Genomic DNA, 113,833 nt, shown 5'->3' on the forward strand with positions numbered 1-113,833 from the left:
GAATAAACCTAAACGAACCCGGTCCGATGAAGACCTGCTCAAGCAAAACCTGAGAGGTCTCCGTTACATATGCTCCCAAACGTGAGCAGTCGTTACGCACAAGACGATGGCCGCATGGGCGACTCGACCTTTGACGGGCGTACGGCGCGCTCGTCCAGCTATGCCATCAGTCAGTAAAAACTAAATGCATTGAGCAGGTGAGTGTTGCGTAGCGTGCCCACCATCGGTTGTCGGGCACTTCTTCAATGCTGCGCTGCGTTCAGCAACAACCAAACCCGGCTTGTCGACGGCCCAGCAAGAATGCGAGCGAACGCCGCCCGGCACTGTGTGCAGCTGTAGTGTTCCTCTCGCCGGGCATTCTCGATAGACCCGATGCCGTTGAGCACAAGGCCACGATGCGGCGGCTCACTGGCCGACTTGCCGTGGAGGTCAGCGCACTGGGCACAAGGTTGAATCCAAAGGTCCATGCGTCGTTGGTCGGAATTTGGCGCGCGTTCATGCGGCCAGACGATGCTCGTAATACGGTCGGTCCCTGTCATCAAGTATCGCGTACATGGCTGCCAAGTCCGACGCGTCCGGGTTAAGCCAGGTGTCGATATTCTCGGGTTTGATAGGAATGATGCACCGGTCGTGCCCCGCAGCGGCCACCTCCGGCGGCGGCTCATCAGTGATGGCGGCAAACGAGAGAAGGTCCGGCTCATCCGGCGCGCTCCACCGCGACCAGAGACAGGCGACGTGCATCAGTTCACCGTTGCTCGGACGAAACTCCAATACGACGTTTTCCCTTTGGTCGTGTGTCTCGGATAGTGTTCCCTCAAGCTTCGCCTTCTGGACGTTTTCATAGAAGACGTCGACAAGCATGACAGCGTGCGAATATCCGAAAAGAGGCTTCCAGAAGCCTTCGAGATTGTCGCGGCGCGCGTTGTAGGTCCCCGGATATTTGACATCATAAGACGCAGGCTTTCCGGCAATGCGGCACTGGTAACGCATCGGCCTCACGATCCGACGGCCATTTTCGATAACCATCACGGGCGAGTAGTGTCCCGGAAAAATGCGCGAGTCTCGCGGCTTAGGCTCGGTGCGCTGCAAGTCTTCGAGTTTGCCCTTCGCCCATGCAATCTTATCGGTTGCGATGCGCTGACTCTCGGTTGCTGCTTTGGTTACCTTTGTCTGCAGGGTTCGTTCCGCGTCAGCCAGGCGCTTGCGCTGCTTGAACAGGTCTTGTTCGAGTTTCGTCGTCTGCTCGGCGTTGAATCGCCCGATTAAAGCCTTGATTTCGCGCTCGGCATCAGTTTTCGGTTCACCAAACGCGTCTTCCATTGCCTTGGGTATCTTCGCCTTGCTGGCACCTTCGGCGCGCTCGAAAAACAGACGTGCGAACTCGTGCATGTCCATTGTGGCACCAAAGGTACGCACAAATTTCTTGTAGTCCGCGACTACCTGCGCCGAGTAGCACATGCATTTCTCCTTTGAGGAAAAACATGATACCGCGGCCCACGCAGGGTACTCGTGGCATTAGTCTTCGGGCAGAAAAGGTCCCAAGGAAGTTCCGTAGGCGGGTCCGTCTTCGGTTCACCAGACGCAGCCGTTTCTACCTTCAGGTACTGCGGAAGCGGGACCCTATTCGACGAAGCAGCTTCTGCTCCTCGCCATGGACCTATTGCTTGCGATGTCTCATGTCGACTCCGACCGACCGCAACGTGGCGTCAATGGCTTGCAACTCGGGCTGGAAATCGAGTGCCCATTCCTCACCGTCACACCGCACGGTCATGCCGTTGTGCATCGAAATCAGGTGACGTGCTTTGTACAGGGCATCAACGAGTTTCGTTTCTCGCTCGGCCTCACGAACCCACTCATCTGCTCTCACGATGGACGCTCCTTTTGATAAATCGGTCAGTTCGCAAATGCGACTTCCGTTGTCGGACTCTTAGCCGGCGTAACAGACCGGCGCTGTCTGCCATGGAGGCTCATGAGCGCTGCCCCAGGTTGCAAGTTAACGGTCAGCTCGCCTTCAAACTTGGAGCCCTTGCGTTTGACGATGTCTAGGCTCACGCCTCGTTCGGCTGTGCGGACAGTGATGCGCAGTTCCGCGGGAGATGCATCGGTGGCCTCGCGGATGGGGCGAAACACGAAAAAAAGCGAAGTGCTCGAGCGGGCGGCCAAAAGCAATCGCCGGAGTGCATCTGCCCTTGCGTGCGTCAGCCATAGCAACACGGCGCCGCATGTGCTGGCTTTGAGAATCTGCTCTGTTGCCCACAATTGGTCGCTTGAGCGCTTTGCTCGTAAGAGAAGCACCTGACCTGCCGGAATGCCTGAATAGGCAAGGCCTTGCCCACACGGTTCACAGGGAGGCTCAACCAAAACGATGGGCTCTTTAAGTGACGCAAGTGCCGGGGCTAAGAGACGCATCTCTCCAGAGCCGGACGCTTGGGGAAGGACCTCTGTAAGAGCTCCAAGTGGCCATCCTCCGCTAGGAAGCTCGCGGGACAAGGCTGGATAGCCGGTTTCGACCGTTGATAAACGGCCGCGCGCGAGTTGCGACGCCCGCCAGAGCGACGGGTGGATTGATTCCGGTAATGGGGCGCGAGCAGTGTTCATAGCGTCAAAATACTGTATATATATACAGTATCTCACAGCGCATCGGAATGCAATCGCAGACCAAATCAGCGCCGGGCGCTCGCCGTAAAGCGCCGACCACTTTGCCTAGAAACGAACATGCGGCGGCCGCCAATGCGTTTCCGTTGTTAAGGGGACACAGGAGTCTTGCAAACTTAGCCTAAGGGTTTATACTAGGTTCGTCTCCTCCATGTCTCACCTGATATGGATTCAGCCCGCCAACGAGCGGGCTTTTTTCTTTCCGCGTCGGCAGCGCGTCCTGAATGAGTTGGCTGAACGCTAGCCTGCGTTAAGCGGTTAGAAGATGAAGCCAGCGTTCACAAACTTTGGGTCGTGGTTAATGACCATAGAATCGAGCAGCGTCTTGTTCTGCTCGGTCTCCTTGGCTGCGACCATTGAGCGAATCGAGAAGGCGCGTAGTGCGTCGGTTGCAGAGAGCGTGCCTTCCGCGGAATCTTTGCGACCTGCAAACGGAAAGACGTCGGGACCTCGCTGGCACTGGCTATTGAGGTTGACGCGGCACACCTGATCGACGGGGGGTGACCAGCGAGCCAATCTGGGCAGAGTCCCGAAGATAACTGGCCCTGAGGCACCACAATCCGTTAATGGGCCGAGCGACGGCCCAGACGACGGTCGGAGCAGGTGATGCCTCAAAGCGCGATCTGGCGGGTGCGTCGCGTCTGACGTATGGTTATTGACACGCGAGGAGTCGAAGCCTGAAATGAACCGAACCCGAGAGGCGAAGGAGCCACACAGCCCGTTCGCTGGCCTGCTGGACGCGATCAAACTGAGGATTGCGGAGCATGCCGACCTGCGGCCCGAAGAGCCGATTGATGATGCCATCTCGAAGCTCGCGGACATAACCTCAATGCAGACACACGACCTCGTGGTTAAGGGGCTTCCAGTCGCTCTCGCGCGCGACGTCACGGCCACTTATGAGATCGTCAGTCGAAACGAGGTGCTCCAGACCATCGGGGTGAGCGAGCGAACGCTGCAGCGTGGCAAGCATTCTGACCTGGCGCTCGACAGTAACGCGAGTGACCGGCTCATCCGGCTCGTAGTCGTGACCGAGCACGCAATCGACGTCTTTGGCTCGAAAGATGCGGCCGAGCGTTGGCTTGTCACGCCGGCTCTCGGGATCGATGGCCGAAAGCCACTGGACCTGCTTCGAACCTCCGAAGGCACCGAACTCGTCAAGTCGTTTCTGACGCGCATCGACTACGGAGTCTATTCTTGACGCCGTTGCCCATCGCATGGAACGGCGATGCCCAAAGCAGGTCGTCGAGCGCTTCGAGCGTATATGGCGACGCCGACAAGCTCCAACACCCGATTAGGCACTAGCGCCCCTCCCCCGAAGGCGAGGCATCCCGGAGAGAACAGTGGATGGCGGATGCCCGACCCCTAGGAGCCAATCGCCAACGCACTGTCAAGGTCTGCTTTGGAATCGACAGAAGTCATCGCGTGCGTCAAAGCTTGGTCGTAAGTGCTCCGCGACGCCTAGGGATGGTATTCAGAACTCGTTTTGCAGCACTGAGCCATCAACATAGAGCCGATGCGGTGCAAGGGGTGCGGCACCTGGCTCGAATGCAGCGCGACGTTCGGCACAAAGAAGGCGTCGATTGCCTGCCCGCGCGGACGGCTTTTTGCGCTCACGCAATGGCCTCGCGCGTCAGTTGTCCACGCATCATCCATAGGTTGCTCGGGGCGCACATCGTATGCAGTTGCTGCGAGTTCTTCATTGGCCGCGATAGCGCACCTTTAGATGCCACCGTGCGCGGCGATGAACATGGCGACGGCCGACCGGCAATAGGATTCGATTTCGTTGTCGTCCTTTGCTCTCGCCTCGTCGAAGCGTGCGATAAGCAGCAGATCGGAGCCTTTGAAAAGCGCTGCAAACAAGCGGGCGGCCCGGAGAGCATCGGGTACGTTCAGAATCGCTTTCGCGTGCAACTGACGCAACACGGCCTCGATTTGGGCGATGACATGGGCGGGCCCGGCTTCGTAATGGAGCTTGCTTAACGCCTTTTGATTCGTCTTGTCGGCCAAAACCATGGCTTCGACAGTGCGGACGTCCGGGCTCAACAGCGTGCGAAGCAGGGATGATCCCACCGCCATGAGCTGATCTTCGGCCGAACCGTCGACGCCTTCAGAAAGGGCCTGCGGTGCAAATTGATCGCAGCGGGCCACCATGGCCGCGCTGAACAGCGCCTCCTTGTTCTCGAAGTGCCGATAGATGCTGAGCTTGGATATCTTCGCGCGCTGGGCGACCTTATCCATGGTCGTCGCTTGAAAACCCAATTCCACAAAGAGTTCGCAGGCAGCGTCGACGATTGTTTGGCGAAGCGCCTCGTTGGCGGGCCGGCCGCGCCGGCCCTGGCTATTTTCGGTCACGACAATTCCGGTACTTGACAGTATTCAAATTCGTGGATTACGATACCACGCAGTATCGAAATGTGCAAGCCAAGGGTAGGCGATATCGCCGGCGGCCCGGGGAAACCTCATTTGGACGCCGGACGATATTGCACACCACGCCCAGCCCACCCCTCCATCCACAACACGGAGCCCATCAGCATGGATGACGTCATCATCATCGGAGGCAGCTTTGCCGGCCTCGCCGCCGCCCTGCAGCTCGGCCGTGCCCGCCGCAAGGTCACCGTTCTCGATACCGGCCGGCCGCGCAACCGCTTTGCCGGCCACTCGCATGGCTTGCTCGGCCACGATCACAAGCCGCCGCTGGACATCCTCGTCGAGGCGCGGCAGCAACTGGCGCGCTATCCAACGATCAGCCTGGTCGATGCCCGGGCCGAGAGCGTGTCTGGCGCCATCGACGATTTCTGCGTCGTCACTGACGATCACGAAAGCCTAAGCGCGCGCCGCCTGATCCTGAGCTATGGCGTCGCCGACCAGATGCCTGATGTTCCGGGCTTTGCCGAAAGCTGGGGCACGTCCATCGTGCCCTGCCCCTATTGCGACGGCTTTGAAGTCGCCGGCCAGCATTGGGGCCTCGTTTGGTCCAGCCCGCAGTCGTACCAGTCTGCCAGGCTGTTCCGCGATTGGACTGACAGGTTGACTATCTTCACCGATGGTCATGACATTGCGCCCGATATCCAGGCCGATCTGGCGGGCCGCAACATACCTCTCGTCGATGGCCGGATCGTCGAGATCGCCCACCAGAACGGCCATATCACCACCGTCAATCTCGATACCCGCCGCAACGTCGCGGTCGACGTCCTGTTCGCCCAGCCGCGCAATAAGCCGGCTGCAAGCCTGCATGAATCGCTGGGTCTCGCCACGGTCGATACGCCCACCGGCATCGTCCTCAAGGTCGACGAGCGCCGCCAAACCAGCATGCCCGGAATCTACGCCGCTGGCGACCTCGCCACACCCTTCTTGCCCTCGGTCACCCAGGCATCATCGCAGGGCGCGATGGCGGGCATCTTCGCCCAGCAGTCGATGGTGGTTTGAGAGCACAGATTCCATCCCGGGGGAGATCGACTACGCGCTTCTGGATGCGGCCGCCGAACAGGTTCGCGAAAGCGTCGCCGATCGAAAGGATAGGCGGGTGCTCCGATTGAGAATGTGGCTGAGCCCCATTCGCTGATCAAAGAGTTGAGGAAGAGAACAATGTCGAAAGAACCAATGAACAGCTTCGCTGGAAAATGGGCTCTGATCACCGGGGCGTCGAGTGGCCTCGGCCTTGAATTCGCAGATCTACTGGCTGCGCAGAAAGTCAATCTCGTATTGGCGGCCCGACGGCAGGAGTCGATGGAAAAGCTTGCCCGCGATCTCCGCCGCAAATACGGGGTGCATGTGCTGGTCGAGGTGATCGATCTTGCCTCGCCGGACGCGGCCAGCCGCTTGAAATGCAGTCTCGACGCGAGGTCGGTGACCGTCGACATCTTGTTGAACAATGCCGGATACGGCTTGCACGGCGACTTATTGGAAACGCCGATCGAGCGCACCGCGAACATGATCCAGCTCAACATCACGACGCTCACGGAGCTGACCTATCTCTTCGGCCGCGATATGGCCAAGCGGCGATCTGGACACATCCTTCTCGTCGCTAGCCTCATGGCCTTCCAAGCGGTTCCCAGCTACGCGGCCTACGCAGCAACCAAGGCATATGTACTCGCCCTTGGCGAGGCCGTGCACGACGAACTGCGCCCGCATGGCGTGGTTGTTACCACTCTCTGCCCGGGGCACACTGCGACGGGCTTCGATGAGGCAGCCGGCGCAACCACGTCGGCCTTGCTGCGCCTCCTCACCATGAAACCTCGTCCGGTCGCCGTGAGCGGTATTCGGGCGCTGTTGCAAGGAAAGGCTATGGTGGTCGCCGGCCTGTCGAACAAGATGGCAGCCTTTTCAAATCGTCTGACGCCGCGATCAATGCAAAGGGCCACGTTGAAAAGAATAGTGGACGCTTAACGCCTGGAGCGCTGGCGTGTGGGGTTCCTCGAACAAGCGGGGGCTCTGACTGCGATGCGCGCTTTGGCATCGGTTCGGCTGCCCTTTGCCTGGAACAGAGGGGAGCTAGTTGAGAACGAATCGGAACGAGGAGATGACATGGCAGACCAAAATGCCTATCAGGTCGGCGACTGGAATGGTCAAAGCGGGGAGCGCTGGGTCGCCAACCAGACCCGGCTTGACGCCATGGTGGCGGTGTTCGGCCAGGCCGCGATAGAAGCCGCCTCGCCCATGACGGGTGAGCGCGTGCTGGACGTCGGCTGCGGCGCGGGCGCGTCGAGTCTGGCTCTGGCCGCCCGCGTCGGCGCGGGCGGCCAGGTGCTGGGCGTGGACATATCCGAACCGCTGATTGGCCGGGCGCGCGCGCTTGCACCACAGGATACGCCGGTCCTGTTCCAGGTGGCCGACGCCAGCAGCGCGGAGCTGCCCGAGGGCGCGTTCGACGTCCTGTTCTCGCGCTTCGGGGTGATGTTCTTCGACGATCCGACAGCGGCGTTCGTCCATTTGCGACGCGCGCTGCGGCCGGGCGGGCGGGTCGCTTTCGTCTGCTGGCGCGGCGCGGCCGAGAACGATTGGGTGCGCCTGCCGATGGGCGCACTCAAGGGCATCGTCCCGCCGAGCGCGCTGCCCGATCCCGAAGCGCCCGGCCCATTCTCGTTCGGCGACCGGGGTCGCGTGGCACGCATCCTGACGGCGGCCGGCTTCACCGATATCGCTATCGCGCCCTTCGATGCTTCCGTCCCGTTCGGCGAGGGCGGGACGCGGGACGCTGCGATCGACGACGCGGTGAAGATGACGCTCGAGGTCGGCCCGCTGTCGCGCTCGCTCGCTGATAAGCCTGACGACATCCGCGCGCGCGCCTCGGCCGCGGTTCGTGCCGCCCTCGCGGGCCTCCCCGGCGAACGGTCTGTGATGATCAACGGCGCAGCGTGGATCGTCATGGCACGCAATCCGGCAAGCTGACAGGGATTAACAGGGGAGACGCCTCCGCTCGGTGGAGCGGGGCGTCTTTGGCCGCTCAGATAGTCAGGGGCCGTTCTGAGGAGGCGAGCCGACGTTCGTAGAGTCGGCACGAAGGGCCCTTATTGGCCGAATGCCGACCGACATCTGGCTGATGTTCTTGGCAGGAGCCATCAGTGCCCGCCAGGCGAACCCCATACACCGGGAAGCGCGGCGGAAGAAAAGCTCGAGGTCAAAATCGCATGGGTAGTGCGGCAAAAGACGTATCGCCTCCTCTTGCACCTCGTGATGATTTGCCGGGGCGTCATCGGAAGCGGGCTTCTCTAGCAACTCGCGTGTTTGGTCTACGGTGCGAGTTCGTTCGTATGTCGTGGTCATTTTCAAATGGGCTTTAGATGAGGTTGCCGCAGGCTTCAGTCGTTTTCGTGTTCAAGACAGCGCGTTTTGATCCCCCCGTTTCGAATCGTCTTGCCTCGATTGCCGCACACCTCACAAAGCTGCTTGCTCATCGTTTCAGCTAGTTCGATCATGCCCGCTTGGTCGGCATCTGGCCCGTTCGCGTAAAAGCAAAGTCCGCCGAATTTTTCTTTCACTTGAATGGCGACGACCTGCGATGCTCCGCGCTTCGTCGCGTGCTGCAGGTTCAGGCACAGGGCGTTGAGCAGGTCATACCATCCATCGCCGCACTCGAAGCCCCAAGTCGCGAATGCGGACGGCACAGGAGGCATGTCGAGATCGTAGGGATCGCCAACCGGGTCGACCGTAAAGATCAGGGGGTAGTCGGCGCGCAGCTTGGCATCCAGTTCAGGGCTCAATTGCCTTCTCCGTCGTTCACGTATTCGCGCAAGCCGACCGGGCCGAACGTCTCGTTGATCGCTTTGAGCGCGGCGTCGAGGCTCCTGCGTTCGCATCTCGACGACGTAACGCTTGAGACGGTCACGAAGCGGCCCCGAGTGTGATGGCTACTCACGCCGGGATCCCATGCAGGATTCGCCACAAGATAGCTTCTACCCGTTCGGCGCCGGCAGCGTCAGCCGCAGCCTCATATGGTGTCTTGCCGCCAAGTTCAGGATGCGGGCAGCACATCCAGGCGTCGGCGTCGGTCGCGTCATCCCAGACGTATGTTGCGAGGCGCAGGATCCGCCACACCAAGTTCGGGTCACCGCGCCGCGCTTTCATATTGTCCACAGATACACCAGGGACTAGAGACCTTATGCAGCCTGCCAGATCCGTGATTGACCTGACCTCCGTCAGCTTCCGGTTCCCTTCGAGGGGCAATCCATTCTTCTCGACGAACTCGACGGTAGCTTTGACGAACGCAGGAAGGAGATCGAAGTGGGGGGCATCGGCGACGGATGTGCGTGATGACGTGGCTTCGGCCAACACCGTGCCGCGCAAATCGTGTGGACCGTCGCCCCGGTCCCCGCGCGTAACCCGGATCCACTCGCCCAAGATGGTTTTCACGCAGTGCTGGCAGAGATCGAGATCCATCTCGACGCTGTGACCAAAGACTGAACCAACGCCGCCGCGCCACGTGAGCGACATCCGTTCCTGCCATTCGCCGTCGCTGGCTTCCGGCCTCATCAGCCGCCCGCACCCGTCGCAGATGCAGGCAGCCGTCTCGAGGACAGCCTTCTCACGGTATTCGAGCATGCGCTAGTCCTCCGGGCGACCAGATACGTTTTATGCGGGCGTCACCGCCTGCTCCAAGGGGGCCTCTGGCACAAGGCAGTCATCGCAATACACACGACGCCAGTAGGATTCGCGAAACTTGCCGGACCTGCCGCAGCTCTCGCAGATATAGCGAGAACTCGCTACTGCGATGTCTATGTAAGAGCGAATCCGTTCCGCAACATCCGCCGGGCACATGGACCCTTGCTGAAACTCCACATTGAGTTCACCATCGACTTGCGAGATGTCTGTGCAGATGGGAAGGACGGGGAAGGTCGCACACCCGGTCGCGAGTGCATATTCCAAGGCTGCGATCTGGTCCGGACGGTGGAATTGTTCGCGCCACAATGCACGCAACTCGGACTCGACGTCACGCGCCAGCGCTTCAATAATCGGATACCAGCCGACCCCACACAGAATTCCAAAGTGCGAAATGTTCGTCGGGTATGACCAGGGATAATGGGCTGCGCGGAAGAAGAGCGGGTAATTCAGCATCCATACGCGGGGCTGCGGGTGTTTAGCCATCTTAGTCATTCGGCGCACGGCTGCAGAATTTTCGATTGACCGTGTGCGATGCTGTGCTCGAGGAGCAGTCACCAATAAATCTCCCTCATCAAACTTCCGCGCAGACGCGCGGGTCTCTCGCAGTGAACGATAGTGAAAATGAAGTCTGTTACCGACGCATGCGTTGTCTGAAGTTCAGCTCCGCGTCGGCATATCAAGCGACAGTTCACTGCACGGATGCACAGTGGATATCGCTCTAACGATGGGCTTTGTGCGACCGTCGGTTGGACCTGTCATACGTCGACTCCTCTTATCGATGGCTGCCCACTCGGCATCACTTAGTGCACCGGTTATTGAACCTCGGCCTTGGAGGCATTCATATACCGTGAAGAACGCATTATATACGTTTACGCAGTATATGTTTATACAGTATATGTTTGCGAAGTAGACGGAAAGGTCATGTTGCGCCAACCTCCGGGCCATGACCGAAACCGACAGCAAAGACATCGACCCGTACCTCCGACGCCGGCTGGCAGATCATGTCCGGCGCCTGCGCTCGGAAAAAGGCATCTCCCAGGAATCGCTCAGCGTCCAATGCGGCTTCCACCGAACGTATGTGAGCCATATCGAACGGGCTGCAACTAACATTACGCTTGATAACCTGCAAAAACTCGCGTCGGGGCTTGGGGTAGACCCGGCGGAATTGCTTGTCGGCTAACGTGGTAGCGGCATGGTTGTGCCGCCTTCATTTCGAGCAAGCATTGCGTAGATGCGCTTTGAGAACGCGAGACGCCGTCTGGAGAGCAGGTCAATGAAGCACCGGTGGACGAGTCGATACCTGCGTAGACTCGTCCAGAACGTCCCGGCCATTGATGCCGTGAAGGCGGTTCGCACAGTAAAGCCGGGAGCACCCGGAAACAACGCCGGTGAGGCTGCACAAACGTGAGCGATGCACGTGCAATCGGCAGCGTCATTCCCCACCTTCTGGCAGACAAGACCGCGGAAAGAATAGAAAGGCTCGCGAACTCCCTGCAAAACGTCAGGTGCTCCCACCCTCAGAAAAATACATGACAACTCTGGCAGACCTGAAACCAGTAACGATACAGCGCGTCCGAGACATCGCGGAGAAAGTCGGTGTGCCTATGACGACGCAGTACGATTGGTGCTTCAAAGGCGATGGCGGTCCTTACCTGGTCAACATCTGGCATGACAATATGGATGAGGATGGTGACGAGATTTTCTTCATCGACACCGCTTCCGACTGGGCGCAAGAGAATGTCGACACGGCTGCTCCAGTACAGTTGAATCGTGCAGACGCCGTATCTGCGCTGATGCTAGAAGCCTTCTACCGCAAGAAGCCGATTCATGTGGCTATCCTCGATGGAGTACGGAGAAAGAAAGGACTGAGAGAGACGAGCGAGGCTCATCAGCGCGAGCTTGACCCTGTCCTCTGGTACCCACATCACCGAAATGAAGACCGGCGAATTGTGGTTGTTCGCGGCAAGCCGCAACCCGCCGAGTTCGACGGCTACGCCGAAGACCAAGCGTATGAGAAGAAGCGCAACGCCTCGCCGGCTCCTGCTGTTCCTGCGAAGAAGGTCATTGCTACGGCTACGGCGATTTACGAGCGTGACTCGGCGGTAGTGCGTGCAGCGAAGCTGCGGGCTGCAGATGGGTGCTGTGAGCTCTGTGGCAAGAAAGGGTTTGTGACGGCAAGCGGCGCCTACTACCTGGAAGCGCACCACGTCATTCCGCTGAATTGCGGCGGGGCTGACGATGAACGAAATGTTGTCGCTATTTGCGCGGACGACCATCGGCAAGCGCATTTCGGAGAGGACCGACATGAACTCCGTGACTCCATGATTTGGGACGTACTTGCAAAAAAATATCCTCATGACGAGGAGTTCTTTGATGGTCTCGACGAAAAGTCCCATCAAATTGTTCAAAACGAAACCACCTTAAGGCGGTTAGAAGAAAATAAAGTCGAGACGTAGGACGAAGGTCTTAGGCCGTAGAACTGTCGGTTTCAATGAAAGTCATGCGATTCGAATCGCAGCGACCCGAGCATATTAGAGCGATCTACCAAGTGCTTGGCAACGAGATGCATGACTTTCCCTTCGAACTGCCACACGCTATGCACGGCGAGAAACGATGCGCCGTGATGGTATTTGGAGCTTTCGCTCAGGCGATGGCATCCCTCTTGCTCTCCTCCATATCGACATATCGAGGCCAATGTGTCCCGTAAGAACAAGAAGTCTGGAGCTACCCGACGCGCTACCGCAGGCCAACATCCTGCATCCTCGACGGGGAGCAGCATCAATTCCCAAGCCTCGATAGGTATCACGCTTGAAGACCTTCGGAAGCAGGTCCATCATTGCGTCCAGACAGAGCAGTGGAACGAGCTGCTGGAATTCGTCAACGCTCTGACGCCGCCGAGCATCGTTGACAAGACGGACCACGAGGCGGAGTTTTGGATACTGAGCTCGAAGGTTGTCGCTTGGACGAAGGCACACCTCTCGTCAATCGAATTTGTGGAAGCGCAAAACCGGTCAGCGCTCAAAGGCGCCGTAATGCGCATGGCGGACCTCGCGACGCACTTCTATCGCGCAGACGAGTTCAATATCTATCTGCGCCTGCTCGACTTCACCTTGGAGGACACGCTGCACGCGCTGGACCAATTGACGCGTGCCTGCATGGAGCCGATGCAGTTCAAATGGGTTGAGCGTCTGCGAAGCATAGCCCTGTCCTTGATGTTCCCTGACGAGCATTGGGAGGACGAAGAGCTTCTTCCCGGGCAGAAGGAAGTGCTTGAGCAGCTCCCAGACCTGGACCTTCTGCTAAGAGAAGCCTATGCGCGAGCCTGGAGGATGCCTGGGCTCGAGGACGACGACAAGATTCGGCTGCAGGCCATGGAAACGGAGCTGGACATGCTCGCCGCTACACCGGGCGACGCGCTGGCTGTGCGCGCAGCGTTGGCAAAGCTTCCCGAACCTGTCCTTCCCGATGAGTACGTGGGCGAAGCCTTAGACGACGAGTACACATCCCGACAGGAATTGACCCCGTCAGGCTGGGGGTTCCTGTGGGAGATGGGCTTCGCGCAGCCCAATGACTACGCCGCTGTCCTTGCGAGATACCCCGGGCCTTTCGCGCACGATTTCTCCGACGGTCTCGCGGCAATGATGCGAAGCATCTTGGCGATTCATGAGAATGAACGCGACCGCTACCTAGTTAGCGCAGTCAATTATCTTTCCCGGTACGCGCGTGTCTCGGACATCGACATGGGCGACTTGATGGTGCAGGGCGCAGACGGCCCGGAATCGATTCCGTTTGCATTCTCGGGCCTTCGAAGACCTACCCCGGTAGACCTTCTCATCTCCGTGGTTCACGATCTGACGAAAGCCTACCCGCGCCACCGAGAAGCATGTCAGCTCTATCTCAAGCTGGTGCACGCCATTTCGGCGTCGGGCGCCGACTACACGAAACAGCCTCACATGCAATTTGAGGACCTGGCGTGGCTTCGCGAAAAATCATGCCGTTTCCAATGGATGGCCATGAACAGCGCGGTTACGCTGCGCGACCGCTTGCGATTTTTCCTTGATGCGCTGGTCCATCCTCAGGCTGCCGTGCAACTGCGCGAGCAGCCTATGCCTGCTTTCGAGGGCGAGCTTAGTGCAGCAGACATTTCGCTAGTGGTTCCGCATCTCGAAGCGCTTGCCGCGCGGCGGGACGAACTGGCTGGCGACCCCGAGAGATTGTGGCAAGGCAGCGCGGTGGCCGTGTTCAACAAGTTGCTCTCGGCGGGGGGTGAGGCGCTCGAGCGCATTGTCGATCTGTCGCGCGAGCTTTCGCCGGACCTGGAGTCACCGCGCGGATGGTTCATGAAGGGCTACCTGGAGCAGGTGAGCTCCTCGGGGACAAGATACGATGCACTGTGCTTCTATACAGCGAGTCTCAGCGCCTCATATGATGGGCTCGATGCCATCAAGGGCAACCTGGCCACGTTGTGGAAGGGCGAAACGTCGGTCTCCGACATGAAGGACCATCTGCATCTCCTAGAAGCGGTGAAAACTGAGGACGTGCGGGCAACGAAGGCGCTCGCAAAGATTCGTGAGAGCGCCCAGCGCCGACTTCATGAATTACAGCAGGCGGACCAGCATGAGCGAACGGCCGTGAACCGTTGGCCTGCGCTGAGCGCACCCGCTAAGACCGTGCTTGCGACACTGCACCAGATTGACGCATTCAAAGGTTACGAGGAACTCGGCCGCTATGCCGGCATGTCCGCTGAGTGGGCGGGGAAGCACCACAAGCGGCTCCTCGATGAAGGGATGGTTCGCGATACACCGACCGGGTATGTCGTGAATCCGTACATCATTCCGCTTCTTGAGCGCGAAAACCAGCACTCGGTTGCAGGCCGAATTGTGCGGGCCAACGGTACCGCCGCCATCAAGCAGGTATTCAACAGCGAGCGCGAGTTCAGCATCTACCAGGTCGTGGTGCAGCTGTGCCCGAACCACCTGGTGTTCCCGAATTGCTCATTGCAAAGCATCATGAGCTACGACCGTCTGAAAGAACTGGTCGACCAGGATGACTTCGGCTACTACCTGCGCGCGAGCGTAGACATTGTGGTTGTATCCAGTACCACATATCTGCCCATGCTCGCTATCGAAGTGGATAGCCCGTGGCATGATACCGACCGTCAGCAGGAACGCGACGAGCGCAAGGACAGGCTCTTTTCCACAGCGGGAATTCCCTTCCTGCGCTTGCGCCCACTCGGGCGACCGACGCCCGAAGTCGTGCGCGCTGAAGTTGCGTCTCACATATCCGAGCTCGTGAGCGCGCTGCGTTCTGACATCCCGGGCTATGACCAGGCGCAGGGGTTGTTGCGTGACTTGGCGCGGCCAGGTGACTAAGCTGACATGAGCCTCACCCCAGACATGTTCTTCGGAGAGTTCACTCGAACGTAGTCCATTGGCGATATGCCACGCTTTTTCTCGGACAACTGCAATCCGTGCTAGATGAAAAATCGTCATGGGACAGCCTCAGCGCCATTTTCTGCACAAACCTGTCTGCAATTCGAGGCGTGTCAAGAAAGACAAATATAATGAAGCGTCGAAAATCAGTGTCCGCCCGCATTCGCTGGTGAGAGTCGCCTTGCACTCTGTACCGTGAACAATGTGAACGAGTGTTGATTCTCGGGTTTGTCCGTTCGCTATAATTATCCGAAAGGCATAAGAAAATGAAGGTGCGGCTTCCGGGGGTGTTTGCGCTTCAAGAAAGAGTCGAGAGAAACTGGATTCGCCAACTCGCTTGGCCTAGACAAGCGATGGAAGCGGAGGCAGTTCGGTTTGTCACAGACGGCGCCGATGGATTTGAGATTTCGTCCAGTTCGCTTCCGTTGCCCGTTCGAATCCTCAAAGGCACGCCTCGGCATTTGCCGGCGCAAGATGAAGCGGCAGTGCTCAGGTACTCGGCAGTCGCGATTGAGCATGACGGACTGGATGCGACAGCAGGGACCTGGCTGCAGCATCCCTCTTTACCTGCGGCGAGCCGGACGACGACCGACTCGAACGCGAGAGCTGCGGCCGATTCTTGGCGTGGCGCATTTGCATTCGCGCAGGAGGACCGCTCGACGGGTGCCATCGGCTTGCGTCCACCGCAGGCTGGCGCTCTTCATGCAATCCACGCTCACTGGTCGGTGAGTACCGATGTCGCATCGGTGGTCCTACCTACCGGCACAGGAAAGACCGAGACTATGCTCGGTGTCTTGACGTCCGCCTGCTGTGAACGGGTGATTGTCGTTGTCCCGACAGATGCGTTGCGTACCCAAATCGCGGACAAGTTCATGACGCTGGGCCTGCTGAAAGCGCCGGGCAGTGCAATTCTTTCCAAAGCGGCTCACTATCCGGTCGTCGGCATACTCGAGCACAACATTGCTAGCCTTGAAGCGCTATCGACATTTTTTGAGACATGCAATGTAGTCGTTACGACTAGTCACATCGCGGGCAGTTTTACACCCGAGTTTCAGACCCGTATCGCCGAATTGTGTACGCACCTGTTCATTGACGAAGCGCACCATGCGGAAGCTCCCACGTGGAAGCGCTTCAAGGCACAGTTCACTAAACGCCGCGTTCTACAGTTCACCGCGACACCGTTCCGTGACGATGACAAGCCCATTGACGGGACCATCATCTATCGCTATCCACTCAGGCAAGCCCAACTTGACGGTTACTTTCGACCTATCAACTTTCGGTCGATTTTTGAGTTTAACGAGAGCAAAGCCGATAAGGCTATCGCCAAGGCAACTATAAAAGAGCTGGATAACGACACAACCGGGCTTCATGTTGCCATGGCGCGCGCACTGGACATTCCGCGCGCGAAGCAGGTCTTCGAAATTTACGAGTCCATCGGCCGTTACAACCCGATTTTGCTTCACAGCAAACTCAAGCCAACTGAACGGCGGGATGCTCTGGAAAAGTTGATGTCCGGTCAATCAAGGCTGGTTGTCTGTGTCGACATGCTCGGAGAGGGCTTCGACATGCCGGAGTTGAAGATAGCGGCGTTTCACGACACGCGGAAGAGTCTTCCGGTCACGCTGCAACTTGCCGGCCGGTTTACTCGCGCCCGCGAAGATTTGGGGAACGCAACGTTCATAGCAAACGTCGCGAATCCAGGCGTACGCGAAGAGCTTGAAAAGCTATACAGCCAAGACCCTGACTGGAACGAATTGCTCCCCGACTTGAGTGACGCAGCGATAGACAACGAAATCGATGCGCGGGCCTTTCTCTCGGGTTTCGAACCATTTGCCGGCGAAATCCCACTTCAGGAAATCAGGCCGGCTACAAGCATGGTGATTTATCGGACCCGCTGTAGTGTCTGGACACCGAAGAATTTCCGAAAGGGTATCCCTGGTCTCACAGCATCTGACAAAGTCCGAGACACGGTCAACCGGAAAGAGAACATGCTCGTGGTTGTGGTGGGGACGACCAAGCCGGTGCCTTGGACTGATATTGAAGCGGTGCAGGATTGGGAGTGGGAGTTACTCGTTGCGATTTGGGACAAACAAAAGGAGCTTCTGTACATTCATGGGTCGTCCAAAAGCGGCGAATACCGGTCGATGGCCAAGGCGCTATGTGGCGAGGACGTGCAACTCATTCAAGACCCGGAACTATATCGTTGCTTTCACGGCGTCAAGCGCTTGCTGCTTACCAATCTAGGGATGAACGAACAATTTGGACGGCAGATTCGGTATATAGCCCGTATGGGCGCAGATGTTGCGGCACGCCTGTCTGAATCATCCAAGAAAACTGCCCGGCGGGCGGTAGTGTCTGGAGTAGGTTTCGAGGCGGGCGCCACGGCGACTATCGGAGCAACGAAACGTGGTCGAGTTTGGTCCTTCCAACGATTGCGGCTCGAGACCTTCGCGAAATGGTGCAAAAATGTCGGCGCAAAGGTTGTTGACGAGACCATCGACCCTGAAGGTGTGCTCAAAGGAACCCTAATCCCGAAGCTGGTTAAAGTGCGGCCGGAGGTGATGCCCATCGCTGTCGAGTGGCCAGACTGCGTCTATCAAGAGCACGAAAGCGTATTTTCGGTCCAACTGGGAAACGGTGCAGCGACCGAATTTTGGTACCTCGGAATCGAGCTAGTAAGTCCGACGGAGACTGGCGATATTATGTTTCGAGTATATGACGATTCGTCGGAATTGGTGCTCCGGCTCGAGTTGTTGCCGCTTGATGACGACGCTGTTTCGACCTATCGATTCGTACCGGTGTCCGGGCTCGATGGCATGATAACCAAGCGCCAGAAGGCATGGACGCTGTCCGAATACTTCTTCGAGAACCCGCCGCTCATCACGTTCGCAGACGGGTCCTATCTTGAAGGCAACATGCTTGTAGCGTTGCCAGACATCTACGCGCCGTACGACCGTGAGCGGATTGTCGCGTGGGATTGGTCTGACGTCGACATAAAAAAGGAGGCACAAGGGGCTACACGCGAGCCGGATTCCATTCAGTTCAAGGTCATCGAAGACCTCAAGAAGGCCGGAGGCTATGACATCATCTATGACGATGACGGTTCCGGAGAGTCGGCCGACGTCGTTACCATCAAAGTGACGGAAGATGATGCACGGACAACAATCGACGTTGATTTTTACCACTGCAAGTATTCGCAAGAAAGTTCTTCAGGAGGTCGCATTGGTGACTTGTATGAGGTCTGTGGGCAAGCTCAGAAAAGCATTAGCTGGCTCCAGAACCAACTCCGCCGCACCGAGCTTTTTATCCATTTGCTTCGCCGTGACCCAAAGGTCAGAAAGGGCGTAGAACTCTCGAGATACCAAGTTGGTGACCGCGATACGCTCGCGGCTATCAGGAACAGGAGCCGAATGGCAGCCTTGAATCTCCGTGTTTTTATCGTGCAACCCGGGCTATCTCGCTCCAAAGCGACCCCTGACCAGCTTTCTCTCTTGAGCGTCACGGAAAACTTCTTGCTCGAGACCTACGGCGTCCCGTTCGGAGTCGTCGGAAGCGCTTAGCGCATTTGAGCAGTATCTTGCTCCTGGGGATGCTGGCGAGACGCCTTTCTTTTGTGTCGATTGCCATCGCCGCGCCAGCAGATGTGTGATGAACATCTAGCGGGGTTACAAAACGCGTGCCGCCTGATGGTGTCGCAACCTCGCGCGACCATACTGCGGATGCGCTCGTCAGCAGCGTGGGAAAAATGGGGTTGCAGCATATCGAGTGGACGGTTGTGACATCCTGCAACCCCAGTGCACACTTGTTAAAAGCTGACTCGCGGATAAGCGGACATTCCGACCCGCTGTTACCGGGCTGCCATCCGTCAGTCCTTTGCAACGGCGACCCCAAATGCCGCGGCCCCGGTCAGACCTCATCCGCCTGAAGACTTTTGGCATATGGGTGACAATGCTGCTTTACGTGTCGCGCGGCGTGCAGATAGTCGTTAGGAGGTCGAGTGAGCAGGAAGGTCGAGATTCTGGTTGTCGATTCGCTTTCAGATGTGCCCGCAGAAGAGTGGAACGCGCTCGCTGCAGGCAATCCCTTCGTGGCGCACGAATATCTGTCTGCGATGCACACCACGAAATGCGCATCGAAGTCGACGGGGTGGCAGCCGACCTATCTGCTGATGCGACGGGGAGGCGAACTCGCTGGTGCGATGCCGTTGTACCTGAAATCACATAGTCGCGGCGAATACGTTTTTGACCACGCTTGGGCAGATGCATTCGCGCGACACGGTATTCAGTATTACCCCAAGCTGCTGTCTGCAGTGCCATTCACTCCCGTGACGGGCCCGCGACTGCTGGCGCCGACGCACGCCGACAGGGTCTTGCTTGCCCAGGGCGCAATCGAGTTTGCGAAGCAGCTCGATGTGTCGTCAATCCACGTTCTGTTTTCACACGAAGATGACCTCGAGGCGCTAACCGACGCCGGGTTCATGCTGCGAGAGGGCGTCCAGTTTCACTGGGAGAATTTTGGGTACCAGACATTCGATGAGTTTCTCTCAAAGATGTCGCACGACAAGCGGAAGAAGGTCAAGCAAGACAGGCGGAGGGTTCACGACGCTGGCGTCACTTTCCGGTGGCTGCGAGGGCAGGAGATTGGCGCGGACGACCTCGACTTCTTCTACGAGTGTTACGAGAACACCTATCGCGAGCACTGGAACCCGCCGTACCTAACTCGCAAGTTCTTCGGACTGGTTCATCGGACGATGCCTGATGCACTGATGCTTGTTATTGCTGAGGCAGATGGGAGGCGGGTGGCGGTGGCTCTGAATGTTGTCCAAGGTGACACGATGTATGGCCGCTACTGGGGCACCAAAGAGTTCGTGTCAGGCCTTCATTTTGAGACCTGCTACATGCAGGGCATCGAGTACGGCATCGCCAACGGGCTGAAGAGCTTCGAAGGCGGGGCGCAGGGAGTACACAAGATGTCACGTGGCCTGATGCCCACGCCAACGTGGTCTGCTCACTGGATTGCCGACCATAGGTTTGCGCACGCCATCAGCGAGTTTCTGGACCAGGAGACCGCGGCGATGGACGAGCACATTGGTGAGCTAGAGGCTCATACGCCATTCAAAATGAAAACCTGAAGGCAGATCTCTCAGTGTCGAACTGGAGCCGCGGCTGCATAGGAAGGGATGCTGCCGAGGGGTTCCTCAGCGCTTTTTCGACGGTTTTTGGCGCTGAAGCTCGGACAACTTAGCCCGGAGCGCTGCAATTTCATTCCGGCAGGCCTCAAGCTGGTCCCGCTGCTCAGACTCGACCGTGTACCCGGACATCATCGCATTCGCCTCGACATAAAACTGGTAGGCTGTCTTGGAGTTCTGACCGAGACGTTGCGCGATAGCATCCACAACATCTTCTCGTTGCATCGAGAGCCCGTGCTTCCTCCTGAATTCTATTTCCTCCCGGGCGATACGTGTGCCCGTCTTCCTTCGCACGCCATGCGCTCCTGCGCCCTTCCCAGCGCCGACGTTCCTAAACCGCTTTGCAATTCGGTCCGATAGTGAGTGGTAGTTAAACGGAAGCCCAGATGTTGGATTCAAGAAAATGCGTCCTTCCAGAAGTTTCCGATTTACCCCGGTGTTCTTAATTATTGTCTCTCGGTCGATTTCGATGTAGTTTGCGATGTCATAGGTAATTGCCCACGACAACGAGAAGGATTTGCTAAAGCCGTATTTCTGGTCAGGCGGAGCTACATCGAATGCCGTGGCATGCCTCGCTTCGGCCTTAGCCAGTTCCTTCCTCGCGAACTGATGAATTTGAAGACTTGCTACACTGCCGACTCGCCACGCCGTGTCCGAGATGATACGAACGATAAGCGTGATTAGGCGTTGGTCGGCAGCGCTTCCGGCATCTTCAAGATAGTCTTCCAGTGCGGCAATGTCGTCATCAGTCGCTCGATACTGGACTCTTCCAAGGCGACTCGCTCGGCCCGTTCGCGTGTAAATTCTCGGGTACTTCTTCAGTTCCTTTTCGTCGGAATCCAGACCGGAGAGTCCCACCACCGGCAACGTCGATGTGATGCCACAGCGGACGGGTCCTATTGTCCCCGACGGGATACGGCCTTGCCCTTGCGCCCACGCAAGGAGCTCGTAGACCTCCTTCAATCGAATGTTCGTGGTTTCTTTTGCGACCGACTGGTTTCCCCGATATTGAGGGCGCTTCATCGCCCGCTTCCAGCACCAATCTCGAAATTCTAGAAGATGGTTGTCGTTCATCTCAGCAATTGGAAGCTGCTTTTCTGACAGGTATATATGCAACTCGTGTGCTGCAATGACAGCATTGTCCCTACGCGTTCGCATAGCAGCTTCCGATACGTGCTCCGATTCTCCCTTGCGGATAACCATCCCGCAATAGTCGGTGGGCAATTCGAGGAGGGCATAGGTGCTGCCCCGAAAAACCGGGAATCGACGGCTGTTTCCATCCTCAACCCAGAAGACGTAAACCCGCTGAGCTTTGTGAATCGAAGCTTTCATGTTGACGTCTCCGGAACCTTCTCCAGAAGGTGTTGTAGAAGAGGGTCGACGTAGTGCGACGCGTCTCTTCCTTTGCGCTTCAAACTAGCATCGACATCACCAACGAGCACCACCGTATGCGACGCCAGGCCGGATGCAGCGCGAATCACCTCTGCATTGCAGTCAGTGCCCTCGATGCAAACGACTATAACTGTTTGCCAAGTTCCGAGCGCAGCTGCCGGGAGTTCGAGCGCATACGCCAGAGTGAGATCAAACGCATCTGAAGCTGTTAGAGGAACGACGTCCCCGTTCGCTCTCGTGACTTGGGCCACCACGAATTCAGGGATTGAGTTGGTCACACGAACGTAGGGCGTTCGCTCCACGTCATGCAAACTCATGCTCTCGCCTGGCCAGCGGCATTTTGCGATGTTTGCTCGCTTCCAAGTGACAGGGCATTTTGCATATGCCCTTCCGCCGCGACCAAGGGTCGTCGAATTCATCGGAAGCTTATCGAACTGAAGTTCGTCGGCTTTTTCCGACGCCAGTGTGGCATTCAGCGAATGACAAATAGCCGCGTTGGTCGCAATAACGACTGTGGCTCCGTCACACGCATTCTCGCGATAGAGAGCTAGGGCTTCGTTCAGTGTTTCCTTCGTCCCAGTGAGCTGAACCTTCCGTATTTCCAATCCCTCTCTATGGCTAGATGGACGCCGAGATTGGCCACCGCCGCTGGACGCAGTTGGACCCAAAGTCATTCGTTGGAATTGTCCTGAATACCATAGCGTGTGATACGGCGCCGGTCGACTGCGCCGGCTAACCATATCTGCCGCTCCGGCAAGTATCAGGCAGGTGTCGACTGGAAGCCTATGGATAAGCTTGTTGAGGGCTAGGATGTCGAGGGCATGAGCGTCATGAACCACCACCGTGTGGCTGGTCTTGTTGACTTGTGCTGGCCCTGCAAGAATCTCTTGTAAGCGCAAATGAACGGCGGGGAGGGGGGCTGTGCCCGAGAAAGCGATGTGAATTGCATCTGCAAACACTTCATGGAGCCGACCGCGTGCAGCGGCAACGGTCCGCCCTCCATAGTCAATCAAACAAACTGAAGCGGCCGTCCGGCGGGGAGTGTCGACGGTGGTGAGCGCGTCATCGCACACCTGCGCCGAGCCCCGGGCGGCAAACAGGCGCGCCAAAAAAGCGTGAGTGACCTTTGTAAGCGCATCCGAAGCGACATAGCGCTGGCGTCGGTGTGTTAGACACACAATTCTTCCCGAGGTGATAGCCGAGTCCATTGCGGTCTGGACGAGTACAGTGTCTTGGAGCTTGGTTGCCAGCCGGTGCTCGTAGTCCTTGAGGGGTACCGCGCGCAGTATCGCGTGGCTGCCTTGGGTAAAGACAGAGTCCGTTGCAGAGACCAGTCGACCCGGCTCGTGGGGCGAAGTTGAACTCTGGACGGAGTTGTCGATGGTTGACCAATGAATCGCCGGATGGAAATCATACGGAGTTGCCAATCTCAATCCACGGAACACTTCGATGACGTCGGGCAGCGTTGAGCGCTCATGTCCTGAAAGGGCGACTGGTTCAAGTGCACGAGTTATTCTGATGTCATCGAGATAGCTGTGCCACGCGGCAATACCAGCGATTGATGCGGATGCGCTGATGCCAGCGGAGTGCAGCTTTTGGACGTCTTCATGGTCAAAAATCTCGCTAAGCTTGGCGTCAAATTTCCTCCAAAGCTTCTTGGCGCCACGCATTCCGATTTTGGCAAATGAGGGGTGCTTCCCCAGTAGCATTAGCAGTTCTACGCCGCTTGGCTCCCGACAGACTCCAGTCTTGGCCTTCAGCTGGGCTCCATAGAGGGGGTGGCTTTCGAACGTGCCGACTATTTCCCAAGTCTCACCGACCACTGGCGCCCGAAGCATAACGTTGAACTTTGCAACGACGCGGACACGCTTTGCCGGGGGGACTGTCAGGACGAAAATCGCACCGCCTCCGAGGCCGTATGACAGGACCCGTGCGACAGTCCCCCTCAAACGACGCAGGCTTGGAGCTTTGGTCATCGCAGTTTAAGGTCTCGATATGGGCACTGTACGGAGTGAGATGCCGTTGTCTTCGAGGTACTGCAGGAGCTTCATGGCTGTACCTTGTTCCGCGAAAGCACTTCTGAGGGCTCGGCATTCGTCTTGCAGCTCCGCCGTCAGAGAGGTCTTCGGGACGCCCTTTCTGTTCGGTTGTTTGCGCCACTCGTCGAGCTCATCGTCAAGGGTCTTGAACAAAGTGAAGAGTTCGTCATTTGTTCCGACCGTGGACGTCGGTATTTTGAGCATCTCACAGATAGTCTTACGTGCCGCTTTTCCGAACTGGTTGACAGGAACCTGACTAAGGTTCGTCTGAGACTTCCATGTCCTTAAGCGGGCCGCGTTTTCAAGTTTCTTCTCGAGGGATGATGCGTTGGCGCTCATTTTTTCTCTCCATCTCCGAGAGATGGGGTGTCCGAGCTTGTTCGTTTGTCGAGCGGGACCACATTGGGTCGCCGATTGCGAACCTCCCTGAGTAGATTGTTCAACTTTTGGATCTTGTCCTCATAGTCTTCTTTTTGTCGAGCTTGTAATGCTTGCGCTGCTTTGCGATCCTCGTTGGCAATCCGCGCTTCTTCACGGTATTTAAGAATTTCCCGTTCCAACACATTGATGAAATTCTGCTTCTGCTCGCCGTCTGATCGCGCGTCTGCAATTGCTTGCCTAGACCGGGTCTTGTCAAGCTGACCCGAAGCGGTTCTTTCAATCGCAGCAAACAACGAGCGTATCTCTTCTTTCAACGTGCTGTTGTGTGGAGCGTCTAACGTGCCACGACTAAAAGAGCGAAAGTTAAGGATGGTAGGGTGCTTTTGAAGGGTGTAGCGACATTGAGATTCGTGCATCCATTGCGAAAGACCCTGCATGTCTTTGGGAAAGTAGTCTAGTTGCAATTCGTCGTTTTCATCGCAGATGCAACGCCCTTCATCGTTTCTAACCCACGGAATGCCGGCGTCAATCCACAATCTCAAGATGACGAGCTTCGCTTCGATGGTTTCACGGGCCTGCAATGCAAGCGGTGACTTCGTGTCCCTGCGCTCGGTCATTTTACGAGCTCCTCTCTAATCGTAGTCCAACTGTCGGCGAAACGTTGGAATCGGACACGAGTGCCTTCGGCCATGGCCTTCTCCGACTCAATCACCTCCTTGAGTGTTTCGATAAGCGCTTGCGCCTCCTTGCGCAGTGCAGCCGGTAGACGCTTGTCGTTAGCAGTTTTGAGGGCGGATTCCATTTCCTCTTCGTAAATCGAGAGCCCGACTTCAGTCGAGATGGAGTGAACGCACCCACTACACATGCTTGGGCAAGCCAGTTCGATTCTCGGACGCTCGCCGTCAAAACAGTTCGATTGCTCCCTGGTTTTGCCGGCGTCTCCGGCCATGCAGATGGTGTTCCCTTCGACTAATCGATAGCCGCGCTGCTCGAGCTCGTCTGCGATCGACTCAGCCTTCTCGGAGAGGGGAGCGTCCTTGAAGTTCTCCGGTAGGGACAACTTCTTCAGTAGCGCGTTTACCACTCGAGCGAACCCTCCTCCGAAGCGGCGTTGCCCAGCGAGCAGGTCGGTGAGGATTTCGATTAGATAAAACTTCCGTTCCTCTTTCAGCATGCTGGCGATGTTGAGTGACTCAGTCTCATACGCTGCATATCGCGCCTTGATACTATCCTCTGGAAGGCGATTAGACTTGTCCCGATAGTAAGCGAGCAGACTTTCTATGGAGAAGTCCTTCATGTATTGCTGCAACGCCAGCAGTTCAGGAGAGTCGAACCTGTGCACATAGAGCGTCATGAATGTGCGCCTGAATGGCATCTGTCTACCCATGAAAATCGTGGGGTCAATGCCGGCAAGCCGAAAGAAACGCGTCGACGCTTGGCGAGCGTCAAAAATGGGACGCTCCGAATTGAACCCTATCTCCGTGAAGAGTGGGAACCGAAATAGCTTTTCGGTTCGAGCGATTTCCACATCGATTTTTACAGGCTCTGGAGATGTGAACAGCGGTCGAGCAATCTGGAAAATCTCTTCGAGAAAATTTACCGCGTCAGCAACTAGCTGGTTGCACCAAGAGGTAGCGTATGCCTTAATAGATTTTTGAATGTACGTCTCGATACGATGAAACGGAATCGTGTCTGAGACTCTAACGCAGCATCCGCGATAGAGTCCGTAGGATCTTTTATTTTTCGCTCTCCCGAGGATTTCTCCAGGCCTTCTACCAAGGTTCGTTGCAATGATGAAGTAAAGAGCGAACAGTATGGTATTGACGAGTGCAGAAGCAGTGTTGCCGCCGTCAGGGTCGTCGCCGTATGTGCTTGCCCTGTTAACCCGAAGAGGAACGCCAGCCGAAGCGAGAATGCTGTTGGCTTTTTCGACGACCTCCACAGTAAAAGGTCGGGCAACAACCCGCTGCTCAGTTATTTTTGACTCGAGCGAATCTCTTAAGAGTCGGAGCACCTCCAAGATTGCATCCTTGTAATCATATTGCCAGCGCAACGCTTCCTTGAAGCCTGCAACGGCAATTTGGAGGGGCATGTTGGGAGTCGCATGGTGACTAGGTGCCTGCACCGCCTGTTGCGCACTTTCCCTCGCCCATGTATCGATTTCCTGTGCCAAAGCATCCAACGATGCAGTTGGAGCGTCGCCCTGATGCCTAGGGGTAGCGATGTCCTGTCCAGAAGTGCTCTGAACGTTGTCTCTGGTAGCTGCTGTGTGGTCGTCGAAGGAAACCGTAAGAAGCTTCTTCAATCTGCGGGCGCGGCGCTGGTCACCAGCGGCTAGTTCCCCTCCCATTTTAGAAAATGGATTAAATCGAATACCGTCGAACCGCTCATCTAACAACGCTAGTCTGTTGATAGTAGTCAGCGTCATCCGATGCTCTCTTCTTGTAAGGCCGGCGCGGGTAGGCTTGTCGAAAGTTTCAAAAGAGGGTATTTGCTTTGTGACCGTGGCCGTGCGAAACCAACGTGGAATATTGTTGGCGTGAATTGGTAGCCCTATCCTAAAGGATAGGGACTCAGGCGAGAAATTCCATGTTCCGTCACGTTGTGTAGCGATGACGAAAAGACGTTCTGAATCTTGCAGGATGTATGTCGCTTCCTGAAGGAGCGCCTGTTGATACTGCATCAAGTCCCACCACCCTTGTTCGGAGACTTCCGCAGACAACTGTTGAATGTCTTCGCGGCCAAGTTCAGCCAGCCGAGTGAAGCCACGCCGGAACATCCAGCAGTAGATAAGAGTTGTGTACTTTATGGTATCGGTGAAAGCTTGTGCGGCTCCGCCTTCATTATCTTTGAGTGCGGAGTTGGCTGCGCTCAGCATGGGTGGAAGCAAATGAGGAAAATCCTCTAGACTGTGGATACCCGTGTGAATGCCTACGCCGCCGGTTGCGTTCACTAGGAATGCGCGCGTATCAAATTCGCGGACGTTGGAGCCTCGAAACTTGATGCTCTCAGACACGTCAATCAGTATGATTTGGTCATCGAAGTCGCTGAGGAATCGCCAGCTTTTTTCTTCGTCCGATAACTTTGTCGTTGAAGTTGCCGCGATTGGTCTAGCTTGATTTCGCATATCCGGCCTCGAAGCGCTTAAGTTCTTGAGAGAGAGGGCCGATGGCAACAACCTGGTAAAGGGCGCAGCAGAAGACAATGCGAGGTAGGTGTCTCGCGACAAACCTCTCGTGTCCTGCCTGTACTAGGGCGGGCAAGTTTCGGGTGTAAAGTCGGTACTGCAATGCGATATGTGCCACCTCCGGCTTGCCGATTAGGAAAGGCATCTTGCCGAAGGAATCTACCCATCGGTCTGCGATACAGTCGACTCCCTTGTCTTCGAGCGTGCTCGGTGGAAAGAGGAGGAGATTGTTTTTCTTCACTCGTGCTAGCTGTCTGGCATCGAGCTTATCTTTGCGACCAGTTGCATAGAAAACGCAATCGGAGAGCAGCGTCACGTACTTCAGCAGGTTGGCTTCGCCGAGTAGGCGTATGATTGTGCTGTTTAAGTAGACGGTAGTAACGTCAGCGGCGGCATGCCCTAAGAACAGTTGCGTCTGGATAATGTCTCTGCCAGTCGCTAAATATCGGGTGTGCGCAGCGCGATGTCTCAAATCTGAAAACGTGAACTCTTCAAGCCCTGTCAATCGGCAAAACGTTTTTAAATATAAAGGTAGCCTGCCAACCTCAAAGAGGAAAGTTGGGGAATTGCGCGTGGTAAATGACATCGACACAAAAATTGATTTGGATCTGGGTTTGAAGTATTTGTCGATGTTTCGTCTGTGCTGCATTAAAAGCTCAATGGCATGCGTACAGAGAGGGTCGGTTACTTTCTTTGGTGGCAGCGTGGAGAATCCCGCCTCCAGTTCGTCCTCCTCCTCATCGTCTGCTTCTGCCAAATCTATGTCATCGGCTTGGGGTAAATCTGTTAGCTCCGCCTTTTGGATCTGACCGGTTTTGTGTTTCACCCCTTGAATCGTATAACCGGAGTCATCTTCGACAATGTTCTCAAGATTAACGGACCTCAAGGTAGGCCAATTCCAGCCGATATTATCTAGGAGAAGGACGAAGCAAGCGGTTATCACTGTTCTCGGTAAATAATGCCTCGAGAGCAGCATCGAAAAGGTCTCGCACGGAGGGCAGTTCGGCAACGACCAAAACTCGTTGAGCTTTTCACGGAAAACTACTTGAATTCGATTTCCTTGATGGGCTTTCGCCTTATCAATGACGTATGTGTGGAGATGTAGTAAATCTTCCGGAGAAATCTGTGCCCAATGCCTCAAATGCGGTAGACTTCCGCGCGCTACGGCACTTCTGATGCGCTTGGGAATCGATTCGGGCAATTCTGTATTGCTAAGTCGTTCGAGATGTTTTACTAGTTTGTCGTGCCGCGTAATTATCTGTTCACATACAGCTCGTGTTTCGGTAACTGACTTCTCAAGAATCGCCTTCGCTTTCTCGTCCCGATCAGCAAGGTCTTCGAAATTAATCGAACTCAATTCTTTTGCAAGAAAATTTCCGTCGAAAATGTCGGGGACATAGAGATTATGCTGGGGAGCTTTGGTTCTGCGAACTTCTTTGTGTCTGCTCGCGAGCTTAATATTCTTTATAAGCTCTCCGTCCGCGAGTGGCGTCCGACACTGCACAAGGAAGTGCTTGAAATTTCCAATCGGGATTGATCGACTTACCCCACCATAGCCGTCGATGACATTGTCTAGATGAGAAATCAGCCTTGAAAGGTCGCGCGGGAATAACTTGGCGATAGCCGTGTTGAATATGTCTTTGGCGTCCGGGTTGTGCGCAGCTCTATTCAGCAATCGGATAAAGTGACAAGCCCGGACTTCTGAAATCGGGCACTCCGAACTCGCGAGTATCTCCTCAAGGAGTCCGCCTCGTCGATAACCGGTACTCAACAAATCTAAAGTTTTGACTACTGGAGTCTCGACGTCGCCTTGAGTTCGGATGCACGACAGCATGACTGTGCGTTTGGACCAGGCATGTGTGGTTTGTTCGACGGCTTCCACGGCGCTTTCCTCCACCAGTTTGGGGTGTGGCGTGCGTGAGATGAAGGTTCGCGCGTGGCAGATAAGGTGCACTGCTGTGCCTTACCCGCTAGAAGTAGCATAGGAAATTGAAAAGGCTTATAAAATAAGGGTTTACCGCTGGTCGGTCAGTCAGTCGGGAATTCTGCACGACATAACACTTCGTACTCGCCGTACGAGTGCCCCTTCAGATATACCGGTGCGGCCGCCGCGAGCTTGCCCGTGCGCGGGTCGGCCAGCGTGACGAATTGCGGCGCCCAGCCGGTATCGACGACCGCGCAGCGGGTCGCGTGCAGCGCGCTCAGGAACTCGTGCCGCAGAAACGGCGTGGCTTGCGCCTGCTGCGCGAGGAGGGCATTCCATTCGGCGGCGTCGACCTCGGACGGCGATGCCAGAATGCCCGTGCGATAATCAAAGCGTTCCTGATTCAATCTGTGTGACTGTTCCCAATGAACGGCGCGGTGCCATAAGCGCTGCGTCGTTTGTTTATCCGATTTGTCCGTTCCGTCGAACCAACCAGCCGCGGTACTCGCAAGCCACCTGGCTTGCCTGTCGATCCTGCCATGAAGACCCGAATCGCTCTTGCTCAAATCAATGTCACCGTCGGCGATTTTGCCGGCAACGTCGCGAAGATTGTCGCTGCCGCACGCGCCGCGCACGACGATGGTGCGAAGCTGCTGATCGCGCCTGAACTCGCATTGTCCGGCTATCCGCCCGAAGACCTGCTGCTGCGCCCCGCGTTCTACAACGCGAGCGCGGCGGCGTTGGCCGATCTCGCCGCGCAACTCGAACCGTTCACCGGCTTGCATGTGATCGTCGGCCATCCGCTGCGCGATGTGGCGGACATCGTGGCGAACGGCCATGGTAATGCAAACGCGCCGATCGAGCGCGGTGTGCCGCCCGTCGATACGTTCAACGCGGCGTCGCTCATCGTCGACGGTGCAGTGGTCGGCACTTATCGCAAGCAGGATCTGCCCAACACCGAAGTGTTCGACGAGAAGCGCTACTTCGCGTCCGATCCGCAGCCGTTCGTGTTCGAACTGGATGGTGTGAAGTACGGCGTGGTGATCTGCGAAGACGCGTGGCATGCGTCGGCCGCGCAAATGGCGAAGGCGGCGGGCGCGCAAGTGTTGCTGATCCCGAACGGCTCGCCGTACCACCTGAACAAGGAAGCGGTGCGCTTCGACATCCTGCGTGCGCGGATTCGCGAGACGGGTCTGCCGATGGTCTATGTGAACATGGTGGGCGGCCAGGACGAGCTGGTGTTCGACGGCGGCTCGTTCGTGCTCGACGCGCAAGGCCAGTTGATCGCGAAATTGGCGCAGTTCGAGGAAGCCACCGCGATCGTCGAATTCGACGGCGGCACGCCGCTGCCCGCGGCCATCGCGCCGGAGCAGTCGCTCGAGGCGCAGGTGTACGCGGCGCTCGTGATGGGCGTGCGCGACTACATCAACAAGAACGGTTTCCCGGGCGCGCTGATCGGCCTGTCCGGCGGGGTGGACTCGGCGCTGGTGCTGGCGGTTGCGTGCGACGCGCTCGGCGCGGACCGGGTGCGCGCGGTGATGATGCCGTCGCGCTACACCGCCGACATCTCGACCACCGATGCCGCCGAGATGGCGCGCCGCGTCGGCGTGCGCTACGACGAAATCGCGATCGCGCCGATGTTCGACGCATTTCGCGGCTCGCTCGCGCAGGAGTTCGCGGGCCGTGCCGAAGACGCCACCGAAGAGAACATCCAGGCGCGTATTCGCGGCACCTTGCTGATGGCGCTGTCGAACAAGTTCGGCTCGCTCGTGTTGACCACCGGCAACAAGAGCGAGATGGCGGTCGGCTACTGCACGTTGTACGGCGACATGGCGGGCGGCTTCGCGGTCATCAAGGACATCGCCAAGACGCTCGTCTACCGGCTGTGCCGCTACCGCAACGAGGCCACCACGTTCAGCAAGCGCGACGTGATTCCCGAGCGGATCCTGACACGCGCGCCATCGGCGGAACTGCGCGAGAACCAGACCGATCAGGACAGCTTGCCCGAATACGACGTGCTCGACGCGATCATGCGCATGTACATGGAGGAGGACCGCTCGCTCGCCGAAATCATCGCCGCGGGCTATGCGGTCGACGACGTGAAACGCGTCACGCGCCTCATCAAGATCAACGAGTACAAGCGCCGCCAGGCGCCGATCGGCATTCGCGTCACGCATCGCGCGTTCGGCCGCGACTGGCGCTATCCGATCACGTCGCGCTACACCGAGCCGGTGGAGTGAACCGCGGCACAGCCACGCGCGAATGACCCGAAACAAGCGCGAAGCAAATGCGAAGCGCGCGCCGGAATGCCGCAATGCGTCCGGCGCGGCGTAGAATAAAAATCATCCACCTTCCTTTTACTCTTCCAATCACGAGACGAGGTCCACCATGAAGCGCATCACCGCAGTCATCAAACCGTTCAAACTCGACGAAGTGCGCGAGGCGCTCGCTGAAGTCGGCCTCACCGGGCTGACCGTCACCGAGGTCAAGGGTTTCGGCCGGCAGAAAGGTCACACTGAGCTCTATCGTGGTGCAGAGTATGTGGTCGACTTTCTGCCGAAGGTGAAGATCGAAGTGGTGGTCGCAGACAACCAATGCGACCAGGTGATCGACGCAATCATCGGCGCGGCGCGCACCGGCAAGATCGGTGACGGGAAGATTTTCGTCGCGGATGTCGAGCGTGTGATCCGTATTCGTACCGGCGAAGAAAACGAAGCAGCGGTTTGACGCGTCCGGCTTCGCAGCATCAAGCGCGGGCCGTCATCACGATTGTCTTCCCCGATCCGTGCATGCACGCACCGGCCCGGTGCGTGGGGCAGCGTTCGAGCTGCCGTCAGAATAAAAAACGGTGCAATACCCTTGCGGGCATTGCACCGATACGCGCCTCTCGCAGCAGCGTGAAAAAGATTCTCTCGAAGAACTCGTGAGTACGTCCCTTGGGGGACGCCCCGAAGGAAGTCCCCTCGGGGCACCGTTTGTTTAGAACGAGTGTTGGATACCTGCGTACACGCCGGTTTGTCCCTTGCCTTGCAGCGGGTTGTCCGTGGATGCAGCGAAGCCCGGGTTGTTCGCATTCAGACCGAAGTTAGCCGCGCGGCTGTTCGACACCCCTGCAACCTGGATGTCCAGCAGCGTGCGCTTGGACAGGTTGTAGGAACCGCCGACCGTATAGATCGTCGCATTGCCCGCGCCGTTGTTGCCGTTCACGTGGTAGACCGCTGCAATCAGCGCTGCAGCCGGCGTTGCTTGCCACGTCACACCGCCCCATTCGTGATCGAGCGTGGTCGGCTGGCCATGGATGACGCCCGTCGCACCTGCCGAACGGATTGCCTGGTAAGCGGCCTGAACCTTGAACTGGCCGAGGAACACGTTCACGAGCGCCGAGTATTCACGCGATGCCGAGAATACGCCGCCAGCTGCATTGGCCGTGTTGATGGTGCCGACTTGCGGACCGTACAAGGCACCGTTAGCCGGGTTGCGGATTTCGTCGTAGATACCGCGGACCTGGAACAGCGAGCTCGTGTAGGTGACCTGCGCGCCAGCTTCGCGACCTTGCGGGGTCGTGCCGTTGCCGTTCCAGCTCGTTGCATTCGACAGCGCGTATTGGCCGTAGAAGTCAAAGCCTGCGATCTTCGGCGACTGGTACGCGAAGTTGTTGCTCGATTGCGGCCAGTTGCGGCCACGCACCAGCGATGCCGACGACCAGTTCGATTGACCGAACGGGTCGAAGTCCCACACGCCGTTCGAGATGAAGAGCATGCGGCCCATCGTGAACGTACCGTACTGGTCGTTCGACACGCCGACCGTTGCCCAGCGATTGAAGAGACCGCCGCCGCCAGGACCTGCGCCCGTCATCGTGTTGAACGAGCCTTCCAACTGGAACAGGACCTTGTTGCCGCCACCGATGTCCTCAACGCCCTTCATGCCCCACAGGCTGGTACCCCAGTCGCCGCTTTCTGCCTTCCAACGGGTCGTGTTACCGTTAGCCGCACCGTTGACGTTGGCGCCGGTCGGCACGCCCGACATGTATTCGATGCCCGCATCGAGGCGGCCGTACAGTGTGACGCTGCTTTGAGCGTGTGCAACAACGCCGGCCGACATCAGCGCAGCGGCGAGCAAAGCTTTCTTCATCTTCTCCTCCATACCCTGTCAAAAGTGAAACCCAGTACTGCGAGTGGTGTTCGGGCACGAGCCGCGCCGAACAGAAATCGGTACCAGGGAGAGTAGCGGGCGGATTGGTTCTCCTGCCGTGACGCGTAGCCTTCGGACTATCTCTCGTCATGCCGATCCCTCGCCGACCGGTTCTCCTGTGCGTGCTTTGAAGTAAAACTACTTCAAATCAACTTTGTTTTGCTACTTTCATTACCAATTTATCAAAAATGCCCTTCAAAGGGAGAAGAAATTAGTACCTGCATGAGGTGGTGTCTCCAAATTGCAATAAGAATGTGTGCCTTTAACCATTGCTATACCCCGGGAAAACGCTCACAGCCTTGTCTGGCAAGGGATTCACGGTTGCGCGAAGGCAAATCTAAGGATTGCCACTATTGACGCTTTGAAAGTGGCGGGGTAAGGCGAGCAGGCGGAAGAGGAGGCAGGCGTGGCGCGGGTTTCGCGGCCTGACTGGTCGAAACAGCGAGAATGCGCAGGTGAACGAAAAGAAAAAAGGCGCTCGTAAGCGCCTTGTAATACTACTTCAACTACAGCCCAAATAGCGGGCTTCAAACCGTTTTTATTTGAGGCTGCCGGAAAGGAACTGCTTGAGGCGTTCGCTTCGGGTGTTCTTGAATACCTCGTCGGGATGGCCTTCTTCTTCGACGCGGCCTTGATGCAAAAACATCACGTGATTCGACACGTTGCGCGCGAACGCCATTTCATGGGTCACGACGATCATCGTGCGGCCTTCTTCGGCGAGCGTCTGCATGACCTTGAGCACTTCGCCGACCAGTTCGGGGTCGAGCGCGGAGGTCGGCTCGTCGAACAGCATCACGTCGGGATGCATCGCCAACGCACGCGCGATCGCAACACGCTGCTGCTGGCCGCCCGACAGATGCGACGGATACTGTTTCTCGAGGCGCGGTGCGAGGCCGACCTTCTCCAGATATTCGCGCGCACGCTCTTCGGCTTCCTTGCGCTTGAGTCCGAGCACGTTGACCGGCGCCTCGATGATGTTCTCGAGCACGTTCATGTGCGACCACAGGTTGAAATGCTGGAACACCATCGACAGCCTGGTGCGCACGCGCTGCAACTGCTTCGGGTCCGACACGCGCAACGCGCCGTTCTTGCCGGTCTGCGTGCGGACTTCCTCGCCATCGACGAAGATGCGCCCGGCGTTCGGTTGCTCGAGGAAGTTGATGCAGCGGAGCATCGTGCTCTTGCCCGAGCCCGACGAGCCGATCACGCTGATCACGTCGCCGGCGTTGGCCTTCAGCGATACGCCTTTGAGGACTTCGTTGTCGCCATACTGTTTGTGAAGCTCATCGACGAAGAGCTTCTGCTTCTTGGTGTTCATCAGGATCCTTGACGAGCTTGCTTGCCAGGGGCGCTAAGCCCGGGTTACTTGCCTTGCGGCCGCAGGTAAGCGAGCCAGCGGCGCTCGGCGCGGCGAAACAGCCACACGAGCGCGAAAGAAATGCATAGATAGAGCAGCGCGGCGATACCGAACGCGTTGAACGACTGATACGTGGCGGAATTCACGTCGCGGGCGATCTTGAGGATGTCCGGGACGGTCGCCGTGAAGGCCACGGTGGTGGCGTGCAGCATCAGGATCACTTCGTTGCTGTAGTAGGGCAGTGCGCGGCGCAGCGCCGACGGCAGGATCACGCGCCGGTAGAGCGTGAACGACGACATGCCGTACGCTCGCGCCGCTTCGATCTCGCCATACGGCGTCGCCTTGATCGCGCCGGCGAAAATTTCGGTGGTGTACGCACAGGTGTTCAGCGTGAAAGCGAGCAGCGTGCAATGCATGCCGTCGCGGAAGAACGCATTGGTCAACTCGTTGTTGCGGATGATCTCGAGACTGTAGAGACCCGTGTAGCACAGCAGCAGTTGCACGTAGAGCGGCGTGCCGCGAAAGATATACGTGTACAGCCACACGAGTCTCGCGAGCCACTTCTTCTTCGAGACGCGGGCGACCGCGAGCGGAATCGACAGGCAGAAGCCGAGCCCGATCGACACCACCAGCAGCCACAGCGTGATCGCGAGACCGGTGAAGCGGTAGCCGTCGCTGAACAGATAGTTACGCCAGTATTCCTGAATGATCGCGATCATAGATCCGCCTTTCGCACGCCAGTCGAGTAACGCTTTTCGAGGTACATCAGCACGAAGTTGGACACTGTGGTGATGACGAGATAGATCGCCCCTGCCAGTAGGGTGAAGAAGAAGAACCGCAGCGTCCCCTTGCCGGCATCCTGCGAGGCCTTCACGACATCCGCGAGGCCGATGATCGACACCAGCGCGGTGGCCTTGACCATCACCTGCCAGTTATTGCCGATGCCGGGCAGCGCGAAGCGCATCATCTGCGGGAACATCACGCGCGAGAATACCTGCCACCCCGTCATGCCGTAGGCCGCGCCCGCTTCGAGCTGGCCGCGCGGCACCGCGAGAAACGCGCCGCGAAAGGTCTCGGTGAAGTATGCGCCGTAAATGAAGCCAAGCACGGCGACCCCGGCCACGAATGGATCGATGTCGATCTGCTCCCAGCCGAGCACGTCGGTCAGGTTGTTCAGCCAGATCTGGATGCTGTAGAAGAGCAGCAGCATCAGCACCAGATCGGGCACGCCGCGCACGAGCGTGGTGTACACCGTGCCGACGCCGTAGGAGAGGCGGTTCTTCGACAGTTTCGCCGCCGCGCCGAGCAGGCCCAGCACGAAAGCCAACACCAGCGACAACACCGCCAGTTTGACGGTTTGCCAGGTGCCGTTGAGAAGCAGCGGGCCGTAGCCTTGAAGGAACATATGGGGTCCTTGACGATGCGTTTGCGACGCACCGCGAAAGACGCGGCCCGCCCTGCGCCGCGTGGGTGGCGAGCTTGGGGCTCGCGTTAAACTGCGGCGCACAGCGCTCCGCTGTGCAAATCATGACTGCATGGACGTTGCCGGCCTTGCAGCGCGCTTTTGGGACTCTCGTCTCGAACTGCGTTGAAACTAACCGTCGACTCTATTACGAAGCTCGTGGAAAGCCCATGCGGGCGAGCCCCGAGTTTCGCGGATGCTGCGTGTTGCGCAACGCGAACCGCGAGGCGGCTCGCGGCTTAGCGTCCGGGATAGATATCGAAGTCGAAGTACTGCTTCGCGAGCTTCCTGAACGTTCCGTCCTGATGAACCTGCGCCAATGCCTGATTGAACATCGCCTTCAGATCGGCGTCGCTCTTGCGCAGGCCGATCGCCGTGCCTTCACCGATCGTCTGCGGGTCTTTCACTTCCGGGCCAGCCCAGCCGAAGCCTTTGCCGCGCGGCGTCTTCAGGAAGCCGGCGTCGGCTTGCACTGCGTCCTGCAGCGCGGCGTCGAGGCGCCCCGACGCGAGGTCCGCGTACACCTGATCCTGATTCTGGTAGGACACCACGGTCACGCCCCTGGGCTCCCACCAGACCTTTGCATAACTCTCCTGGGTCGAGCCCTGCTCGACGCCGACGCGTTTGCCCTTCAGCGATTCAGCGGTGGGCAGCAGCGGCGAACCTGCCTTCGCGATCATGCGGGCCGGGGCGTCGAACAGCTTGTCGGAGAAGTCGATCTGCTCGCGGCGCTTGTCCGTGACGGTCAGCGACGACACGATCGCGTCGAACTTCTTGCCCTTCAACGCCGGGATGATGCCGTCGAGATCCTGTTCCACCCACATGCACTTCACGTTCATCTTCGCGCACAGTGCGCGCGTCAGATCGGCGTCGAAGCCGACGATGGCGCCGCTCGGCGCCTTCGATTCGAACGGCGGGTAGCTGGCGTCCACCCCGATGCGTACGGTTTTCCACTCTTTCGCCAGCGCGCTGGTGGCGATGACTGCAAGCGCCACGCACAGTGCGAACTTCTTCATGTTTCTCCTGAATCAAACTGATCGTCGTGTGGCCCGACTCGACGACCGCCGGCGCGGGGCCGGCCGCCGCTATTCTAGGCGGTCAAAATAGTCGCGCCGCATGGGATGCTGCCGGAGTCCGGCTGGCGGCTATTTCGACGCATCGAGGCAGCCCGGCGCGGACCCGAGGCCCGCGGCGTTCGTGGCGTTCGTGGCGTTTCGCATCGCGGCCTGCCTGGACGGCCCGCCGGCGCGCCCTCGGCAGCCACGCGTCTTTGAAAAGCGCGGTATTTTACCCGAACAGCGACGGGGCGCCAGTCTGGGACGCGTGCGTACACACACTGGCGGCCTCGGACGTTGTGCTTGCGCGACGTCGCGGGGTTTTCGTGGCGGCGCAGACTTTGATCGAGGTGGTCGCACGTTCGCTTCGGCACACGCCGGCTTCGCGCTCACGTCGGGACGATCGGGACGGCCCCAGCATGACCGCGGGCCTTGCATCGGTCGCCCGGCCGCCGACTGCCTGCGCCTTTGCCCGCGGCAACGCGCGATTGCGCGCATGGATGGAACGATCCGGTGCGCCGGTGCCGATTGTGTAGCGCTCGCGCCGCCCCTACATTCTCGTCATCGCTACTATTCACCGGGAGTACCTCATGATCGAGATTCGCCGCTCGGAAGAACGCGGCCACGCCAACCATGGCTGGCTCGACTCGTATCACAGCTTCTCGTTTGCCGATTACCGCGACCCGCGGCACGTGCATTTCGGCCCGCTGCGCGTCATCAACGAAGACCGCGTCGCCGGCGGCGAGGGCTTCGGCACGCATGGCCACCGCGACATGGAGATCGTCACGTATGTGCTCGACGGCGCGCTCGCCCATCGCGACAGCATGGGCAACGGTTCGACCATCCGGCCCGGCGACGTGCAGCGGATGAGCGCGGGCACCGGCGTGCAGCACAGCGAGTTCAACGCATCGCAGGACGAGCCGGCGCACCTGTTGCAGATCTGGGTGATTCCGCGTCGCGCGGGCGATCAACCCGGCTACGAGGAAAAGCATTTCGACACCGCCGACAAGCGTGGCCGTCTGCGAGTGATCGCTTCGCCCGACGGCCGGGACGGCTCGGTGACGATTCATGCGGACGCATCGATCTACGCGGCGCTGATCGACGGCGCGGAAGCGGCCACGTTTGCGTTGCCGAAAGGGCGGCTTGCGTACGTGCATGTGGCGCGCGGTGCGCTGACGGTGAACGGCGAATCGCTCAAGGCGGGCGACGCAGCTAAGCTCAGCGATACCGACACCGTGACGCTCGACAAAGGTGACAAAGCTGAAGTGCTGCTGTTTGATCTCGGTCAGCTGAACGGCTGAGATTGGGACGATTGGGAAGACTTGGCGGTCCTGATCGTCGCGATGCGGGAACGCAGAGCCGGCGAATATGCCGCGATGCCGCGGCATATTCGCATGCCGTGGCGTTTTTGCCTTAGCCAGGGCGAAGGCGGTCGCACCGACCCGCCCCGGACGCAGTGCCGCTTACTAGCTGGCGGCCGGCGCCGATGCGGCGCCACCGTGATGTTCCCAGCGCTCCCGCATCTTCTCGTGACGCGACTCCATTTTGGCAAAGCGCTGCTTCAGCGCGGTGCTGACGGTCGTCTTCTGCTGGTCGTTCAGGCCGTTATAGAACTTGAGCCATGCGTCGGTGGTTTGCTGGCGCAGTTGCGCGTCTTTCTGCTCGACCTGCTGGTGTGCCGCGGCCATCGCGTTCAGATCGAGGATCGGCTGTTGCTGCGCAGCCTTGAACTGATTTTTGATCTGCTCGTGATTGGCGCGCATGGCTTCGTGGCCCTGCTTCATCGTGTCGAGCGCGGCTTGCCACTGCTTTTCCTGATCCGCATTCAGCTTCAGCTGATCATGCAGTTGCGTCAGTTCCTTCATGAAGTGGCCATGCCAGCCGCCGGGGCCGCCATGCATGGCGGGCTGGGCGGCATAGGCGGCACCCGCGCCGATGGCGAGGGCGGTGGCGGCAACGGCGAGAACGCGCGACATCTTTTTGGTGGACATATAAGGCTCCTTGTAATGGAATAGCCGACGATGCAACCGGTCACGTGACTGCCTGCATTCGGTAAGACACAGCGTAGAGAACCTTGTCCGTTGCTGTGTTACGCGCTTCGACGCGGCTATTACCGAGCATTACGTGCGCCTTTCACCGTAACACCCGGTAACCCTTGAGGGCAGTCCGGAAACGAAATCCCTTTCTGCCGCGCGTTAAACTTCATTCCATGGCTACTCAAATCCTTGTTGTCGACGACGACGTCGAATTGCGCGATCTGCTGCGCGACTATCTCGCCCGCCAGGGCATCGAGGTCTCGGTGCTGCATGACGCGGGCTCGCTCGAGCGCAGGCTCGAACGCGAGCGCCCGGATCTCATCGTGCTCGACCTGATGATGCCGGGTGTCGACGGGCTCACGGCGCTGCGCAGGCTACGCGCGTCGGGCGACGACATCCCGGTGATCATGCTCACGGCGCGTGCGGACGACGTCGACCGGATCGTCGGGCTGGAGCTCGGCGCGGACGACTACCTCGGCAAGCCGTTCAATCCGCGCGAGTTGCTGGCGCGCGTGCAGGCGGTATTGCGGCGGCGCCGCACGCTGCCGTCGGCGGCGGCGCCTGAGCAGCGTGAGCCGTTCAGCTTCGGCCGCTTCACGCTGGACTTCCAGGCGCGCACGCTGCATCTGGAAGACAAGCCGCTCACGTTGTCGGGCAGCGAGTTCGCGTTGCTGAAGATCTTCGTCAATCACCCGATGCGCACGCTCACGCGTGAACGTCTGCTCGAACTGCTGCACGGTCCCGAATACGACGGCACCGATCGCGGCATCGACGTGCAGGTGTGGCGCCTGCGCCGCATTCTCGAAACCGATCCGTCCACGCCGCGTTTCATCCAGACCGTGCGCGGCCGTGGTTACGTGTTCGTGCCGGACGGCGAGCAACATGCGCCGGCCCATTGATTCGCTGTTCGGACGGCTGGCGCTGCTAGTCGTCGCCGTGCTGCTGCTTTCGCATTTCGCGTGGTACGCGCTGATGCGGCTCGAACGCAGCCAGCTGCAAACCCGCTACGCGGTCGAGGAAGCCACCTTCCTCGTCGACGCGGTGCGCCAGCACGTCGCCCGTTCGCCGGATCAGCCCTTGCCGTCGCGCGTCAAGCTGGTCGATCCCGCAAGCCCGGACGTGCCGCCCGAAAACGCGAAATTGCCGCCGCCGCTCGAGCGTTTCATCGAGGACGTGCGCGATCGGGTGCCGGCAGGCACGCAGGTGCGCATCGGCGTGCCGGGCCATCCGCCCGAGCTATGGGTGCGCGCCGTCGCCGACCGCAGCTGGATCGTCGTGCCGGTGCAGCCGTTGCGCATGCCGCGCTCGCTCGACCGCACGGTGCTATGGCTCTTCACCATCTTCTCGTTCGCGGTAATGGCGGCGCTGTTCGCCGCATGGGCTTTGCAGCAGCCGTTGCGCTCGCTCGCCCAGGCGGTGGCGCGCTTCGGCCGCGGCCAGCCGGTGCCGCCAGTGCCGGAGCGCGGTCCGCGCGAATTGCGGCAGCTCACGCACGGTTTCAATCAGATGGTTCAGGAAGTAGCGCGCACCGAAAACGACCGCGCCGTGATGCTGGCCGGCGTCGCGCACGATCTGAAAACGCCGCTCGCACGGCTGCGGCTGCGCGCCGAAATGACGGACGACGCGAAGATGCGCGACGGCGTGGTGCGCGACGTCGATTCCATGACGCACATCGTCGAGCAGTTTCTGGTGTTCGCGCACGACGGCGCCGACCGCAGCGAAGCTGTCGAGGTGGATGCGCAATGCGAGCGGGTCGTGCGCAGCTATCGCGCCGTGGCCGCCGGTGCGTCCCCGGTGCTAACCGAGCTGAACGCGGGGCCGGCGTTCATGCTGCCCGCCGCCACGCTCGACCGGATTCTGTCGAACCTGCTCGACAACGCGCATGCATACGGCGCACCGCCGATCATCGTCGCCACGGCGCGCACGTCGCAAGGCTTCACGCTGTCGGTGAGCGATAACGGCAATGGCATCGCCGCGCAGGATCTGATCAGCGCCAGCCGGCCGTTCGTCCGGCTCGATCCGGCGCGCGGCGGCAATGGCCATAGCGGGCTCGGGCTCGCGATCGTCGAGCGGCTGGTGCGGCGTGCGGGCGGGGAGTGGGAGATCGGCAACCACGGCGGTCGTGGCTTGCGAGTCCTGATGAGCTTTCCGTTCGCAGTAGTGCCGCGGGTGGCGGCAGCCTCGGAAAGTGTCTGGTAAGTGGTGGTCGATAAGTGGTGATCGATAAGCGGTGCGCGCAGCGTGCGCACCGCTTTTTGATGGCTTGATCCGCTCTCCCTATCCGGATGCAAGCTCCGGTTGCATGGCGCGAGACCGGTGCGTGCTCAGTCGGAGAACAGCGTATTCAGCGCGCTCGCCGCTTCGCTGTCCACCGTGTTCCATGTCACCGTCTCGGCCTCGAAAATATAGTGCGTCGTGTATTTGCCAAGACGCGCCAGTATCTCTTCCTGAATCACTTCCGGCGCGACGGCCAGTTTCAGATACCACGCGGTAGACGACAGGCGCGTCTGGAACGCGCCATATTCAGCCAGCAGATGGTCGAACGCGTCAGCATCCTGATCGCGACAGACGATGACCAGATTTCCCTTCATGCGAATCTCCCGTTAGAGCGGTAGCGGCAATCTCGATATCAGAGTCGATGATACCTGCTTCGTTGTGGCAAGCCCGCGGCGTGCTGCAGCCTGGATGACTTTGCGCGCAAGGCAGGCGTGCGGACCTGCGTAGCGCGAAGGCATGCGCAAACGCATGGGCGCAAATGCACGCAAGGCGCAACAGGGATGCAAGCGGGGAAGGCGAACCGGGCGGCGCGTGCCACCCTACCATACGTTCGCGACTGTGCGCGCGGGCGGCGCGGTGTCGTCGGGCGGCAGGGCCTCGGTGCGGTCGCGACCACCGGTTTTCGCCGCGTAGAGCGCGGTGTCGGCGCGGCTCATGATCCGCTCGGGCAGGTCGTCGGGCGAGAGTTCGGTGATGCCGATGCTCACGCTCAGGCCCACCGACGGCGGCAGCTTCGGCGAAGGCGTCGCCTTCAGGCGCAGGCGCAAGCGTTCGACCACGTCGCGTCCGCCGGCGAGATCGGTGGCCGGCAGCAGCAAGCCGAACTCTTCGCCGCCGAGGCGGCCGATCGCGTCGCCGCCGCGCAACTCCGCGCGGCAAGTGTCGACGAAGTGCTCGAGCGCGCGGTCGCCGGTGGCATGGCCGAAACGGTCGTTGATCTGCTTGAAGTGGTCGAGGTCGGCGATCGCCATGCACAGCGGCTCGTCGCACGCATGCGCGCGATCGATCTCATGACGCAGCAGGTCGAGAAAGTAGCGCCGCGACAGCGCGCCGGTCAGCGCGTCGTGGCGCGCCTCGGCCGACAGCAGCGTATTGGCTGACTGCAATTGCTCGGCAAGGTCGCGCGTCGCGCGATGGTGGCGCCGCTCGCGCACATAAGACACGGTGATCACCCACGCCAGCGCGACCGTGCCGGCCAGCGTCAGGAACACCAGCAGGTGGTCGCGCCGGTGATTGCGCAGAAGTTCGGGCCACGCCGCGAGCGGATCGACCAGATGGGCCGACAGCCCCGAGTTAAGGCCGGTGCGCGCCTGATACAGTGCCGGCACGGTCTGCTCGGTCATGCCGAACAACTGGCCGGCGATGGCTGCGGGCACCCAGGGCGCCCGCTCGCGCACCTGGGTGTCGACGCGAATCTGTATTTCCGGGAACGCTTCGCGGCGATAGATCAGCTTGCGCTCGGCGGGGCTCATCTGTGTGACGCGTGAGTTCGGCACCGCGTACCCTTCAAGCTCGCTGTCGTGCGCCATGATGATGACGCCGTTGTCGTCGGCGACGAAGGTGCCGGCGTGCGCGACCCAGTGGCGTAGCCGCGCGATCCCCACCTTGGCGACCACCACCCCGACCAGCAGGCCGTCCGCGTAAACCGGCGCAGCGATGAAGATGCCCGGTTCGCCGCTCGTGCGGCCGACGCCGTAGGCCTCCGAGAACGCGCCAAGCAGCGCGTTGGTCATATAGCCGCGCGTGCGCATGTCGGCGCCGACGCACGAGCGTTCCGCCGCGTTCGGATTGTTGCTCGAGTTGCTCGACGCCACGCAGATGCCGTTGGCGTTGACGAGCCAGATCTGGTCGAGCCCGGAGAAGCCTTGCGCGCCGTGCAGGAAGTTGTTGACCTTGGACATCCGCCCGTCATTTAGCAACGCGGCCCGCAGGGCGGGTTCCGCCGCTTCGCCGTTCGCGGCATAATTCTGCGATTGCACCAGGGCGCGCTGGACCACGTCCATTTGGGCCATGGTTGCGGGGATGGCGCGCGACATGGCAAGGTCGCTGGCAATCACTTCCGCCATGTTGTCGACGATCGACGCGGAAATTTGCCGCTGCGCGCGCAGCGCTGCGTCCAGCTCTTGCTGTACCATCCGGTCCGCGACCATGCCGGCCACGAACCAGCAAACCAGTACGATCAGCATGAAGCTGATGGGCCCGGTGACCTGGCGCAAGGTTGTCCTGTTCATCGACCCTCTGATCCGTCTGGCTGTGAGATGCAACTAGCTCATTCGTGGCAGCGCGCTGGCGCTGCGTCGACCCTCTGGAGGCGGCTCACGATCCGTCGCCGCTGTGGCCCGGGATAAACCACCAGCAAACATGCGCGTCGTTGTGTGATTTTAACCGCCATGGGGCCTGACGCCACCGTTATTGCGGTAATGCGAAGTGCATGTGCCGCACCCATCAGGTTGTTAACGGCAGTTCAGCCAGTTTCTTGACGGCCGCATGGGCCTTCCGGGCGACGCGTCACGCTCCCGGCCGCGGCGGCGGCCGTGGCCACGGCGAGCGGCGATGTGGCCGACACGCCACGCTCCAGTCGTGCGGCGCGACGCCGGTTGACCGGAGCTCGCCGTCGTGCATCGCTATCTGCGGCAAAAGGTTGTGCCTGAAACATAGGATGGTGTAGTGTCGTGCCGTCCAAAACGAGGAAAGCTCGCCAGCCTTCGGGCGGCGCCCCGCGGCGACAGGAGTCCGGCGCGACGATCGTGATCCTGGACAGCTCGTCCATGAACTACGCCCGTGGCCGGTCCACGTGTCTCCAACGCTAACGATTTACCGCGCACATGCGTTTTGCCATGCCTGATTTCCGCTTTCCGGACCGATCTTCAGACCGCCGCGTCAAAGCCGCGGCCTCCTTCGAGCGAACCGATTCCTGTGTCGAAGGGGAGGGCATCTGATGGATTTCAGTTTCAACCTGAAGCGCACCGCCAATGCATCGGCATGGCGGGTGCTGCCCAACCGCTGGGACTTCGTTGCGTTTCCGCTGATCATCTGCCTCATCGCGATGGTGGCGATCGGTTTTCACGAAACGCTCGCGCCGATGTCGACGCTCAAGACCCAGGCGATCTCGCTCGACCCGTCGAACCTGCCCGAGTACGCGATCCGCACCACGCTGCGCATGCTCGCGGCGATGGTCGCCTCGCTGACCTTCACGCTGGTGTATGGCACGCTGGCGGCCAAGAGCCGGCGCGCCGGAATCGTGCTGGTGCCGATTCTGGACATCCTGCAGTCGGTGCCGGTGCTCGGCTACATTTCGTTTACGGTCACGTTCTTCCTCGCGCTGTTTCCCGGCCGCGTGCTCGGTGCCGAACTCGCGGCGATCTTCGCGATCTTCACGAGCCAGGCGTGGAATATGACGTTCAGCTTCTATCAATCGCTGCGCACGGTGCCGCGCGATCTGGACGAAGTGTCGCGCGGTTTCCATCTGACCTCGTGGCAGCGTTTCTGGAAGCTCGAAGTGCCGTTCTCGATGCCAGGCCTCATCTGGAACATGATGATGTCGATGTCCGGCGGCTGGTTCTTCGTGGTCGCCTCCGAAGCGATCACGGTCGGCAACAACACGATCACACTGCCGGGGATCGGCGCGTTCCTCGCGCAGGCGATCGCGGAGAAGAACCTGCACGCGATCGGCTGGGTGATCCTCGCGATGACGGTGGTGATTCTCGCGTACGACCAGTTGCTGTTCCGCCCGCTCGTCGCATGGGCCGACAAGTTCCGCATGGAATTCACCAGCTCCGGCGACGCGCCGGAATCCTGGCTGCTCGACCTGATTCGCCGCACCCGTTTGATCCACCGCCTGCTGGTGCCGCTCGGCTGGATGTTCGCGAAAGCGGCCCGCGTGCGTTTCCAGTTGCCGGCTTTAAGCGCACCGCGCTTCCAGATTGCCAGCAGCGAGAAAAGCTCGAAGCTGGGCGACATCCTGTGGGCGGCGCTGGTGCTGATCGCCACCGTCTTCGTGGTGTACCGTGTATTCCTCTATGTGCGCACCGGCGTGACGCTCGAAGAAGTCGGCCATGTGCTCGTGCTCGGGCTCATCACGCTGCTGCGCGTGGTGCTGCTGATCGCGATCGCCTCGGTGATCTGGGTGCCGGTCGGCGTGCTGATCGGCCTGCGGCCGGCGCTGGCGGAAAAGGTCCAGCCGCTCGCGCAGTTCCTCGCCGCGTTCCCGGCGAACCTGCTGTTCCCGGTGTTCGTGATCGTGATCGTGCGCTTCCATCTGAACCCGGACATCTGGCTGTCGCCGCTGATCGTGCTCGGTACGCAGTGGTATATCCTTTTCAATGTGATCGCAGGCGCGAGTTCGTACCCGAACGACTACCGCGAGGCGGCCAAGAACTTCCATATCCGGGGTTGGCAGTGGTGGCGTCAGGCCATGCTGCCCGGCATTTTCCCGTACTACGTGACCGGCGCGATCACCGCGTCGGGCGGCGCGTGGAACGCGAGTATCGTGGCGGAGTTCGTCCAGTGGGGCGATACGAAACTGGCCGCGCATGGACTGGGTGCGTATATCGCGCAGACCACCGCGGCGGGCGACTACCCGAAGATCATTGTGGGCATCGCCGTGATGTCCCTGTTCGTCACCCTGTTCAACCGTCTGTTGTGGCGTCCGATGTACGCCTACGCCGAAGGCAAGCTCCGGCTCGATTGAGAAATGAAGGCATAACGCGATGCAAAATCCCAAAGCTGCTATGACCGCCGCGCCGATCCAGACCCCGCCGATGCCGCCGCGCCTCGGCGAAGAGATCCTGCGCGTCAAGGACGTGTGCCGTGGTTTCAACAAGTCGCAGGGCGAGCTGCTCGTTCTCGACGACGCGAATCTGTCGCTGCGCGAAGGTGAGATCGTCGGTTTGCTGGGCCGCTCGGGCTCGGGCAAGTCGACGCTGCTGCGTATCATCGCCGGTCTGATCGAGCCGACCGACGGCGAGGTCACGTATATGGGCAAGCCGCTCGCCGGTCCCGCCAAGGGCGTCGCGATGGTATTCCAGACCTTCGCGCTGTTTCCGTGGCTGACCGTGCTGCAGAACGTCGAAGCGGGTCTCGAAGCGCAAGGTGTCGATGCGGGCGAGCGGCGCACGCGCGCGCTCGCTGCAATCGACCTGATCGGTCTGGACGGTTTCGAAAACGCCTATCCGCGCGAGCTGTCGGGCGGCATGCGCCAGCGCGTCGGCTTTGCCCGCGCGCTGGTGGTCGACCCCACGCTGCTGCTGATGGACGAGCCGTTCTCCGCGCTCGACGTGCTGACCGCCGAAACGCTGCGTACCGACCTGCTCGATCTGTGGACGCAAGGTCGCATGCCGATCAAGGCGGTGCTGATCGTCACGCACAACATCGAGGAAGCGGTGTTCATGTGCGACCGGATTCTGGTGCTGTCGTCGAATCCGGGCCGCGTGATCGCCGAGATCAAGGTGCCGTTCAAGCATCCGCGCAACCGGCTGGACCCGGCGTTCCGGCGCCTGGTCGACGAGATCTACGCGAAGATGACCGCGCGCCAGACCGACGAAAAGACCAAGAAGGGGCTCGAGCTGCACAGCTGGCTGCCGCATGTGTCGACCAACCTGATGGCCGGTCTGATCGAGACGCTGGCTGCCGCGCCATACCACGGCCGTGCGGACATGCCGGAAATCGCCCGCTCACTGCATCTGGAGGTCGACGATCTGTTCCCGGTCGCCGAAGTGCTGCAGCATCTGGGTTTCGCCGACGTGCGCGAAGGCGATATTTTCCTCACGCCGCCGGCGCGCGTATTCGCCGAGTTCGGCACCCAGGAACGCAAGATGATGTTCGCCGAGCATCTGCTGCGGCACGTGCCGCTCGCCGCACGGATCAAGAAAGTGCTGAACGAACGGCCGGGGCATCGCGCGCCGCGCGTGCGCTTCGAGCAGGAGCTGGAGGACTTTCTGTCGGACAGCGCCGCCGAGGAAACGCTCGACGCGGTCATCAACTGGGGCCGTTATGGCGAGATCTTCTCGTACAACGACCAGACCGAAATTTTCAGCCTGGAAGACGTGGAGTCCTGAGCCGGGTTGCTCGGCAAACGTTCACGACCGGCTCAGAGTTGATTCAGGTTCACACGAAAGCGGCAGGCAAGACCCTGCCGCTTTTTTATTGCAGATTGCCCCAGCGTTCAACCGCCGGTTCGGCCGAAGCCCACTTCCAGCCCGCGTCCTGACGGCACGCGCTGGCCGCGAACCAGGCTACGGGCGCGTTGGGGCCGTCGCCGTCCTGTACCGAGAACACGAATTCCTTGCACAGCGTGAGCGCGGAGCTGAACGCGCGTGTCACGCGCACCTCGCCGTGGCCGTTCTCGACAGGCAGCGTGTGCTTGACCGCCCACGGGCGCGTCTCGCCGACCGGCATGGCGCCCGCCAACGCGGCGATCAGATCCTGCTGGTCCTTGTGCGTGCCACGCATATAGCGGGCAACGGCTTCGTCGGTCGCGGCCTGCACGGCGATGCCGACGCCGATCGCGACGGCCGGGTTGGCGGTCACGAGACCCGATGCGACGCCAGCCGCCGCGCCGCTCGCGGCGCCGATCGACGAACAGCCGCTCGATAGCAGGCTCGCGCCGACGCACAGCGCGCCGGCCGCGATGAGCCGCAGCCGGTTGCCGGTGCATGGTGTCGCCGCAGGTTCAACCGCCGCCCGCGAAGCCCTGACCCACGAAACCTGAAGCGAGAGCGCCCTCATTGCAGCGCGCCCCAGCGTTCGGTGGCGGGCTCGGCCGATGCCCATTTCCAGTTGTCGCCGTCACGGCACACCGACGCGACAAAAAACGCACTGTTGGCCGGGACGTTTTGGGTCGCCGTCTGGTCGACGGAGAAGACGATTTCCTTGCAGTCGAGAGCACCCGTGCTGATCGCGCGGCTGACGGTGACGCGGCCGTGCTCGTCGTCTTCGATCGGGAACGAGTGGGTCACGCTCCACGGCGCCACCGCGCCGACCGCGAGCGGTCCGGCCGCGCGTGCAATGCTGTCCTGTGTATTGCGGTGGACCACGCGCTCCGAATACTGCACGCCGGCGCGGGCCGCTGCGACCGCGCCAAGGCCGATACCGGTGGCGACCGCCGCATTGCTGGTGACCTTGCCCGCGACTGCGGCACCGGCGACACCGGCGCCGGCGACCGCGCCTTCGGAGTAAAGCGAGCTGCAACCACTCAATGCCGACGACACCACCAGCGCCAGCACGACGAGCGCCATTGCATGGGAGCGTCCGCATCCGGCCGTTGGTCTTGTCCTGTCGGCCCACAGCTTTTTGTTTTGCATTTCCCTTTCCCTGCTTGTGCAAGGTGCCTTTCATTCACATGCCGGCGAGGCATGCGAAAGAGCGGCACGTCTTCTACGTCTTCTATTTCGCTGCCGCATTTTGCAGGATGCCATTTGTAATGGGCAGTGGAAAAATGCAATAAATTGCAAAACTTGATGCGATGCGAAGTGGAATCTGGTGGATGAAAGCAGATTTGCCTGGCAATGCGAAGCAATATCGAGTACGTCGATTTCGCGATTGAACGCGCGACATGCGGATAGTGGAAATGTGCTCGCGAAGGGGTCGCGTGAGCACGAGCATGAGCATGAGCATCCGGCAGGGCCAATCATGCCGCGCCCGGTAGTTCGGCTTACTGTGCGGCCCGTTGCACCGCTTATTGTTCGGCGTCCTCGTCGGCGCCTTCGTCGCCGTATGCGCTCAAACGGTTGTACAGCGTTTTCAGACTGACACCGAGCGCCTTGGCCGCGCGTCGTTTGTCGCCGCCGCAATATTTGAGCGTGCCGAGAATGATCTGCTTTTGCGCATCGGCGAGCGGCGTGCCGATCCATACGGTCATCGCGTCGCCTTGCGTGACGGCTTTCTTGACCTTGGACGCGAGATGCGGATGCGGCAGTTCCACCGTCTTCTCCGCGAGAATGAACGCGCGATACACCGCGTTCTTCAACTCGCGCACATTGCCCGGCCACGACCAGGTGCGCAGCGTTTCGAGTGACCGCTTGCTGAAGCTCTTGTTCGTGCCTTCCTGCTGATTGAGCTGCGCGAGGAAGTGCTGTGCGAGCAGTTCGCGGTCGTTCTCGCGCTCGCGCAGCGGGGGCGCGCGCAACGGAAAAACCGCGAGCCGGTACATCAGGTCTTCGCGCAGACCGTTTTCCTTCACGGCCACCGCGGGGTCGCGATTGGTGGCCGCGATCACGCGCACGTTGCCGCTGATCAGCTCATTGCCGCCGACCCGATAGAAGCTGCCGGTTTCGAGCGCGCGCAGCAGTTTGACCTGGCGCACCGGCGCCATTTCGGTAATCTCGTCGAGGAACAGCGTGCCGCCGTTCGCGTATTCGAAGTAGCCGAGACGTCCTTGGACCGCGCCCGTGAAGCTGCCTTTTTCGTGGCCGAACAACTCGGCTTCGATGAGTTCGTCGGGAATCGCGCCGCAGTTCACCGCGACGAACGCGCCGTCCTTGCGGCTGCTGACCTCGTGAATCGTGCGGGCGATCAGCTCCTTGCCGGTGCCCGATTCGCCGATGATCAGCGCGGTCGCGTCGGTGCTGGCGACGCGCTCGATCTGCTCGTACAGATCCAGCATCACCGGCGACGAGCCGTACAGCAGCCCGTACGATTTCAGTCCCGCGACGCCGTCCGCGACGCGCTGCTTCGCCTGGGCCGAAGCATTGCCGCCGGCGGAGACGGTGAGCGAGTCAAGATCGTTTGGCGCCATATGCGGGGAGTCCTGTGCAATGAAGTTCGTTATTACGGCGCGCAGGCCTTGGGAACGAGATAAGCCGCTACGAGGCCGCTGCGACATCGGCCAATATCTCACAAAAGCCGATTTAACCACTTCGATGCGGTCTGCGGCAATCAAGGCCATGACCGTCGCGAAAGCGTGCCACGCTATAAACATACGGCAAATTTACCGGGCACGCGGTTTGCCTGATGACGCCAAACCCCATGCTTTTCGTGAACGCCGAACCTAGACGAGGAGTGAATGATGACTGACACGACGCAACAGCTTGCCCTCGGCGGCCAGAAGATTGTCGAGGATCTGCGGGTGCTGCTGAGGGACTCGGAGGAAATGCTGCGGCTTGCCGCCAATGTGCCCGGCGAAGGCGTCGGCGCATTGCGCAGCAAGCTCGGCACACACGTCGAAAATCTGCAATCGACGCTTGGCGATGCGCAGCGCAACGCGCAGCGGCGTTACCGCGCGGCGGCCGTCAACACCGAGCGCTACGTGCGACATAACCCATGGCGCGCGATCGGGATTGCAGCGGGTGTAGGCTTTGTGCTGGGCATTCTGACCGCGCGCTGACCGCGACGCCAGTCCGGCACCCATTCGCTTCACGACCACAAGGAGTTCAGGATGACACGACCCACAATTGGCATTTTCAGCGCGTTGATGGCGCTCGGCGGCTATCTGGCGATCCGCTACGTGCAACACAAGCGTGCGGGTCAGATTCCCATCGCGCGGGAATTGAGTCGTTGGGAAGGCGAGGGCGGCGCCGTCGCGACGCCGGCCGTTGCGTCAGGCACGCTGACGCAGAGCACGACCCCGGGCCCGCACGAGACCGACGGTTCGGCGCAAACCAACGGCGATGGCCGGGCCTGGCCGTTTCCACACAGCTGACCGCGCTGGCCGGGTCGGGCCGTGCCTCGCCGCCATGCAAGTTTGGCGGGAGGTGCCGGCCCGACAGTGTTAGTTTATGCTTGTATAGCCGTATAATAGAGAGATAGACAACAATCGACCGACAATTATCGAGAATTGTTCGGGCATTGTTGCAATGTTGTATGCAATCCCCGGCCGGCCGGCCGGCCGGGCGCGTGCGCGGGAGTCGGCGGACTGCTCACTCTTCGGCTGCGCGCCGCGGCGCCACACAGTTCCCCGCCGGCGCACTTTTCTGCATGCGCCTAGCATGTTTGCTCATCCACGCTTGCAGCTTTCGAGACGCGATGCCACATGTATTGATTGTCGATGACGACGCTGGTACCCGCGAGGCACTCTCCGCCATCATCGCGGAAGACGGGTTGACCACCGCCACCGCGGGCGATTTGCGCGAAGCGCGTATTCAACTGGTCCGGCAGGTGCCGGATGTCGTATTTACGGATCTGAAGTTGCCCGACGGCAGCGGGGTCGATCTGTTCGAAGATCTGGATCCGCGCTCGGGCGTGGAAGTGATCGTGATTACCGGTCACGCCACAGTCGAGTCGGCGGTCAGTGCGCTGAAAATGGGCGCCGCCGACTACCTGGTGAAACCGATCAACATGCAGCGCGTGAAGGCGATCCTGTCGCGCCTGCCGCGCGCCGGCGACCTCAAGGCGGAAATCGGCACGTTGCGCGGCGAATTGCGGCGCATGGGCCGGTTTGGCCTGATGCTCGGCAATTCGCCGGCGATGCAGGAAGTCTATGACCAGATCGGCCGCGTCGCGCCGACGGCGGCCTCGGTCATGCTGATGGGCGAATCGGGCACCGGCAAGGAAGTCGCCGCGCAGACCCTGCATGAACTGAGCTTGCGTCGCAAGCATGCGTTCCTCGCGGTGAACTGCGGCGCGATCTCGCGGAATCTGATCGAGTCGGAGATGTTCGGCCACGAACGTGGCTCGTTCACCGGCGCGGACCGTCAGCACAAGGGTTATTTCGAGCGCGCGAACGGCGGCACGCTGTTTCTCGACGAAATCACCGAGATGCCGATCGAATTGCAGGTGAAATTGTTGCGCGTGCTGGAAACCGGCATGTTCATGCGGGTCGGTACGACCAAGGAAATCGAAACCGACGTGCGCCTGATCGCGGCCACCAACCGCGATCCGCAGCAGGCGGTGCTGGAAGGCAAGCTGCGGCTCGATCTGTACCATCGGCTGAACGTGTTTCCGATCAGCCTGCCGCCGCTGCGCGAGCGGGGCAAAGACGTGGAACTGCTCGCGCAGGCTTTTCTCGACGAGCTCAACGAGCGCCACGGCACCAAGAAACATTTCCCCGCCGCCGTGAAGGACATGCTGCTGTCATATCCATGGCCGGGCAATGTGCGCGAGCTCAGGAACTACGTGCAGCGCGCGCACATCATGTCGGGTGCGGATTCGGACTGCACCGCGACGGTGCCGTTGCAGATCACGTTGTCGAAGCCCGCCGTCGGTACGGCGATCACGATTCCGTTCGGCACGTCTCTAGCCGAAGCGGACCGTCAACTGATCCTGGCCACGCTCGAGCAATGCGGTGGCGTGAAAACGCGCGCCGCGGAGATTCTCGGCATCAGTCTGAAGACGCTGTACAACCGTCTGGTCGAGTATGGCAACGACGCTCGCGAAGACGGCGACGCCGGCGACGAATCGCGCGCACTGGGCGGCGCCGACGCTTGACGCGCCGGCCGCGCCAGTTGCACCCGGTGCACCCGGTGCACCCTGTGCACCCGCTGCGCGCGCCAACGGGGACGGCACCATAACGGCACAGGCCTTGCTGCGCTCCAATGAAACGCAACACGAGGACAACCGACATGCCGGAATACGTCGCCACTCCCGCGCTTCCCCTTCCAAAGCGCGCTCACCGTCCCGAGCCGGTGGAACCGCCGAACCCCGCCGAGCCCGACACCAACCCGAGCCCGGACCCGCAGCCGTTCGAACCGGACGAGCCGGTGTCTCCGCCGATCGGTGATCCGCCGCCGCAACCCGCGCAGACGCCCCAGGCCGGCGAGCGCCCGGCGTATCGCGTGCAGCTGTGACGTGCTGTGTGCGCCGCACCACAGTTTGGCGCAACGAGTTTATGTACTTGTTACAAGGCCGACGTATCTTTTACCGGCAATTTACTTGCGCGACTTCTAGACTGTATTGATGCCGCCGACTCGCGGCGGGCTTCCCCTGGAGGCGTCCATCATGAGACATCCCGCATTGCGACGGTCCGCACGCCATTCGAAGCGCGATGCCCGGCCGGGCGGTAACAAGGCCGAACCGGCGGTCTCGCCGGATCCGGCCGCGCAGAATCGCATCGCTCCCGGCGCTCCGCCCGACGGCGAGCACAATCAGGGCGGGGCGCGCCAGGAAGGGCTGGAATACCAGCGCGACCTCGGCTCCGAGCAGGATGCCTGATCCCGTCGACCCCTGATTCCAGCACTTTCGACCCTGGCAAAAAATCTGGCGTTTCGTCGTACAAAGCAGAATGAATTTCTTCGTAGTGTGATGTCGCGGCGCGTTTCTTCTCGCCCGTCACATTTGCATACATTTTTATTCCCAATATCTCAAAAAACGGCACGCGACTTGCATGCACCGTTTTGGCACATATCCGTATGCAACGAAACAACTGAACCCAGGTGGAGCACCAATGAGCAGACTGATCGTGGTATCGAACCGTGTCGCACCGATCCAGGAAGGCCGTCCCGCAGCGGGTGGTCTGGCGATCGGCGTGCTGGACGCGCTGAAGGAAACCGGCGGGGTCTGGTTCGGCTGGAGTGGCGAGACGGTGAGCGAGATGTCCGCCCCGGTCATCGAGAAGCAAGGCAACGTGACGTACGCGACGGTGGGTCTCACCAAGCGCGACTATGACCAGTACTACCGCGGTTTTTCGAACGCGACGCTTTGGCCGACGTTCCACTATCGCAATGACCTGTCGCGCTACGACCGGCAGGAATACGCGGGCTATCAGCGCGTCAACGCGACGCTCGCGAAGCAGCTCCAGGAGTTACTCAAGCCCGACGACATCATCTGGGTGCACGACTATCACCTGCTGCCGTTCGCGCGCTGCCTGCGCGAACTGGGCGTGAAGAACCCGATCGGTTTTTTCCTGCACATCCCGTTTCCAGTTTCGGAAGTGTTGCGGACCATTCCGCCGCACGAAGAACTGGTCAAGGCGATGTGCTCTTATGACGTGATCGGCTTCCAGACCGAAGCGGATCGTCAGTCGTTCGTCGACTTCATCGAGCGCAGCCAGCATGGCACGTCGAGCGAGGACGGCATGCTGCACGCGTATGACCGCTTCCTCAAAGTCGGCGCGTATCCGATCGGGATCTATCCGGATGCCATCGCCAAGGCCGCCGAGCAGTTCACCGATCGCAAGCCGGTGCGCAGCCTGCGCGACGGCATGCGCGGGCGCAAGCTGATCCTCAGCGTCGACCGGCTCGACTACTCGAAGGGACTGGTGGAGCGCTTCCAGGCATTCGAGCGGCTGCTGCTGAACGCGCCCGGCTGGCATGGCCGCGTGTCGCTGGTGCAGATCGCACCGCCGACGCGTGCGGACGTGCAGACCTATCAGCGCATTCGCCAGGCGCTGGAGGGCGAAGCGGGGCGCGTCAACGGGCGTTTCGCGCAGCTCGACTGGACACCGATCCAATACCTGAACCGCAAGTACGAGCGCAATCTCCTGATGGCGCTGTTCCGTCAGTCGCAGGTCGGCTATGTGACGCCGCTGCGCGACGGCATGAATCTGGTCGCGAAGGAATACGTCGCGGCGCAGGATCCCGCCGATCCCGGCGTGCTGGTGCTATCGCAATTCGCCGGCGCCGCCGAGCAACTGCCCGGCGCGCTGGTCGTCAATCCGTTCGATCTGTCGCAGATGGCCGAAGCGCTCGAACGCGCATTGTCGATGCCGCTCGCCGAGCGTCAGGCGCGCCATGCGGACATGATGGCGCCGATGCGCGAGAACAACCTGTCGGTCTGGCGCGATACGTTCCTCGCCGATCTGCGCAATGTCGCGACGGCATCTTCAGTGACGGCCAAAGCGGTAAAGCTCGCTGACGTGACAGCATCGTCGTAACGGGATCAGCGCCTGTCAGGCTTCGAGCGGCAGGCGCGCAGGCTGTCACGTCCGGGCGGCAACCGAAAATGAATCGGAGAACGAACGAAGGGCGCACATCGCGTGATGCGCGCCCTTTGCATATGCGCGCGGTCGACCGTGTCAGGTCGGCCGCGCGGTGTCGTGGTGCATCACACGCAGCGTACTGACCACCGCGCCGACCGCCGAAAAGCCCGCGGCCAGATACAGCGCCACGGTCGGCCCGTTAGCCGGCACGATACCGAACATCAGCGCGACCAGCGCCGCGCCGAGCGTTTGTCCGGTCAGCCGCGCGGTGCCCAGCATGCCGCTCGCGCCGCCGCTGCGTGCAACCGGCGCGGAGGAGAGGATGGTGCGGTTGTTCGGCGACTGGAAGATGCCGAAACCCGCGCCGCACAGCGCCATGCGCCACGCGATCTGCAGCGGCTCCGCATGCGCGCCGAGCGCCGCGAGCAGCAATAGTCCGACCGTCATCGCGGCGAGTCCCGCGCCGCCCAGCCAGCCCGACGACACCTTGTCCGACAGCACGCCGGCGATCGGCGCCGCGATGATGATGATCGCGGGCCACGGGGTCATCAGCAGACCGGTTTCGACCTGCGACATCCCCAGGCTGTCCTGCAGCAGAAACGGCAGCGACACGAAGGCCAGCATCTGCGCACAGAACGAGCAGACCGAGGTGCCCATCGATAGCGCGAACACGGGGATTTTCAGCAGATCGATCGGCAGCAGCGGCGCGGACTGCGTCAATTGACGGCGCACGAAGAAATAGCCGATCACCACCGCGCCGATCACTTCGATGGCGACGTAGCCAAAGCGCTCGCCGTGGCCGAGGCCGTCGACGGCGAAAATCAGCAGGCCGAACACGAACGCGTTCATCACCGCGCTCAGGTAGTCATACGGCGACTCGTGGCCAGGGTTCATCGGCAGCGCCTTGAAGGCGCCGATGATCGCCGCGATGCCGATCGGCACGTTGATCGCGAACAGCCACGGCCACGTCGCGACCGCGAGCACGCCGGAGGCCACCGTGGGTCCGACCGCCGACGATACCGCGACCACCATCGCGTTGATCGCGACGCCGCGCCCGAGCTGGTTGGGCGGATAAATCATCCGCACCAGCGCGGTATTCACGCTCATGATGCCCGCCGCGCCGAAGCCCTGCACGACGCGAGCGAGCGCGAGCGTCGACAGCGAGGTGGACAGCGCGCACCCGAACGAGGACAGCGTGAACAGGATCAGGCCACTCAGATAGATGCGCCGGTAGCCGATGCGGTCGCCGAGCGACGCGAGCGGCAGCAGCGAAATCGTGATTGCCAGCTGATAGGCGTTGACGATCCAGATCGAGCCGGCCGCGCTTGCGCGCAGGTTGCGCGCGATGGTCGGCAGCGCCACGTTGGCGATCGCGCTGTCGAGCACCGCAAGCGTGAGTGCGAGTGCGATCACCAGCATCGCCCAGTAGCGTTGCGGAATCGGCAGGCCCTGGTTGGTGCGCTGCCTGAGTGGGGTATCGGGAGCGGCGTCAGCGGCGGCGGCCGGCATCTGGCCGTCCTCGCGCGAGGATTGTGCGTGCATCGATGGTTCGTTTGATAGTGGGACGGCCCGCCGCTCGGGCGGCGAGCCACGCGCGGCGCGCCGGTGTCGGAAGACCGTCTCGAGCAGCGCCGGCGGCGGCGCCGCGAAAACGCGCCGGCCGGGCGTCCGGTGCGTTATTTGAGTTCGTAGAGGCCCGTGTGGGTGGTCGAGTCGAGTTCGTTCAGGTGCGTCATGAAGCGCGCCACTGCGTTGGTGGTGTCCGGGCTGATCGGCAGATGCGGCACCTTCAGCGCGTGCAGGCGAAAGATATAGCGATGCGCGCGGTCGCCGCGCGGCGGCGCGGCGCCGCCGAAGCCGACCGTGCCATAGTCGTTGCGCACCTGCAGCGCGCCTTGCGGCAGCAGCGAGCCGTCCGCCTTGCCGGCGTTGCGCGGCAGCGAGCGGGCATCGGCCGGAATGTTCACCACGACCCAGTGCCAGAAGCCGCTGCCGGTCGGGGCGTCGGGATCGTGAACAGTGAGGGCGAAGCTCTGGGTGTCGGCAGGCGGCGCGTCCCATTGCAACGAGGGCGAGATGTTCTCGCCGTTCACGCCGAATGCCTTGTCGTGATATTCGTGGGCTTTCGGCATGAAGCCGTTGGTGGGAAAGTCGTCGGACCAGAGACGGAAATCAGCCATGATGTGCCTCTCTTGTTGATTGGTTCTGGGATGGTCGTGACGTGCGCTTGCGCGGCGAGCCATACGGCATGGCGTGGCATTGCATGGTATGGCGGCAAGCGCAAGCGCCCCGAACTAGCCAGTCGAGTGTATCACCAGCGGCTGCGGGATTCGCTTGAACCGGACAGGCTGCAAGCGGCTTTCAACCGCGTTCCTCGAAGGTCGGTGCGTCGCTCCTGAGCCAGTCGACGAGCCGCTGCAACACGCCCCCGACATCGCGATTGCCGCCCCGCAACGCGCATTCCCACACCACGGCCACGCGCCAACCGCCGGCCAGCAATGCCGCGCGCACCTTGTCGTCGTTGCTGCGATTGCGGCCGATCTTGTCGCGCCAGAACTCCGGCCGGGTTTGCGGCCATTTGAAAAGATGGCAGTCGTGACCGTGCCAGAAGCAGCCGTGCACCAGCACCACCGCGCGATAACGCGGCAACACGATGTCGGGGCGCCCGGGCAGATCGCGCACATCCAGCCGGAAGCGAAAGCCCTGCCGATGCAGCAGGCTGCGGATCAGGATTTCCGGTTTGGTATTGCGGCCACGGATGCCGGACATCATCCGGCTGCGCGTCGCGCTATCGACGATATCGACCATCGTCAGGACCTGGGCGAGCCGTCGTCGAAACGCCGGACGCGCGTCGCGGCAGGCCGTTCACGCGTACAGCGACAGGACTTGCTTCTAACCATGGCGGGGTCCCTCGGCGAGCAGGGTTTGCACATGCGGCAGCATGATGCGCGCCACTTCGCGCATCACCGGCATGACGACGCTGTTGCCGAATTGCCGGTAGGCCTGCGTGTCACTGACTGGAATCCTGAAGGTGTCGGGAAAGCCCATCAGCCGCGCGCATTCGCGCGGCGTCAGGCGGCGCGGGCGTAGCGCTTCGCCCTGATAGACCAGGATCTCGGAGCCGTCCTTGTGATAGCGCGCCGACAGTGTGCGCGTGACGCTGTCCGGATAAGCCATGCCGAAGCCGAAGCCATTGCCCGCCGCGCGGTGCTTGGCTGCGTAGTCTTGCAGGTAGGTCCAGAGTTTCGGTGTGAGCGTGTACTTCGGTTGCACGCGCCGCGTGGTGTGGTCGAAGAAGCGGTCGTGGTCCCACGGCAGCACCGGTTCGCTGCCATCGGTGCGATGCAGGATCGAGCCGAGCCGCGGGCCGTGTGCGGGCAACTGCAGATCGTCCCACGAGAACGCGGTGCTGCCGCGAAAGCCGACGATGATGATGCGCTCCCGATGCTGCGGCGTGAAATGCTGGCCGTCGATCACGCGGTAATGCACCTCGTAGCCGAGCTCCTCGCGCAGCGTTTGCAAAATCACGTCGAAGGTGCGGCCCTTGTCGTGCGACAGCAGATTCTTCACGTTCTCCAGCAGGAAAGCGGCGGGGCGCTTCGCCGCGATGATCCGCGCGACGTCGAAAAAGAGCGTGCCCTGGGTGGTGCACTCGAAACCGTGCGGCCGACCGAGCGCGTTTTTCTTGCTGACGCCGGCGATCGAAAACGGCTGGCAAGGAAAGCCGCCGAGCAGCACGTCGTGACTCGGCACGTCTTCGACGGGGAAGGAAACGATGTCGCCGATCAGCGTGTGTTCGCCGCCCGCAGGGTAGTTCTCGCGATAGGTGCGGGTCGAAAAGTCGTTCCACTCGCTGGTGAAGACGCACTCGCCGCCATGCGCTTCGAAGCCCATCCGGATTCCGCCGATGCCGGCGAAGAGATCAATGAAGCGAAACTGCGTATCACCGCCGGCGCCGTTCGTGGTCCGCGCGGGTTGCTGCAGCAGATCGCGCAAAGCCGGCTCCAGCATGGCAGGGCACGGTGTTTCGCCTTTTTCCCAGCGGCGCACCGTTTTGATGTCCTTGCCGACATGCGCGGCGATTTCGCGTTGAGTAAAGCGGGCGCGCGCCTGCCGGAGCAGGTTGAGCGGTGCGGCGAGGGTCACAGTCGTCCTTGCAGGGAATTTTTGCGGACATTATGACCTAAGGTCGTCCCGTTTTCGCGATTTTTGCCGTGAATGGGTGGAAATTTCCGACCATACGAGGCGCGTCGGCGGTGAAACGTGGCTGTCACGGTCGCACAGGTAGGCTGACGGCGTGACGCGAGACCCCGCGTCGCGACGTGTGTTGAGGCCGCGAACCAGTTCGCGGCCGCTTTTTGTCGACGGGCAGGCGGGCCGGCGCGCAATCGCCGGCGGGGGCGAGGCTAACAAGCCTCAGAGCTGGAAGTATCAGAGCTGGCGGTTCGAATCCGCGAAAGGCGGCGGGAACAGTGCGGCAGTAGCGGGAGCCAGGGTGTCCCATGCCTTCTGTGGCTCGGCTTCGTACTGGTCGAGTTGCAGCAGAAGACTGTCGACCGTGCACAGTTGCGCGTGGGACAGACTGCCGGTGTCGAGCAATTGGTGCAGACGCTTGCGCCAGTAGGCGGGGGGCAAGATGGGGCCGGCCAGGTCACCGCGTAAAGACGTCCGCATGACGCGCGCAATATGCGCGATGTCCCGATCGATCAGCGTCGCCTGCGCTGAGCCCGAATGCGTATTGGGTATTTGATCCATAGCCCCTCCATGGTTCCTTTACGGCAGGGCGGCGCAGGACTTTAGGCCTGATCTGAAATATTTTTTGGCGGCGATCACGATTGCATCGGTCTGCGCGACAGGCTCGGGTACACCCGTTGCTGTATTCGGATACTGGCGTAATGTTGCGCCGGCATTTCAGATAACGGAGCCGAACATGAACAAGGACCAAGCGAAGGGTGTGGTCGAACAGGTCAAGGGCAAGGTCAACGAAGCCGTCGGCAAGGCCACCAATAATCCGGCCAAGGAAATGAAGGGCGACCTGCAACAAGGCGCGGGCAAGGTGCAGAAGGCTTATGGCGACGCCAAGGAAGACGCGAAGGACAAGGCGAAGCGCAACGCACCGTAACCCGGTTCATGAGTGAGCCTTCACGGCTTTCTCGCGACGGAAAAGCGCGCTTCGGCGCCTTTTCCGTTTTTTTGCGTTTTCGCGTCGCGCACGTCCTGGGTGCCGCTGAGGGGCGACCCGACTGTACGCGCCTGGGAGTAACCCGCGATCGGCATCGCGGGCGTTCCGCGCGCCGTGTGCCGCCTTTAGACTTGGCGCATCCCACACGGAGGTCGCGCCAATGACACCTGAAAAAGCACTTTCGATGTTCGAGCGGCAGTACCTGGAAGGCAAAGTACCGGTCGACCTCGAACCCACCTGCGTGAGCTATGCCATCTGGCTCGCGAGCGCGTGGGATCTACTCGACATCGAGCAGAAAACGTTGCTGCTGACGGTCGGCGCGGCGTTGTGGCGCGAAGGGTATAACCTGCGCGCCGGCACGGCGACCAAGGATTTGTGGTGAGTGCGACGGGGTGCGATGGGTTGTCGCGAGGGATTGGCTGATACGGCCGCATCGTCAGGGCGGGCTGCCGGGGCCCGTTGCCAGATCGCATTCGCGCGTCAGGCCGCCGCCGAGGCGGTCTCGCACGCGTTCCGCCGACTCGGGCTATATTTGACGGTCCCGCATGCGGGTCGTCGGGTCCGGTTCGCGAACGCGGCCGGATGCACGACGCGCAAATGCGCTTCCCCATCGAACAACTCTCGCACAAGGGTGACACTGTCTCATGACCGATTTATCCGCCTTTCCGATCACGAAAAAATGGCCTGCCGAGCATCCTGAGCGGATTCAGCTGTATTCGCTGCCGACGCCGAACGGCGTGAAAATCTCGATTATGCTCGAAGAGACCGGCCTGCCGTACGAGCCGCACCTGGTGCGCTTCGACACCGACGATCAGATGACGCCGGAGTTTCGGTCGCTCAATCCGAACAACAAGATTCCGGCGATCCTCGATCCGAACGGTCCGGATGGCAAACCGCTGGCGCTGTTCGAATCGGGCGCGATCCTGATTTATCTCGCGGACAAGAGCGCTCAGTTGATTCCGCAGGATGCCGCGGGCCGCTATGAAGCGATTCAGTGGGTGATGTTCCAGATGGGCGGGATCGGCCCGATGTTCGGCCAGGTGGGTTTTTTCCACAAGTTCGCCGGCAAGGAATACGAAGACAAACGTCCGCGCGATCGCTACGTTGCGGAAGCGAAGCGGCTACTCGGTGTGTTGAACCAGCGGCTCGAAGGGCGTGACTGGATTCTCGGCGACTCGTACTCGATTGCGGATATCGCGACATTCCCCTGGGTGCGTAATCTCGCGGGCTTCTATGAAGCGGGCGACCTCGTCGGCATTCACGACTTTCCGAACGTGACGCGCGTGCTGGCGGCGTTCGTCGAGCGTCCGGCGGTGGCGAGAGGGCTGAATATTCCGAAACGGCCGTCGTGATGCGTTATCGCTGATAACGCGTTGGTTGTGGCGGCGTCGTGAAGAGGGTGGGGTGGTTGGGTGAAGCGGGACGGGTGGTGTGGCGAGTGGGTGTCGAACGGGCAGCCATCTGACAGGCGCGGGGTCGCAGCATCGCTGCCGCCCAGAGATCAAGCAATGTAGCGCGCCGGTTGTCGGGAAAAGCGTTAAGGGGGCAACAGCGCAGTGAATAGCGACTATATCGTCTTTGTGGACGAGAGTGGGGATCACAGTCTGACGTCTATCGATGCGGATTATCCACTGTTTGTATTGTGCTTCTGTGTCATCCGAAAGGCGGACTACGGGGATACGTTAGTACCGCGAATCAAGAAGCTGAAATTTGACACCTTCGGCCATGATTGTGTCGTGCTACACGAGATCGACATTCGCCGCAAACGCGGAGATTTTTCGCTGCTCAGCAAGGAGCCACGCGAGAGATTCATGGCTGACCTGACACAAATCATCATCGATACGCAGATGACCGTCATCGCCGTCGTGATCGACAAGCGAAAGTTGAAGCAACGATACAGCAACCCCTATAACCCGTACCACATCGGCATCAAGTTCGGACTTGAAAGAGTGCGTCATTTTCTTCGCGCGCACGGTCAGCACGAAAATTTGACTCACGTCGTTTGCGAAGCGCGAGGCGCAAAGGAGGACAAGGACCTCGAGCTGGAATTCAGGCGGGTGTGCGACGGGGACAATCGCAGTGGCGTTCCTTACCAGTTCGACATCGTCATCTGTGACAAGAAGGCGAACTCGGAGGGGCTGCAGATTTCGGATTTGATGGCTCGTCCCATCGGTCTTCACATACTGAGACCAGATCAGCAGAATCGTGCTTACGACGTCCTCGCGGAGAAATTTTTCTCTCCGAATTCGGTCGTCAATGGGAACGGTTTGAAGATATTTCCCTAGAAAAGCGAAAGGCCCCAAGGTAGTCCCTGGAGCCTAGCGCCGGCCGCGTAGTCGCAACCCATTTAGCACTTACAACTGTAGCTTGTAGGCTGGCCCAAGGTCAAGCTAGCTTAGCAGGGGCAGATGCTGGGAAGCTAGTTGGTCCCCCTGACAGGAATCGAACCTGTATCTAGCGCTTAGGAGGCACTTGTTCTATCCATTGAACTACAGGGAGAGGACCGAACCGGAATGATCGCTGCAATCCTGCTGCCGGACAAGGTCCGCGCGGATCGGGCGAGTCCAAATTCGCCGGCGAGCGCAAAGTATATCAAACCCGCCCGGGCGCGAGGAGGGCCGCGAAGTCCGCCACCCACGCAAACGGCCCAGCGGCATGGCCAGCTGGGCCGTGTATGGCATCAGGCTCGTTATCGACGGGCATCCCCGCCGCCTCGATCGGGCCGGCTCAGAACTCCACTACCGCGAATTCCGCCTTGCCCACATCGCACAGCGGGCAGCGCCAGTCTTCCGGAATCGCGGCGAAGCGCGTACCGGGCGCAATGCCTTCTTCGGGCAGGCCTTCTTCCTCGTTGTAGATCCAGCCGCAAATCAGACAGACCCAGCTTTTGTATTCGGTCACTTCAATTACTTCGCTCACGGCGTACTCTTCTCAGGTTCAATGCAACAGGGTCCGCTCTGTCTGCCCCTTTTTGGGGCAATGCGGCGACCCGCAATATTACCGGAATTTGTCAATCGGACCGCGCACCACCGATGCGGCGCCGCCGCAACGCGTCTGAGACAGCTCCAGGCCCACTGGACGGATCGCGTCACACACAGCGTGTATGCTTTGATCGGCAACTGCGCAATTGGACAGGCACGGCGCGCGTCTGGCTGGCCTTGCGACGATCGGTCTCAGGCAATGGCGGCACCGCCACCTCAGCGCAGCCGCCGTCGACCGCAGAATTCCCACGCATCACTTCGTTTCCTGAAAGGAGCAACCGATGTTCAAACACAAGTGGATGAACGGTGTCGCGTTGGCCGGCTTGCTGGCTGTGGCGGGTGTGGCGCAAGCCGCGAGCGTGTCCTTCGTGCAGCCGAAGGACGGCGCGACCGTCAGCAATCCCGTGCACGTCGTGTTCGCCGTGGACGGCATGAACATCGCGCCGGCCGGCACGATGACTGACGGCACGGGGCATCACCATCTGCTGATCGACGGCAAGCCGCTGCCCAAGGGCGAGGTGGTTCCCACCAACGACAAATCGTTGCACTTCGGCAAGGGCCAGACCGAAACCGATCTGACGCTGCCGCCGGGCGACCACACGCTGACGCTGCAATTCGGTGACGGCGCGCATCGGTCGTACGGTCCGGAAATGAGCAAAACCATCACGGTGCACGTGAAGTAAGCTGCCGCGCGAAAACGGGCCGGGCGGGCGCAGCGGCCGTCCTGGCGCGTGCGCGGCCCGAAGTCCGCTCGGACTCGGCACGCACGTGGATCCGCACGCGGCCTTCACCCCGCTCGCGCCGGCTCGCATCCCGTTCCGACACGAAAGCGCCACGGAGCCCACGCCCGCACGATCCACCCCGCGCCAGCCAGGCCATTCCCCCTGGCGCTTCCAGCATGCGGGCACCCGGCTGCGCGCCCGGTACAATGAGCAGTTCCGACTCATCGCTGTCTTCTCCAACATTCCATGTCGCTTTACACCATTTCCGACGCCCAACTGGCATTCGGTCACGTCGCGTTGCTCGATCACGCGGATTTCTCACTCGAAGCGGGCGAACGCGTTGGGCTGATCGGACGCAATGGCGCGGGCAAGTCCTCGCTGCTGAAGATCGTCGCCGAGCTCGCGAGGCCCGACGACGGCCTCATCACGCGTCAGCAGAATCTCACCACGGTCTACGTGCCGCAGGAACCGGAGTTCGATACCGACGACACGGTGTTCGACGCCGTTGCAGCCGGTCTCACGCACGCCCGCGCGCTGCTCGATGAATACGATGCGGTCGCCCACCAGCTCGCCGACGAACCCGAAGGCCCGCAGCACGACGCGCTGATGGCGCGCATGAACACGCTGCAATCGTCGCTGGATGCGGCCGACGCGTGGAACTGGAGCACGCGCGTGGCCACCACGCTGCAGCAGATCGGCCTGAACGGCGAGGCGCGCGTCGGCTCGCTGTCGGGCGGCATGCAAAAGCGCGTCGCGCTGGCGCGGGCGCTGGTCGTGCAGCCCGACGTGCTGCTGCTCGACGAGCCGACCAACCACCTCGACTTCGACGGTATCCGCTGGCTCGAAGAACTGCTGGTCTCGCAGCGCGCGGGCCTGCTGTTCATCACTCACGACCGCGCGTTTCTCGACCGCGTCGCGACGCGCATCGTCGAGCTGGATCGCGGGCGCCTGCTGTCGTATCCGGGCAATTTCTCGGCGTACCAGACGCGCAAGGCGCAGCAGCTGGAAATCGAGCGCGTCGAAAACGAGAAGGCCGACAAGCTGCTCGCGCAGGAAGAAGTGTGGATCCGCAAGGGCGTCGAAGCACGCCGCACGCGCAGCGTCGGCCGGATCGCGCGGCTCGTGGAGATGCGCAAGGAGCGCGCCGAGCGCCGCAACGTGCAGGGCAACGTCAAGCTCGATGTCGGCCAGGGCGAGAAGTCCGGCAAGATCGTCGCCGAACTGACTGACGTGACCAAGCGCTACGGCTCGCGCACGGTGATCGACCGTTTCACGGACACGGTGATGCGCGGCGACAAGATCGGCTTCGTCGGTCCGAACGGCGCGGGCAAGACCACCTTGCTCAAAACGATCCTCGGCGACCTGACGCCGGACGAAGGCACGGTGCGCGTCGGCACCAATCTGCAGGTCGCGTATTTCGACCAGATGCGCGCGCAGCTCGATCTGGAGAAGAGTCTCGCCGACACCATCAGCCCGGGTAGCGAATGGGTCGAAATCAACGGCCAGAAGAAGCACGTGATGAGCTATCTCGGCGACTTCCTGTTCGCGCCGGAGCGTGCGCGTTCGCCGGTCAAGTCGCTGTCGGGCGGCGAGCGCAACCGTCTGCTGCTGGCGCGTCTGTTCGCGCGGCCGGCCAACGTGCTGGTACTCGACGAACCGACCAACGACCTCGACATCCCCACGCTCGAACTGCTCGAAGAACTGCTGATCGAATACGACGGCACCGTGCTGCTGGTCAGCCACGACCGCGCGTTTCTCGACAACGTCGTGACCTCGGTGATCGCGTCGGAAGGCGGCGGCAAGTGGCGCGAGTACGTTGGCGGTTTTACGGACTGGCAGATCCAGCGCGACCGTTCCGAGCAGTTGGCGCTCGAAGCGCAGAAAGAGGCCAGCAAGGATGCAGCCAAAGACGCAGCCAGCAACGCGGCGGCCAAGGAAAGCGCGGCGGGCCGCAACACGCAGCGCGCCGTGAAGCTGTCGTTCAAGGAGCAACGCGAACTGGAGGCGTTGCCAGAGCGGATCGCCGCGCTCGAAGCCGAGCAGAAAACCATCGGCGCGCAACTCGAAGACGGTTCGGTATTCGCGAGGGACGCGCAGGAAGGCACGCGCCTGACCGAGCGCTATGCGGCAATCGACGAAGAACTGCTGATTGCGCTCGAGCGTTGGGACGAACTGGAAAACCGGCGCAAATGAGCGGCAAATAAGCAGCAAATAAGCGGTAAATAAAGCGTGACGGCGTGGCGCGGGTGTGGCGGGCAGACCCGCGCGACGACGCGATAGAGAACCATAAAAAGCGCTACAACGAGAAAAAGCGACGGCAGGCGAGCGGCCGCGGCATCCACGGCACGGCGAGCCGCATCTGCCTTCATCGCGCCCGCCGCGTCTTGTCCAGACGGCCAATCTTGCGCATCGTGAATTGCCGCCGTGGTCGAAATCAGTAAAATACCCCGCGAACAGGCTTCCCCGGCATTTGCATCGGCCCGTTCGCGCCAGCGAGCGCCGTCAAGCGCGTCAACGGGAAGCCGCGCAGCAAAACAGCTTGCCCGCACCGCGGGCACCCCACCTAACCCCGTTGTTTCGTTTCGCTTTTTTTGAAAACTCAACGCATTGTCCACGGACCTGTCCACAGGACCTGTGGACAACGATGAACCGACGCACCCGAGTCAACCATGTCTACGAAAAAGCCAAACGCCGCGTATAGCGAAGCGTCGATCAAGGTGTTGAAGGGCCTGGAGCCGGTCAAGCAACGGCCCGGGATGTACACCCGCACCGAAAATCCGCTGCACATCATTCAGGAAGTCATCGACAACGCGTCGGACGAGGCCCTCGGCGGCTACGGCCGGCAAATCACGGTCACGCTGCATGCGGACCATTCGGTCTCGGTCGAGGACGACGGCCGCGGCATTCCATTCGGCCTGCATCCGGAAGAAGGCGTGCCGGTCGTCGAGATCGTCTTCACGCGCCTGCACGCGGGCGGCAAGTTCGACAAAGCCGCCGGCGGCGCGTACACGTTCTCGGGTGGCCTGCACGGCGTCGGCGTGTCGGTCACGAACGCGCTGTCCACGCGCCTCGATGTCACCGTATGGCGCGACGGCAAGATCGCCGAACTGAGTTTCGCCAACGGCGACGTCGCGAAGCAGCTGGAAGTGCGAGCCGCCGCGAAAGGCGACAAGAAATCCGGCACGCGCGTCACCGCGTGGGCCAACCCGAAATACTTCGATTCGCCGAACCTGCCGCTCGGCGAGCTGCAACGTCTGCTGCGCTCGAAGGCGGTGCTGTTGCCGGGCGTCGAAGTCACGCTGATCAACGAAAAAACCGGCGAGCAGCAAAGCTGGAAATACGAAGACGGTCTGCGCGGCTATCTGCTCGAAGGCATGAACGGCAGCGACCTGCTGATTCCGCTGTTCGAAGGCGAGCGCTATGCGGAAAACTCGCGTGCGAGCGAAGAGACGTTTGCCGAAGGCGAGGGCGCCGCGTGGGTCGTCGCATGGAGCGAGGAAGGGCCGCTTACGCGCGAGTCGTACGTCAACCTGATTCCGACGCCCGCGGGCGGCACGCATGAATCCGGCTTGCGCGACGGGCTGTATCAGGCGGTCAAGAATTTCGTCGAGCTGCACAACCTGCAGCCGAAGGGCGTCAAACTGCTCGCTGAAGACGTGTTCGCGCGTGTGTCGTTCGTGCTGTCGGCGAAGGTTCTGGACCCGCAGTTCCAAGGCCAGATCAAGGAACGGCTCAATAGCCGCGATGCGGTCAAGCTGGTGTCGTCGTTCGCGCGGCCGGCGCTCGAGTTGTGGCTCAACCAGCACGTCGAGCACGGCAAGAAACTCGCGGACCTCGTGATCAAGCAGGCGCAGGCCCGCACGCGCGCCGGACAGAAGGTCGAGAAGCGCAAGAGTTCGGGTGTCGCTGTGCTGCCGGGCAAGCTGACCGATTGCGAATCGACGGAGATCGGCCGCAACGAGCTGTTCCTCGTCGAGGGCGACTCGGCGGGCGGCTCCGCGAAGATGGGCCGTGACAAGGAGTACCAGGCAATCCTGCCGTTGCGCGGCAAGGTGCTGAACACGTGGGAAACCGAGCGTGACCGCCTGTTCGCCAACAACGAGGTGCACGACATTTCGGTGGCGATCGGCGTCGATCCACATAGCCCGGACGACCATGTCGATCTGTCGAATCTGCGCTACGGCAAGATCTGCATTCTGTCGGACGCGGACGTCGACGGTTCGCACATCCAGGTGCTGCTGCTCACGCTGTTCTTCAAGCATTTCCCGCAGCTGATCGAACGCGGCCACGTGTGCGTCGCGCGTCCGCCGCTGTTTCGCGTCGATGCGCCCGCGCGCGGCAAGAAGCCCGCGCAGAAGCTGTACGCGCTCGACGAAGGCGAACTCGAAGCGATCCTCGACAAGCTGCGTAAGGACGGCGTGCGCGATACGCAATGGTCGATCAGCCGCTTCAAAGGGCTCGGCGAAATGAGCGCGGAACAGCTGTGGGACACCACGATGAACCCCGACACGCGGCGTCTGCAGCCGGTCGCATTGGGCGAGCTCGACTACGACTCCACGGTCGCGCGCATGACGATGCTGATGGGCAAGGGCGAAGCGGCGTCGCGGCGCAGCTGGCTGGAAGAAAAGGGCAACGAAGTGGAAGCGGATATCTGAGCGCGCATTGCGGCCCGCTTTGCAGCCCGCTTTGCAACCCGCTTGTTAGCCGGCTTCCCGGCGCTCTGCCTGCGCACGAAAACTTCAAGCCAAACACGGATACGGAATCTAGATGGACGACGATAACACTCTCGACCTTTTCACCGAGCCGCCGCCTCCTGAAGGCGACTTCCTGACGCTCGGCAACTACGCCGAGCGCGCGTACCTCGAATATGCGGTCAGCGTGGTCAAGGGCCGCGCGCTGCCCGACGTCTGCGACGGCCAGAAGCCGGTGCAGCGCCGCATCCTGTTCGCGATGAACGAGATGGGACTGGGCGACAACGCGAAGCCGGTCAAGTCGGCGCGCGTGGTCGGCGATGTGCTCGGCAAGTATCACCCGCACGGCGACCAGTCGGCGTACGACGCGCTGGTGCGTCTCGCGCAGGATTTTTCGATGCGCTATCCGCTGATCGACGGCCAGGGCAACTTCGGCTCGCGCGACGGCGACGGCGCGGCGGCCATGCGTTATACGGAAGCGCGTCTCACGCCGATCGCGAAACTGCTGCTCGATGAAATCGATCAGGGCACGGTCGATTTCATGCCCAACTACGACGGCTCGTTCGAAGAGCCGAAGGTGCTGCCGGCGCGCTTGCCGTTCGTGCTATTGAATGGCGCGTCGGGCATCGCGGTGGGTCTGGCGACGGAGATACCGTCGCACAATCTGCGTGAAGTCGCGAGTGCGGCGGTCGCGCTGATCCGCCATCCGAAGCTGGCGCATGCCGAACTGATGCAGCACATGCCGGGGCCGGATTTCCCGGGCGGCGGCCAGATCATCTCGAGCGAAGCGGAGATCTCCGCGGCGTACGAGACGGGCCGAGGCAGCCTGAAAGTGCGTGCCCGCTGGAAGATCGAAGACCTCGCACGTGGCCAGTGGCAACTGGTGATCACCGAGCTGCCGCCGAACACGGCCGCGCAGAAGGTGCTCGAGGAAATCGAAGAGCAGACCAACCCGAAGATCAAGCTCGGCAAGAAGACGCTCACGCCCGAACAGCTGCAGACCAGGCAGACCATGCTGGCGCTGCTCGACGCGGTGCGCGACGAGTCCGGCAAGGACGCGCCGGTGCGTCTCGTGTTCGAGCCGAAGTCGAGCCGTATCGACCAGACCGAGTTCGTCAATACGCTGCTCGCGCATACGAGCCTCGAATCGAACGCGTCGCTGAACATGGTGATGGTCGGCGGCGACGGCCGGCCGCGTCAGAAGGGCTTGAGCGAAATCCTGCACGAGTGGATCGCGTTCCGTTTTGCGACGGTCACGCGCCGCACGCGTCATCGTCTGGCCAAGGTCGACGACCGGATTCATATTCTCGAAGGCCGGATGATCGTCTTTTTGAATATCGACGAAGTCATCCGCATCATTCGCGAATCGGACGAACCGAAGGTCGCGTTGATGGCCGCGTTCGGCTTGTCCGAGCGCCAGGCCGACGACATTCTCGAGATCCGTTTGCGCCAGTTGGCGCGGCTCGAAAAGATCAAGATCGAGAAGGAACTGTCGGACCTGCGCGACGAGAAGGTCAGGCTCGAAGAACTGCTCGGCAACGAATCGGCCATGAAGCGCCTGCTCATCAAGGAGATCGAAGCCGACGCGAAGCAATACGGCGACGAGCGGCGCACGCTGATCCAGCAGGAAAAGCGCGCGACGTTCGAAGCGCGCGTGGTCGACGAACCGGTCACGGTGGTGGTGTCGCAGAAGGGTTGGGTGCGTGCGCTGAAGGGCCATGGCCTCGATACGGCCGGCTTCACGTTCAAGGCCGGTGACGGGCTGTACGCGGCGTTCCAGTGCCGCACGCCGGACACGCTGATCGCGTGGGGCAGCAACGGCCGGGTCTATTCGGTCGCGGTGGCGTTGCTGCCGGGCGGTCGCGGTGACGGCGTGCCGGTCACGTCGCTGATCGAACTGGAGTCGGGCAGCCATCTGATGCACTACTACGCGGCGTCCGCGGAGCAGGCGTTGCTGCTCGCGTCGAGCAACGGCTTCGGCTTTGTCGCCAAGGTGGGCGACATGGTGAGCCGGGTGAAGGCAGGCAAATCGTTCATGACGATCGATGCAGGCGCCGTACCGCTCGCGCCGATGCCGATGCTGCCGGACGCGACGCACATCGCGTGTCTGTCGTCGGGCGGGCGTCTGCTGGTGTTCGGCCTCGACGAGATGAAGACGCTCTCGGGCGGCGGCCGCGGCGTCACACTGATGGCGCTCGACGACAACGAAACGCTGTTGCAGGCACTGGCCATCAATCGGGCGGGCGTGATGCTGATCGGCACGCGTCGGGGCGGCCGCGTCGATGAGGAGCAGCTGAGCGGCGCCGCGCTCGCGCCGCATGTCGGCAAGCGCGCACGCAAGGGGCGTGCGCCGGAGAGCAAGATGAAGCTCGACGGTATGCGTCCGGTGCTGGCGACTTGACAAAGCTTGACGCCGGAATGCGGCGAGCGTCTGTTAACATGCGGGGCGCTCGCCGGGTATCTTGAAAATCGGGGGCAGTGGTGTCGCGGGATCAGGCACGCTGCAATAACAACTATAAAACGACGGCAAAGCGTCAGGCGTCTGGAACTGCGTGCACGGCACATGGTCGAATGCGCTCAATGGCCGCTGTTGGTAGATTGTCGTAAGCGGTGTGACGTCGTCGGGAGAGGAAAACAACATGAACAAGGCTATCGAACTCGCGCTCTTCCTTCATCTACTCGCGGTCGCGGTGTGGGTGGGCGGAATGGTGTTCGCACACTTCTGTCTGCGCCCGGCCATGGCCGATCTATCGCCGCAATTGCGCTTGCCGTTGTGGGAGTCGGTATTCGGCCGTTTCTTCAACTGGGTCGCCGCGGCCGTGCTGGTGATTCTCCTCACCGGTGGCTTTCTGCTGATGCAATTCGGCGGCGGTCATGCGATGTGGCCGCTGCATGCAATGGCGGGTCTCGGCATCGTGATGATGCTGATCTTTGGGCACATCCGCTTTGCCGTTTTTCCGCGCATCCGTCGCGCGGTGCAGGCGCAGAAATGGCCGGACGGCGCGCAGGCGGTCGGCACCATCCGGCGTCTCGTGCTCATCAATATCTTGCTAGGCGTCGTGACGATCGGTGTCGCGGTGTTGTCGCGCGGGTTCTGAGCCTGGGGTAGCGGTTGTGCGGGCCGCTGCCGGTCAAGGCAGCGCGCCATATGCGAGCCACAGTCCGCATACCACCGCCACGGTCCCATACACCACGTACACCGGCATCTTCAGCTTTGCGAAGCACATGCCGGCGAAGAGCGCGGTGATCAGATACACCGGTTCGAACGGCACATGCGCGGCAATGCGCAGCACGGCGACTGCGAGAAACGCGGTGGTGACCGCGCGCAGGATCCTCATTCCGTGCTCGAAGCGCGGATTCGTCTTCAACTGATGCAGATGCCGTTGCGCCAGCACGACGAGGCAGCCCGACGGCACGAACAGCGCGAGCGTTGCAATCAGCGCACCCGCCCAGCCATCCACCAGATAGCCGAAGAACGGCACCACATTCAACAGCGGTCCGGGCGACAGCGGGGATAGCGAAAACGCCAGCGTGAAGTCATTGTCCGATACGCCGATCGCTGGCGTGACGAACAGCGTCTTGAGCACCGGCAATGCCGAGAAGCCGCCGCCGAACAGCGTCATGCCGGCACCGGCCAGCCGCGGCCACAGCAGCACCAGTTCATAGCGATGCGGCAACGGCAGCGCGAACACGATCAGCAGGACACACAACGCGCCCAACAGGTGCCAGTCGCCGCGCCTGAGCGACACGACGAGGCGCGCATCGCGCACTGGACACACGAACCAGCCGACGCCGAAGGACGCGCCGAGCATCGCGACGTAGGCCGCGGGACTGCGCGCATAGAAGAGCGCCACGCAGCCCAGCAGCGCCGCCGTCCATTCGAGCTTGCCGCGCACCAGCGCGCGTGTCTGCTTGTACCAGGTGGTCGCGATCAGCGTGGCCAGCACGACGCTGAAGTGATTGAGCAAGGTTTGCGAAGCGACGGCGTGCACGAGCGGCGCGCGGTAGAAGATCGCAAACAGCGTCATCAGCATGAAGAAGGGCAGCACGCTGGCGATGCCCGCGACCCACGCGCCGGCGCGTCCACGCAGCGCGTGCCCGAGTTGCACGGCGACATTGCATCCCACCGGCCCGGGCACCATCCAGGCGAGTGCGATCAGATCGGAGAACGCCACCCGTGAAAGCCGTCCCTCGCGTTCGACGTAGTGATGCTCGAGTTGCGCCATCAGCGCGAGGCCGCCCCATGACAACGCCGACAGGGCGAACACAACCCGGAACAGCGTCCATAGCGGTTCCCGTTCTCCTCGTCTGAGCGCATCGCGGCTCGTGATCGTCTGCATGGCGCCCCGGGCGTCCCGCCCTGGGCACCCGTCCTATTCTATTGGGATCATCGTCATCGGGTAGCATGGCCGCTGGCCGGCAGCACGCGGTGACGCGGTACAGCGTGAATGCTGCCGCGGTTTCGCTGCCGTGGCGAGCCGGCCGCGCTCAGTCGCTGGTGCTGGACACGCTGCTGGTGCTGTCGGTTTCGTGCACGGCGCGGCGGTCCGTCACACCGCATACGCCGAAGCGTTCGAGCAGCGCCGGTATCGCCTCCACGGGCACTGGACGAGAGAACAGGAAACCCTGCGCCTCGATATGGCCGAGCGCGGCGAGCCATGCGATCTGCTCTTCGGTTTCGGTGCCTTCGACCACCACCGTGAGTCCGAGCGAGCGCGCCAGATTGACGATCGCGGTGACCATCACGCAGACGCTGCGGTCGCCGGGAATCGCCTGGACGAACGAGCGATCCACCTTGAGCGTGTCCACCGAGAAGCGGTTCAGATAGGACAACGACGAATAGCCGGTGCCGAAATCGTCGAGCGCGATGCGCACGCCGAGGCGCTTTAACGCGTAGATCTTCTCCGAGACCAGTTCGGGATATTCCATCATCGCCGTCTCGGTGATTTCGAGTTCGAGGCGGCGCGCCGAGATGCCGGTTTCCTCGATCGCACGCGAGATGGTTTGGTACAGGTCGCCGCGCCAGAACTGCACCGCCGAGATGTTCACCGCGAGCGACAACTTCTCGTAGCCCTGCTGTTGCCAGAGCGCCAGTTGCCGGCAGGCGGTCTCGATCACGAAGTCGCCGATGGGCACGATCAGCCCGGTCGATTCGGCGACCGGAATGAACTCGCTCGCCGGAATCAGACCGTGTTGCGGATGGTTCCAGCGCACCAGCGCCTCGAAACCGGTGATGCAGCGGCGCGTCAGATCGATCTTCGGCTGATAGGCGAGAAACAGTTGCCCTTCGGCGAGCGCCACGCGCAATTGCTGTTCCCACCTCATCAGATGGTCCGCGCGATGCGCCAGCTGCGGAGAATAGAACTGGTAGCAGTTCTTGCCCGCGTCTTTCGCGCTGTACATCGCGAGGTCGGCCTTCTTCAGCAGATCGATCTCGCTCTCGTTGGGCACCGAGTACAGCGCGATGCCAATGCTCGCATGCAGTACGAACGAACTGCCGCGCACGTCGAAGGGTCGGTCGAACGCTTCGGCAGCGGCTTCGGCCAGGGCGACGGCGCGCTTCTCGACGTCGTCGCCCTTGATCACGACCACAAACTCGTCGCCGCCGATGCGGCTCAGCGCGCCGCCGTCGCCGACCGCGGCGGCGAGCCGCGAGGCTGTCATCTGCAGCACGATGTCGCCGGCGTTGTGGCCGAGCGTATCGTTGACGGTCTTGAAGTTATCGAGGTCGATGAAAAGAATCGCGAGGCGGCCGAGGTTGGCCGCCTGCGCCACGTCATGCCGCAGCGTTTGCAGCGTCGCATAGCGGTTGCGCAAACCGGTCAGCAGATCGTATTCGACCAGATGCGTCATCTCGCGCTCGCGGCCCAGCAGCTTGCCGATCAGTCCGGTCGCGACGGCGAAGAAGCTCAGCATCGCGAGCGAAATGAAGCCCGCCATCAGCAGATAGACGTTGCGCGTGTGGTTGTAGTCGGCGAACTCTTCGGCCTGCGAAAGACCCACCAGCACGCCGAGCGGATAGCCGTCGATGTGCCGGTACGAGACGATGCGCGTGACGTTGTCGATCGAATCGACGTAGGTCCCCGACACATGCTCCGAGGTCGGATACGAGCCGCTCGCCGAGAACGCGCCATTGACGGAGTCGGCACTGCCGGTGCGCCGAGCGAGCACGGCGCCGTTGTCGGAGATCACCGCGATCACGCCTTCACGGCCGATCGCTGCATTGTTGTAGAAGTCGGTGGTGAAATAGCTGGGGTCTTCGGAGACCACCACGACGCCCGCGAACGAGCCATCCGGATGATTCAAACGGCGCGTCATCTGCAAGGTCCAGTGACGGGACACGCGGCCAAGCACGGGCTTGCTGATGTACAACTGGTCGTCGTTCTCGTGTTCATGGACCTTGAAGTGCTCGCGGTCCGACAGATCGATGTGCTTGGGATTGAGCTCGGCCGTGTTGGCGAGCAGCTTGCCGCGTTCGTCGATCAACGACACCTGCACCAGCGTCTCGCTTTGCACGACGCCTTTTTCGACCGTGCTGGCGAGATTGAAATGATTAGGTGTCTTCTCGAACTCGTATTTGACGAAGCGGGTGATCTGGTCGACCTGGTGAATGGCCTTGACCGTATGCTGTTCCAGCGCCGCCGAGAGAATTGCAGCAGAGGCCATCGCCTCGCGATTGGTGGCTTCTTTCTCCATCGACAGCCGCGCGAAGATCACGGTCCAAAGCAGGATCAGGACCAGCACGCCAAGCGCGGGAATGACGAACAGCGCTCGCCGGCGCGACACCGCCGGATCGCGGCGAGGCTTGGCTTCGCGCTCGTCGGAGAAGCGGGATTGGCTCATCGGACAGCCCATGCGTGAGTGCGGGCCGGTTGCAAATGCGAGAGCATCGACTGCGCTGATTTCATGGATGGCTGCATGGTGACCAAGGTGCCGGAACTACTGCACAGGAGGAGGTGGCTTGCCACCGTGCCTGACCGTCCACAGGTCATCGGGTATGTTTCGATATTACTTAATGCCACTGGATTAAGGAAGCTTCGCGGCATCGGGTATACGCTGGCAGGACACGCGGCCTGTATCGGCCTGAATCGCGGCCAGGTGCGCCGGCTATGGGGGCGCAGCCCGCTTATTGTTTTTGAATATTTCATCGGGCTCAGCATTCAGGTGTGCCAGGGTCTATGGCAGGCCTCTTGCGACGCAATGCGGATTAGTTTGGACAACGATGCGGCTTTTTGTGGTCTCGCGCGGCGAGATGCGGCATGCGTTGTATTTTCAGGCGACGTACCGCATCTTGCCACGCTCGAGCATGTGCATGCACGTTCGTGCGTGCAAGGAACGCGGCGTTACGGCAGCCGGAACGTGCCGTCGACGATCGTCACCGATGGCCCGCCGATCCATGTCTTGCCACGCGCATCGTCGTAGCGCACCGACACCTGGCCCGCGCGGCCAGGCACCGTGCCCTGGCGAGCTGTGTAGTGCATGCCGGGGCGTCGCTGCTGTGCGCTCAGCAAACCGGCGAGCGCAGCGTTGGCGCTGCCCGTCACCGGGTCTTCACCTACCCCGAACCCGCCGCCTGCCATCAGGCAGCGCACCTCGAAGGTCGCGGGGCCGTCGGCGTCGTGAGGTGCGTAGACCGCGAGCCCGTGAGTGTCGACCGAATGCACGAGCTCGGCGAGTGCCGCGGCGTCGGGTTCGAGCGCGAGACAATCGCGCGCCGAATCGAGGCGAACCACGAGCCACGGCGCGCCGTTGTCGACTGCGCAGGGCGTCGCGCTGAAATCGATCGCGTCGCTGCGCAAGGCCGCGGAGAGCATCGCGTATCGATCTTCCGCAAGCGGCGTAATGCGCGCGGGCGGCGCGGCGAACGCCCATGCGTCATGCATGCTGTCGGCGGTACCGGCAGTGCCAGTTAACGCCTCGAGTTCGACGAGTCCCACACCGCATTGCTGGATCAGCTTGCCGGCCTGCTTTGGTTGATATCCGCTGTCGCGCAACGCGTGCGCAGTGCCGAGCGTCGGATGACCCGCGAACGGCAACTCGCCATGCGTGGTGAAGATGCGCACGCGATAGTCGGCGGCCGGGTCGGTCGGCTTCAATAGAAAAGTCGTTTCGGACAGATTGGTCCAGTGCGCGATGGCCCGCATCTGATTCGTATCGAGCGCGTCGGCATCGAATACGACAGCAAGCGGATTGCCTTTGAACGGTACCGACGTGAACACGTCGACCTGTTTGAAGCGAACGGTGTGAGCGAGCATCGATGCGATTCAGTGAGTCAGTCGGTGAGTGGGATTCGCGGATTCTATCCGCTGACGCCGCAACGATCTAGCTCCGCCATAAATGCAAAACGCGCCGCGGGTGGCCGACACCTCGCGACGCGTTCTACACGCACTGTTGGGCGAACCGCCAGACTATGCTGACTGGGTTGCCGATGCGCTTGGGTTACTCGCTTGCTTTACTCGACTTCTGCGATCATCTCGATTTCGACGCACGCGCCGAGCGGAATCTGCGCGACGCCGAACGCCGAGCGCGCATGTTTGCCGCGCTCGCCGAACACGTCGGCGATCAGTTCGGACGCGCCGTTGGTGACCAGATGCTGTTCGGTGAAGTCGGGCGTCGAGTTGACGAGGCTCATCAGCTTGACGATGCGCGTGACGCGGTTCAGATCGCCCACATGCGCGTGCAGCGTGGCCAGCAGGTCGATGGCGATCGAGCGTGCCGCGGCCTTGCCTTCGTCGGTGCCGAGCGTGGCGCCGAGCTTGCCGGCCCACACCTTGCCGTCCTTCTTCGCGATGTGACCGGACAGGTACACCGTGTTGCCGCTTTGCGCGCTCATCACATACGCGGCTGCCGGCGCGCCGGCGACGGGCAGTTCGATGCCCAGTTCCTTGAGCTTGTCGTACACATTGATTTGAGCCATGTCGTGTCCTTGAGTGAGGGGGTGGAATTCGGTGGCGCGAGTCGCGTGAGGATCGTGCGACAGGTCGCTCAGACCTTCGCGCGGATCAGCGTGGCGAGGCGTGCGACGCCTTCGTCGATTCTAGCCGGCGGCACCGTGACGAACGACAGACGCAACGTGTTGTGCTGTGCCTCGTTCGCGAAGAACGGACCGCCCGGCACGAACGCGACGTTCTGCGCGACCGCTTCTTCGAGCAGTTTCATGCTGTCGATCTGCGCCGGCAGATTCACCCAGATGAACATGCCGCCTTCCGGACGGTTCCAGCTCACGCCTTCGGGCATATAGCGCGTGAGCGCGTCCAGCATCGCCTCGCATTGATTGCGATACAACTCGCGGATGGTCGGCACGTGCGTGTCGAGGAAGCCGTCCTTGATCACTTCGTGCACGATGCGCTGCGTGAAGCTGGGCGTGTGCAGATCGGTGGCCTGCTTGGCCTGCACGAGTTTGAAGATCAACTCTTCGGGCGCGATGATGAAACCGACCCGCAGGCCCGGCGCGAGCACCTTCGAGAACGACCCGAGGTAGACGATGTGATCCGGCGCCATCGACAGCATGGTGGGCAGCGGTTCGCCCGCGTAGTCGAGCGCACCGTACGGGTCGTCTTCGATCACCGGGAACGGCGCGTTCCTCGCGAACTCGGCAAGCGCGCGACGGCGTTCGACCGGCAGCCGGCGGCCGGTCGGATTCTGGAAGTTCGGTTGCGCGTACAGCAGGCGCGCGCCCTTGGTCAGATCCGGCGTGAGTTCCGCGGGGATCAGGCCTTGCTCGTCGGTCGGTACCTGCACGTAGTGCGGTTCGTACATCGAGAACGATTGCAGCGCGCCGAGGTAGGTGGGCGTTTCGACCAGCACGGGACTACCCGGGCACACCAGCACTTTGCCGAGCAGGTCGAGCGCCTGTTGCGAGCCGGTGGTGATCAGCACCTGGGTGGGACGAATCTGCGCGCCGTTCACCGAGTAGCGCTGCGCGATCCATTCACGCAGCGGCGCATAGCCTTCGGTCGCGCTGTACTGCAGCGCCGCGGCGGGCGTGTCGCGCAGAATGCGGTCGGACGCTTCGCGCATACGTTCGGCCGGGAAGGTGGCCGGCGAGGGCAGGCCGCCAGCGAACGAAATGACTTCGGGCCGTTCCGTGACCTTCAGGATCTCGCGGATCGCGGAGCTGGTGAGCTTGCGCGCGCGTTCGGACAATTGCCACGTCGGGGCTTTGAGGTCGCTTTGGTCCATGGTCTCCTCTGGTATCTCTAGAACCGGTCAAAGCTTCAATTATCGCGCGAGTCGACGACCCGCGCGCGCTGCTTATTTCAGGGTCCGTAGACCGCCAGGGGTTTCAAATTGGGCGACGAGCGCCGCGGCGCCGTCGGTGGACTGCAAGTCGAGCAGATGCGCCGCACCGAGCCACCGCAGTTGCGCGCTTACCAGTTCGGCTTGCGGATGCACGGCTTTCAAGGCTTTCAGCGTGATCTCCGTGGCCGGCAATGCGCTCGACGGATGCCGCGCCGAGTCCCACTGAATCAACGATGGCAGCACGCCGTCGCCGGCGCCTTGCCAGGCCGGGAACGACCCGTCGTCGGGCACCGACAGACTCCACGTGAAATCGCCGCGCGTCATCGGCACGATCGGCGCAATGCGCTGTGGATACTGCGTTTGCCACATCGACAGCCGCTTGGGCCGCTCGACCCGGGCGACCCAGTGCGACAGGTACGGGCCGCGCTCGAGCCGCGCGTGCGTCGCCGGGTCGTCGAGCGCGAACAGGCGGGCGCGCGGCGCGCCGCCGTCGGCCACGGACGCGGCGTGCGGGTCGATCGCGATCACCTCGAGATACACGCCGCCCCACAGGTTCAGCAGGCGATTGTGAGTGCGCATCAGCGGATGCGCGCCGCCGCCGGCCGGGGCGATGCCCAGCGTGTCGGCGACGTACTGGGTGCCCTCGTCGAGGGTGCGGGCGGAAATCACGAGGTGATCGAGACGGAGCGGATGGGCTGTCATGACGAATCGAAGCGAATCGAGGCGGATCGAGAAAAACGGTTTTCTGCGCGGTCTTCTGCGCGCTTTGTGCGCTAAGCCGGCGCGCATGGTCTGACGGTGGCGCGGCCGGGGCCGTAAGCATAACCGTTTGCCGGGTCGGCGGGCGATGCGGATGGTTGTGACCGGTGTCGCCGGATCGCCCACGCACCGCGGACCCCGTGTCCGAACCGCGTTTGCGCTGCGTCGCCGCCCTTTGCCGTACTCGAATGTAGCGGCGGCGACCGGCACAGTAACGGTACAATCGCCTCGATACTGTTCGGTACAGTTGGAGCCCGCCATGTCCGTCCCGCTTGCCCAGATTCCCGCCCCGCACGATACGTCAGCGCTGACGCTGGTCGAACAGCTGGTGCAGTGGGCGCGCCGCCGCATCGAGGAGCGCGTGTTCCGCCCCGGCATGCGGATGCCGTCGATCCGCAAGCTCGCGCTCGATAAGGGCGTGTCGCGCTTCACCGTGGTCGAGGCGTACGAGCGGCTGGTGGCGCAAGGGTATCTGGAGTCGCGGCGCGGCTCCGGCTTCTACGTGCGCGAGAGGATCTCCGGCGCGGCGGTCATGGAGATGCGCCCGCACCCCGAAGGGGCGCCCGCGCCGACCACGATCGACGTGGTCTGGCTGTTGCGCAACATGCTGTACACCGGCGCGCGCCCTGAGCGCAGTCCGGGCCTTGGCTATCTGCCCGCGCGCTGGCTCGACGGCGACCTGATCACCAATGCGTTGCGCACGCTCGGCCGGCAAAGCGGCGCGCAGATGCTCGGCATCGGCACGCCGCAGGGTTTTTTGCCGCTGCGCCAGCAGTTGCAGACGCGGCTGGAGGAACTGGAAATCGGCGCGTCGCCCGATCAGATCGTGATGGTGTCGGGCATCACCCAGGCGATCGACCTGATTTCGCGCATCTACGTGAAGGCGGGCGACGCGGTGATCGTCGGCGATCCGGCCTGGTTCCAGATGTTCGGACGCTTTGCATCGCAAGGCGCGCGGCTGGTCGGCATGCCGTACACGCCGGACGGCCCGGACCTCGACGCGCTCGAATCGCTGGTGCAAACGTGGCGCCCGAAGATGCTGGTGATCAACTCGGTGCTGCAGAACCCGACCGGCACGTCGCTGACGGCGGCCCAGGCGTTTCGCATCCTGCGCCTTGCCGAAGCGTATGACTTCATCGTCGTCGAAGACGATATTTACGGCGATCTGTGCCCGCCGAGCTATCCGGGCACGCGGCTCGCGAGCCTCGACCAGTTGAAGCGCGTGATCTACCTCGGCAGTTTCTCGAAGACGCTCGCGCCGAATTTGCGCGTGGGCTTTATCGCGTGCGCGCCGGAGGTGGCCACGGCGGTCAGCAACCAGAAGATGCTGGTCGGCATGACGAGCCCGGAGCTCAACGAGCGCGTGCTTTACAAGATTCTGACCGAAGGCCACTACCGACGGCACGTCGAGCGCTTGCGCGTGCGGCTCGACGGTGTGCGCGAAAAATCCGTGCGGATGCTGGAGAAGACCGGCATGAAGCTGTTCCTGACGCCTACGGCCGGCATGTTTCTGTGGGCCGACACGGGCGTCGACGCTGGCGCGCTGGCGGCCGCCGGCCACGAAGCCGGCTTCCTGCTGACGCCCGGCGGCCTGTTTTCACCGCAGCAGTCGCCGACCACGTGGATGCGTTTCAATATCGCCAACTGCGGCGATCCTGAGCTGGCGACGTTTCTGTGCCGTTACCTCGACGGCGTTGCACGCCGGGCCTCTTGAAACCGCGCCGGATCGCCCCCAGTTAGGCGGACGATCCGGCGGCCCGACGTTGTTCGGCATTTTTCCGGGTGCCAGGCCGCGCCGCACGGCACGACCTGGCACCCGCGTGGCACCCGCGTGGCACCGGCGCCCAGTGTTACCCCTGGCTTGAACCCGATTCGCAACAGAGAGGAAGTCCGACCATGGCACAAGAAACCATGAGCTTTCAGGCAGAAGTGAAACAGCTTCTGCAACTGATGATCCATTCGCTGTACAGCAACAAGGAAATCTTTCTGCGCGAGCTGATTTCCAACGCATCCGACGCGGCCGACAAGCTGCGCTTCGAAGCGATCGCAAACAGCGCGCTGTACGAGAACGATCCGAACCTGCGGATTCGCGTGTCGTACGACAAGGCCGCGCGCACCGTCACGCTCGACGACAACGGCATCGGCATGAGCCGTGACGAGATCATTTCGCACCTCGGCACGATCGCGCGCTCGGGCACCAAGGAATTCTTCGGCAAGCTCTCCGGCGACCAGCAGAAAGATGCGGCGCTGATCGGCCAGTTCGGCGTGGGCTTCTATTCAGGCTTCATCGTCGCCGACAAGATCACGGTCGAATCGCGCCGCGCCGGTTTGCCGGCCTCGGAAGGCGTGCGCTGGGTCAGCGCAGGCGAGGGCGATTTCGTGGTCGAGACAATCGAGCGCGCCGCCCGCGGCACGACGATCACGCTGCATCTGCGTGCCGACGAGGACGAGCTGCTGTCGTCGTATCGCCTGAAGTCGATCATCCACAAGTATTCCGACCACGTCGCGCTGCCGATCCTGATGCAGAAGGAAGAGTGGGACGCGGAAAAGAGCGAGATGGTCACGAAGGACGAGGACGAGACCGTCAACCAGGCAAGCGCGCTGTGGACCCGCGCAAAGAACGACATCACCGAAGACCAGTACAAGCAGTTTTACCAGCACATCTCGCACGACCATCAGGACCCGCTCACGTGGACTCACAACCGCGTCGAAGGCCGCAGCGAATACACGCAACTGCTATACGTGCCGTCGCACGCGCCGTTCGACCTGTGGAACCGCGAGCAGCGCGGTGGCCTGAAGCTGTACGTGAAGCGCGTGTTCATCATGGACGACGCCGAGCAGCTGCTGCCGGCGTATCTGCGGTTCGTGAAGGGCGTGGTCGATTCGAGCGACCTGCCGCTGAACGTGTCGCGCGAAATCCTGCAGGAGAGCCGTGATGTGAAGGCGATCCGCGAAGGCGTGACCAAGCGCTCGCTGTCGATGCTCGAAGAGCTGGCCAATTCGGATAACGACGCGGACAAGGAAAAGTACGCCGGTTTCTGGAAGGAATTCGGCCAGGTGTTGAAGGAAGGCATCGGCGAAGATTTCGCCAATCGCGAGCGGATCGCGAAACTGGTGCGCTTCGCGTCGACGCACACGGAGACGCCCGAGCAGACCGTGTCGCTGGCCGATTACGTCGCGCGCATGAAGCCTGAGCAAACGAAGATTTACTACGTGACCGCCGACACCTGGCAGGCCGCGACCCACAGCCCGCATCTCGAAGTATTCCGCAAGAAGGGCGTGGAAGTGCTGCTGCTGACCGATCGCGTCGATGAATGGATGCTGTCGTTCCTGAACGAATTCGACGGCAAGCCGTTGCAAAGCGTGGCGCGCGGCGATCTCGATCTGGGCGCGCTGAACGACGAGGAAAAACAGGCGCAGGAGAAGGTCGGCGAAGAATTCAAGCCGCTCGTCGAGAAGATGAAGGAAGTGCTGAAGGACAAGGCGAAAGACGTGCGCCTGACGTTCCGTCTGACCGATTCACCGTCGTGCCTCGTTGCGGACGATGGTGAAATGAGTGGCTATCTGCAACGCATGCTGAAGGCCGCAGGCCAGCAGGCGCCGTCGTTCCACCCGATTCTCGAGGTGAATCCGGAGCACGCGCTGGTAAAGGGATTGCATGCGGACAGCGCGAACTTCGACGACTGGTGCCATCTGTTGTTCGATCAGGCCTTGCTTGCCGAAGGTGGCGCGCTGGAAGATCCGGCGAGCTTCGTGATGCGTACCAATGCGTTGCTGCTGGCGCGTGCGAATTGAGCATGAGCCGACCGCGTTGTCGTACTGATGCCCTTGGTTGAAAAATGCGCTGCTTCGGCAGTGCATTTTTTTCCCGTTTCAGTTGCCGATGCGCTGAGTCTCATGTTGAAGGACACGTTTGGGCGGTGCGCTGGTGACGATCGACAGCGCCCCGCGGCCTTCATTCTGACGCAGCCGGAGCTAGCCGGCGACGCTCACTTCCTGCCCATCATCGTGTCCATCGACTCGCCGCGAACGATAATCTCTGTGCGACGGTTCAGTGCGCGTCCTTCGGGCGTGTCGTTGCTCGCCACCGGGTTGTTATATGCGTTGCCCTTCGTGCGGATGCGATCCTGCGCCACGCCACGCGCGACCAGCGCGTAACCCACCGAGGTTGCGCGCGCTTCGGACAGGTGCTGGTTGTATTCGAGCGTGCCGATATTGTCGGTGTAGCCCTCGACGACGATCGGCTTGTTGCTGCGCTTGAGCAAGACCGCGGAACGATCGACCACGGCGCTCGAATCGGCGCGCACGTTGGATTGATTGAAATCGAACAACGCGGTTTCGGGCAGCTTGACCGCAACGCCGTCCGGGACTTGGGCCACCTCGATGCCGAGCTTGCTGTTCAACGCGGTTTCCGTATCGCGATTCAGCGGGGCTGCGCAGCCAGCCACCAGCAACACCGACAGCACGCATGCCGTCGCGCCCAGAAATTTTTTCATGTTCCGCCTCTCCTTGATGGTCTGATTGGATGGCGCGTCGCATCGAACGTGGGACGCACCGCTGGCCTGGTTCAAACATGAAGGTTTTATCGCGCGTCGCAGGGGTGGGGAATCAGCTTTATCCGAAAACGCCAGGCGGTTTGACGCGACTCGAGATCCGTGTCGCTGTCGCTGTCGTAGTGGTCGCAGCCGTTGGCACCGACTCGCCGCGAAATGGACGAAGCGCACGAAGCGCATGATGTGCGCGCGGAAAATCGCCTGACGGCCGCGCCGTTATAATCCGACACCATGCCTATCCGTTTCGATGCCGCCGACGCCCACTGGCGCGTCGCGTCCTTACCCGGCTTCAGCGCCGCCCAGAAAGACTGGTTGACCCGTGGTGGTTCACTGACCGCGCATCTGCGCGCGCTCGGCACGGTTGCGGTGCGCGTGACGCGCGAAGGCGTCGCGCTGCCATGGGCCGACGAGACCGCCGCGCTCGGCCTTGCACCGCGTGCGCCGGTGTGGGTTCGGGAAGTGGTGTTGTCGGTGGACGACGTGCCGTTCGTCGCCGCGCATAGCGTGACGCCGCGCGCCGCGAGCGTCGGCGTGTGGCAGGCCACGCGGCGTCTGCGCACACGGCCGCTCGCCGAGCTGTTGTATAGCGATAGCAGCGTGGCGCGCTCGTCGCTGGTGAGCCGCAGGGTGAGCGCGCGTCATCCGTTGTACCGGTTGGCGGCGCGTGAAATCGACCGCCTGCCGCCGCATGCGTTGGTCGCGCGCCGTTCCGTGTTCGAGCGTCACGGCGCGCCGCTCATGGTGACCGAATGCATGCTGCCGGCGCTGTGGGCGCATCTGGCGCATCTGGCGTCCATGGGCGAAGCGAGTACGGCGGGCGCCGCGTGTGCTGCGCACGCAGCGGGCCAGCGGCTCGCGCATCCTCTGCCCGCCGCGCAGCCACGCATGCGTGAGCACGGCCGTGCGCTCGAGCATACCGCGTCACGCGCGCATCCCGCGTTGCGTGCGTCCGACCCACGGAACCGCTGATGCTGCGCGGCTTTCCCCCCGTCGCCGCCGCGGATACGCACACGCTGATTCTGGGCAGCTTTCCCGGCGAAGCGTCGCTCGCCGCGACCCAGTATTATGCGCATCCGCGCAACCAGTTCTGGCGCCTGCTCGGCACCGTGCTCGACGAATCGCTCGTCGAACTCGCGTACGAGGAGCGCCTGCGGCGCGTGCTCGCGCACGGCATCGGCGTGTGGGACGTGCTCGCCGCGTGCGAGCGCGAAGGCAGTCTCGATGCCGCGATCCGCAACGCGAGTCCCAACGACTTCGCCGCGCTGCGCGCGCACGCGCCGAAGCTCGCGAAAGTCTGCTTCAACGGCAAGACGGCGGGCCGCTTCGCACCGATCATCGGCGCGGCGGGCTACGCTACGCTCGTATTGCCTTCGTCGAGTCCGGCGAATGCTATGCTCTCGTTCGACCAAAAATTGCGTCTCTGGCGCGACATCCTTACATGACGAAATTGATCAAGCGCGCTTCGGCCGAGGCGCGTGCTTTCCGCAACCGGGACGCTGACAGCGCCGGTGGCAAACGAAACAACCTGAACAACGCGCGCAAAGCAGTGCGCCACAATGGGCGCGCATCGCACGACGACGATCTGCACGACGCGCCGCAAATCGAAGCACCGCGCAAGCCGCGCTTCGCGCCGGTGACGTTCTCGGAAGAGGGCGGGGTGCGCTTCCTGCATTTCGGCACGGAATGGGTGCAAGGCGCGATGCGTCTGCGCAAGCCCGATCACATCGAACTCGAATACGCGCAGCAGATGATGGCCTGGCTGCTGTTCATCGAAACGCCCAAGCGCATCGTCCAGCTCGGTCTGGGCGCGGCGTCGCTGACCAAGTTCGCGCATCGTTTCCTGAAGCGCGCGAAGGTCGAGGCGGTCGAGGTGAACCCGGCGGTCGTGGTGGCCGCGCGCACCATGTTCGACCTGCCACACGACGACGCCCGTCTGACGGTGCACGAAACCGACGCATGGGACTTCGTCAACGATCGCGCCAATCACGGCACGATCGGTGCGCTGCAGATCGACGTCTACGACGCGACCGCACGCGGCCCGGTGCTCGACAGCGTCGGCTTCTATCGCGCGGTGCGCGCGTGCCTGACCGACGCGGGCGTGGCGACGGTGAATCTGTTCGGCGATCATCCGAGCTTCGTGCGCAACATGAAGCGCCTGAACGAAGCGTTCGACGGCCGCGTGATCGCGCTGCCGGAAGTGCACGACGGCAATCGCATCGCGATCGCGTTCTCGGGCCCATCGCTCGATGTGCCGTTCAGCGCGCTGCAAACGCGTGCGAAGCTGATCGAAGCGCAACTCGGCTTGCCGGCGCGCAAGTGGATCAAGGGTCTGCAGGAATCGACCGGGCAGACGGGCGTGTCGTTCTCGATCTGAGCGCCCAGGCTTAAGCAGCGGGCCGGTCGGCTGACCGGCTCGCGAAGGCGCCCAAGCGCGGCCGATGGCCGATCAGCGTCGTCATCACCGCAGCACCCCGGCTGAACCACCTCTGCACCGTCTACAGGCCACGCGTCGCCAGCCGATCCATCGCGCATCGGCTCATGATTGCGGCCTTTCACTGCATTGTCCCGCCTCGTCCCGCCTCGGGTCGTCCCTGCTTGACCGTGGATTCGCGGCTCCTATATTCTGTCGAGGCTCTCGGGGTGCCCGTGGCCACCCGCCGTGGGTTCCACCTCCCGCCAGACACGGGCAAACAATTCAAAAACAGGAAAGAGGAGACGTCATGGCTCACGACGCCGACGCGAACAAAGCCAGCAAGCACTGGCTCTGGTTGCTGCTGGTGCCCTGGATCGCAATGGTCTGGGTGCCTTCATACAACAGGATCGAACCTCAGCTGTTCGGTTTCCCGTTCTTCTACTGGTATCAGCTTTTGTGGGTGCTGATCAGCGCGGTCATCACGGCGCTGGTGTACTTCAAGACCAAGTCGCGCTACACGGGCCGTTCGCAAGGGGGCGCGCAACAATGAACGCCATCGCAACTTTCGTCTTCGTCCTGTTTTTCATCGGCGTCACGATTCTCGGCTTCATCGCGGCCCACTGGCGGCGCGGCGACCTCGCCCACCTGGAAGAGTGGGGCCTCGGCGGCCGGCGCTTCGGCACCATCGTCACGTGGTTCCTGCTGGGCGGCGACCTGTACACCGCGTACACCTTCATCGCCGTGCCGGCGCTGGTGTTCGGAGCGGGCGCCACGGGTTTCTTCGCGCTGCCGTACACGATCCTGATCTATCCGTTCGCGTTCGTCGTGTTCCCGAAGCTGTGGAGCATCGCCAAGCGTCACGGCTACGTGACGTCGGCGGACTTCGTGTCGGCCCGCTATGGCAGCCGCATGCTCGCGCTGGCCGTCGCCGCGACCGGCATCGTCGCGACCATGCCGTACATCGCGCTGCAACTGGTCGGTATCGAAGTGGTGATCGGTGCGCTCGGTTTCGACACCCAGGGCTTCGTCGGCGATCTGCCGCTGATCATCGCGTTCGCCATCCTCGCGGCGTACACGTACACGTCGGGCCTGCGTGCGCCGGCAATGATCGCGGTGGTCAAGGACATCCTGATCTACATCACGATCTTCGCCGCGATCATCGTGATTCCGCCGCAACTGGGCGGCTTCGGCCATATCTTCGCCGCTGTGCCGCCGGAAAAGTTGCTGCTGAAGTCGCCGGACGTCTCGAGCCTGAACGGTTACAGCGCCTACGCGACTCTTGCGGTGGGTTCGGCGCTCGCGCTATTCCTGTACCCGCATTCGGTCACCGCGGTGCTGTCGTCGAAATCGGGTAACACGATTCGTCGCAACATGGCCTTGCTGCCGGCCTATTCGCTGGTGCTCGGTCTGCTCGCGCTACTCGGCTTCATGGCGCTGGCCGCCGGCGTGAAGGACATGCCGGAATTCGTGCCGTACTTCAAGGCGTTCGGCCCGAACTTCGCGGTGCCCGCGCTGTTTCTGCACTTTTTCCCGTCGTGGTTCGTCGGCGTGGCGTTCGCGGCAATCGGCATCGGCGCACTGGTGCCGGCGGCGATCATGTCGATCGCGGCAGCGAACCTGTACACGCGTAACGTGCACAAGGAGTTCATCAACCGCAACATGACGCATGAGCAGGAGACCAACGTCGCGAAGCTGGTCTCGCTGATCGTCAAGGTCGGCGCGGTCGCGTTCATTATCGGCCTGCCGCTCACGTACGCGATCCAGCTGCAACTGCTCGGCGGCATCTGGATCATTCAGACGCTGCCGGCCATCGTGCTGGGTCTGTACACGCGCATGCTCGACTACCGCGGCCTGCTGCTCGGCTGGGCGGCCGGCATCGCCACCGGCACGTGGATGGCGATTTCGCTGAAGCTGGCCAGCTCGATCTTCACGATCCACCTGTTCGGCATCGGGATTCCGGGCTATGCGGCGGTGTGGTCGCTGATTGTCAACCTGGTGGTCGCGGTGGTGGTGAGCCTGCTGGTGCGCGCGACCGGCATGCAGCGCGCCGAAGACCGCACCAGTCCGGAAGACTATCTGGACGTGGTCGAAAGCTGATCGACCGGCTTCGGGTCGGTCGGCTCGACCGGTTTGAAAAACGCGGCGCCCGCAGACGAAAGTTTGCGGGCGTTTGTCTTTGGCGGCCACTCCAGGGCAGGATAGCGGGACCGTCCTCCACCGCCTTCCATCGCGCCGCCATGGCTTCTGCCGATTCCCGTACTGTGATTCCACGTCGCTCGGCGCTCAGCCGGATGATGCGCGCGGTGACGTCGCCTTACTACCGCTACCGGCACGCGAGGGTGCTGCACAGCCTGCGCGTCGGCCTCGCGATGCTGGTGTCGATTCTGGCGACCACCGGCATCGACATTCCACACGGCATCTGGTCTTCGGTGACGCTGCTGGTGGTGATCGGCGGCTTGCAGCATCACGGCAATATCCGCAAGAAGGCCGCCGAGCGCGCGGCCGGGACGCTGCTCGGCGCGTCGATCGGGCTGCTGCTGATCCTGCAGCAGAACCTGGTCGGCTCGCTGCCGCTCACGTACGTGCTGATGGCGGTCGTCGCGTCGATCTGCGCGTGGTTCGCGATCGGCTCGTCCGGTTATGTCGGACTGCTGACGGCCATCACGATGTGCATCGTCGCGGGCCACGGCGACAATCTGATCGACGTCGGCCTATGGCGCACGCTGAATGTGCTGATCGGCATCGTGATTGCGCTGGCGTTTTCGTTCGCGTTGCCGCTGCACGCGACGTATTCATGGCGCTATGGGCTCGCGGCCAATCTGCGCGAATGCGCATCGATCTATGCACGCCTGCTCGATGGCGAGACGATCAGCGAAGAGGAGCAGGTAAAGCGCTTTCTGCAAATCAACCGGCAGCTGGTGCAGCTGCGCTCGCTGATGCCGTCGGTCGCGAAGGAAATCGACGTGCCGCAAGCAAAGCTGGAAGAGATCCAGCGGCTGCATCGCTCGGTGCTCAGTTCGCTGGAGTTGCTCGCGACCGGTCCGCTGCTGCACGCCGACGCGATGGCCCGCGCCGCGTATGCGGCACGCTGCGGCGTCGAGGTCCATGCGGTGCGCGCGCTCCTGCTGGCGATTGCGCGCGCACTGCGCTTTGGCCGCGCGACGCACTTCAGCATTCCGGTCGCGTCACCGCTCGCACAAACGCACGGCGACGCGGCGCTCGCGCTGCCGCCCGATCTGCAGGGGCCGTACTGGCTCGGGCAGCGGCTCGCGGAACAGGTGGACCGGCTACGCGCGCTGTTGCTGGAGACCGAGCCGAACTGGAATATCGAGCGGCGGGCGCGGCATGCGCTGAAGGGGTAGGCGGGGCGGCCCGCCGCGCGTCACTCTTCTGACGGCAGCGTCACCATCCACGTCAGGCCAAAACGGTCCACCACCATCCCGAAGCCCTTGCTCCAGAACGTGGCCTGGAACGGCATCACCACCTGGCCGCCGTCGGCGAGCGCGCTGAAGTATTTTTCGGCGGACGCGGCGTCGTCGGCCGTCAGCGACAGGCTGAAGCCGTTCATCGGCGGGGCCGCCGGATCGCAACGGCCATCGGAGGCCATCCAGTCGGACGAACCCAGCCGCACGCTGGCGTGCATGATTTTTTCTTCGAGACCCGGGCGAGGCGGGTTTTGCGGGTCCGGCGGCGCCTCCTTGTAGCGCATCTTGAAGATCACCTGGGCGCCGAGCTTCGCGCTGTAATAATCGAGCGCCTCTTCGCAACGGCCATTGAAAAATACATAAGGCTGAACTTGCATGATCGTCTCCCACAATAGGATCGGCAGCGCCGTCAACTCGCGGTCCCATGGTGACCGGGAAGGGCGTGGAGTCGATTGTAGTCGCACGTCGCGACGACGATTGTGACGTTATTGCGTAGCAGGCGACGGCGGCGCGGGCGGCCGTGACCGTACGTTCTCAACTCCGCAAACGGCAGGCGGCCCTGAACCGTCAGGTCCAGGGCCGCCCGTTCAGCCGCCTGTTTCCCGTCGCTCGCGCCGGCCGCCTGCTTCAGGCGGCGCCGGCAGCGCCGCTTAACGCAGCGTTTCGATCAGTTTTTCCAGCTTGATCGCGTCCGCGGCGAACGTGCGAATGCCCTCGGCGAGCTTTTCGCTCGCCATCGCCTCGTCGTTGACGAGGAAACGGAACGACTTCTCGTCGACCGGAATGCGCTCGATGTTCTCGTGGCCGGCCATCTCCGGCGACAGCTTGCGCTCGACCTTGTCGGTGCTGTCCTGCAGCTTCTGCAGCAGATCCGGGCTGATGGTCAGCAGATCGCAGCCGGCCAGTTCCAGAATCTGGCCGGGCGTGCGGAAGCTCGCGCCCATCACCTCGGTCTTGTAGCCGAACTTCTTGTAGTACGCGTAAATGCGGCGTACCGATTTGACGCCCGGATCGTTGGCACCGCCGTCCTTTGCCTCGTCCCACGCGCTGCCGGCGTTTTTCTTGTACCAGTCGTAGATGCGGCCGACGAACGGCGAGATCAGCTGCGCCCCCGCTTCCGCGCACGCCGCGGCCTGCGCGAGCGAGAACAGCAGCGTCATGTTGCAGCGGATGCCTTCCTTCTGCAGCACTTCCGCCGCGCGGACGCCTTCCCAGGTCGAAGCCAGCTTGATCAGCACGCGTTCGCGGTCGATGCCGTGCTCCTTGTACAGCGCGATCAGTTCGCGGCCCTTGGCGATCGAACCTGCGACGTCGAACGACAGGCGCGCGTCGACTTCGGTCGACACGCGGCCCGGGATGATCTTGAGGATTTCCGTGCCGAAGGCGATCAGCAACTGGTCGATGATCGCGCCGACGGGCTTCGACGCGTGCGCTTTCACGGTCTTTTCGAGCAGCGGCCGGTAGTCGTCTTTCTGCACGGCTTTCAGAAGCAGCGACGGGTTGGTCGTCGCGTCCCGCGGCTTGTACTGGGCGAGTTGCTGGAAGTCGCCGGTATCGGCCACGACCGTGGTGTATTGCTTGAGTTGATCGAGTGCGGTTGTCATGTTCGAGCCTTCAGGGCGCGTGCGCGCCGTAGTTCAGGAGAAATGAGGTCGCCGCCGCGCTGACCGGATGCATCAGTGCCGGCGGCCGCGGGTCACGCTGCAGCGCCGCCCGTGATGTTGCCGGGAAATGTTGCCGGGAAGCGCTGCCGGATGTTTCTATTCTATGGCTGCCGGATCTCTCTATTCTATGGCGGATCGCGTGATCCAGTGGTGACACCGGGTGGCCGTGATCCATTCGCACGGATTGCGAACAGCGATGGTCGACCCGGCGATCACGCGCGAAGCCCTCACGCGCGCCGCGTGTTCAGCACCAGCTGCGTCAACACGCCCGCCACCAGCCCCCAGAACGCCGAGCCGATGGACAGCAGCGTGAGGCCGGAGGCCGTCACCATGAACGTCACCAGCGCGGCTTCGCGCTGCTTGACGTCCTGCATCGCATTAGCGAGGCCGCTCATGATCGAGCCGTACAGCGCCAGCGCCGCGACGGAGACCACCAGCGCCTTCGGTAAAGCCGAGAACAACGCGGCGATGGTCGCGCCGAAAATGCCGGCGACCAGATAGAAAATGCCACCCCAGACCGCGGCCGTGTAACGCTTACCGCGGTCTTCGTGCGCCTCGGGGCCAGTGCAGATCGCCGCAGTGATCGCCGCAAGATTGATGCCGTGCGAGCCGAACGGCGCGAGCAGCAGCGACGCGATGCCGGTCGTCGAAATCAGCGGCGCGGATGGCGTGGTGTAGCCGTCCGCGCGCAGCACGGCGATGCCCGGCACGTTCTGCGACGCCATCGCGACGACGAATAGCGGAATGCCGATGCTCACGCTGGCCGCCACCGAGAATGCCGGCATCGTGAACACCGGATGCGCCAGCGCGACATGAAAGCGGCTGAAATCGAGCAAGCCGAGCACACCGGCCGCAGCGGTGCCGACTACCAGCGTCGTCGGAATCGCGTAACGCGGCGCGAGGCGTTTGACGATCAGGTAGGTGAAAAACATCGTCAGCACCAGCGCGGTCTGGAACTGCGCGGCGCGGAAAATCTCGACGCCGATCTCGAACAGGATGCCCGCCAGCAAGGCCGACGCGATGCCGGCGGGGATCTTCCTCATCAACGTGTCGAACCAGCCGGTCAGGCCGACCACCGTCAGCAACGCCGCGCAGACGATGAACGCGCCGATCGCCTGCGCATACGCGACATGCGGCAGCGACGACACCAGCAGCGCGGCGCCGGGCGTCGACCACGCGATCACGATCGGCGCGCGAAAGCGCAGCGACAGGCCGATCGAGCACACGGCCATGCCGATCGACAGCGCCCAGATCCACGATGAAATCTGCGCATCGGTCAGATGCGCGGCCTGTCCCGCCTGGAACATCAGCACGAGTGAACTGGTATAGCCGGTCATCATCGCGACGAAGCCGGCGACGAGGGTAGACAGCGACGTATCGGCGAGCAGACTGAAACGCCCGCGAGGCGCGGCGCAAGGGGACAATTCGGGCGATGAAGAAGAACTCATGCAAATGCTTTTTATCGTTGAAGGTGAAGCGTAACGGCAGTGTAGCGGTGGCGTGATGGTGGCGTGACGGACGTAGCGGCGCTATTTGCTCAGCATGCGCATCGCGCTCTCCAGCCCAGCGAGCGTGAGCGGATACATCCGATGGCCAAGCACTTCGCGAATCGCGCTGACCGATTGCCGGTACGCCCACAAGCCTTCCGGTTCGGGATTGAGCCACGCGTAGTGCGGGAAGTGGTCCGCGAGACGGCGCAGCCACACCGCGCCCGCTTCAGCGTTGTTGTATTCCACCGAGCCGCCCGGCTGCAGCACTTCGTAAGGGCTCATGGTCGCGTCGCCGACGAAGATCAGCTTGTAGTCGGGCGTGAACTTGTGCAGGACGTCCCACGTCGGCGTGCGCTCGGCATGGCGGCGGCGATTGTTCTTCCACAGAAAGTCGTACACGCAGTTGTGGAAGTAGTAGAACTCGAGATGCTTGAACTCGGCCTTCGCGGCGGAGAACAGCTCCTCGGTGCGCTTGATGTGATCGTCCATCGAGCCGCCGACGTCGAGCAGCATCAGCACCTTCACCTTGTTGTGCCGCTCGGGCACCATCTTCAGGTCGAGCCAGCCGGCGTTCGCTGCGGTGCTGCGGATCGTGTCGGGCAGATCGAGTTCTTCGGCGGCGCCTTCGCGGGCGAAGCGGCGCAGGCGGCGCAGCGCGACCTTGATGTTGCGCGTGCCGATTTCCACCTGGTCGTCGTAGTCGCGATAGGCGCGTGCATCCCACACCTTGACGGCGGTGCGGTTGCCCGCCGCGTCACCGCCGATGCGTACGCCTTCGGGGTTATAGCCGCCGTTGCCGAACGGCGACGTGCCGCCCGTGCCGATCCATTTGCTGCCGCCCTCGTGGCGCTCTTTCTGTTCGTCGAACAGTTCCTTGAGCCGCTCCATCAGTTTGTCGAGGCCGCCCAGCGCTTCGATCTGGGCTTTTTCTTCCGGCGACAGCTCGCGCTGCAGCTTCTTTTTCAGCCAGTCGAGCGGGACGTCGAACGCCAGTTCCGACGCTTGCGCGGCGCCGTTGAAGTACGCGCCGAACGCCTGGTCGAACTTGTCGAAATACTGCTCGTCCTTGATCAGCGTGATGCGCGCGAGGTAGTAGAACTCGTCGAGCGACGGCGCGATCACGTTGGCTTTGAGCGCTTCGAGCAGCGTCAGGTATTCCTTTACCGACACCGGCAGCTTGGCGGCGCGCAGCGAGTAGAAGAAGTCGATCAGCATGCTGGGTCAGCGGTCCATCACCGGTTGTTTCGGTTCATAAAAATCAACCGCTCGAACAGGCCGACGTCCTGCTCGTTTTTCAGCAGCGCGCCGTGCAGCGGCGGAATGATCTGCTTCTGGTCGGGCGAGCGCAGCGCCTCTGGCGGAATGTCTTCGGCGAGCAGCAGCTTGAGCCAGTCGAGCAGCTCCGACGTGGACGGTTTCTTCTTCAATCCCGCGACGTTGCGCAGCTCGAAAAAACTCTGCATGGCCGCGGCGAGCAGGTCTTTCTTGATGCGAGGATAGTGGACCTCGACGATCTCCTGCATGGTGGCGGGGTCGGGGAACTTGATGTAGTGGAAAAAGCAGCGACGCAGGAACGCGTCGGGCAGTTCCTTCTCGTTGTTCGACGTGATGATCACGAGCGGGCGCTGTTTCGCGCGGATCAGCTCGTGCGTCTCGTACACGTAGAACTCCATGCGGTCGAGTTCGCGCAGCAGGTCGTTCGGGAATTCGATGTCGGCCTTGTCGATTTCGTCGATCAGCAGCACCGTTTGCTGGTCCGACTCGAACGCCTGCCACAGCACACCCTTGACGATGTAGTTGCGGATCTCCTTGACGCGCTCGTCGCCGAGTTGCGAATCGCGCAGGCGCGACACCGCATCGTATTCGTACAGACCCTGCTGGGCCTTGGTGGTGGACTTGATATGCCACTGCAGAAGCGGCATGCCGAGCGCGGCGGCGACCTCTTCGGCGAGCATGGTCTTGCCCGTGCCCGGTTCGCCCTTGATCAGCAACGGGCGCTTTAGCGTCATCGCGGCGTTGACCGCGAGCTTGAGGTCGTCGGTGGCGACGTACTGCGATGAGCCTTCGAAACGCATGGTCAGGTGCTCTTTTGCGAAAAAAAACCAGTATAAGTCAGAAGCCCTGTTGGCCTGAAACCGGCTCCAGTAAGGTGTCAGCCACAGTGCCGCCCGAAGGGGCCGTGCGGAGCGGCGGCGGTGGCAGGCACGGTGGTTGGTCCGGTGGCCCGTCCGGTGGCGGGTGGCCGGCCCATGCGTGGCGTGCATGCGGTGGGCGCACGCCGGGTTTGCCGGGCGGGGCGGATCAGGCGGGCCGTTACGCGCCGGCGCCCGCGTCGCCTGGCGCACCGCGCAAGGACCAAACCGGCGCCGGCCTTGGCCGCGCAGCGAGCCGCTACGCCGCTGGCCCCACGCGGTGGACGTTCGGCGCGGCGTCGCGGTACAATTGGTCCGATTTTTTTGGCCTGCGTGGCTACCCTACAAGAAGAACGGCGCGGGCCGTTGCCTTTTTGGGCGCCCGTTTCCCCTCAAGCCAGGTTACATGCTATGAACAAATTCGTCGGCAAACATGTCGTGATCGCAGCGCTGTCGGTGCTCGCGGGCTATACGGCCAGTGCGCAGGCAGCGGATGTCGTCGGCAACGCGAAGGCGGGCCAGGACAAGGTCGCGATGTGTATTGGCTGCCACGGCATCCCTGAATACCGCACGGCATATCCTGAGGTCTACCGCGTGCCGATGCTCGGCGGCCAGAATCAGGCGTATCTCGAAAATGCGTTGCATGGCTACAAGAAGGGCGACCGCCATTTCGACACGATGCACGCCATCGCCACCTCGCTGTCGGATCAGGACATCGCCGACATCGCTGCCTACTACGCAGCGCAAAATCCCTCTTCGAAAAGCAATCCCGACAAGTGATCGGCGCCGGTCGCCCGGCTATTTATATTCGCGGGTTAGGAGAATTCATGATTAAGCCCCAACAGGCACTCCACACGGTGTTCAAGGCTGCATGCGCGGCGGCGGCAGTGATCGGTCTGGCTGCAGCGAACGTCGCGCATGCCGCCGACGCCGGCAACGGCAAGGTGCTGGCCGAAAGCCACAATTGCGCGGCTTGCCACGGCGTCAACCTGAACAAGCCGGTGAGTCCGGAGTATCCGAAGCTCGCAGGCCAGCACGCCGACTACATCTACTGGGCGCTGCGCCAATATCAGATGGGCACCGGCAACCCACACCTCGGTCGCAACAACGCGATCATGCAGGCGCAGGTGCAAAGCCTGTCGCAAGCCGACATGAAAGACCTCGCCGCTTATGTCGAATCGCTGAGCGGCGATCTGGTGCAGAAGAAGTAAGCACGGCTAGCGCGTTGCGTGATACGCGCCGCTCGCAGTTCAAACGACACCCCGCTTTGGCGGGGTGTTTTGTTTTGCAAGCCGCGAGCCAGCAGCCTGCTGCCGGGCAGCACGCCCGGCATCACGTTCAGTGTTGCGCGCGTGCGCCGGCCTTGCCAAGCCAGCTCTCAGTCGCGCGTCGCGCGTCGCTCGATCCGTTGCAAATAGGCGTCCGTGTCAGGTGGCGTGCCGGTGCGCTGCGCTTCCCAGATGGTTTCGCCAAGGCAGTCCATGATCGCGTGCTGCGCGTCGTGGGTCGAGCCGAGGCGGGCGGCGAGCCGCTCGTGCGCGGCGCGAATGCCGGGCGGCTGGTCGATCGACAACTGTTCGGAGATCGCCAGATGCATCGACAGATGCAGGAACGGATTGGTCTGCCCGCGCTCGGGCGAGTAGTCCTGCGCCTGTGCTGCCTCGCTATCGGTCAGGTCGGCGTGGTATTCGGGGTGCTCGATGATCCAGTCGGCGGCCATCGCCTCCAGCGGCGTCAGAATCTCGCCTTGACGCTGCTTGCGCCAGGTGTCGGTGAAAAAGAGGCGTACTTCGTCGCGGCTGGGGTTGAACATCGTGGGACCGGTGCGTTTGAGTAGGGCCTGCGCGGCGGCGCGCGCAGGCCTGCATTTTACGCCGGGGCAGCGCGGCCTGCTGGCGGCGCGCCGGGCTTAGAGATCGGGCGGCGGCGTCTTCGGCCGGAACTCGCAAAGCGGCTCGATCACGCAGTGCCAGCACTCGGGCCGGCGCGCCTTGCAGACGTAACGGCCGTGCAGGATCAGCCAGTGGTGAGCATCATGTTTGAACTCGGCGGGCGTGAATTTCTCCAGCGCCGCTTCGACCTCGCGGACGTCCTTGCCAGGCGCGAGTCCGGTGCGATTGGCAACCCGAAAGATGTGCGTGTCCACCGCGATGGTCGGATGACCGAACGCCGTGTTCAGGATCACGTTGGCGGTTTTGCGGCCGACGCCCGGCAGGCTCTCGAGCGCTTCGCGGTCCTCGGGCACCTCGCCGCCATACTGGTCGAGCAGAATGCGGCAGGTCGCAATGACGTTCTTCGCCTTGTTGCGGTAGAGGCCGATCGTCTTGATGTAGCTCGCCACGCCCGCTTCGCCGAGGTCGAACACCTGCTGCGGCGTGTTCGCGACCGGAAACATCTTGCGCATCGCCTTGTTGACCGAGACGTCCGTGGCCTGCGCCGACAACAGCACGGCAATCAGCAATTCGAACGGCGACGTGTACTCGAGCTCGGTGGTCGGATGCGGGTTCAGACTCTGAAGCGTTTCGTAGATGGCGCGGCGTTTGTTCGCGTTCATGCGGAGCGTGCGGGTGCGGTTAGCGCGGATTGGACGGCGTGTCGGTGTCGTCGTCGGTGAGTCCGAGACGGCGGCGGCGTGCTTCGGCGGCGTCGATCTGCGCCTGCACATCAGCGCTGACGTGTTCGGTGTTCAACGGCCCCTGGCCTTTGGCGGCCAGCTCTTCCTTCTTTTTGCGAGCGCGTTCGAGCGCGGCCTGGATGATCGCGCGTTTCTTCGCCTCGGCGTCGTCCGGTTTCTTCGCTTCGGCGTCGTCCGTGGCGGGTGCGGTGCCCGAAGCCGTGGCCGCCCTGTCCTGCGTGGAGCGAATCGCCTCGGTCGGCGCGGCGGGGGCGCCACCGCCCGCTCGTCGCGCCGCAGCACGTGCTTCGGCGGCTTCGCGTTCGCGCGTCAGACGCGCTTCGCGCCGGTCATGGCGCGTGCGCGCGGCGTCGGCCTGGCTTTGGCTCCATGCGTCCCAGCCGGTGGCGTCGCCCGTGACCGGCGGCATCGCGATGCAATCGACCGGGCACGGCGGCACGCACAGGTCACAGCCGGTGCACAGTTCGGTGAGCACGGTGTGCATCTGTTTCGGTGCGCCAACTATCGCGTCGACCGGACACGCCTGCATGCACAACGTGCAGCCGATGCAAACCTGCTCGTCAATAACCGCCACCGGACGTGGCCGTTCGACGCCATTGGCGGAATTGAGCGGAATCACCGGCTTGCCGAGCAGCGCGGCGAGCCGCGCGATGCCTTCGGCGCCGCCTGGAGGACACTGGTTGTAATTGGCCTCACCGTTTGCGACGGCCTCGGCATAAGGACGGCACGCCGGATAACCGCATTTCGTGCATTGTGTCTGGGGCAGCAGATCTTCGATGCGATCCGCGAGTGTTTTAATGGCTATCACGATGACGACGTGGGGGCTTGCCTTGCGTCCGCAAAACCTGAACTAAATAGCACATTATCGCCGATTTCCCCGATTGCCATTCGTAATCCATGTGCCATAATCGAAGCGCTTTTTCGAAAGACCGCAGAAAAGGGTGTCCCCCAACCATGGCGCGCCCGTTCAACGCTGTCGGTGCAAGGCCCGAGGAGAGGCCGGCGGCGCGATCCGGATAACGCGGCTCACGAAGACGATGCCACCATGAATCAGCCGAAAATCAAAAGAGATCCTGAAGGCACGAGGCGCCGCATTCTGCTCGCGGCGGCTGAAGAGTTTGCAAATGGTGGGCTATTCGGCGCGCGCGTCGACCAGATCGCCCGCCGCGCGGAAACAAATGAACGCATGCTCTATTACTACTTCGGTAGCAAGGAGCAGCTTTTCACGGCGGTACTGGAACATGCGTTCAGTGTGCTCAATGAAGCGGAGCGCACGCTCGAACTGAATGGCGTTGCGCCGGTCGAGGCGGTTACGCGTCTCGCGCATTTTGTTTGGGACTACTACCGCGATCATCCCGAGCTATTGCGTCTCGTCAACAACGAGAATCTGCATGAAGCGCGCTACATGCAGAAGTCGACGCGTATCCGCGAAATGATCTCGCCGATTGTCGCCACGCTCGGCGGCATTCTCGAACGCGGCCAACGTGCGGGCTTGTTTCGCGCCAACGTCGACCCGCTGCGTTTCTACGTGACGCTGTCGGGTATGGGCTACTACATCGTGTCGAATCGTTACACCCTCGAAGCAACGCTCGGCCGTGATTTCAGTAGCGCCAGCGAACGTAGTGAACTCATCCAGATGAACACCGAGTTGCTGCTCGCATATCTGTTGCGCAAGTAGGCAGGCGGCGCGCTTCAGAGGCGCCGCCAGAACTGGCGTGCTCGAGTTGCGCCATCAAAGACAACGGCCTCCAGAAAGACCGCCACCAAAGACCGCGGCCTCTTCGGAGGCCGCTACCAAAGACAACGGCCTCCGAAGAGGCCGTTGTTGCCAACCGTTGCACAGGCGTTGCTCAGACTTCGGCTTTTTCCTTCGCGACCTTCGGCGCCTTGTTGTGCTCGAGGATGAAGTCGCGCAACTGCGGATAGATGATGGTGCGCCAGCGGCGTCCCGAGAAAATACCGTAGTGGCCGCATTTTTCCGCGGTGAAGTGGCGCTTGTCCTTGTCCGGAATGCCGGTGCACAACTCGTGCGCGGCATACGTCTGACCGTCGCCGGAGATGTCGTCCAGCTCGCCTTCGATCGTGAAGAGCGCAGTCTTCGTGATGTCCTGCGGCCTGACCCGCTCGCCGTCGACGTCCCACGTGCCTTCGGCAAGACGGAACTCCTGGAACACCACGCGGATCGTGTCGAGATAGTAGCCCGCGTCCATGTCCAGCACCGCGTTGTATTCGTCGTAGAAGCGGCGATGCGCTTCCGCGTCGTCTTCGTCGCCGCGCAGCAGGCTCTGGTAGAAGTCCCAGTGCGAGGCCGCGTGGCGCTCAGGGTTCATCGCGACAAAACCGGTGTGCTGCAGAAAGCCCGGATAAACCTTGCGGCCCACGCCCGGATAGTTCGGCGGTACCGTGAAGATCACGTTGTTGTCGAACCACTCGTAGGAGTGCTGCGTGGCGAGCGAGTTGACCGAGGTCGGGCTCTTGCGTGCGTCGATCGGGCCACCCATCATCGTCATCGTGCGCGGCGTGTCTTCACCGCGGCTCGCGAGCAGCGAAATCGCGGCGAGCACCGGCACCGTAGGCTGGCACACCGAGATCACATGCAGATTCTTCGCGCCGATGTGACGGATGAATTCCTGGATATAAGCAACGTAGTCGTCCAGTTGGAAGTTGCCCGCTTCGAGCGGCACCATGCGAGCGTCGATCCAGTCGGTCAGGTAAACCTTGTGGTCCTGCAACAGTGTGCGCACGGTGTCGCGCAGCAGCGTGGCGTGGTGTCCCGACAACGGTGCGCACACCAGCACGACCGGTTCGTCTTTCAATTGGGTAACAGCATCGCTGTCGTCGGCGAAACGCTTGAAGCGCATCAGACGGCAAAACGGCTTCTCGATAATGATCTGTTCGATGATCGGAATGTTATGACCATCTTTGACAATCTGATGCAGGTTGAACTCGGGCTTTTCGTAATCCTTGCCGAGCCGGTACAGCAGCTCGTAACCGGCCGACAGACGCGTCGCGCCCGGCACATAGGCGAATGGACTGGCGGGATTCGCGAACGATTTGGACGCGGCCTGGGCCCAGGCGGTAAGTGGGCTCAGCATCGCCCGCTGGAATTCGTGCAGTTGATAGAGCATGGGTGCTCCGTATTAAGCGGTTCGCATAAGGCTTCGCAAACACGCGTAAGGCGTTGCGGCGGGCCATTTTGGTTGTAGGCACATTGATTGTTGGCCGACAGACAAATCGATCATATCGAACAAACTACGTTTGTGCAATGCAACAATTTTGACGCAAATCGCGCCTGAACTGTCACGGACTCATGCTAACGGCGATGTTGCCGCGCCGCTATCAGGAGTTGCATTACCCTGAAGCTGCGCCGACCCGGTGCCGTTATGCGGTGGGTGACCGGTCGCCTGCGCCATTTCCTGTTCGTGCTTCATCAAATTCAGACCGGTATGGACCAGCGCCACGTGCGAAAACGCCTGCGGGAAGTTGCCCACGAGGCGCTTTTCAGTCGGGTCGTATTCTTCGGCGAGCAGCCCGACGTCGTTGCACAACGCGAGCAACCGTTCGTACATCGCGATGGCTTCCTCCATGCGGCCTTGCAGCGCGAGGTTGTCCACCATCCAGAACGAACATGCGAGAAACGTGCCTTCGCCGGGCGGCAGGCCGTCGTCGTATTCGGTGGTGCGATAGCGCATCACGAAGCCGTCGCGCAGCAGGTCTTTTTCGATCGCGTCGACGGTGCTTTTGACGCGCGGATCGCGCGGCGGCAGAAAGCCGAGCAGCGGCAGCAGCAGTACGCTCGCGTCGAGCTGGTCGCTGCCGTAGTACTGGGAGAAAGCGTTGAGCGCGGGATTCCATGCTTTCTCGCAGACTTGCGCGTGAATTTCCGCGCGGGTGGCGCGCCATTCGTCGAGCGGGCCGTCGAGCTTGAACATCTCCGCTGATTTGATCGCGCGATCGAACGCGACCCATGCCATCACCTTCGAGAACGTGAAATGCTGGCGGCCGCCGCGCGTTTCCCAGATGCCCTGGTCGGGTTCCTGCCAGATCGTCCCGAGGTGGCCGAGCAGCGCGCACTGCACGTTCCACGCGGTATCGTCAGCGTGCAGGCCGCCGACGCGCGCCAGATGCAGCGCGTTCATCACTTCGCCATAGACATCGAGCTGGAGCTGGTCGACCGCGTTGTTGCCGACGCGCACCGGCTTCGCGCCTTGATAACCCGGCAGCCAGTCGATTTCGAATTCGGGCAGGCGTCGCTCGCCTGCGAGTCCGTACATGATCTGCAACTGCTGCGGCGCGCCGGCCATCACGCGGCCGAGCCAGCTGCGCCACGCGCGTGCTTCGTCGTAGTAGCCGCCGCGCATCATCGCGAGCAGGGTGATGGTGGCGTCGCGCAGCCAGCAGTAGCGGTAGTCCCAGTTGCGCGTGCCGCCGAGCTGTTCCGGTAAAGACGTAGTGGGCGCGGCGACGATGCCGCCGGTCGGCTCAAAGGCGAGCGCCCGCAGCGTGATCAGCGAGCGGCGGATCGGCTCGGCCCAGCGCCCTTCGACCGTGCCGCGCGCCGACCATTCGAGCCAGTGAGTCTCGGTGCGCGCGAGGGCAGTGTGCGGATCGCGGCCGGGCGGAATGCGCAGATGCGAGGGCGCATAGGCGAGCGAAAACGGCACCCGCTCGCCTTCGCTGACGGTGAATTCGGCGACCGTCTTCATATCTTCGCCGCGCAACTCGACCGGCGTGCGCAGCACGGCGTTGTCAGGCCCGACGATCGCCTTGACACCGCTGTCGTGCTTCAGCCGGGTGACCCAGGGAATCGAGAAGCCATAGTCGAAGCGCAGCACCAGTTCCATCTTCATGCGCACGCTGCCGCGTTTGCCGACCACGATGCGCACCATCTCCGACCAGCCGTTGCCGGGCGGCATGAAGTCGACCAGCGTGACGGCGCCCTCGGGCGTTTCGAAATCGGTTTCGAGAATCAGCGTTTCGCCGCGATACCGGCGCGTGATGGTCGGCGCGGTGTCGCAGAGCGGGGCGATCTGCCAGCGGCCGTTGTCGGGCGTGCCAAGCAGCGCGGCGAAACAGGCGCCGGAGTCGAAGCGCGGCCAGCAAAGCCAGTCGACCGAACCTTCACGGGAGATGAGCGCGGCAGTGTGGCCGTCGCCGATGAGCGCATAGTCTTCGATGAGTGCAGGCATGGGCAGGCGAGTCGGTTATGACGCGCGGCGAGGGCCGCTGCGCCGGATGTCATGATGATGAGCGGAGCCGCAACATACGCTTTGGTTCACTACACAATGAGGCAAAACGTGGCTTGGTAAATTGTCAAACCCGTGCCTACAATCAGACTTCGAACCGATGCCCGGAGCCTTCCGGATCGTCAGTCGGTCTTCCCCATGGTGCTTGCAGACGCCATTTTCGAGGACTAAAGCTATGCTGAACCCGTCGAAATCCGATTGCATCACGATTCTTTCCGCCGCCAGCCAACTCGCTGGCGATTCCATGTTACCGCTCGATCATGGCCGTCTCGGCCTGAGCCGCAACGGCATGCTGACTGCCGCGGCCTTTCTGGTAGAACGGGCCTGCTTCCGCCGTTACCATGAAGGTGGCGGTCATTATGCCGTCGGCGCATTGTCGTTGCAGGGGCGTTTGCGGCTCGACCAACTCTCGAACGGTTGACCCGCGGCGCCAAGGCCGCACCAGCCGCGACCCCGAAGGGCGAGCGGCTGCACCGATGCGTCGATCGCCACGCTCGCGGCGAGCCTGCACCCGCATGCTCGCCGCGCGCCATGCGGCTTCGTTCCCGCTAGCCATCGCTTCGCTGCCACCCGCGCGGCTACCGCCGCTGGGTGCGCTTCGTCACGTCCGCGGCGGCGTGGATGCGAGACGATGCTGGACCTGGCTGGGCGTAGCCGGACGAAGCCGGACAAAGCCCGGCCGCCCCGCGCCCGGCCGCGCACCCGCTCCAGGCCGCCGACCGCCGCCACTCAGTGCGCTGACCCCACGCCGAAGATCCCGATGATGCCGATGATGATCAGATAGAGCGCGACGATGTAGTTCAACAGCCGCGGCATCACGAGAATCAGAATGCCGGCGATCAATGCAACGAGCGGACCCAGGCTGAGTGTGACGTTCATGAAGACTCCGTAGTGTGAGACGCGTAAGACGCGACAGGAAAAACGCCCCGCGACGCGGGCCGATGGCTGCAGCACGCGTGCGTGGTGCCGACAGCCGCATGGGCTGCATGATCCGACGTAACGCTTTTATACTTGCCTCGATAAGAACAACGCTCGACCCACCGCGCGGCAGACCAGCGACTCCATCACAACCGCTTCGACCCAATAACCGATGTGCTGGAGGTCATATGCTTCGCTGTCGCCGGACCGTCGTGCGTGCCGTTCCGGGTTGTCCTTCGCCTTCTACCGATTCCGCTTCATTGCGCGCGGGGCGGCCTGCTCCTCTGTGCGCCGCCCGCTCGATAATAAAAGGTTTCGTGCTCATGGTCTCGATTGTTGCAGCGCATGCGTATGCGCAAGATTCTGGCCCGGTCCCCGCAGACGGCGTCTACAACATGCTGGTCGGCACCTACACCGGCGGCAAGAGCGAGGGACTGTACGTCTATCGCTTCGACACGAAGACCGGCGCGGCGACTCCCGTGTCGGTCGCGCAGACGGTCAATCCGTCTTTCCTCGTGGTCAGCCGCGACCGCCGCTTCGTCTACGCCGTCAACGAATTGCCCGGCGACAACGGGCCGGCCACGCAGCGCGGCGGCATCAGCGCGTTTCGCTTCGACGCCGCGCGTGGACAGCTGACGTTCCTCAACAAGGTTTCGGCCGATGGCAATGATCCCTGCTATCTGAGCCTGTCGCCCGATGAGAAACATCTGCTGAGCGCGAACTATTCGGTGGCGCCAGATCCGGGCGGCAGCTTCGCGGTGTTTCCGCTGCAGGCCGACGGTCAGCTCGGCGCGTCGGTGCTCACCGTGCATCGCGAGGGCGGTGGTCCGGTGAAGGGGCGCCAGGACAGCTCGCACATTCACTCCACCGTGTTCTCGCCGGACGGCCGCTATCTGTTCGCGCAGGACCTGGGCGCCGACAAGCTGTACGCGTACCGCTACACACCCGGCGACAACCGCGGTCCGGTCACGCCGACCGATTCGGGCGATTCGGGCTACAGCCAGCAGAAAGCGGGCACGGGACCACGCCATCTGATCTTCGGCGCGGATGGCAAGCATGCCTATCTGACGAGCGAACTGGCCGCCACGGTCAGCACGTTCGACTACCACGACGGCCAGCTCAAGCTGGTGCAAACGCTGTCAATGACGCAGCCTGGTTTCAAGGGGGCGGTCGCCGCCGCGGCGATCCATCTGTCGCCTGACGGACGCTTCGTGTACGCGTCCAATCGCGGCGACGCGAACGAGATCGTGATTTTCTCGGTCGATCCCGCCAATGGGCGGCTGAAGAAGATCGGGCATCAATCGAGTCTCGGCAAGTCGCCGCGCGAATTCGCGATCGACCCGAGCGGCAACTGGTTGATCGTCGGCAATCAGAACAGCGATACCGTGTACGTGTTCAAGCGCGATCAGCAGAGCGGGCTGCTCGATCCGACGCCGAGGCAACAGTTCGAGCTCGGCTCGCCGGCGGATTTCAAGCTGGTGTCGCCGTCGTGAGCGATGAGCCGGCACGTGAGTGGCACGCGCCGGCCGGATCAAAAAACGGCTTGCGCCGGCCGTTATTCCGCCGGCCCTGGCGCGAGCACTTCGCGGCTGCCGTTGATGCTCATCGCCGACACGAGTCCCGCCGTTTCCATCTGCTCGACGAGGCGCGCCGCGCGGTTATAGCCGATGCGCAACTGCCGCTGCACCGACGAGATCGACGCGCGCCGCGTGCGCACCACGAAGGCGACGGCTTCGTCGTAGAGCGGATCGGCTTCCGCATCCGGCGCTTCGCCGAACAGGTCCTGCGCCGCGCCGCCGTCGGTGGCCGGGCCGTCCAGAATGCCTTCCTCGTATTGCGGCTCGCCGAACTGCTTCAGATACTCGACGATCGCATGCACTTCCTCGTCGGCGACGAACGCGCCGTGCACCCGCTGCGGGTAGCCCGTGCCCGGCGGCAGGAACAGCATGTCGCCCTGGCCGAGCAGCGACTCGGCGCCCATCTGATCGAGGATCGTGCGCGAATCGATCTTCGACGACACCTGGAACGCGACGCGGGTCGGAATGTTCGCCTTGATGAGGCCGGTGATCACATCAACGGACGGCCGCTGCGTCGCGAGGATCAGATGGATGCCCGCGGCGCGCGCCTTCTGCGCGAGCCGCGCGATCAGCTCTTCGATCTTCTTGCCCGCGACCATCATCAGGTCGGCCAGCTCGTCGATCACGACCACGATCAGCGGCAGCGGCGCGAGCGGCTCGGGCGCTTCGGGCGTCAGCGAGAACGGGTTGCCGAGCTTCTTGCCCTTCGCTTCGGTGTCGCGGATTTTCTGGTTGAAGCCGGCGAGGTTGCGCACGCCGACCGCCGACATCAGGCGGTAGCGCTTTTCCATTTCGCCGACACACCAGTTCAGCGCGTTGGCCGCGAGCTTCATGTCGGTGACGACCGGCGCGAGCAGATGCGGAATCCCTTCGTACACCGAAAGCTCGAGCATCTTCGGGTCGATCATGATGAGGCGCACTTCTTCGGGCGTTGCCTTGAAGAGCAGTGAGCAGATCATCGCGTTGATCGCGACCGACTTGCCCGACCCGGTCGTGCCCGCGACCAGCATGTGCGGCGCCTTCGCCAGATCGGCGACCACCGGGTGGCCGGTGATGTCCTTGCCCATCGCCAGCGTCAGTTGCGAAGACGAGTTCTGGTAGACGCTCGCTTCGAGGATTTCGGACAAGCGGATCGTCTGCCGCCTGGCGTTCGGCAATTCGAGGCCCATGCAGGTCTTGCCGGGAATCGTTTCAACTACGCGGATCGACGTGAGACCGAGGCCGCGCGACAGGTCCTTCATCAGCCCGACGATCTGACTGCCGCGCACGCCGAGGGCAGGCTCGACTTCGAAGCGCGTGATGACCGGACCAGCCGACGCGCCGACCACGGTGACGGGCACCTTGAATTCCTGCAGACGCTGCTCGATCAGCAGGCCGGTTTCGATGAGCTTTTCCTCGGAGACCGGTTCGACGTCCGTGTCCGCACGCGCGAGCAGATCAAGCGTCGGCAATTCGACCATCGACGCTGCGGGCGCATGGAATTCGAAGCCATTGGCCGGGGCGTGGCCGCGCAGCGGAGGACGTTGGACGGCGGGCTGCGCAAGCGGCTCGTCGGCGGGCTGGGTGGGCTGGGTGGGCGATGCGACGCTGGCGGGGAGGGCTGGTGTGGCCGGTGAGGTCGGCACGGGCGATGTGGCCGGTGTCACGAGTGTTGTTGATGCGATGGACGCCTCGCTGGCGTATTCGTCGGCGGGCTGACTGGCGATTGCATTGGCGGGTGCTTCGACGCCGATGCCTTGTTCGACGCGGGCGACCGGTGACGACGGCGCGGCCTGAACCGCGAAACCCGGGAGGTGAGCTACGTTCGATGCGTTCGATGCGTTTGATGCGTTTGATGCGTTTGATGCGTTTGATACGTCCGATACGCTCGATGCGTCCGATACGCTCGATGCATTTGATGCATTTGATGCATTTGATGCATTTGATGCATTTGATGCATTTGATGCGTCTGATGCTCGCGGCGCGATGCTTTGCGGCGTCGCGGCGGCGCCGAGTTTGGCTTCCCAAGGCACGAGCGGCTTGTCGATGACGACTTCTGCTATTGGTGGGGTAGGCCGCAGCGTCGGAGCGGTGAAGACCGGTGGCTCAATGACCGCCGCGACTTCTTCGCGGTGCGCAGGCGCGGCCGCATTCGCGGGCACAACGAGCGTCGTCGCGTTGACATGTGAAGACTTCTCCACCGGCTCATGGACAGGTCGCGCGAACTCGGCGCTCGAGTGCGCAAGGCTGTCGATCTGGGCCGCCGATTGTGCCGGGCTATCCTCGAATTCTTGCTCGTCCGCTTGGTCGTGCGCTTGGTCGTCCGCTTGCTCGTGCGCTTGGTCGTCCGCTTGCTCGTCCGGTTGGTCGTCGGTTGATTGCAATTGGGCCGCGAAGACCTGGAACGTCGTGGGAGTGGCGATCGGCGCTATGCGATGCGGTGCAGACGCGGCAGGTGCCGGCGCAGCGGCAGCCGATGAAGGCTCAGCAGGCGCGGATGCGACGGATGCAGTGTCAGCCAGTGCAGAACCTGCATCCACCGATCCGTCACGCACAAATGCAGCGGGTACAACCGCAGCGGGTACGGCCGTAACAGCTATCGCTGCAGCCTCACCCTCAGCCAGAGTTGCCATTGCCGGTGCCATCGACGCAGGCGCAGGCGTCAACGGCGCATGAATGATCGGCGGTTCGATCGGCCATTGCACGACGGGCTCGCTGCCGGCATCAACCGGCGGCGCGTCGAGTACGTCAACGTCGCCGACCCGCGTCGGTTCCATCGGCACAGTGTCGACCGCCGGCTGCGCAAACGACTCCGCCGACGGACTCTCGACGACCTCCCGCAATGGCTCATGTGCGCCCGCCAACGCAGCCGCCTCGACCTCGCCGACCTGCCGCGCATCGACGCCAGATTGCTCGAACCCGACCGATGGCGCGGCATGCGTCGCTGCCGCGACTTTCGCGCCGTCCGTGCCGGTGCTGCGCGCGAGGCTCACACCGGCCAGATCGGTCCAGCGCGCGGCGTTTTCCGCGATGCTGCGAAGCGTTTCCTGGACGCTGGCGGGCGGCGCGACTTTCGGCACGGCCGGCATCGGCCGCGTGTAGGCTGGTGCCGGGCGACGCGCGTCTGACCACGGCGTCTCGCCGTTCCCGAGCGGAGCGGCCGGGGGCAGGGGGCGGGGCGCCGCGACCTGGTTGACGGGAGCCGCAGCGCCTGCTGGTTGCTGCATCGTCGGCGCACGGCTCGCGCGTGCCACGGCAGCAGCGGTCACCCCCGCCGCCGTCACCGCCATACCCGCGCCGGCACCCGGCGATCCCGCGGGCCGTTGCTCGCCGGCCGACCGGCGGCCGACCCGCGACGCGGCATCGCGAGCCACAGCACCCACTGCAGCCGGTGCGCGAGTGCTTGCCGCGGAGCCCACTGCGGAACCCGCCGCGGAACCCACTGCGGAGCCCGCCGCGGAACCCACTGCGGAGCCCGCCGCGGAACCCGCCGCGGAACCCACCGCGGAACCCGCCGCGGAACCCACCGCAGAGCTCGCCTGCGATCCTACCGCAGAGCCCCCCGCCGATGTCCCCGTGCGCGGTGCCGTCCCACGCAACCACCCAGCCGGCGCAACCGGCTCGGTCGGTGTGAAGGCCGACCGGTCCGCATTCAGCCCGTGGGTTTGCATCGACGCCTGGCGCGGTGGTATCGCTGCGCCCGTACGCAGCACTGGCTCGATCTGCGCCGGCTGGCGGCGCGGTGTTGCCGCGCCGGTGCGCCAGCTCGAGCGCGCGCCGTGCGCTGCCGCGTCCTTGGCCGCCGCCACGCCAGCCGCGCCAGCAGCAGCCGCGCCGCGCCCATTCGCCGGCGGCCGCCAAACCGTCGGACGCGCATAGCGGCCATTGCTTTTGGGCGCCATCGTGTTGGTGGTCGACGCAATGCGCGGCGGCAAGCTGTCATCGACGCTGCGATGGCGGCGCGCTTGCTCGTCGCGTTTGGCCAAACCGCGCGACAGCCCGAGACCGAACGCACCGTCCGCCCACGCGACGAACTCGCGCCAGCGGAAGTCGAGCAGCCAAGGCAGGCTGATCGCGAGCAGCGCGAGCGCCGCGAGTGGCGTGCCGATATGGCCGAACAGATGACCGAAGCCAGCGGCCAGTGCATGGCCCAGACCATTGACCCCCACCACGCCGGGCAGCGACGCCTCCAGCGTGCAGCTCGCCACCATGACGCAGACGAAGCCCAGCCAAAGGCGGATCGTGCCAGGCCCGCGCAAGCCTGCGCCGCCCGGCAGCACCGACTTCACGAGGCGCCACAACAGAGGAATGAACCAGATGGCTGACCCGCCGAACCAGCCGAAGACTACCGTGTGCATACTAGACATCAACGAATGATGGACGCGCGACAACGCAATCCGTCGAGTTTAAACCGGCGAAGCCCGGGGCTTCGAAGGCTGACGCAAGTATGCTTGCGTCAGATGGAAAAGCAGACCGGCGCGCGGCCCGCGATGAGTAAAAGACAGTGGCTGCCGTGACGGTCCGCGCACCGCGAGCCGACTGGTGCGACCTCGCCGACCGGTCGCATCGTTGCGAGCATGGCCGCGCCGGCATCGACGATGCGCCGGCCGGTTCGCCATCCGGCACATCACCTGGCACATCACCCACGCGCGTCAGCACCACGCTGATTCGGCAACCCGCCGATCGGTTCGCGGGCCGCTCACTTCGTGCTGCGCTCGAAGGTGAGCGTGTCGCCGTTATCGAGCAGCAGTTGCATCTGTTGCGGTGCGCGCATCTGCACGCCGGTGCGGTCGATGCGCGTCAGCGCGTCGAGAAACGCGCCTTCGATCTTGCCGCCCGGCGACGCGCACGCCATGCGCGTGCCGGCCAGCGGCCCGAAGCTCAGCTTGCCCTCCTTCAGCGCGTACGAACCCATGAAGCGGTTGCAGCCGGAAAAGCCGCTGGCGTGGCGCTGGCCGGTTTGCGTGGAAAGGGTGAGCGTGATCGGCTCGCCCTGGTCCGCGGAAGGTATCGCACGCGCGGTGCCGTCGGCCAGTTTCCACGAGCTCAGCACCCAACTGGTGTCGTCGAGCAGCTGCGCGGCGGCGGGGTTGAACGGATCGGGCGGCGCGGCTTGCGCGTCCGGATGTTTCGGCATCGCACAGGCGCTCAGCAGCGCGGCGACGCTCCACGCGACGATGGCTGCGCGAGCGCGTGGGGTGAAACGCGCAACACGTCGCGCGGAGGAGCTTTGGAGCATGGCGTCGTTCCTCTTCAAACTGGCGAAGGCGTAAGGGTAACGCACTAAGCTTGCCGCACGCGAGCGCAACGGCGCGCGGATGCTTCGGTGAGTCGCGGCGGCACGCATGTGCGCTGCCGTTGCCCCCGCTTGCGTCCTTCATGCCCTTCACGCCCCTCGCGCACGAACCGGGAGATCGAAATGTGGCCGCCGCGAGCAACGCGCGGCGAAGGGCCCGCATGTTAACATCGTGGCCTGACCAATCCCACCCTCATCCCCGACTTTTATCTGGAGACCTCATGCAGATCGGCCAACGGATCGGCACGCCGCTTTCTGAATCAGCTACGCGCGTCATGCTGCTCGGCGCCGGCGAACTCGGCAAGGAAGTGATCATCGCGCTGCAACGTCTGGGCGTCGAAGTGATCGCCGTCGACCGTTATCCGAACGCACCGGGCCACCAGGTCGCGCATCGCGCGCACGTGATCGACATGACCGACCGCGCCGCGCTGCGCGCGCTGGTCGAACAGGAGCGCCCGCATCTGATCGTCCCCGAGATCGAGGCGATCGCCACCGACGCGCTTGCGGCGATCGAAACCGACGCTCTCGCCGAAGTGATCCCGACCGCGCGCGCCACGCAGCTGACGATGAATCGTGAGGGCATCCGCCGTCTCGCCGCGGAAGAGCTCGGCTTGCCGACCTCGCCGTACGCGTTCGCCGATTCGCTCGACGAGCTGCGCGCCGGCATCGCCAAGGTCGGCTATCCGTGCGTGGTGAAGCCGGTGATGTCGTCGTCGGGCAAGGGGCAGTCGGTGCTCAGGAGCGAGGCCGACGCCGAACCGGCGTGGCAGTACGCGCTGGCGGGCGGGCGTGTGAATCACGGCCGTGTGATCGTCGAAGGCTTTATCGACTTCGAATACGAGATCACGCAGTTGACGGTGCGCGCCATCGACCCGGCAAGCGGCGCGGTCAGCACGTACTTCTGCGACCCGATCGGCCACCTGCAGGTGGCGGGCGACTATGTCGAATCGTGGCAGCCGCAGCCGATGAGCCCGCTCGCGCTGGAGCGCTCGCGCGACGTGGCACACCAGGTGACGGCGGCGCTCGGCGGCCGCGGCCTGTTCGGCGTGGAGCTTTTCGTGCGCGGCGATGACGTGTGGTTCTCGGAAGTGAGCCCACGTCCGCACGACACGGGGCTCGTCACGCTGTGCTCGCAACGCTTCTCGGAATTCGAATTGCATGCGCGTGCGATCCTCGGCTTGCCGGTGGATACGTCGCTGCGGGCGCCGGGCGCGTCGGCGGTGATCTACGGCGGCCGGGACGAGGCCGGCATTGCGTTCGAAGGCGTCGCGGCGGCGTTGGCGGTGCCCAATGCGGATCTGCGCCTGTTCGGCAAGCCGGAGAGTTTCGTCAAGCGCCGCATGGGTGTGGCGCTGGCTACCGGTGCGAACCTCGACGAAGCGCGCTCGCGCGCAAAGCAGGCAGCGGCGGCGGTGCGGCCGGTGTCGGGCAGATAGAGGCAAGGCAAAGGGCCAGGCACGGGCCAGGTAAAAGGTCAGGCACAGGCCAGGCACAGGCCAGGCACAGGCCACGGAAAAGCCGAGTAAAAGCCGAGTAAAAGCCGGGGTAAAGACGAAGCAGGCAACGGCGAGCGCCCGGACTCGCCGCCGCGGGCCGACCCACGACCCACCACCCGCGTGCTCGCCAGGCTGGCCGCCCGCGCAATCTGAATGATGGAAGCTCGTCGAGCTCATCGGAATAGAGGTAAGTATGGCGCTTGAAGCGCGCCGGACCACGCGGCCCGGCATGATTGGCCGTCTCGGCGCACTCGGCGTGCTGTTCGCGCTGTGTGCCGTGATGTCGGGATGCGGCCTCGCGGCCGCGCCGTGCCGGGTTGCTTCGGCTGGTCTGAAGATCGTGCCGGTGGTCGGGCACGTCGCCGCCGCGCCAACCGATGCGTGCGCCGCGGCAATCGATCCCTGATCGGCCGATCAGCGTGCCACGCGGCCGCGCCGTTTCACGTAGCGGTTGCATCGCGTCACGCAACATGAAGCGCCATACCGGCTGAGCCGGCCATGTTTCTCTGTCCGTGTCTGATACGCAACCACGATCGAGGCATCCAATGAAGACATGGCTCGTTGCAACCATCACTGTGACGTTTCTCGCGGCGGCTGGCGGCAGTGCATCGGCCGCGCCATTGGAAATCTCGCAGATAGATACCAAAAATCGCCAGACGCACAAATACACGTGCGCGACCGGCAAGATCCTCCAGGTCACCTACTGGAACGCCGCGAACGGCCAAAGTTTCGCGCTGGTGCCGGTGAAGGGCAAACAACTGCTGTTCGTCAATACGATCGCGGCGTCCGGTGTCAAATATCAGGCCGGCAACTACACGTGGTGGACCAAGGGTCCGCGCGCCAACCTGTACGACGCGACGAAAGGCGAAAACGCGCCACCGATACTGTCCGACTGCATCGCTGTCATTCGCTAGTCCACTGAACCAGATGAATTGCACTCGCCTATAGCGCAGCTGTCTTGCAGATTCA

101 protein-coding genes, 1 tRNA gene and 4 pseudogenes are annotated in these 113,833 nt (G+C 62.2%); 48 read left to right on the forward strand and 58 right to left on the reverse strand.

Features of this window, described 5'->3' with window-relative positions; all coding sequences use genetic code 11:
* Positions 1-495: 495 nt before the first annotated feature.
* The 4 genes and pseudogenes from BN2475_RS12950 to BN2475_RS12965 form a co-directional block, all read right to left on the reverse strand.
* Positions 496-1,458 carry an SOS response-associated peptidase family protein gene (locus BN2475_RS12950; protein ID WP_094779920.1) on the reverse strand — a complete coding sequence of 321 codons (963 nt, stop codon included), beginning with the start codon at positions 1,456-1,458 and terminating at the stop codon, positions 496-498.
* Positions 1,459-1,657: 199 nt separating this feature from the next.
* Positions 1,658-1,867 carry a hypothetical protein gene (locus tag BN2475_RS12955; protein WP_008918310.1) on the reverse strand — a complete coding sequence of 70 codons (210 nt, stop codon included), beginning with the start codon at positions 1,865-1,867 and terminating at the stop codon, positions 1,658-1,660.
* Between the two features lie 26 nt (positions 1,868-1,893).
* Entirely contained in the window at positions 1,894-2,598 is a 705-nt protein-coding gene (imuA, locus tag BN2475_RS12960; protein ID WP_094779921.1) for a translesion DNA synthesis-associated protein ImuA, read from the reverse strand.
* Between the two features lie 315 nt (positions 2,599-2,913).
* Positions 2,914-3,184, reverse strand: a pseudogene (locus BN2475_RS12965) (NADP-dependent glyceraldehyde-3-phosphate dehydrogenase); the annotation flags it as partial.
* A 153-nt stretch (positions 3,185-3,337) separates the two neighbouring features.
* Between BN2475_RS12965 and parS the strand changes: the two are divergent.
* A complete protein-coding gene (gene parS, locus BN2475_RS12970) occupies positions 3,338-3,853 on the forward strand; it encodes a type II RES/Xre toxin-antitoxin system antitoxin (protein ID WP_094779922.1) in 516 nt (171 codons plus the stop codon).
* Between the two features lie 412 nt (positions 3,854-4,265).
* Here parS and BN2475_RS33560 read toward each other — a convergent pair.
* Positions 4,266-4,387 (reverse strand): annotated as a pseudogene (locus BN2475_RS33560) (IS5/IS1182 family transposase); the annotation flags it as partial.
* Positions 4,375-5,007, reverse strand: a complete 633-nt coding sequence (locus BN2475_RS12975) for a TetR/AcrR family transcriptional regulator (RefSeq protein ID WP_094779923.1) — start codon at positions 5,005-5,007, stop codon at positions 4,375-4,377. The gene BN2475_RS12975 and the pseudogene BN2475_RS33560, both read right to left, overlap by 13 nt.
* A gap of 180 nt (positions 5,008-5,187) precedes the next feature.
* On the opposite strand from BN2475_RS12975, the gene BN2475_RS12980 reads away from it, so the two are divergent.
* The 3 genes from BN2475_RS12980 to BN2475_RS12990 all read left to right on the forward strand — a co-directional run bounded on the left by BN2475_RS12980 (position 5,188) and on the right by BN2475_RS12990 (position 8,043).
* Entirely contained in the window at positions 5,188-6,081 is an 894-nt protein-coding gene (locus BN2475_RS12980; protein ID WP_094779924.1) for an NAD(P)/FAD-dependent oxidoreductase, read from the forward strand.
* Between the two features lie 159 nt (positions 6,082-6,240).
* On the forward strand, positions 6,241-7,041 hold the full coding sequence (locus tag BN2475_RS12985; RefSeq protein ID WP_094779925.1) for an SDR family NAD(P)-dependent oxidoreductase: 801 nt from the start codon (positions 6,241-6,243) through the stop codon (positions 7,039-7,041).
* A 138-nt stretch (positions 7,042-7,179) separates the two neighbouring features.
* A complete protein-coding gene (locus tag BN2475_RS12990; RefSeq protein WP_094779926.1) occupies positions 7,180-8,043 on the forward strand; it encodes a class I SAM-dependent methyltransferase in 864 nt (287 codons plus the stop codon).
* A 63-nt stretch (positions 8,044-8,106) separates the two neighbouring features.
* On the opposite strand, the gene BN2475_RS36345 is transcribed toward BN2475_RS12990, so the two are convergent.
* From BN2475_RS36345 to BN2475_RS13010, 5 genes are read right to left on the reverse strand one after another with little or no spacing between them, the layout of a single operon-like run.
* On the reverse strand, positions 8,107-8,418 hold the full coding sequence (locus BN2475_RS36345) for a BPSL0761 family protein (RefSeq protein WP_342744607.1): 312 nt from the start codon (positions 8,416-8,418) through the stop codon (positions 8,107-8,109).
* A 35-nt stretch (positions 8,419-8,453) separates the two neighbouring features.
* The gene (locus tag BN2475_RS13000; RefSeq protein ID WP_094779927.1) at positions 8,454-8,855 is read right to left on the reverse strand and encodes a hypothetical protein; all 402 of its coding nucleotides are present in this window, start codon (positions 8,853-8,855) and stop codon (positions 8,454-8,456) included.
* Entirely contained in the window at positions 8,852-8,980 is a 129-nt protein-coding gene (locus BN2475_RS36210; RefSeq protein ID WP_281254212.1) for a hypothetical protein, read from the reverse strand. The genes BN2475_RS13000 and BN2475_RS36210 overlap by 4 nt, the downstream gene beginning before the upstream one ends.
* A gap of 26 nt (positions 8,981-9,006) precedes the next feature.
* Positions 9,007-9,693 (reverse strand): MbcA/ParS/Xre antitoxin family protein, encoded by a 687-nt coding sequence (locus BN2475_RS13005; protein ID WP_094779928.1) that lies wholly within the window; start codon positions 9,691-9,693, stop codon positions 9,007-9,009.
* Between the two features lie 30 nt (positions 9,694-9,723).
* On the reverse strand, positions 9,724-10,245 hold the full coding sequence (locus BN2475_RS13010; RefSeq protein ID WP_094779929.1) for a hypothetical protein: 522 nt from the start codon (positions 10,243-10,245) through the stop codon (positions 9,724-9,726).
* 451 nt (positions 10,246-10,696) lie between these two features.
* Between BN2475_RS13010 and BN2475_RS13015 the strand changes: the two genes are divergently transcribed.
* From BN2475_RS13015 to BN2475_RS13040, 5 genes are all read left to right on the forward strand, one after another.
* A complete protein-coding gene (locus BN2475_RS13015) occupies positions 10,697-10,933 on the forward strand; it encodes a helix-turn-helix domain-containing protein (RefSeq protein ID WP_094779930.1) in 237 nt (78 codons plus the stop codon).
* 349 nt (positions 10,934-11,282) lie between these two features.
* Entirely contained in the window at positions 11,283-12,209 is a 927-nt protein-coding gene (locus BN2475_RS13020; protein ID WP_094779931.1) for an HNH endonuclease signature motif containing protein, read from the forward strand.
* Positions 12,210-12,449: 240 nt separating this feature from the next.
* Positions 12,450-15,125, forward strand: coding sequence for a DUF2726 domain-containing protein (locus tag BN2475_RS13030; RefSeq protein WP_094779933.1), 2,676 nt, complete (start codon positions 12,450-12,452; stop codon positions 15,123-15,125).
* A gap of 326 nt (positions 15,126-15,451) precedes the next feature.
* On the forward strand, positions 15,452-18,745 hold the full coding sequence (locus BN2475_RS13035) for a DEAD/DEAH box helicase (protein WP_094779934.1): 3,294 nt from the start codon (positions 15,452-15,454) through the stop codon (positions 18,743-18,745).
* Positions 18,746-19,182: 437 nt separating this feature from the next.
* The gene (locus BN2475_RS13040) at positions 19,183-20,316 is read left to right on the forward strand and encodes a GNAT family N-acetyltransferase (RefSeq protein ID WP_094779935.1); all 1,134 of its coding nucleotides are present in this window, start codon (positions 19,183-19,185) and stop codon (positions 20,314-20,316) included.
* Positions 20,317-20,382: 66 nt separating this feature from the next.
* Here the strand turns inward: BN2475_RS13040 and BN2475_RS13045 are convergent, their stop codons facing one another.
* The 7 genes and pseudogenes from BN2475_RS13045 to BN2475_RS13075 all read right to left on the reverse strand — a co-directional run.
* Complete coding sequence (locus BN2475_RS13045) at positions 20,383-21,705, reverse strand: hypothetical protein (protein ID WP_094779936.1); 1,323 nt, start codon at positions 21,703-21,705, stop codon at positions 20,383-20,385.
* Positions 21,702-23,435, reverse strand: a complete 1,734-nt coding sequence (locus tag BN2475_RS13050; protein ID WP_159444552.1) for a hypothetical protein — start codon at positions 23,433-23,435, stop codon at positions 21,702-21,704. The genes BN2475_RS13045 and BN2475_RS13050 overlap by 4 nt, the downstream gene beginning before the upstream one ends.
* Positions 23,436-23,747: 312 nt before the next feature.
* Positions 23,748-24,143 (reverse strand): hypothetical protein, encoded by a 396-nt coding sequence (locus BN2475_RS13055; protein WP_094779938.1) that lies wholly within the window; start codon positions 24,141-24,143, stop codon positions 23,748-23,750.
* Positions 24,140-24,802, reverse strand: a complete 663-nt coding sequence (locus tag BN2475_RS13060) for a hypothetical protein (RefSeq protein WP_094779939.1) — start codon at positions 24,800-24,802, stop codon at positions 24,140-24,142. Before BN2475_RS13060 ends, BN2475_RS13055 begins: the two co-directional genes overlap by 4 nt.
* On the reverse strand, positions 24,799-27,312 hold the full coding sequence (locus BN2475_RS13065; protein WP_094779940.1) for a hypothetical protein: 2,514 nt from the start codon (positions 27,310-27,312) through the stop codon (positions 24,799-24,801). Before BN2475_RS13065 ends, BN2475_RS13060 begins: the two co-directional genes overlap by 4 nt.
* On the reverse strand, positions 27,296-29,254 hold the full coding sequence (locus BN2475_RS13070; protein WP_143325781.1) for a site-specific integrase: 1,959 nt from the start codon (positions 29,252-29,254) through the stop codon (positions 27,296-27,298). The genes BN2475_RS13065 and BN2475_RS13070 overlap by 17 nt, the downstream gene beginning before the upstream one ends.
* A 182-nt stretch (positions 29,255-29,436) precedes the next feature.
* Positions 29,437-29,703, reverse strand: a pseudogene (locus BN2475_RS13075) (peptidogalycan biosysnthesis protein); the annotation flags it as partial.
* A gap of 132 nt (positions 29,704-29,835) precedes the next feature.
* Here BN2475_RS13075 and BN2475_RS13080 point away from each other — a divergent pair.
* Both BN2475_RS13080 and glnK read left to right on the forward strand, forming a co-directional pair.
* Entirely contained in the window at positions 29,836-31,536 is a 1,701-nt protein-coding gene (locus tag BN2475_RS13080; protein ID WP_094779943.1) for an NAD+ synthase, read from the forward strand.
* 148 nt (positions 31,537-31,684) lie between these two features.
* A complete protein-coding gene (glnK, locus tag BN2475_RS13085; protein WP_006048444.1) occupies positions 31,685-32,023 on the forward strand; it encodes a P-II family nitrogen regulator in 339 nt (112 codons plus the stop codon).
* Between the two features lie 252 nt (positions 32,024-32,275).
* Here glnK and BN2475_RS13090 read toward each other — a convergent pair whose 3' ends face one another.
* From BN2475_RS13090 to BN2475_RS13110, 5 genes are all read right to left on the reverse strand, one after another.
* Positions 32,276-33,427: a porin gene (locus BN2475_RS13090; protein ID WP_094780111.1), complete on the reverse strand. Its 1,152-nt coding sequence runs from the start codon at positions 33,425-33,427 to the stop codon at positions 32,276-32,278.
* A 598-nt stretch (positions 33,428-34,025) separates the two neighbouring features.
* A complete protein-coding gene (locus BN2475_RS13095; RefSeq protein ID WP_094779944.1) occupies positions 34,026-34,805 on the reverse strand; it encodes an ABC transporter ATP-binding protein in 780 nt (259 codons plus the stop codon).
* Between the two features lie 44 nt (positions 34,806-34,849).
* Positions 34,850-35,563, reverse strand: coding sequence for an ABC transporter permease (locus BN2475_RS13100; RefSeq protein WP_094779945.1), 714 nt, complete (start codon positions 35,561-35,563; stop codon positions 34,850-34,852).
* Positions 35,560-36,249, reverse strand: a complete 690-nt coding sequence (locus BN2475_RS13105; RefSeq protein ID WP_094779946.1) for an ABC transporter permease — start codon at positions 36,247-36,249, stop codon at positions 35,560-35,562. Before BN2475_RS13105 ends, BN2475_RS13100 begins: the two co-directional genes overlap by 4 nt.
* Positions 36,250-36,545: 296 nt before the next feature.
* The gene (locus tag BN2475_RS13110) at positions 36,546-37,322 is read right to left on the reverse strand and encodes an ABC transporter substrate-binding protein (RefSeq protein WP_094779947.1); all 777 of its coding nucleotides are present in this window, start codon (positions 37,320-37,322) and stop codon (positions 36,546-36,548) included.
* A 629-nt stretch (positions 37,323-37,951) separates the two neighbouring features.
* Between BN2475_RS13110 and BN2475_RS13120 the strand changes: the two genes are divergently transcribed.
* Positions 37,952-38,662 (forward strand): pirin family protein, encoded by a 711-nt coding sequence (locus tag BN2475_RS13120; RefSeq protein ID WP_094779949.1) that lies wholly within the window; start codon positions 37,952-37,954, stop codon positions 38,660-38,662.
* A gap of 165 nt (positions 38,663-38,827) precedes the next feature.
* On the opposite strand, the gene BN2475_RS13125 is transcribed toward BN2475_RS13120, so the two are convergent.
* Positions 38,828-39,352: a Spy/CpxP family protein refolding chaperone gene (locus tag BN2475_RS13125; RefSeq protein ID WP_094779950.1), complete on the reverse strand. Its 525-nt coding sequence runs from the start codon at positions 39,350-39,352 to the stop codon at positions 38,828-38,830.
* Between the two features lie 218 nt (positions 39,353-39,570).
* Between BN2475_RS13125 and BN2475_RS13130 the strand changes: the two genes are divergently transcribed.
* Together BN2475_RS13130 and BN2475_RS13135 are read left to right on the forward strand one after the other, a co-directional pair.
* Positions 39,571-40,296, forward strand: coding sequence for a response regulator (locus tag BN2475_RS13130; RefSeq protein ID WP_094779951.1), 726 nt, complete (start codon positions 39,571-39,573; stop codon positions 40,294-40,296).
* Positions 40,280-41,596, forward strand: a complete 1,317-nt coding sequence (locus BN2475_RS13135) for an ATP-binding protein (protein ID WP_094779952.1) — start codon at positions 40,280-40,282, stop codon at positions 41,594-41,596. The genes BN2475_RS13130 and BN2475_RS13135 overlap by 17 nt, the downstream gene beginning before the upstream one ends.
* Before the next feature lie 125 nt (positions 41,597-41,721).
* On the opposite strand, the gene BN2475_RS13140 is transcribed toward BN2475_RS13135, so the two are convergent.
* Both BN2475_RS13140 and BN2475_RS13145 read right to left on the reverse strand, forming a co-directional pair.
* Positions 41,722-41,988 carry a double-stranded DNA-specific endonuclease gene (locus tag BN2475_RS13140; RefSeq protein WP_094779953.1) on the reverse strand — a complete coding sequence of 89 codons (267 nt, stop codon included), beginning with the start codon at positions 41,986-41,988 and terminating at the stop codon, positions 41,722-41,724.
* A gap of 225 nt (positions 41,989-42,213) precedes the next feature.
* Complete coding sequence (locus BN2475_RS13145; RefSeq protein ID WP_094779954.1) at positions 42,214-43,905, reverse strand: sensor domain-containing diguanylate cyclase; 1,692 nt, start codon at positions 43,903-43,905, stop codon at positions 42,214-42,216.
* 707 nt (positions 43,906-44,612) lie between these two features.
* Between BN2475_RS13145 and BN2475_RS13150 the strand changes: the two genes are divergently transcribed.
* Both BN2475_RS13150 and BN2475_RS13155 read left to right on the forward strand, forming a co-directional pair.
* Positions 44,613-46,364: an ABC transporter permease gene (locus BN2475_RS13150; protein ID WP_094779955.1), complete on the forward strand. Its 1,752-nt coding sequence runs from the start codon at positions 44,613-44,615 to the stop codon at positions 46,362-46,364.
* A 19-nt stretch (positions 46,365-46,383) separates the two neighbouring features.
* Positions 46,384-47,730 (forward strand): ABC transporter ATP-binding protein, encoded by a 1,347-nt coding sequence (locus tag BN2475_RS13155; protein ID WP_094779956.1) that lies wholly within the window; start codon positions 46,384-46,386, stop codon positions 47,728-47,730.
* An 85-nt stretch (positions 47,731-47,815) separates the two neighbouring features.
* Here the strand turns inward: BN2475_RS13155 and BN2475_RS13160 are convergent, their stop codons facing one another.
* The 3 genes from BN2475_RS13160 to BN2475_RS13170 all read right to left on the reverse strand — a co-directional run bounded on the left by BN2475_RS13160 (position 47,816) and on the right by BN2475_RS13170 (position 50,408).
* The gene (locus tag BN2475_RS13160) at positions 47,816-48,400 is read right to left on the reverse strand and encodes a hypothetical protein (protein WP_245841301.1); all 585 of its coding nucleotides are present in this window, start codon (positions 48,398-48,400) and stop codon (positions 47,816-47,818) included.
* Positions 48,397-48,909: a hypothetical protein gene (locus tag BN2475_RS13165; protein ID WP_425435529.1), complete on the reverse strand. Its 513-nt coding sequence runs from the start codon at positions 48,907-48,909 to the stop codon at positions 48,397-48,399. Before BN2475_RS13165 ends, BN2475_RS13160 begins: the two co-directional genes overlap by 4 nt.
* Before the next feature lie 440 nt (positions 48,910-49,349).
* A complete protein-coding gene (locus BN2475_RS13170) occupies positions 49,350-50,408 on the reverse strand; it encodes a sigma-54 interaction domain-containing protein (RefSeq protein WP_094779958.1) in 1,059 nt (352 codons plus the stop codon).
* 270 nt (positions 50,409-50,678) lie between these two features.
* On the opposite strand from BN2475_RS13170, the gene BN2475_RS13175 reads away from it, so the two are divergent.
* The 6 genes from BN2475_RS13175 to otsA all read left to right on the forward strand — a co-directional run bounded on the left by BN2475_RS13175 (position 50,679) and on the right by otsA (position 55,418).
* Positions 50,679-50,996 (forward strand): ElaB/YgaM/YqjD family protein, encoded by a 318-nt coding sequence (locus BN2475_RS13175; RefSeq protein ID WP_094780113.1) that lies wholly within the window; start codon positions 50,679-50,681, stop codon positions 50,994-50,996.
* 51 nt (positions 50,997-51,047) lie between these two features.
* A complete protein-coding gene (locus BN2475_RS13180; RefSeq protein WP_094779959.1) occupies positions 51,048-51,311 on the forward strand; it encodes a hypothetical protein in 264 nt (87 codons plus the stop codon).
* Positions 51,312-51,634: 323 nt separating this feature from the next.
* Complete coding sequence (locus BN2475_RS13185; RefSeq protein ID WP_094779960.1) at positions 51,635-53,035, forward strand: sigma-54-dependent transcriptional regulator; 1,401 nt, start codon at positions 51,635-51,637, stop codon at positions 53,033-53,035.
* Between the two features lie 134 nt (positions 53,036-53,169).
* Entirely contained in the window at positions 53,170-53,394 is a 225-nt protein-coding gene (locus tag BN2475_RS13190; protein WP_094780114.1) for a hypothetical protein, read from the forward strand.
* Between the two features lie 151 nt (positions 53,395-53,545).
* The gene (locus BN2475_RS13195; protein WP_094779961.1) at positions 53,546-53,758 is read left to right on the forward strand and encodes a hypothetical protein; all 213 of its coding nucleotides are present in this window, start codon (positions 53,546-53,548) and stop codon (positions 53,756-53,758) included.
* 232 nt (positions 53,759-53,990) lie between these two features.
* Complete coding sequence (gene otsA, locus BN2475_RS13200; RefSeq protein WP_094779962.1) at positions 53,991-55,418, forward strand: alpha,alpha-trehalose-phosphate synthase (UDP-forming); 1,428 nt, start codon at positions 53,991-53,993, stop codon at positions 55,416-55,418.
* 141 nt (positions 55,419-55,559) lie between these two features.
* On the opposite strand, the gene BN2475_RS13205 is transcribed toward otsA, so the two are convergent.
* The 5 genes from BN2475_RS13205 to BN2475_RS13225 all read right to left on the reverse strand — a co-directional run bounded on the left by BN2475_RS13205 (position 55,560) and on the right by BN2475_RS13225 (position 60,218).
* Positions 55,560-57,005: an MFS transporter gene (locus BN2475_RS13205; RefSeq protein ID WP_094779963.1), complete on the reverse strand. Its 1,446-nt coding sequence runs from the start codon at positions 57,003-57,005 to the stop codon at positions 55,560-55,562.
* Positions 57,006-57,139: 134 nt separating this feature from the next.
* Positions 57,140-57,643, reverse strand: a complete 504-nt coding sequence (locus BN2475_RS13210) for a YbhB/YbcL family Raf kinase inhibitor-like protein (protein ID WP_094779964.1) — start codon at positions 57,641-57,643, stop codon at positions 57,140-57,142.
* A 181-nt stretch (positions 57,644-57,824) separates the two neighbouring features.
* Complete coding sequence (locus BN2475_RS13215; protein WP_094779965.1) at positions 57,825-58,271, reverse strand: very short patch repair endonuclease; 447 nt, start codon at positions 58,269-58,271, stop codon at positions 57,825-57,827.
* 84 nt (positions 58,272-58,355) lie between these two features.
* Positions 58,356-59,609, reverse strand: coding sequence for a DNA (cytosine-5-)-methyltransferase (gene dcm / locus BN2475_RS13220; protein ID WP_094779966.1), 1,254 nt, complete (start codon positions 59,607-59,609; stop codon positions 58,356-58,358).
* Positions 59,610-59,894: 285 nt separating this feature from the next.
* On the reverse strand, positions 59,895-60,218 hold the full coding sequence (locus BN2475_RS13225) for a hypothetical protein (RefSeq protein ID WP_094779967.1): 324 nt from the start codon (positions 60,216-60,218) through the stop codon (positions 59,895-59,897).
* Positions 60,219-60,393: 175 nt separating this feature from the next.
* Between BN2475_RS13225 and BN2475_RS13230 the strand changes: the two genes are divergently transcribed.
* The 4 genes from BN2475_RS13230 to BN2475_RS13245 all read left to right on the forward strand — a co-directional run bounded on the left by BN2475_RS13230 (position 60,394) and on the right by BN2475_RS13245 (position 62,930).
* Positions 60,394-60,585, forward strand: coding sequence for a CsbD family protein (locus BN2475_RS13230; RefSeq protein ID WP_094779968.1), 192 nt, complete (start codon positions 60,394-60,396; stop codon positions 60,583-60,585).
* A 220-nt stretch (positions 60,586-60,805) separates the two neighbouring features.
* Positions 60,806-61,027 (forward strand): hypothetical protein, encoded by a 222-nt coding sequence (locus tag BN2475_RS13235; RefSeq protein ID WP_094779969.1) that lies wholly within the window; start codon positions 60,806-60,808, stop codon positions 61,025-61,027.
* Between the two features lie 262 nt (positions 61,028-61,289).
* Complete coding sequence (locus BN2475_RS13240) at positions 61,290-61,997, forward strand: glutathione S-transferase C-terminal domain-containing protein (RefSeq protein ID WP_094779970.1); 708 nt, start codon at positions 61,290-61,292, stop codon at positions 61,995-61,997.
* 204 nt (positions 61,998-62,201) lie between these two features.
* On the forward strand, positions 62,202-62,930 hold the full coding sequence (locus BN2475_RS13245) for a DUF3800 domain-containing protein (protein ID WP_094779971.1): 729 nt from the start codon (positions 62,202-62,204) through the stop codon (positions 62,928-62,930).
* A gap of 139 nt (positions 62,931-63,069) precedes the next feature.
* On the opposite strand, the gene BN2475_RS13250 is transcribed toward BN2475_RS13245, so the two are convergent.
* Positions 63,070-63,144 (reverse strand) — tRNA-Arg (locus BN2475_RS13250).
* 228 nt (positions 63,145-63,372) lie between these two features.
* Complete coding sequence (locus BN2475_RS13255; protein WP_007175738.1) at positions 63,373-63,564, reverse strand: rubredoxin; 192 nt, start codon at positions 63,562-63,564, stop codon at positions 63,373-63,375.
* A gap of 343 nt (positions 63,565-63,907) precedes the next feature.
* Between BN2475_RS13255 and BN2475_RS13260 the strand changes: the two genes are divergently transcribed.
* Both BN2475_RS13260 and BN2475_RS13265 read left to right on the forward strand, forming a co-directional pair.
* On the forward strand, positions 63,908-64,309 hold the full coding sequence (locus BN2475_RS13260) for a DUF4399 domain-containing protein (RefSeq protein WP_094779972.1): 402 nt from the start codon (positions 63,908-63,910) through the stop codon (positions 64,307-64,309).
* Between the two features lie 285 nt (positions 64,310-64,594).
* A complete protein-coding gene (locus BN2475_RS13265; RefSeq protein WP_094779973.1) occupies positions 64,595-66,541 on the forward strand; it encodes an ATP-binding cassette domain-containing protein in 1,947 nt (648 codons plus the stop codon).
* Here the strand turns inward: BN2475_RS13265 and BN2475_RS33570 are convergent.
* On the reverse strand, positions 66,469-66,963 hold the full coding sequence (locus BN2475_RS33570; protein WP_143325782.1) for a hypothetical protein: 495 nt from the start codon (positions 66,961-66,963) through the stop codon (positions 66,469-66,471). The genes BN2475_RS13265 and BN2475_RS33570 overlap by 73 nt on opposite strands.
* Before the next feature lie 54 nt (positions 66,964-67,017).
* On the opposite strand from BN2475_RS33570, the gene BN2475_RS13270 reads away from it, so the two are divergent.
* From BN2475_RS13270 to BN2475_RS13280, 3 genes are all read left to right on the forward strand, one after another.
* On the forward strand, positions 67,018-69,003 hold the full coding sequence (locus tag BN2475_RS13270) for a DNA topoisomerase IV subunit B (RefSeq protein ID WP_094779974.1): 1,986 nt from the start codon (positions 67,018-67,020) through the stop codon (positions 69,001-69,003).
* A 112-nt stretch (positions 69,004-69,115) separates the two neighbouring features.
* The gene (gene parC / locus BN2475_RS13275) at positions 69,116-71,440 is read left to right on the forward strand and encodes a DNA topoisomerase IV subunit A (RefSeq protein ID WP_094779975.1); all 2,325 of its coding nucleotides are present in this window, start codon (positions 69,116-69,118) and stop codon (positions 71,438-71,440) included.
* Positions 71,441-71,678: 238 nt separating this feature from the next.
* On the forward strand, positions 71,679-72,137 hold the full coding sequence (locus tag BN2475_RS13280) for a CopD family protein (RefSeq protein ID WP_094779976.1): 459 nt from the start codon (positions 71,679-71,681) through the stop codon (positions 72,135-72,137).
* Positions 72,138-72,170: 33 nt separating this feature from the next.
* Here BN2475_RS13280 and BN2475_RS13285 read toward each other — a convergent pair whose 3' ends face one another.
* Both BN2475_RS13285 and BN2475_RS13290 read right to left on the reverse strand, forming a co-directional pair.
* On the reverse strand, positions 72,171-73,379 hold the full coding sequence (locus tag BN2475_RS13285) for a chromate transporter (protein WP_094779977.1): 1,209 nt from the start codon (positions 73,377-73,379) through the stop codon (positions 72,171-72,173).
* A gap of 148 nt (positions 73,380-73,527) precedes the next feature.
* Positions 73,528-75,882, reverse strand: a complete 2,355-nt coding sequence (locus BN2475_RS13290) for a bifunctional diguanylate cyclase/phosphodiesterase (RefSeq protein ID WP_094780115.1) — start codon at positions 75,880-75,882, stop codon at positions 73,528-73,530.
* 75 nt (positions 75,883-75,957) lie between these two features.
* Between BN2475_RS13290 and BN2475_RS35015 the strand changes: the two genes are divergently transcribed.
* Positions 75,958-76,461: a hypothetical protein gene (locus BN2475_RS35015; RefSeq protein ID WP_143325783.1), complete on the forward strand. Its 504-nt coding sequence runs from the start codon at positions 75,958-75,960 to the stop codon at positions 76,459-76,461.
* On the opposite strand, the gene BN2475_RS13295 is transcribed toward BN2475_RS35015, so the two are convergent.
* The 4 genes from BN2475_RS13295 to BN2475_RS13310 all read right to left on the reverse strand — a co-directional run bounded on the left by BN2475_RS13295 (position 76,383) and on the right by BN2475_RS13310 (position 79,983).
* Positions 76,383-77,294 (reverse strand): PhzF family phenazine biosynthesis protein, encoded by a 912-nt coding sequence (locus BN2475_RS13295; RefSeq protein ID WP_094779978.1) that lies wholly within the window; start codon positions 77,292-77,294, stop codon positions 76,383-76,385. The genes BN2475_RS35015 and BN2475_RS13295 overlap by 79 nt on opposite strands.
* Before the next feature lie 197 nt (positions 77,295-77,491).
* On the reverse strand, positions 77,492-77,956 hold the full coding sequence (locus tag BN2475_RS13300; protein ID WP_094779979.1) for a RidA family protein: 465 nt from the start codon (positions 77,954-77,956) through the stop codon (positions 77,492-77,494).
* Positions 77,957-78,024: 68 nt separating this feature from the next.
* The gene (locus BN2475_RS13305; protein ID WP_094779980.1) at positions 78,025-79,221 is read right to left on the reverse strand and encodes an aminotransferase-like domain-containing protein; all 1,197 of its coding nucleotides are present in this window, start codon (positions 79,219-79,221) and stop codon (positions 78,025-78,027) included.
* Positions 79,222-79,293: 72 nt separating this feature from the next.
* Positions 79,294-79,983, reverse strand: coding sequence for a VOC family protein (locus BN2475_RS13310; RefSeq protein ID WP_094779981.1), 690 nt, complete (start codon positions 79,981-79,983; stop codon positions 79,294-79,296).
* A 316-nt stretch (positions 79,984-80,299) separates the two neighbouring features.
* Between BN2475_RS13310 and BN2475_RS13315 the strand changes: the two genes are divergently transcribed.
* Both BN2475_RS13315 and htpG read left to right on the forward strand, forming a co-directional pair.
* The gene (locus BN2475_RS13315) at positions 80,300-81,754 is read left to right on the forward strand and encodes an aminotransferase-like domain-containing protein (protein ID WP_094779982.1); all 1,455 of its coding nucleotides are present in this window, start codon (positions 80,300-80,302) and stop codon (positions 81,752-81,754) included.
* 182 nt (positions 81,755-81,936) lie between these two features.
* Positions 81,937-83,835, forward strand: coding sequence for a molecular chaperone HtpG (gene htpG, locus BN2475_RS13320; RefSeq protein WP_094779983.1), 1,899 nt, complete (start codon positions 81,937-81,939; stop codon positions 83,833-83,835).
* 194 nt (positions 83,836-84,029) lie between these two features.
* On the opposite strand, the gene BN2475_RS13325 is transcribed toward htpG, so the two are convergent.
* The gene (locus BN2475_RS13325) at positions 84,030-84,536 is read right to left on the reverse strand and encodes an OmpA family protein (RefSeq protein WP_094779984.1); all 507 of its coding nucleotides are present in this window, start codon (positions 84,534-84,536) and stop codon (positions 84,030-84,032) included.
* A gap of 288 nt (positions 84,537-84,824) precedes the next feature.
* On the opposite strand from BN2475_RS13325, the gene BN2475_RS13330 reads away from it, so the two are divergent.
* The 6 genes from BN2475_RS13330 to BN2475_RS13355 all read left to right on the forward strand — a co-directional run bounded on the left by BN2475_RS13330 (position 84,825) and on the right by BN2475_RS13355 (position 90,368).
* On the forward strand, positions 84,825-85,562 hold the full coding sequence (locus tag BN2475_RS13330) for a chorismate--pyruvate lyase family protein (RefSeq protein ID WP_094779985.1): 738 nt from the start codon (positions 84,825-84,827) through the stop codon (positions 85,560-85,562).
* A complete protein-coding gene (locus BN2475_RS13335; RefSeq protein ID WP_094779986.1) occupies positions 85,562-86,035 on the forward strand; it encodes a DNA-deoxyinosine glycosylase in 474 nt (157 codons plus the stop codon). The genes BN2475_RS13330 and BN2475_RS13335 overlap by 1 nt, the downstream gene beginning before the upstream one ends.
* Complete coding sequence (locus tag BN2475_RS13340) at positions 86,032-86,967, forward strand: class I SAM-dependent methyltransferase (RefSeq protein ID WP_094779987.1); 936 nt, start codon at positions 86,032-86,034, stop codon at positions 86,965-86,967. The genes BN2475_RS13335 and BN2475_RS13340 overlap by 4 nt, the downstream gene beginning before the upstream one ends.
* Before the next feature lie 346 nt (positions 86,968-87,313).
* Positions 87,314-87,556 carry a DUF3311 domain-containing protein gene (locus BN2475_RS13345; protein ID WP_094779988.1) on the forward strand — a complete coding sequence of 81 codons (243 nt, stop codon included), beginning with the start codon at positions 87,314-87,316 and terminating at the stop codon, positions 87,554-87,556.
* The gene (mctP, locus tag BN2475_RS13350) at positions 87,553-89,103 is read left to right on the forward strand and encodes a monocarboxylate uptake permease MctP (protein ID WP_094779989.1); all 1,551 of its coding nucleotides are present in this window, start codon (positions 87,553-87,555) and stop codon (positions 89,101-89,103) included. Before BN2475_RS13345 ends, mctP begins: the two co-directional genes overlap by 4 nt.
* A gap of 140 nt (positions 89,104-89,243) precedes the next feature.
* Positions 89,244-90,368, forward strand: coding sequence for an FUSC family protein (locus BN2475_RS13355; RefSeq protein ID WP_174641942.1), 1,125 nt, complete (start codon positions 89,244-89,246; stop codon positions 90,366-90,368).
* A 20-nt stretch (positions 90,369-90,388) separates the two neighbouring features.
* On the opposite strand, the gene BN2475_RS13360 is transcribed toward BN2475_RS13355, so the two are convergent.
* The 5 genes from BN2475_RS13360 to BN2475_RS13380 form a co-directional block, all read right to left on the reverse strand.
* The gene (locus tag BN2475_RS13360) at positions 90,389-90,808 is read right to left on the reverse strand and encodes a VOC family protein (protein ID WP_094780116.1); all 420 of its coding nucleotides are present in this window, start codon (positions 90,806-90,808) and stop codon (positions 90,389-90,391) included.
* Positions 90,809-91,081: 273 nt separating this feature from the next.
* Positions 91,082-92,035, reverse strand: coding sequence for a transaldolase (tal, locus tag BN2475_RS13365; RefSeq protein ID WP_094779991.1), 954 nt, complete (start codon positions 92,033-92,035; stop codon positions 91,082-91,084).
* Positions 92,036-92,322: 287 nt separating this feature from the next.
* On the reverse strand, positions 92,323-93,543 hold the full coding sequence (locus BN2475_RS13370; protein ID WP_094779992.1) for a benzoate/H(+) symporter BenE family transporter: 1,221 nt from the start codon (positions 93,541-93,543) through the stop codon (positions 92,323-92,325).
* An 81-nt stretch (positions 93,544-93,624) separates the two neighbouring features.
* Positions 93,625-94,800 (reverse strand): vWA domain-containing protein, encoded by a 1,176-nt coding sequence (locus BN2475_RS13375; protein ID WP_094779993.1) that lies wholly within the window; start codon positions 94,798-94,800, stop codon positions 93,625-93,627.
* Positions 94,801-94,817: 17 nt separating this feature from the next.
* A complete protein-coding gene (locus tag BN2475_RS13380; RefSeq protein ID WP_094779994.1) occupies positions 94,818-95,660 on the reverse strand; it encodes an AAA family ATPase in 843 nt (280 codons plus the stop codon).
* A 468-nt stretch (positions 95,661-96,128) separates the two neighbouring features.
* Between BN2475_RS13380 and BN2475_RS13385 the strand changes: the two genes are divergently transcribed.
* Both BN2475_RS13385 and BN2475_RS13390 read left to right on the forward strand, forming a co-directional pair.
* Entirely contained in the window at positions 96,129-96,497 is a 369-nt protein-coding gene (locus BN2475_RS13385) for a c-type cytochrome (protein WP_094779995.1), read from the forward strand.
* A 47-nt stretch (positions 96,498-96,544) separates the two neighbouring features.
* Positions 96,545-96,928 carry a c-type cytochrome gene (locus BN2475_RS13390; RefSeq protein ID WP_094779996.1) on the forward strand — a complete coding sequence of 128 codons (384 nt, stop codon included), beginning with the start codon at positions 96,545-96,547 and terminating at the stop codon, positions 96,926-96,928.
* A gap of 167 nt (positions 96,929-97,095) precedes the next feature.
* On the opposite strand, the gene BN2475_RS13395 is transcribed toward BN2475_RS13390, so the two are convergent.
* From BN2475_RS13395 to rsxB, 3 genes are all read right to left on the reverse strand, one after another.
* A complete protein-coding gene (locus BN2475_RS13395) occupies positions 97,096-97,530 on the reverse strand; it encodes a DUF1841 family protein (protein ID WP_094779997.1) in 435 nt (144 codons plus the stop codon).
* Between the two features lie 96 nt (positions 97,531-97,626).
* The gene (gene nth / locus BN2475_RS13400) at positions 97,627-98,271 is read right to left on the reverse strand and encodes an endonuclease III (RefSeq protein ID WP_094779998.1); all 645 of its coding nucleotides are present in this window, start codon (positions 98,269-98,271) and stop codon (positions 97,627-97,629) included.
* Positions 98,272-98,290: 19 nt separating this feature from the next.
* Positions 98,291-99,160 carry an electron transport complex subunit RsxB gene (rsxB, locus tag BN2475_RS13405; RefSeq protein ID WP_094779999.1) on the reverse strand — a complete coding sequence of 290 codons (870 nt, stop codon included), beginning with the start codon at positions 99,158-99,160 and terminating at the stop codon, positions 98,291-98,293.
* A 237-nt stretch (positions 99,161-99,397) separates the two neighbouring features.
* On the opposite strand from rsxB, the gene BN2475_RS13410 reads away from it, so the two are divergent.
* Positions 99,398-100,030, forward strand: a complete 633-nt coding sequence (locus BN2475_RS13410) for a TetR/AcrR family transcriptional regulator (RefSeq protein WP_094780000.1) — start codon at positions 99,398-99,400, stop codon at positions 100,028-100,030.
* 172 nt (positions 100,031-100,202) lie between these two features.
* Here BN2475_RS13410 and BN2475_RS13415 read toward each other — a convergent pair whose 3' ends face one another.
* Both BN2475_RS13415 and BN2475_RS13420 read right to left on the reverse strand, forming a co-directional pair.
* Positions 100,203-101,480: a polyhydroxyalkanoate depolymerase gene (locus BN2475_RS13415; RefSeq protein ID WP_094780001.1), complete on the reverse strand. Its 1,278-nt coding sequence runs from the start codon at positions 101,478-101,480 to the stop codon at positions 100,203-100,205.
* Positions 101,481-101,660: 180 nt separating this feature from the next.
* Positions 101,661-103,541 carry a glycoside hydrolase family 15 protein gene (locus tag BN2475_RS13420; RefSeq protein ID WP_094780002.1) on the reverse strand — a complete coding sequence of 627 codons (1,881 nt, stop codon included), beginning with the start codon at positions 103,539-103,541 and terminating at the stop codon, positions 101,661-101,663.
* A 232-nt stretch (positions 103,542-103,773) separates the two neighbouring features.
* On the opposite strand from BN2475_RS13420, the gene BN2475_RS13425 reads away from it, so the two are divergent.
* Complete coding sequence (locus tag BN2475_RS13425; RefSeq protein WP_094780003.1) at positions 103,774-104,019, forward strand: hypothetical protein; 246 nt, start codon at positions 103,774-103,776, stop codon at positions 104,017-104,019.
* A gap of 308 nt (positions 104,020-104,327) precedes the next feature.
* Here BN2475_RS13425 and BN2475_RS13430 read toward each other — a convergent pair whose 3' ends face one another.
* Positions 104,328-104,477, reverse strand: coding sequence for a DUF3096 domain-containing protein (locus tag BN2475_RS13430; protein WP_094780004.1), 150 nt, complete (start codon positions 104,475-104,477; stop codon positions 104,328-104,330).
* A 227-nt stretch (positions 104,478-104,704) separates the two neighbouring features.
* On the opposite strand from BN2475_RS13430, the gene BN2475_RS13435 reads away from it, so the two are divergent.
* Positions 104,705-106,009, forward strand: a complete 1,305-nt coding sequence (locus tag BN2475_RS13435) for a lactonase family protein (protein ID WP_174641944.1) — start codon at positions 104,705-104,707, stop codon at positions 106,007-106,009.
* A 62-nt stretch (positions 106,010-106,071) separates the two neighbouring features.
* Here the strand turns inward: BN2475_RS13435 and BN2475_RS36525 are convergent, their stop codons facing one another.
* The 3 genes and pseudogenes from BN2475_RS36525 to BN2475_RS13445 all read right to left on the reverse strand — a co-directional run bounded on the left by BN2475_RS36525 (position 106,072) and on the right by BN2475_RS13445 (position 111,311).
* A complete protein-coding gene (locus tag BN2475_RS36525; RefSeq protein ID WP_425435530.1) occupies positions 106,072-106,338 on the reverse strand; it encodes a DNA translocase FtsK in 267 nt (88 codons plus the stop codon).
* Positions 106,335-110,430, reverse strand: a pseudogene (locus tag BN2475_RS13440) (DNA translocase FtsK); the annotation flags it as partial. The gene BN2475_RS36525 and the pseudogene BN2475_RS13440, both read right to left, overlap by 4 nt.
* A 341-nt stretch (positions 110,431-110,771) precedes the next feature.
* The gene (locus BN2475_RS13445; protein WP_094780007.1) at positions 110,772-111,311 is read right to left on the reverse strand and encodes an META domain-containing protein; all 540 of its coding nucleotides are present in this window, start codon (positions 111,309-111,311) and stop codon (positions 110,772-110,774) included.
* Positions 111,312-111,589: 278 nt separating this feature from the next.
* Here BN2475_RS13445 and purT point away from each other — a divergent pair, with 278 nt between their 5' ends.
* The 3 genes from purT to BN2475_RS13460 all read left to right on the forward strand — a co-directional run bounded on the left by purT (position 111,590) and on the right by BN2475_RS13460 (position 113,778).
* On the forward strand, positions 111,590-112,804 hold the full coding sequence (gene purT / locus BN2475_RS13450; RefSeq protein WP_094780008.1) for a formate-dependent phosphoribosylglycinamide formyltransferase: 1,215 nt from the start codon (positions 111,590-111,592) through the stop codon (positions 112,802-112,804).
* Positions 112,805-113,057: 253 nt separating this feature from the next.
* The gene (locus tag BN2475_RS13455; RefSeq protein WP_094780009.1) at positions 113,058-113,270 is read left to right on the forward strand and encodes a DUF6726 family protein; all 213 of its coding nucleotides are present in this window, start codon (positions 113,058-113,060) and stop codon (positions 113,268-113,270) included.
* A gap of 139 nt (positions 113,271-113,409) precedes the next feature.
* On the forward strand, positions 113,410-113,778 hold the full coding sequence (locus BN2475_RS13460) for an MliC family protein (protein ID WP_094780010.1): 369 nt from the start codon (positions 113,410-113,412) through the stop codon (positions 113,776-113,778).
* The last annotated feature ends 55 nt before the right edge of the window (positions 113,779-113,833 follow it).

Origin of the sequence: Paraburkholderia ribeironis, from assembly GCF_900019265.1 — a bacterium.
GTDB classification, from domain to species: domain Bacteria; phylum Pseudomonadota; class Gammaproteobacteria; order Burkholderiales; family Burkholderiaceae; genus Paraburkholderia; species Paraburkholderia ribeironis.

Excerpts from the sequence above, each read along its gene's own strand:
- BN2475_RS13390 (WP_094779996.1), top strand. The coding sequence starts at position 96,545 with ATGATTAAGCCCCAACAGGCACTCCACACGGTGTTCAAGGCTGCATGC.
- purT (WP_094780008.1), top strand. The coding sequence starts at position 111,590 with ATGCAGATCGGCCAACGGATCGGCACGCCGCTTTCTGAATCAGCTACG.
- BN2475_RS13060 (WP_094779939.1), bottom strand. The coding sequence starts at position 24,802 with ATGACCGAGCGCAGGGACACGAAGTCACCGCTTGCATTGCAGGCCCGT.
- BN2475_RS13130 (WP_094779951.1), top strand. The coding sequence starts at position 39,571 with ATGGCTACTCAAATCCTTGTTGTCGACGACGACGTCGAATTGCGCGAT.
- BN2475_RS13110 (WP_094779947.1), bottom strand. The coding sequence starts at position 37,322 with ATGAAGAAGTTCGCACTGTGCGTGGCGCTTGCAGTCATCGCCACCAGC.
- BN2475_RS13100 (WP_094779945.1), bottom strand. The coding sequence starts at position 35,563 with ATGATCGCGATCATTCAGGAATACTGGCGTAACTATCTGTTCAGCGAC.
- BN2475_RS13395 (WP_094779997.1), bottom strand. The coding sequence starts at position 97,530 with ATGTTCAACCCCAGCCGCGACGAAGTACGCCTCTTTTTCACCGACACC.
- BN2475_RS13080 (WP_094779943.1), top strand. The coding sequence starts at position 29,836 with ATGAAGACCCGAATCGCTCTTGCTCAAATCAATGTCACCGTCGGCGAT.
- BN2475_RS13300 (WP_094779979.1), bottom strand. The coding sequence starts at position 77,956 with ATGGCTCAAATCAATGTGTACGACAAGCTCAAGGAACTGGGCATCGAA.
- BN2475_RS13180 (WP_094779959.1), top strand. The coding sequence starts at position 51,048 with ATGACACGACCCACAATTGGCATTTTCAGCGCGTTGATGGCGCTCGGC.
- BN2475_RS13360 (WP_094780116.1), bottom strand. The coding sequence starts at position 90,808 with ATGCAAGTTCAGCCTTATGTATTTTTCAATGGCCGTTGCGAAGAGGCG.
- BN2475_RS13285 (WP_094779977.1), bottom strand. The coding sequence starts at position 73,379 with ATGCAGACGATCACGAGCCGCGATGCGCTCAGACGAGGAGAACGGGAA.
- BN2475_RS13035 (WP_094779934.1), top strand. The coding sequence starts at position 15,452 with ATGAAGGTGCGGCTTCCGGGGGTGTTTGCGCTTCAAGAAAGAGTCGAG.
- BN2475_RS13155 (WP_094779956.1), top strand. The coding sequence starts at position 46,384 with ATGCAAAATCCCAAAGCTGCTATGACCGCCGCGCCGATCCAGACCCCG.
- BN2475_RS13160 (WP_245841301.1), bottom strand. The coding sequence starts at position 48,400 with ATGAGGGCGCTCTCGCTTCAGGTTTCGTGGGTCAGGGCTTCGCGGGCG.
- BN2475_RS13125 (WP_094779950.1), bottom strand. The coding sequence starts at position 39,352 with ATGTCCACCAAAAAGATGTCGCGCGTTCTCGCCGTTGCCGCCACCGCC.
- mctP (WP_094779989.1), top strand. The coding sequence starts at position 87,553 with ATGAACGCCATCGCAACTTTCGTCTTCGTCCTGTTTTTCATCGGCGTC.
- BN2475_RS13355 (WP_174641942.1), top strand. The coding sequence starts at position 89,244 with ATGGCTTCTGCCGATTCCCGTACTGTGATTCCACGTCGCTCGGCGCTC.
- BN2475_RS13375 (WP_094779993.1), bottom strand. The coding sequence starts at position 94,800 with ATGCTGATCGACTTCTTCTACTCGCTGCGCGCCGCCAAGCTGCCGGTG.
- BN2475_RS13185 (WP_094779960.1), top strand. The coding sequence starts at position 51,635 with ATGCCACATGTATTGATTGTCGATGACGACGCTGGTACCCGCGAGGCA.
- BN2475_RS13270 (WP_094779974.1), top strand. The coding sequence starts at position 67,018 with ATGTCTACGAAAAAGCCAAACGCCGCGTATAGCGAAGCGTCGATCAAG.
- BN2475_RS13385 (WP_094779995.1), top strand. The coding sequence starts at position 96,129 with ATGAACAAATTCGTCGGCAAACATGTCGTGATCGCAGCGCTGTCGGTG.
- BN2475_RS13210 (WP_094779964.1), bottom strand. The coding sequence starts at position 57,643 with ATGGCTGATTTCCGTCTCTGGTCCGACGACTTTCCCACCAACGGCTTC.
- BN2475_RS13240 (WP_094779970.1), top strand. The coding sequence starts at position 61,290 with ATGACCGATTTATCCGCCTTTCCGATCACGAAAAAATGGCCTGCCGAG.
- htpG (WP_094779983.1), top strand. The coding sequence starts at position 81,937 with ATGGCACAAGAAACCATGAGCTTTCAGGCAGAAGTGAAACAGCTTCTG.
- BN2475_RS13150 (WP_094779955.1), top strand. The coding sequence starts at position 44,613 with ATGGATTTCAGTTTCAACCTGAAGCGCACCGCCAATGCATCGGCATGG.
- BN2475_RS13230 (WP_094779968.1), top strand. The coding sequence starts at position 60,394 with ATGAACAAGGACCAAGCGAAGGGTGTGGTCGAACAGGTCAAGGGCAAG.
- BN2475_RS13415 (WP_094780001.1), bottom strand. The coding sequence starts at position 101,480 with ATGCTCTATCAACTGCACGAATTCCAGCGGGCGATGCTGAGCCCACTT.
- BN2475_RS13225 (WP_094779967.1), bottom strand. The coding sequence starts at position 60,218 with ATGGATCAAATACCCAATACGCATTCGGGCTCAGCGCAGGCGACGCTG.
- BN2475_RS12990 (WP_094779926.1), top strand. The coding sequence starts at position 7,180 with ATGGCAGACCAAAATGCCTATCAGGTCGGCGACTGGAATGGTCAAAGC.
- BN2475_RS13435 (WP_174641944.1), top strand. The coding sequence starts at position 104,705 with ATGCTTCGCTGTCGCCGGACCGTCGTGCGTGCCGTTCCGGGTTGTCCT.
- glnK (WP_006048444.1), top strand. The coding sequence starts at position 31,685 with ATGAAGCGCATCACCGCAGTCATCAAACCGTTCAAACTCGACGAAGTG.
- BN2475_RS13010 (WP_094779929.1), bottom strand. The coding sequence starts at position 10,245 with ATGACTAAGATGGCTAAACACCCGCAGCCCCGCGTATGGATGCTGAAT.
- BN2475_RS13105 (WP_094779946.1), bottom strand. The coding sequence starts at position 36,249 with ATGTTCCTTCAAGGCTACGGCCCGCTGCTTCTCAACGGCACCTGGCAA.
- BN2475_RS13315 (WP_094779982.1), top strand. The coding sequence starts at position 80,300 with ATGTCCGTCCCGCTTGCCCAGATTCCCGCCCCGCACGATACGTCAGCG.
- BN2475_RS13140 (WP_094779953.1), bottom strand. The coding sequence starts at position 41,988 with ATGAAGGGAAATCTGGTCATCGTCTGTCGCGATCAGGATGCTGACGCG.
- BN2475_RS12950 (WP_094779920.1), bottom strand. The coding sequence starts at position 1,458 with ATGTGCTACTCGGCGCAGGTAGTCGCGGACTACAAGAAATTTGTGCGT.
- BN2475_RS13460 (WP_094780010.1), top strand. The coding sequence starts at position 113,410 with ATGAAGACATGGCTCGTTGCAACCATCACTGTGACGTTTCTCGCGGCG.
- BN2475_RS13065 (WP_094779940.1), bottom strand. The coding sequence starts at position 27,312 with ATGCGAAATCAAGCTAGACCAATCGCGGCAACTTCAACGACAAAGTTA.
- BN2475_RS13095 (WP_094779944.1), bottom strand. The coding sequence starts at position 34,805 with ATGAACACCAAGAAGCAGAAGCTCTTCGTCGATGAGCTTCACAAACAG.
- BN2475_RS13280 (WP_094779976.1), top strand. The coding sequence starts at position 71,679 with ATGAACAAGGCTATCGAACTCGCGCTCTTCCTTCATCTACTCGCGGTC.
- BN2475_RS13090 (WP_094780111.1), bottom strand. The coding sequence starts at position 33,427 with ATGAAGAAAGCTTTGCTCGCCGCTGCGCTGATGTCGGCCGGCGTTGTT.
- BN2475_RS12980 (WP_094779924.1), top strand. The coding sequence starts at position 5,188 with ATGGATGACGTCATCATCATCGGAGGCAGCTTTGCCGGCCTCGCCGCC.
- BN2475_RS13340 (WP_094779987.1), top strand. The coding sequence starts at position 86,032 with ATGACGAAATTGATCAAGCGCGCTTCGGCCGAGGCGCGTGCTTTCCGC.
- BN2475_RS13335 (WP_094779986.1), top strand. The coding sequence starts at position 85,562 with ATGCTGCGCGGCTTTCCCCCCGTCGCCGCCGCGGATACGCACACGCTG.
- BN2475_RS13005 (WP_094779928.1), bottom strand. The coding sequence starts at position 9,693 with ATGCTCGAATACCGTGAGAAGGCTGTCCTCGAGACGGCTGCCTGCATC.
- BN2475_RS13425 (WP_094780003.1), top strand. The coding sequence starts at position 103,774 with ATGCTGAACCCGTCGAAATCCGATTGCATCACGATTCTTTCCGCCGCC.
- BN2475_RS13205 (WP_094779963.1), bottom strand. The coding sequence starts at position 57,005 with ATGCACGCACAATCCTCGCGCGAGGACGGCCAGATGCCGGCCGCCGCC.
- BN2475_RS13165 (WP_425435529.1), bottom strand. The coding sequence starts at position 48,909 with ATGGCGCTCGTCGTGCTGGCGCTGGTGGTGTCGTCGGCATTGAGTGGT.
- BN2475_RS13265 (WP_094779973.1), top strand. The coding sequence starts at position 64,595 with ATGTCGCTTTACACCATTTCCGACGCCCAACTGGCATTCGGTCACGTC.
- BN2475_RS13190 (WP_094780114.1), top strand. The coding sequence starts at position 53,170 with ATGCCGGAATACGTCGCCACTCCCGCGCTTCCCCTTCCAAAGCGCGCT.
- BN2475_RS13145 (WP_094779954.1), bottom strand. The coding sequence starts at position 43,905 with ATGAACAGGACAACCTTGCGCCAGGTCACCGGGCCCATCAGCTTCATG.
- otsA (WP_094779962.1), top strand. The coding sequence starts at position 53,991 with ATGAGCAGACTGATCGTGGTATCGAACCGTGTCGCACCGATCCAGGAA.
- BN2475_RS13055 (WP_094779938.1), bottom strand. The coding sequence starts at position 24,143 with ATGAGCGCCAACGCATCATCCCTCGAGAAGAAACTTGAAAACGCGGCC.
- BN2475_RS13195 (WP_094779961.1), top strand. The coding sequence starts at position 53,546 with ATGAGACATCCCGCATTGCGACGGTCCGCACGCCATTCGAAGCGCGAT.
- BN2475_RS13235 (WP_094779969.1), top strand. The coding sequence starts at position 60,806 with ATGACACCTGAAAAAGCACTTTCGATGTTCGAGCGGCAGTACCTGGAA.
- BN2475_RS13215 (WP_094779965.1), bottom strand. The coding sequence starts at position 58,271 with ATGGTCGATATCGTCGATAGCGCGACGCGCAGCCGGATGATGTCCGGC.
- BN2475_RS13305 (WP_094779980.1), bottom strand. The coding sequence starts at position 79,221 with ATGGACCAAAGCGACCTCAAAGCCCCGACGTGGCAATTGTCCGAACGC.
- BN2475_RS13015 (WP_094779930.1), top strand. The coding sequence starts at position 10,697 with ATGACCGAAACCGACAGCAAAGACATCGACCCGTACCTCCGACGCCGG.
- BN2475_RS35015 (WP_143325783.1), top strand. The coding sequence starts at position 75,958 with ATGGTGACCAAGGTGCCGGAACTACTGCACAGGAGGAGGTGGCTTGCC.
- BN2475_RS13430 (WP_094780004.1), bottom strand. The coding sequence starts at position 104,477 with ATGAACGTCACACTCAGCCTGGGTCCGCTCGTTGCATTGATCGCCGGC.
- BN2475_RS13325 (WP_094779984.1), bottom strand. The coding sequence starts at position 84,536 with ATGAAAAAATTTCTGGGCGCGACGGCATGCGTGCTGTCGGTGTTGCTG.
- BN2475_RS13045 (WP_094779936.1), bottom strand. The coding sequence starts at position 21,705 with ATGAAAGCTTCGATTCACAAAGCTCAGCGGGTTTACGTCTTCTGGGTT.
- tal (WP_094779991.1), bottom strand. The coding sequence starts at position 92,035 with ATGACAACCGCACTCGATCAACTCAAGCAATACACCACGGTCGTGGCC.
- BN2475_RS13370 (WP_094779992.1), bottom strand. The coding sequence starts at position 93,543 with ATGAGTTCTTCTTCATCGCCCGAATTGTCCCCTTGCGCCGCGCCTCGC.
- BN2475_RS13170 (WP_094779958.1), bottom strand. The coding sequence starts at position 50,408 with ATGGCGCCAAACGATCTTGACTCGCTCACCGTCTCCGCCGGCGGCAAT.
- nth (WP_094779998.1), bottom strand. The coding sequence starts at position 98,271 with ATGAACGCGAACAAACGCCGCGCCATCTACGAAACGCTTCAGAGTCTG.
- BN2475_RS13410 (WP_094780000.1), top strand. The coding sequence starts at position 99,398 with ATGAATCAGCCGAAAATCAAAAGAGATCCTGAAGGCACGAGGCGCCGC.
- BN2475_RS13295 (WP_094779978.1), bottom strand. The coding sequence starts at position 77,294 with ATGCTCGCTCACACCGTTCGCTTCAAACAGGTCGACGTGTTCACGTCG.
- imuA (WP_094779921.1), bottom strand. The coding sequence starts at position 2,598 with ATGAACACTGCTCGCGCCCCATTACCGGAATCAATCCACCCGTCGCTC.
- BN2475_RS13290 (WP_094780115.1), bottom strand. The coding sequence starts at position 75,882 with ATGAGCCAATCCCGCTTCTCCGACGAGCGCGAAGCCAAGCCTCGCCGC.
- BN2475_RS13380 (WP_094779994.1), bottom strand. The coding sequence starts at position 95,660 with ATGCGTTTCGAAGGCTCATCGCAGTACGTCGCCACCGACGACCTCAAG.
- parS (WP_094779922.1), top strand. The coding sequence starts at position 3,338 with ATGAACCGAACCCGAGAGGCGAAGGAGCCACACAGCCCGTTCGCTGGC.
- BN2475_RS13175 (WP_094780113.1), top strand. The coding sequence starts at position 50,679 with ATGACTGACACGACGCAACAGCTTGCCCTCGGCGGCCAGAAGATTGTC.
- BN2475_RS13455 (WP_094780009.1), top strand. The coding sequence starts at position 113,058 with ATGGCGCTTGAAGCGCGCCGGACCACGCGGCCCGGCATGATTGGCCGT.
- BN2475_RS13345 (WP_094779988.1), top strand. The coding sequence starts at position 87,314 with ATGGCTCACGACGCCGACGCGAACAAAGCCAGCAAGCACTGGCTCTGG.
- BN2475_RS13135 (WP_094779952.1), top strand. The coding sequence starts at position 40,280 with ATGCGCCGGCCCATTGATTCGCTGTTCGGACGGCTGGCGCTGCTAGTC.
- BN2475_RS36345 (WP_342744607.1), bottom strand. The coding sequence starts at position 8,418 with ATGACCACGACATACGAACGAACTCGCACCGTAGACCAAACACGCGAG.
- BN2475_RS13020 (WP_094779931.1), top strand. The coding sequence starts at position 11,283 with ATGACAACTCTGGCAGACCTGAAACCAGTAACGATACAGCGCGTCCGA.
- parC (WP_094779975.1), top strand. The coding sequence starts at position 69,116 with ATGGACGACGATAACACTCTCGACCTTTTCACCGAGCCGCCGCCTCCT.
- BN2475_RS12985 (WP_094779925.1), top strand. The coding sequence starts at position 6,241 with ATGTCGAAAGAACCAATGAACAGCTTCGCTGGAAAATGGGCTCTGATC.
- BN2475_RS13310 (WP_094779981.1), bottom strand. The coding sequence starts at position 79,983 with ATGACAGCCCATCCGCTCCGTCTCGATCACCTCGTGATTTCCGCCCGC.
- BN2475_RS13260 (WP_094779972.1), top strand. The coding sequence starts at position 63,908 with ATGTTCAAACACAAGTGGATGAACGGTGTCGCGTTGGCCGGCTTGCTG.
- BN2475_RS13445 (WP_094780007.1), bottom strand. The coding sequence starts at position 111,311 with ATGCTCCAAAGCTCCTCCGCGCGACGTGTTGCGCGTTTCACCCCACGC.
- BN2475_RS13120 (WP_094779949.1), top strand. The coding sequence starts at position 37,952 with ATGATCGAGATTCGCCGCTCGGAAGAACGCGGCCACGCCAACCATGGC.
- BN2475_RS13420 (WP_094780002.1), bottom strand. The coding sequence starts at position 103,541 with ATGCCTGCACTCATCGAAGACTATGCGCTCATCGGCGACGGCCACACT.
- BN2475_RS13050 (WP_159444552.1), bottom strand. The coding sequence starts at position 23,435 with ATGCGTGGCGCCAAGAAGCTTTGGAGGAAATTTGACGCCAAGCTTAGC.
- BN2475_RS13330 (WP_094779985.1), top strand. The coding sequence starts at position 84,825 with ATGCCTATCCGTTTCGATGCCGCCGACGCCCACTGGCGCGTCGCGTCC.